Here is a 115,343-nt window from a genome sequence, read left to right as displayed (position 1 = left end):
ATAATGGACATATAGGGTTTAATGAACCGGGAGAAGTCTTTGAAAAGAACACTCATAAGGTTAAGTTAAATAAAAGGACTATTGATGCTAATTCAAGATTCTTTAATAGTATTGAAGAAGTGCCTAAGTATGCTATTACTATGGGAATAAAGGCTATTATGCAGTCAAAAGGAATTCTTTTAGTAGTAAATGGAATTAGTAAGGCGGATATTTTGTATGAAGCTCTTTTAGGAGCAATTACACCAAAAGTTCCTGCTTCAATATTACAATTACATCCTAATTTAACTGTTATCGCAGATAAAGATGCTCTTTCTACCATTGAAAAAAAGGCGAAAATTTAATTTATAAAAGGAGTGATTTTTTATTTAAAATCACTCCTTTTAATATAAAAAATGTAATATTGATTCTACTATTTTGTTATGAAAGCATATTTTGGAAGACCGTTTTCGTATTGAATTTTTGGTTCTCCCATGATTAGAGGTAGTGTATACTCATAAGCTTCTTTAGTTACATTGTTACCTTCTTCATTGATCCATTCCTTAGGGAAATATTTTATTGAGTTTGCTACTTTTGAAGTGTGCACTGCAAAGGTTTCTGATTTATATGGAGCATTAGAAACTCTCTTAATACCTATCATATAACCGCTTTCACCTTCTGCAGAGTATTTTAATGCAGCAAATCCACAATTAAAGGCTTCATCAATATCAGTTTGAGAAGCAAAGTGCATTGCGCAACGTTGCATAGTTGAAAGTTCTATGGCTCTTACTTTTTTGCAAACTCCATTTTCAGTGATTACATTTTTGATATAACTACAAACACCACCTAATTGAGCGTGACCAAATTTATCTAGACCAGTACCACCCATTTCACCAAGGAAAGTACCATCTGCAGTTCTTATTCCTTCAGAAACTACTATAATTACAGAATTTTTTTCTTCTAATTTTTTAGCCACATCTTTTAAAAACTTAGCTTCATCAAAGGCAACTTCAGGAAGATAAATTAAATCTACCACTGGTTCTCCATTTAATGTAGCAATACAAGAACTAGCAGCTAGCCATCCTGTATCACGTCCCATTGCCTCTATAACAAATACATTTTTTGCAGTATAAACACTAGCATCTAGTTTGTTTTCTAGGGCTATAGTTGATATAAACTTAGCAGCACTTCCAAAACCAGGAGTATGATCCATTACTGGAAGGTCATTATCTATGGTTTTAGGAACTCCAAAGAATTTTACAGGAAGATCATGCTCCTTTGCATAGTTACTAAGTTTATGAACTGTATCCATAGAATCATTTCCACCAATGTAGAAGAAAGTATCAATTTCATGCTTTTTAAAAATCTCAAAAAGTTTTATGTATTCTTCTTTGTTATCTTCATAGGTTTTTAATTTGTATCTACAAGATCCAAGTCCTGAAGATGGTGTATAAATTAATCTGTCAATAACTTCACTGTCAATCTGAGAAAGATTTATTATATTTTCATTTAAAATTCCCTCAATACCGTTAATTCCTGCATATACATTGTCAAAATAGTGTAGTTCTTCATTTGCTTTAAATACTCCCATAGCGCTGGCATTTATTACAGATGTAGGACCACCAGATTGAGCTACTATACAATTTTTCATATATTTAACACTCCTTTGTATTGTGTAGAGATATCTACACTTATTATTACATCTTTTTAATTATAATATAAATTATAATTACTAACAATTAGTATAATTAAATAGACATTGTATTAATAATATATAAGGTATGAAATAATAGTTTTTAAATAGTTAAATATATAGAATAGGTTATCTTTAATTAAGATAATATAAGACTTTTTATTCGTATAAATGGTATAATATTCATATATTTAAAAAGCAAAGGAGAAAAGATTATGAAAATGTATCCCGTTGAATTAGATAATAAATATGGTTATATAGATGAAAATGGAAAAACTATAGTTCCTTTTATTTTTGATTATGCCGATGAATTTGAGGATGAAATGGGCTTTGTAGAGGTAGATGGATTATGTGGTTTTATCAATAGACAAGGAGATTACATAATAGCTCCCAAATATAATGATATAAATTATTTTAATGAAGGCATGGCTTTAGTTGAGTTAGATCACAGATATGGATATATAGACTTACAGGGCAATGAGGTAATAAAAGTAAAATATGAAGAAGGAAAGGGATTCACTGAAGGACTTGCAGCAGTGAAAATATTAGGAAAGTGGGGATATATCAATAGACATGGCAATATGATTATACCACCTACCTTTGATGATGCTAATGAGTTTGAAGAGAATGGCCTCGCTATAGTTAGAAAAGGTGAGAACTATGGATATATAAACGGGGAAGGTCAGTGTATTAGCGGATTTATATATGAATATGCTAACAATTTTAATGAAGGTTTAGCCAATGTGGGATTAGAGGGTAAAAATGTATATGTAGATGAAAACTTTAATATAAAGATTGACGGGAATTTTGATTTTACTAACGAATTTCTTAATGGACTTGCAGCTGTATCCCAAGATAATTTATGGGGATATATTAATAATTCTGGTGACTTTGTTATTGAAAAAAGATACAGCTGGGCAGATAATTTCAATACAGAATATGCAGCAGTTTCCATAGAAGATAAATATGGATTTATAGATAGAAATGGGAACATAATAATACCTATAGAGTATGATAATGTTTTAGAGTACAGTGAAGGTCTATTTTCTGTTGAAATTAACGAGAAGTGGGGTTTTGTAGATTTAAAAGGTCATATAGTTATAGAGCCTAAATTTCATGAAGTAGATAACTTTTATAATGGAGTATGTAAGGTTATAATAGATGAAAAAGAAGGATATATAAATAAAGAAGGATATATAAATAAAGAAGGAGAATTTATAATATAGATAATAGGGATAGAATTTTATTATTTATGGTTATAATTAACTTGTAAATTCGTAATTTAATAGAAGATATAGTCTTAGAATTAAGGGGGATATAATATGAGTATAATTGATTTACATTGTGATACAATTTGTCATTTAATAGATAATAAGGATATGGAGTTAAAGAGAAACCATCTAGCTATTGATTTAGAAAAATTAACAAAGGGTAAGTCCTTGGCACAATTTTTTGCCTTGTTTATTGATCTTAAAGAGCATCCTAAGGCATTTAATAGAGCCATGGATATGCTAAATAAATTTTATGAAGAGTTAGAAAAAAATAATCATGAAATATCTGTAGCAAAAAATTATGAGGATTTTGAAGTGAATAAGGAGGAGGATAAAATATCAGCTTTCTTGACCATTGAAGAAGGTGAAGCTATAGAAGGCTCTCTTAAGAATTTAAGAAATTTTTATGACCTAGGAGTTAGACTTATGACATTAACCTGGAATTATGAAAATAGTATAGGTTATCCAAATTGCAGAGAAGAGTTTCGAAATAAAGGGTTAAAAACCTTTGGATTAGAAACCCTTGAAGAAATGAATAGACTAGGCATGATTATTGACGTTTCACACCTATCCGATGGAGGGTTCTATGATGTGGCAAGATATAGTAAGAAACCTTTTGTAGCATCACATTCAAACAGTAGAGCTGTATGTAATCACAGCAGAAATTTAACTGATGATATGATTAGAACTCTCAGTGAAAAGGGGGGCATAACTGGCATCAACTTTGAAAAATCTTTCTTAATAGAAGGCGGAAGTAAAAGTGCTGTTGAAGATATGGTTAAACATATAAATCATATTTATAATGTTGGGGGTATAGATGTATTATCCCTTGGTAGTGATTTTGATGGAATAAATCCTAAAAATCTAGAAATTAGTAACATGGGAGAGATAGATAAACTCATAACAGCATTACAAAAAGAAGGATATCATGAAAGTCATATAGAAAAAATATTATATAAGAATGCTTTGAGAGTAATAAAAGAAGTTATGTAGTACAATATAATTTATAGAAACTTTTATATTAAACTATATGACTATGGCTAAGTCCCTAGATAATAATTTATCCTTCAGAGGGAGGAAAAACTCATTCTGAAGGAAAGGTAGATAACATAAAAGGAGTGAGGTTATGGAATATGAAAAGTTACAGAACAATATTTCTAAGGGAGAAATATTGTTAAAAAAGGTAGATATAGATGGCAATATTTGTGGAGAGTTTGTTGAATTTACAATTAGCCATGTTTATGAAAATATTGGTGAAGATGATGTAAAAGGAATTTATACCTTCCCTATACCAGATACTGCTGTAATTTCAGGTTTCGAAGCTAATATAGGTGGCAGTGTTATAAAAGGAAAAGTAGAAGATAAAAAAGAAATAGAGAAAATTTATGAAAATATTGGAGAAGATTCAGGAAGTAAACTTATATTAGAAGAACTAAATAACAACTATTTTAAAATGTCAATTGGAACAATTTTAAAAGGTGAAACTGTAGTTATAAAGATTTCTTATATTGAAGAGCTAGTATATGAACATTCCAAACTTAAGTTAATTATACCTAAGATTGTACTTCCAGAAAATCCATATAATGAGGAACAAAGCCAACAAGAAGACTATAAATTATCTTTAAATTTATTAGTAGAGACCTTTGAAAGTGCTAAATTTTCTTGTAATACCCATAAAATTCAGGTGGAAGAAGAAGAGGATGATGAGAGTAATTTATACAAAATAACTCTTCAAGGTGAAGAGCAAATCCTGGATAGTGCTATGTCAATTTATTTAGAGGAAAATTCCAGTGAAACTAGTGGAATTATATATGAGAATTATAGCGAAGACAATGGAATTGTATATTTGAGATTTCTACCTGAAATTGAAGAGGATGTAGAAGAGAAAAATGGAAACTATATATTCCTTATAGACATATCAGAATCCATGGAAGGAGATAAGTTAAAGGAGGCTAAAACTGCTTTACACTTATGTCTTAGAAATTTATATAAAGGTGATACCTTTAACATAGTTGCTATGGGTGACACCCTAAAGCATTTTTCAGAGAGTAGAAGAGTTGAATTTAATGATGAAAATTTAAAGGAAGCATCTAAGTGGATAGATAAGTTAGCTTGTGAAAATGATGCTAATATATTTGATGGAATAAAATATGCCTTTTTAAATGAAGATAAGGGAGAAGAAAATACTATCATTTTATTTACTGATGACGTAGTGGATGATGAGAAAGATATCCTTGATTATGTAGAAAAAACTTGTGTAGGAAGCAGAATTTTCCCTTTTGGAATAGATGCCTCTGTTAATACCTATTTCATCAATAAAATAGCAAGAATTACCTTCGGAAAAGCAGAATTTATTAATAGAAGTATTAGAATAGAGGATGTAATCTTAAATCAGTTCAATAGAATAAGAGGACTACAAATAACAGATATTGAAATTGATTGGGGTGGAATGAAGGTTGAGAAAACTTACCCTAGAACCATAGAATATATGTATGATGGAGAACCATTTTCAATATTTGCTAAGATAGATGGGGATCTAGAAGGTATTGTTACTCTTAATGGCATGGTTGGAGATAGAAGAATACAACGAAGAATAGTTCTAACTAAATTAGACTTAGAGGTTAATGCAAATTTAATTGAAAAGGTTTGGTATAAGAAAAGAATAGAATCTTTAGAGAATAGAATCGTCTATGAACGTGGAGAAGTTCATGAGGCTATGAAAAATAAGATTATAGAGTTATCTACTGACATTGGAATTATAAGTGATGAAACATCCTTTATTTTAATAGAAGAAATTTATGAACCTGTACTGGGAGGAGTTATGAGAAAATTCTTACCAGTTAACATAGATTTCAATAAGGGTGATACTAATATAATTTCTCCGAAGTTCTACTATAGTCAAAGTCTAGATGAATTGCAGTTAGAAAATTTAATGGATGAGGGTATAGATAAATCAGAGTTCTTACGTGTGCTAGCAACACAACAATTAGCAAGTGGTGCCTTTGGTAAATCTGTAGAGGATACTAAAATAGATAAGGTTATATATACTGCTAGAAGTATAGTAGCTTTTACTCACCACGGTGAAGGTATAGAAATATATAAAAATCTACTAACTAAAGCTGTAGTATATCTTGTGGAAAATTATGAAGAATTTGTTGAGAATGAAGATGTACTAATTTTGACATATGTTGCTCTTAAATCTTTTGCAGATAAGGTAATAGTTAAAGATAATAAAAAGACAAGGCTTTTAAATGCAATAAATTCCTTAGAAAGTCATATTGAAGAATTAAATATTGATATAAGTAAGATTAATGAGGAAATATTAAGAAGTATAGAAGGTGCAAAAGAAAAAGATCAATTAAGCAGACTTATATATAAATCAATAAAATATTAAGTTAGTCTGTGTTAAAATGCTCTAAATATTAGATAAGCGCTGAGCATGTAATATAATTATAATGCATGCTCAGCATTTTTATAGAAAAATCTATTTAAGGAAGGTAGTACATACTTAATGATTGACACTAAAGTTTACAAAAATAATAAAGTGAATATGAGAGATTTTATAAAGAAAAATTTTTGCAGAAGACATAAAATTAATGTGCTAAATTCTCTAGATATTTTGACATTAGAAAACATTTCTAACCTTATAGATATATACGATGGTTATGTATTAAAGGGTTATTTAGTTAATGCTATACCAAAGGGTATTAAAGTATCCTTATCCAATAGGATGACTTCAAGTGGTGGAAAGACTATCTTTTCAAAAAGAGGAAGAGAATGTACCTATGAGATTAGAATAAGTAATAGAGTCATAAAAGAATATATAGAAGATAATAGAAGTAAAGTTGTATGTGGAATAGAAGCTAAGGATGCACTAGAAGCTCTTATGCTTATTTTAGAGCATGAGCTTTGCCATGTCATAGAATTTAGTGAGTATGGAAGCTCTAATTGTAAAGGTGAAAGATTTAAGAATCTAGCCTTTAATTTATTTGGACATACAAGTAGTTATCATGAAATATTAAAGAGTAAAGATGCCTTAAATAAGACCATAAATAACTCATTTGTTAAAGGACAAGTTGTTCAATTTAAATACAAAGGTATATTGTATGAAGGAATAATTAGCAATATTAATAAAAGAGCTACAGTGATGGTGAAGGATTTAAAGGGTGAATATAGAGATAACCATGGATTTAGTTATTCAAAGTGGTACGTACCACTAAAATTACTTATAGATAAGGAGTAGAAAGATATGATTAAAGCAATACTGTTTGACCTAGATGGTACAATAATAGATACCAATGAATTAATATTAACTTCCTTTAATTATGTATTAAATAATTATTTAGGATTAAATATAGGAAAGGAAGAAATTGTAGAATCCTTTGGTATACCACTTAAAGATGTATTGAGTGAATATGATAAAGAGAGAGCTGATGAATTAGTTGATGAATACATAAGATACTGTCTTAATTGCCATGATAAATACATAAAATCTTATGATCACGTGGAAGATGGACTACTAAAGCTAAAAGATAAGGGACTAAAATTAGCAATAGTTACATCTAAAAAAAGGGGAACGGCTTTAAGAGGACTTAATTGTTTTGAATTAGAGAAATATTTTGATGTAATAATTACTCCAGAAGATAGTAGGAAACATAAGCCAGATGGTGAACCAGTGTTAAAAGCTTGTGAAGTCTTAAAAGTTAACCCTAGTGAAACTATAATGGTAGGAGATAGCCATAATGATATATTATGCGGAAAGAATGCAGGAGCAAAAACTTGCCTAGTAAATTATACTGCATTAAACATAGAAAAGATTAAAGCACATAATCCTGATTATATAATAGATAAAATTGAAGACATTATAAAGTTTATTTAGTATTTTAGGTGTTTACCGCAAAAAATAATCATAAGTATCATTGTCATAATTGAGTATGATAAAATAAAAAAGTGTAAAATTTAAATTTAACTTATAACATATATAAATTTAATTAGAAATAGAAAAACATACCCTATATAACATTACAAATATTTACATATAAAAGATTCCCTATGATTAATACTAAAATAGGGAATCTTTAAAACTATCTATATATACGATTTCTTTTTTTTCTGCGTTTTTTGTTTATTTTAGATATTATTAGTATTACTAAAGATGCTATTACTATTAATACTAATAGAGCTAATACATAATATAGGATATTGCTTTTTATTATATCCATATTAGATAGTCCAGAATATATATCATATTGTTTTTTATATCCCTTTATATTAACAGTAGCTTTACCAATAGATTTATCTTTACTTAAAGTCCAAATATTTATCTTACCTACTTCAGCATTAAATTCCGGTTCTAAGTCTGTTGGATATAATGAAATATCCTCATGAATAGTAACTGGAACTTTAATTGCTTTTTTAGGTCCTATAAGAGGTAAAATTTTATATTCCATAGTAACTTCTGAAATTTCAGTGTTCTTAGCTTTGAAGACTTCTTTTTCTGCATTAAAGCCATAATTGGCTAGGTTTGTAGTATCTTCAAAAACCTGAGTGTCTACTGGGAAATTATAATCAGAACCTAATACTACTGTTGCTAAAGTATGTCCATTCCTTTCATATAAAGCTGCTAAGCATCTTCCAGACTTTTCTGTATAACCAGTTTTTCCACCAATGTTTCCATCTACACCTATAAGTTTATTTCTATTTTCAACTATTGATGAAGGTCCATTAGTAGATTTTACTTCTGATTCCTTTTTAGACATAGTTTCTCTAATCCACTCATTACTGTAAACTGCATTTAATAATAGGGATAAATCATATGCTGTAGTATAGTGATCATCAGTGTTATCATCAAGGCCATTAGGTGTTACAAAATTAGTATTGGTCATACCTAAAGCTTTAGCTTTTTCATTCATCATTGTAATGAACTTTTCCTTTGTTCCACCAACATTTTCAGCAACCATATAAGCAATATCATTACCTGAATAAAGAAGTAGTATGTCCATAGCATCTTTACCGGTAAATGTATCTCCAGGTGTTACTGGATGAACATTAAGTCCATAAGAATAAGGATCTTCTTCTAAGGCTGCAGCTGGATAAGTAAGTAAATCGGTTTTACTTTTATTTTCAGCTAATAGTAAAGCAGTCATCAGCTTAGTAATACTGGCTGGTTGTTTCTTTTCATCGATATTTTTAGAATAGATTATTTCCTTTGTTTCTAAGTCCATAACAATAGCAGAAGTACCAACGATTTCAGGTTGAGTTTCTGCAATGGCTATAGTTGAGAAAGAAAAGGTAAATACTAAAGTAAAAAATACCCATAATGATAAAATTCTCTTTTTCACAAGTCATCTCTCCAATTTTATATTTTAGAATTAAATAAGTCCTATCTAGTATAACATTTACTGTAATTTTCAACAAGGACAAAGAAAAAATATGTTATTAATAATATGTTATATTTTTATTATCTAATATTGTGGTATGCTATATATAAGATATTTAGAAGGAGCAGTGAACTGATGACAAATATAAATATTGATAGAATAAATGATATTTTTAAAGATAGGGAGTCCATATCTATACAATCTATGAAAAAAGCAGCAGTGATGATTCTTTTACAGGTTATAGACGATGAGGTTTATATAATTTTTCAAGTTAGAGCTAAAAAGTTAAATAGTCAGCCTGGAGATGTTTGTCTACCTGGTGGAAAGGTTGAAGAAGGAGAGTCTTTTAGAGATGCTGCAATAAGAGAAACCATGGAAGAGATGAATATTAAAAAAGAAGATTTTGAAGTTATTGGTGAAATGGATTATTTCTTATCACCATACCATATGATAATGCGTCCCTATATTGCTAAACTTAATACAAATAATATTAAGTTTAATACAAGTGAAGTTGATCATATATTTAAGGTACCAATAAAATTTTTTATTGATACAGAACCATTACTATATAAAATGGATATTGGCCCAATAAATCAAGATGGATTTCCCTTTCATTTAATAAACGGAGGTAAGGATTATAAATTTTCAAAGGGGGTATTAGATGAATATTTTTATCAGTGGAATAATTATGTAATTTGGGGTTTTACAGCTCATATTATAAAATCTTTCATTGATATCATAAAATAGTAATTCCATCCATATAAATAAGTAAAGAAAATATTTAACTGCCTTAGGAGGTGTAATATGTATGGTAAATAGTACTTCTGTAAACATATTAATACAAGATATGATGAATAAACTTGAGGAAATTGGTATTCACAGTATTCTTGTCAGATCTAAGGAAGAAGCTAAAAATTTTATTATGTATCATATAGATATTGGAACTCAAGTAAGAATAGATGATTGTTTAGAGTTAAATGATTTAAACTTAGAAAAAGCTGTCATAGAAAAAGGTGGTACCATATTAAACAAGGAAGTAGGGGATTTAGATTTCAAAGAGGGCAAAAAAAGACCCTCAACTATATCCGAACTAGATTTATATGGTTGTAGCCACTTATTGGACGAGTTTACTGAATTTTCTCATTATATCACTGACAATGAAGATTTGTTAAGTTGTATTTATGGAATAAAAAAAATAGCAGTCATTAATATAGGCTTAAATAATAAGATTCCTAATGAGCTACTTCCTATATATGAAAAAATAATGAATATTGATAGTGAAAAGATTATTAACCTTAAAAATCATATATCAAAAAAAGAAGATAATAGTTTGAATATCCATAATACTCAAAGAAATATAGGACATAAAAATATAAGTATTGACATAAGTGTAGTTTTCATAGGATAAATTTATATATATATTTTAGTAATTGTAGTACAACTCCATCATTTTTTAAAATATTATAATTATATTTTAAATATATTCGAAAATTCTTAAATATAGAAAACCTCTCAATAAATCCACTAAAAATACTTTATTTTGTGAAAATTCTCATTTATAATTTAGGGTATTAAATGTGTATTTATTGGGGGTGGTATGCTTGGTTAAGTGTGATTTTTTATCAACTTATGATGAGTATGTAGAGTGTTCAAAGGACTGTGCCCTTTATAATTGGGCTGAAAATAATAATAAGTGCCCCTTTAAAGAGCTTAGCAGCAAGGGGAGCAAAATAAAAAATCTCTATGATTATGATTTGTACAAGGAGGATAAGTCGTTACCTATATCTCTTTTATACAAAGACAGCTACTTATAATTAAATTGTTTTTAATATGGATTTTTTATAACATAATATCTATATTAAACTCCAACCAAATTAAACTAATCCAAGTGTGTTATTTAGTATATTTCAATAAACATATAAATCTCCCAGCCTAGGCTAGGAGATTTTTTATTAACTATTTTGATTTCATGCTACACCCTGAACATGATGTGCAATCCTTTGACTTTGATCCACATCCACCACAGCCCTTAGATTTATTAGTAAGCGAAGGTGTTGCCTTTAGGTAGAGAGAATCTTTCTTCAGTACAATAATTATTTCATTAAAGTTACTAGACAAATCTTCACTATAAGCAATATTTAACCCCTGTATATCTTCAATAACATTGTAGTTAATGGTATTATCTAAAATTATATCAACCTTAGAATTTTTACAACATCCACCATTTTCAGGTTCCTTTAATGCTATACAATCATATTCATCATGAAATTCCAGTAGTTTAACAATAAAATCAAAGGCATCATTAGAAATTTTTATTTTAAGTTTCTTATTCAATAGATATCATACCCTTCATAGATAGTATATTGATATTATTCTTCATATATTGAAGAGTATTCGTGTAATAATGATTCTTTTAAATTCCATAAGTTTTTAGATAAGTCTACATAGTATTGATGAGGATTTTGTAATCTTCTTATCTCTGACCATAGACTAGCTTTTTCCTTACCACAAAATTCCCTTATCTCCATTACAGAAGGACTTTCATAAGTACATTTACCCTTATCAAATATTTGTACCCTGAGATTTTTTATATTATAATTTTTAATTCTTTTTTTCTTCCAAGTGTAGTTAGGATCAAACAACTGCAAAGGCTTATTATTATCAAAATTCTCATCATTTAAAGCAATTAAATCTGCAATAGCTTTATTTGTTTTCTTATCATAAACTCTATAAAGAGATTTAAACCCTGGATTTGTGATTTTTTCTACATTTTCACTTATCTTAATTTTAGGGATAATGGTTCCATTTTTTTCAATGGCAACAAGCTTATAAACACCACCAAATACAGGCTCACTTCTCGCAGTGATCAATCTTTCACCAACTCCAAAACTATCTATTTTAGCACCATTTTCAAGAACAGCTTTAATTATAAATTCATCTAAAGAGTTAGAAATTGTTATTTTTACATCCTCATAGCCAGCTTCATCTAGCATTTTTCTAGTTTCCATAGAAAGATATGCAATATCACCACTATCTATTCTTACAGCCTTAGGTCTTTTACCCATAGGTTTTAAGATTTCATCAAAAACCTTAATAGCATTTGGAATACCAGATTTTAGAACGTTATATGTATCTACTAAAAGTACAGTATTATCTGGATAAGTTTTAGCCCATGCTGCAAAAGCTTCATATTCACTATCAAAAAGCTGAATCCAAGAGTGAGCCATAGTTCCAGTTACAGGTACATTGAATAATTCATCTGCCATAGTACAAGCAGTAGCATTACATCCACCAATAATTGCAGCCCTAGCTCCATACAATGCACCATCATAGCCTTGAGCTCGTCTAGAACCAAACTCCATTACAGGTCTACCACTAGCAGCTTCACAAATTCTTGCAGCTTTAGTAGCAATTAGAGTTTGATGATTTATTGTTAGTAGTATCATAGTTTCTATAAACTGAGCTTCCATTACTGGACCCCTTACAGTTACAAGTGGTTCATTAGGGAATACTGGGGTACCTTCTGGAATAGCCCATACATCACAACTAAACTTAAAGTTAGCTAAATAATTTAAAAATTCTTCACTAAATAAGGCTTTACTCCTTAGATATTCTATATCTTCATCAGTAAATTTAAGATTAGTTAAATATTCAATTAATTGTTGAACTCCTGCCATTATGCAGTAGCCACCACCATCAGGAATTTTCCTAAAAAACATGTCAAAATAAGCTATGGTATCATCTGCTTCAGTATTTAAATAACCATTAGCCATTGTAAGCTCATAAAAATCTACTAACATGGTAAGATTTCTTTGGCTTCTTAGGTCAAGTCTAGTAATTGTATCCATTTTTAGTTCTCCTCACTTATATAAACCATAAATTTTTATAAAATCTCCATAGGTTAACATTTACATCCTATATATCGTACCATAAGAAAACTTTCATTTCTATAGTATATGGACAAATAATATGGTAATATTATTAAATTGAAAGTATGTAAAAGGAAAGATTTATATTATGATAAGAAACAAAAATAACACTTTAAGTGAAGAACAGTTAACAGCCATTAACTGTACAAATGAAAATATAATAGTCAGTGCAGGTCCTGGAAGTGGGAAAACTGTAGTTATTGTAAATAGAGTTTATGAGCTTATAAATCATAAAAACATATCCCCTAAAAATATAGTTATAATAACCTTCACCAAGGCAGCAGCAACTAATATGAGAAATAGGTTCCTAGCCATAGATAAAAATAAGGTAAGTCCTTTCTTTGGAACCTTTCATGGACTTTGCTATAAAATACTAAAGTCCTATTATGGAGAAATTAATATAATAGAGCCCTTTGAAAGTTATAGAGTAGTAAAAAACTTTTTAACTGCCTATGTGGAGGATGTTAGTGAAGATAGAGTTAAGGAATATGTAAATGCCATATCCATCTATAAGTGCAAGGGAGAATATAATAGAGATGGAAATAATCAAATCGATAAAGAGCTTTTAAAAAACTGTGTAAATTTCTATGAATCTTATAAAAAGGAAAAATCCCTCCTTGACTTTGAAGATCTACAGTTAATGTGTAGAGATTTATTTATTAAGAATAGCTCCATATTAAATTCATATCAAAATCAATTTAAACATATATTAGTTGATGAATTTCAAGATAGTGATGATGTACAAGTGGACATATTAAAGCTTTTAAATAAGGATAATAACTTATTTGTAGTAGGGGATGAGGACCAATGCATCTATAGTTTTAGAGGAGCTAATCCATCCTATATAGTAAACTTTAAAGATATATTTAAAGAAGGTAAAACCTTATATCTATCTACAAATTATAGGTCAAAGCAGAATATAGTAAGATTATCAATGAAGTCTATAAAAAATAATAAGATTAGAACCTCAAAGGATATCAGAGCCAATAAAACTGATGATGGAATAATAAAGGCTCAAGGGGTTCGTGATGAAACAGCTCAAGGTACATATATAAGTGATTATATTCTCAAGGTAAAAGAAAGTGATGATAATAACTTTAATAACTTTGCAGTGCTTTATAGAACTAATATAGAAAGTAGAAGTATAATTGATAGTTTTATTAGAAAGAAAATTCCCTTTACCTTACTAGATAGACAATATAATTTTTTCTCTCACTTCATATGCCAAGACATATTAGCTTATCTAAAGTTAAGCATATATCCTCTAAACATGGATAGCTTTACTAGAATAATAAATAAACCCTATAGGTATATAAGTAAAAATAGTATAGAAGAATTAAAAAAGAACAATGGCTTAGGCAGTATCTTTACTAAATTAAAAAACTTAGATAGTACTCCAGTGTTTCAATTAAAAATATTAGATAAACTTGAAAGGGATATTTCTAGCTTAAATAGAATTTCACTATCTTCTGCCGTAGAATTTATTATAGGAGACTTAATGTATCATAAACATCTAGTGGAATATGCACAGAAATATAAATTTTCCATAGAAGATCTAGAAAATGTGTTAAATGAGTTTAAAGAAAGCGTGAAGGGATTTAAAACTATTAAAGACTTCTTAGAACATGTAAATACTGTAGAAGAGGAAACAAAGAAAGCTAGCTCTAGAAATAAGGATAAAAATGAAGGCGTAATTCTTAGTACTATTCACGGTGTTAAAGGAATGGAATTTGATACGGTATTTATGATTAACACAGTAGATGGAGCTATTCCCTATAAAAATAATGATATAGAGGAAGAGAGAAGATTATTCTATGTAGGCGTTACTAGAGCTATTAACAACTTAATATTTCTTTTCCCCCAATTTATAAGAGGTGAAAAGAAAAATAAATCTCAATTTCTATGTGAGTGCCAGTTAGAAGAAGAGATACTAGAAAGAGTTAAATTTAAGGTTGGAACAACTGTAACCCATAACTTCTATGGAACAGGTACAATAACAGCCTTAGAAGAAAGTAATATCTCTATTAAATTCTCTGATTTGGAGAGAAAATTTGACTTTGATGTCCTTGTAACCAATGGGCTTATAGAGGTTTTTGAAGAGTAGTTCATCCTTTTCTAGGGTATATAGACATAGTTTAGTGAAATAAATATATTATAGTAACAATACATATATTTGTAATTTTATGTATCATATATATGCTTTTAGGAATTTCTGTATATTTTATATATTTTACATGATAAAATATATAAAATATATTAGGAGGGGTATTATGAACAAAGAAAGTAATAAATCTTTAACATTTCTTCATACCTTTATACTTGCTATTATATCTTCTACTATAGCAACTATAATAATTAAGGTTATCAAAGATATAAGTAAATTTCAGAAGAATGACACAATTATAACTTATATAGTCACAATTATAACATTTGTTATTATATTTCAGATTGATAGAGTTATCGTAAATAACATTAAACAAAATAATAATTAAATATATAAAAATTAAAGCTTTACCATTTGTTAATCCTTAATTTTTATATTAAACCTACCGAGAGACATATTAATCTATTGATGATGATTGTACTATTAAGGAGTGATATATTATATGAAAAAAGATTATAAGGATTACCTAAAGATATTTCTTGTATTTGTTTTAGTAATTATGATAAGAGTCTTTGTCATTGATATAATAACAGTAGAAGGAATATCAATGTACCCAACATTAAATAAATCTCATGATAAGGTTATATTAGAAAAATACAAACAATTTACTGATGATTATGATAGAGGTGATATTGTAGTTGTAAAATTGGAGAACAGAAATATTATTAAGAGAGTAATCGGATTGCCTAATGAATCAATCGAGATTAAGAATAGTGATGTATATATAAATGGTGAACTATTTGAAGAACCTTATTTAGATGATAGTGTAAAAACATATCCTGATATGACTATTAAAATACCTAGTGATTCTATATTTGTCATGGGAGATAATAGAGAATATAGTTTAGATAGCAGAAGTATTGGAGCTATTAAAATAGATGATATTATGGGTAAGAGTGTTTATAGATTTAATTTAAAGAAAAGGCTATTTAATGACTTAAATTAAACCTTTTTAAAAACTTAATATACCCCAAAGCCTGACTATGAGTACAACTAGTTAACTAGTTAAATAGTTCTATAGTTTAATATTAGTATAGGTATATATTTAACTAGTTTCCTAGTGATAATTATACATAGGCATATATATAATGTTACATATATTCATAGTTATAGACTATAAGAAGGATTGCAAATTAATTGACATATATTGTAGAGAATGACCCGTGATATTTTACTTAGCTGAAACATATTTTACTATAATATTGAAAGGAAAGCTTTTCTGTTATATAATGGTTTGAAGTACAATATAGTTAAGACTTCTCTTAAATAGACTTCAAGTCTATTATTTTTTTGTATATTTGTATATAATATATAATTATCAGTAAGGAGGTTTCAGATGAACTTTATCCATGAAGCTAAACAAATAAGTGAAGAATTAATTTATATAAGAAGAGAATTTCATGAAAATCCAGAGTTAGATTTTGATTTATATAAAACTTCTGATAGAATAAAAAATTTCTTGAGGAATGAGAATATAGAATTTTATTCTTGCGCAGGTACAGGTGTTGTAGCTACTATATATGGAGAAGCAGATAGTAGTAATGGAAAAACTATAGCTATAAGATGTGATATGGATGCACTACCTCTCCATGAAAAAAATAGTCACTGCTATATTTCTAAGATGGATGGAAAAATGCATGCCTGTGGCCATGATGCTCATATGACAATGGTACTTGGAGCAGCTAAACTTTTAAATAACCATAGAAAAGAGTTAAAAGGAAACGTAAAGTTTATTTTTGAACCTGCTGAAGAAACTACTGGTGGAGCTAAGATTATGATAGAAGAAGGAGCATTAGAAGCTCCTCATGTGGATGCAATAATTGGATGTCATGTAGATGAAAGTCTTGAGGTGGGAACTATTGGACTTAAGGAAGGGGTAGCTTATGCTGCTTCAAATCCTTTTACCATTACTATTTGTGGTAAAAGTTCTCATGGTGCAAGTCCCCATAAAGGGATAGACCCTATAGTAATTGCATCTCAGGTTATAAATGCTTTACAGTTATTAGTAAGTAGAGAGACTAGTCCAGTATCACCAGGGGTAATAACTATAGGAACTATAAATGGAGGTACAGCAGCCAATATTATACCAGATAAGGTTACTATAACTGGTATAATTAGAACTATGAACCTAGAGGATAGGGAATACATGAAAAAAAGATTAAAAGAATTGGTAACCATGCAGGTAGAAAGTTTAAGAGGTACCTGTGAAATTACTATTGATGAGAGTTATCCATGTTTATATAATGACCATGCTATGTATAATTTATTTTATGATAATAGTGTAGCTCTATTAGGAAAAGATAAGGTAAAAATATTAAGAGAACCTACTATGGGTGTAGAAAGTTTTGCATACTTTTCCCTTAAGGTTCCAGCTATGTTTTATCAATTAGGATGTGGAAACCTTGAAAAAGGAATAATCTATCCTCTGCATAGTAGTAAATTTGATATAGACGAGGAATGTCTACAAATAGGAGTAGCAGTTCATTGTAATATGGCTGTAAACTATCTTAACAAACTATAAGAAAGAAATATTGGAGGACAATATGAATAATATACAAATAGGTTCAAATGAAGCCGGTCAAAGATGTGATAAATTCCTTAGAAAGTTACTAAAGGATGTACCTTTAAGTGCTATATATAAGGCATTTAGAAAAGGTGACATTAGAGTAAATGGTAAAAAAATAAAAGAACAATATGTTTTAGAAGAAGGAGACACCATAGAAATAAGATATATAAAGACTAGTGGTGAAAAAAAGAAATTTGAAAGAATAGAAAATAATCTTAAAATTACCTATGAAGATGAAAATATACTTATGGTAGAAAAGTGGCCTAATTTATTAGTTCATAGTGATACAAAGAATGGGGAACCAACTTTAACAGACTATGCCTTATCTTATCTCTATGACAAGGGCGATTATGAACCCGAAAAAGAAGTAACTTTTACTCCTGCTCCATGCAATAGGTTGGATAGAAATACCTCTGGAGTAGTTATATTCGGAAAAAACTTCAAATATCTAAAGGCTCTTAATGAAGCTATAAGAGAAAGAAGTATTGAAAAATACTATATGGCTCTAGTACAAGGAAGAATAAAGGACGGAACCTATACAGGATATATCTTAAAAAATGAAGATGCAAATATTTCTAAGGTATATAGGACTGAAGTTCCAAACAGTAAAGAAATTGCTATGGAAGTTAAAACTATTCAAAGTTGTGGTACTTTTTCCCTAATAGAAATTAACTTACTTACTGGAAGAAGTCATCAATTAAGAGCTCACTTATCAGAGCTAGGAAATCCTATAGTTGGAGATTCTAAATATGGAGATAAAAAGCTTAACAGCTTCTTTGTAAATAGATACGGTTTAGATTTTCAATTCCTATATGCATATAAAGTAATATTTAAATCAAACTCAGAGGAGCTTGAATATATGAAAAATAAAACTATAGCAGAATCTTTACCACCAGTATTAAAGAAGATAAAGAATGATGTGTTTAAGTTTTAATGGAGGGGTAATATGAATGACAGAACTGAGGGGGCTCAGAACTCTGTAGCTAAAGGCTTTATGGTACTCACCATATCTATGATGTCAGTAAAGGTGTTATCGGTAGTTTATACACCTTTACTTAAGCAAATTTTAGGATCAACAGGTTGGTCAGTATACTATTCTACATATACAATTTTTTCTTATATATATATTATAGCTAATGCAGGTATACCTGTAGCCATTGCAAAGTTAGTATCGGAACTTGAAGCAAAGGGAAACTATAGAGATGCAATAAAAACCTTTAGAGCATCTAGAACTTTACTTATACTCTTAGGGCTTATCCTATCCATAATTATGTTTATATGGGCAAAACCCTTAAGTCTAGCTTTTAATAGCCCTGAATCAATATTAGCAACTAGATGGCTTGCACCAGCATTATTATTTACTTCAATAATGGGTGCATACAAAGGTTATTTTCAAGGTATTGGAAATATGACTACCACTGCAGTATCCCAAGTAGGCGAACAAATTCTAAATATAATATTTAGTTTATTATTTGCTTATTTACTCATGGGAAAAGGTGTATACTATGGAGCTGCTGGAGGAACTATAGGTACAGTGGTTGGAGCTATTGGAGCATCTTTATACTTTATATTAGCATATAAAATGTATGGATCTAATCACGCCCCTAAAAAGAACAAAGCAGGGGTAAGTAGATTAAGCAATAAAACTATTATTAAATCCATATTAAAATATGCATTTCCAATAACTATAGCTTCTGCACTGCAAAACTCAGGAACTATAGTAGACTTAAAAATTGTAAAGTCTAGACTTTTATCTACAGGATTAAGTCAAGAAACTGTGAATCTTCAATGGGGATATTTAGGTCTTTACAACACTCTTATGTCAATTCCTATGGCAATTATTGGGGCTCTAGCTATTGCTCTTGTTCCTGCCATATCTAGAATCCATGCCCTAGATAATAAAAAAGGTCTTAGATTTAATATTAAATCTTCCTATAGGGTTACTTTTATGATAGCTATACCTTGTGCTGTGGGATTAGGAGTTCTATCTATGCCTATTTTAAGAATCCTAGGCTATGATAAAGAGGTATCACCCTTATTAATATGGGGAGCTTGGGTTTTAATCCTATATGCTATCACATTAGTTCAAACTTCTATTTTGCAGGGAATGGGTAAGGTAAACGTAGTAACTATATTTTCTGTAGTTGGAATTTTAGCTAAAGTTGTTGTAAATTATATATTAATAGCAATGCCTTCCTTTGGAATCCTTGGAGCTATTTGGGGTAATGCAGCCTGTTATTTAGTAATGCTTATATTATTCCAGTGGCAAATAAATGACTCTATTGACGGAAGGATACACTTGCTTCCTTGTTATATAAAACCTTTAATAGCTGGATTAGCTATGGGGATAGTAACATTTTTCTCATATAAGATATTTAATGGAGTTCTAGGATTAATTTTCGGTGGTTATATATTAAACTTATTTGCATCATTAATAAGTATAGCATTATCTGCTGGAGCCTACGGAATAGTGTTAATATCTATAGGTGGTGTTAAAAAGTCCGATTTAAATTCACTGCCAAATAAAATTACAAAACTTATACCTAAAAGAATATATAAAAAGTTAAAATAAACAGATTATTAATTTATTTTAAAATAGAACCTAGAACTTAGTATCTAAAAAACTAAGTCCTAGGTTCTATTTTATGAGCTTTTTCGTATTAAAAAACTTGATACAAAGAATAATGAAAAAGCAACTACAATGATAGTTATAATTTTAGGAATGATAAAGGTATTAGGAATTATAGAACTTATGATGGTTGTTACTAAATATACTAAAACTGTTAGTAACACTAGGATTAATATTTCCCAAATAGGAAAAGATAGCTCTATCACTTGTCCAATATAATACAGATTTATTAAAAGGCCTATAATAGAGGTTACAATTAAGGAAATTCCATATCCATAGATATTTATGCTAGGAATACCTATAAGTATAAATATTAGAACTAATTCAATCAAAGCTGTAGCAATGGAGCTTAAAAGGATAACCTTTTGTTTCCCTATACCATTTAAAATACTATAGGTACAGTAGTGACAATACATAAATGGAGCTGCAAGGGAAGCTATCTTTATAAAGCTACCTAAGTCACTTCTATCAAAGAATACTTCACCTAATAAATTAGGACATACATAGCAAATAATCACTGTAGAAACCCCTAACATAAAACAAATTTTAATTACTTCATTTACTCTAGAATTTATATTAGAAAAATCCTTTTGACTTATTTTTTTAGATATATCCGGAATTATTACTGTAGACAAAGATACAACTATAACTAATGGGAAGTACACAATAGCAAGAGCCATACCATTAAATTTACCTATTATCTCAAGGGCACCTATGTGATCAAACCCAGCTGCAACTAACCTTATGGGTACTAAAAGTGTAGATACACTTTGAAGTGCTGTAGTTAAAAAGCCATTTATAGCTAAAGGAACAGCAATAATTAGTATGTTAAATAACAATTGAAAGCTGTTATCTGGTCTTACACTATTGGTATAGGGAATCTTTTTAATACTTCTTTTATAGAAAATATAGAGAAATACGAAACTTATTATTTCACCAATAGTAAATGAAAGATAGGTTGCCGCTACTGTATTTTCGATGGTTTTAAGAGATAAATAGTAGATTACTCCTACTAATATCACCATTCTAACAGCTTTTTCTAATATATCTATAACTGAAGGGGTTATTACCTGACTTACTCCATAGAAATAACCTTTATATACGCAGGATATAGCAATAAAAACAATAGCAGGAGAAGCTATCCATAAGGAACGTATTGCTCTAGGGTCTTTAATAATATAATTACAGATTATTGGACTAAGTATAAACATAATACCTGCTATAAAAATTGACCAAAGCACTATAAAAACTAGGGAAGCATTAACAGTTTTATGTAAATCTTCAAATCTACTAGTACCCAGGTAAGCAGAAGTTTCTCTTGAAATTGCAGCAATTATTCCTCCACATACTAAACAACAAAATAAATCATATATAGGCATTATCAAACCATAAAGTCCAACTCCTTCTGGACCTAACTGTCTTGATAGTATAATAGAAAACATAAATCTCAATACACCCATGGCTAAATTAGAAAGAGTTAACACAAAGGTATCTCTATAAAAAGTATCTTTACTCATCTTTATTACCTCCAATTAATATAATAATACTTATGAAGGTAGATTAAAGATTATTCTATAACCATATATTTTTATCTTATATTTCATTTAATGTAATTTAATTAAGAATATTTAAATATATATTAGTGTAAATAATATTTAAATGGAGGAACTATGAAAAAAATAATTGGATGGATTTTGCTTATAATATTAGCTATTAGTTCTTTATTAATAGTAAAAGATAAAAATAATATATATAACATAGGGGTAAAAGACTCAGAAGTTGAGATGAAAATTAGATATAAGGGATTAAAGAATGCCATAGATTTTACTAGTAATGATAAAGGATTATATGTTGCTTTTGAAAATAAAATAATGGCTATTCCATCAACTGGAGAGCCTTATACTTTAATTGAAGACAAAAACTATAACATTACCACCCTTGAATGTAATGGAGATAAACTATACTTCCTTACTAATAATGAAATACTAAGCGTGGATATAAACAATGGAAAGTTAGAACAATGCTTATCAAACCTACCTAATAAAGGAGATTATAGTAAGGTTTTAATAAGAGGATATAAGGACTATTTATTTATTTCAATTGGAGCTGCAACTAATTCAGCTGTAGTTGGAAGTGATAACCAATGGATAGATAAAAATCCAACTGGTTATGATATATCACCTTTTAATATAGTGCTAAATAAAAATGAAAAAGGAGCCTTTGTACCACAGGGAGCTTCTAATGAAGACAACGAGGTTATAAAAGGTGAATCCATAGGCAATTCATCTCTGCTAATTTATAATATTAACACCAAAGCTATTGAAACCTATGCATGGGGAATAAGAAATATAGAGGGTCTAGATATAACTCTTGATGGTAGAATATTTGCTACCATAGGAGGCTATGAAAATAGAGGCTTAAGACCAGTAGAAAATGACAGTGATTATATCTATGAGCTAAAAAAAGGTTATTGGTATGGATTCCCAGATTTTTCTGGAGGGGATCCTCTAGATTCACCAAGATTTCAAGGTGAATCTAATATTAAAACTCCTCCATTGTTAAAAAAACATCCTATGTCACCACCTGCACCTACTTATCAACATAATGATTTAAATAGCTTAAAATGGATAGCAATAGATGATACTGGGAAAATTAATGGACAAAATACCTTGCAACTATATTTTTATGATTGTAATAAAAATAATATAATGTGTAGCGCTGTAAATGGTGTTCCAAATAAATTAATAACTTTAAAGGATAATTGCACTGTATCTAATATGAAGATTTTTAAGGATGAGCTATATATATTAGATGGTAACCATGGATTTATATTTACCTTAGCTATAAGAAAATAGGCTCCTATATATGTAATTTCCATATAAATACTACATTAAATTTAATAGATAATAAAATAATATGGTTAAATTGGAGTATAATAATATATATCTCAATAACTATTTTATTATCCTTAAAGAATCGTAGGTGTATTACATGAAGAGATTGGAAAGAACTTATAATAGAACTATGACAGCCTTTATAAAAGTTGCAAACCCTATAAAAAAGAGAATAAAAAAGACAGAATGTATAGTCCATAAATTTATAAATAAAGAAGCTCTTCGTTTATTAAAGCAGGAGGGCTATACTGAAGAATATCATTTTTTTGTTAAACATTTGTTAGATTTGAATAAAGGTGTAAAATGGGCTGATGCAGATTTAAAAAGTACTAATCATTTCTATCATCATGAGAAGGGAATCGGTCTATATGGATTTTCAAATGCTAAAGTAGAATGTGTAAAGTATTATAAGGCATCGGTGTTTTACGGTGCAAATTCTGATATGAATAAAGCCCTATTTTTATTAGGTGCTGCTTGTCATTTAGTACAAGACTCCACAGTGCCAGCTCATGCTATGAAAAACTTAAAAAAACATAAACCTCTGGAAAGTTTCATAATAGATAAAGTTATTAATGGATATAAAATTCCTTTAAAAGATCCTATAATCACTTATGGAAGTCCTGAAAAATATGTTATTGAAAATACAAAGTTTGCTGTTAAAACAGCTAAGTCCTTTGAAAGTATAAGAATCAAAGAAAATAGGTTTAACGAAATTGCAGATGTGATATTACTTAGAGCTTGCACAACAACAGCAGGATTACTCATTGATTTTTATAATACCTTAAAGATTATAGAATCTAAAAGTGAAGATTAGAACTATATATAATGTAAGAACTACCACGAAAATATATTGGTAGTTCTTTTTTAGGTTCTATAACTGTAATTTTCAACTTAACCTTATTTTTTTCTTATGTGATAGTAAAAATAAAGGAATTTACAAAATTTAAAAGAATAGTATCAATAATATAAAAATATGGAGGTGTGAAATGGAGAGCTTATTTGTAAGTTTAGAAAAAGAGGTTTTTAGAGGTAACGTATTGGATATTACTTATGGAAACCAGGGTATAATATATAAGGCTAATAAATATTATGATAATTTTATAGATGTTAATTATTTGGAGAATGCACCTTCTAAATCCTGTGATAATGAAGGGTATTATGATAGCTGTATAGTATTTTTTACCTTAAATAAAATTAAAACCCATAGACAAAAGCTAAAGCTTTTTGATAATATATATAGATTAATGAAAAATAATGGATATGTTTATATTTGGGATGTGGAAAAGGAGCCATTAAAGACATTACAAAAAAATATAAGGGTATCATTGCCTGATAAAAGTATGAAGAATTTTCAAATAAACTTACTTAACTTATTCACTGATAATACTTCATCAAAAATTATAGAGGGACTAAAGAATTATTTTGATATTGTAGAAGCAGTATCTTCCAATGGTACCTTTAGGATTGTGGGCAGAAAGAAAGGATGTTAATAAAAAATGAAAGTAGTTTTAGTTGCAGTAAATTCAAAGTATATACACAGCAATTTAGCAGTAAGATATTTAAAAGCATATACAAAGGATTTAGATTATAATTGTCACACTATGGAGTTTTCTATAAATGATAGAGAAGAAAGAATAGTTGAAGAAATACTATATGAAAAACCAAATGTAATAGGATTTTCCTGTTATATTTGGAATATTGAGTTTGTTAAAAAGGTATCAACTTTAATAAAGCTTATAGATAGTAATATTGAAATTATATATGGAGGCCCAGAAACTTCTTATAATCCTATTGAGTTTTTAACAGAAAATGTAGGTGAATATTTAATTGAAGGAGAAGGAGAAGAAACCTATAGAGAATTAATTAATTTTAAAATAAATATTGAAGTTAATGGAGATAATAATAATTGTGAAAATATTAAAGGATTATACTATAAAAGTAAGGAAGGTATTATATATGGAGGTAATAGACCATTAATGGATATGAACAATATAGTATTTCCTTACGAAGCTGAAGACGACTTAAAAAATAAAATTGTATATTATGAAGCTTCTAGAGGATGTCCTTTTAATTGTAAGTACTGTTTATCTTCAACTACCCATGGAGTAAGATTCTTAAATATAGATAGAGTGTTAAAAGAACTACAATATTTTATAGATAAAAAAGTTAAATTAGTTAAATTTGTTGATAGAACCTTTAATTGTAATAAAACTTTTGCAAATGCTATATGGAGTTATCTAATTAAAAATGGAGAGAATACCTGTTTCCACTTTGAAGTATCTGCAGATCTATTTAGTAGGGAGTCTATAGATATATTAAGTGAAGCACCTAGAGACATGTTTCAATTTGAGGTAGGTGTTCAAACCACCAATAACGAGATATTAAGAAATATAAATAGAACTATAGAATTTTCAACTATTAAAGAAAAAGTATTAGAGCTAAATAAACTAAAGAATATTAAGCAACATCTAGATTTAATTGCAGGGTTACCTGGTGAAGACTTTAACTCCTTCAGAAAATCCTTTAATGAGGTATATGAGATTAGTCCAGAAGAATTACAATTAGGATTCTTAAAGCTTTTAAGAGGTTCTCAAATGAGGGAAGAAAGTGAAAAATGGGGAATGGTTTATTCACCTTATCCACCTTATGAAATTCTAAAAACAAAAAATATAAGTTATGATGAATTAATTATACTAAAGAAAATTGAGCATATGGTCGATAAGTATTTAAATAGTGGTAAGTTTTATACTATATTAAATTTCTTTAAAAAAAGTAATAAATTCAAAGATATATTTGAATTCTACTATGAACTATCTAAATTTTATGATAGCAAGGGATACTTTAAACGCAGCATAGCATCTGTAGATTATTACTCTCTCTTTGTTGATTTTAATGACTATATTAAAGCTGGTGAGAAAGATTTATTATTAGATATAATAAGATATGAGTATTTCTCATATAATAACACAAAGTGGATACCTGATTTTCTAAGAATAGATATGAGTAAAGCTGAGGATAGAAATATAAAAGAATACATTATGAATAAAAATTCTATAGATAATATAAATAAAATAAGTGTGTTTAAATTTAATCATAATATACAAAGTTTTATTGAATGTGGAGAAATAAAAAAAACCTTAAATTATATTGCCTTTATAAATAATCCCATTAAGGAAAGAATATTTATACAGGAAAATGATTTAAAAGTTCAATAAAATGTCAAGTAAAATCTTTGTTATTTTAAAAAGTACAATGTATTAATTTTTTGTATTGATATATTGTACTTTTTAAGAAAACTGATATAATAGATTTTAATATATCTTTTAAAGAGTTCAGTCAATCTATGTTATGTGTTATCTAATACCACTTAATTATTATGTTTAAATAAGTAAAGAAAGCAGACTTAATACAAGTGGTTATATATAATTAATACTTAAAAGGTGGTGATATTTTGGCGCTAGAAGCAATTAGTAAAATTCAACAGGCCGAATCTACTGCAAAGGATATATTAGATAAAGCAGTAGAAAATAGCAAACAAATAATTAGTGATGCTCAAGCTAAAGGCAACGAAGAGTACCATGCTATCATTGAAGATGCTACAGAAAAAGCAAAAAAAATGAAAGAAGATGCTCTTAATAAAGGAAATGAGGAGTCACAACCAACCTTAGCTAAAGGGGATGATGAAGTAAAAAATATAATTAATACTTCTAAGGAAAAGATTGATTTAGCTATTAATTTAGTAATTGAGAGGATAGTGAAGTTCAATGGCAATAGTTAAAATGAATAAATTTATGCTCTTAGCCTTTGAAAATCAAAAAAAATCTTTGCTTGAGAAACTGCAATCCTTCCAAAATGTACAATTCCTAGATTTAAGTAAAAATGAAAGTAGTGAATTGAATCAATTAAAAAGTGATAGTGCAAGCAGTGAAATTTCTGAAGTAGAAGGTGAATTATCAAAAGTAAAATTTATTATTGAGCTTTTGAGCACATTTAGTGAAAAGCCTAAGCTACTAAAAGACCTAAAGGAAGGAAAAAAGAGCTATAGCTATGATGTGTTAGAGCAGATTACAAATACCTCTCATTGGCGTGAGGTATATAGTGACCTAAAACAAAAAGATAATAAAATAAACACGAATTATAATTATATAACTAAGTTAAAGGCCAATATAGAAGAGCTAAAACCATGGGAAGCTTTAGACACTTCAGTAGAAAGCATAAATGTACTAAAAAAATCTAAGGCTATACTAGGTGAAATCCCACAAGGGAATGTAGACTCTTTAAGGCTTAAGTTAGAGGAAACAACTAAAAACTACTACTTTGAAGTTATTAGCAACATAGGTAGAAACAGCTACATAATGGTGATAGTTCACAATGATGATTTAGCTGATATAGAACAATTGTTGAAATCTCTAAACTTCGGTAAGATTGATATTCAATGTGATGGTGTACCTAAAGAAGTTATAAAAGAATACAAAAAAACCATTGAATCAATAAATACAGAAAATAATTTTATTCAAGAAGGTATGAAAGAACATGTTAATAAACTAGAAGAATATAAAGTAGTTTACGAATACTACAGTTCTTTATTATTAAGATTAAAATCTACCGAAAATTTCCTGAAGAGTAAAAACATTGTGGCTATAGAAGGATATTATCCTTCTGAATTGCATAATGACTTTCAAAGTACATTAAAAAATATTTTAGGTGATGATTATTATTTAGAGTCAGAATCCGCTGAAGGTGACGATGTACCCGTTAAATTGAAAAATAATAAAGTCTTTGAATCCTTTGAAAATATTACATCTATGTATAGTGTACCTAAGTATAAGGAGATTGATCCAACACCACTGTTAGCACCTTTTTACATATTCTTCTTTGGAATGATGCTATCAGATGCGGGATATGGCTTTGTGATGTTTGTAGGTACTTTAATTGCACTTACTACTTTTAATTTAGATGAGGACACGAGAAAATCTATAAAGATGTTTTTCTTGTTAAGTCTTTCTACTATATTCTGGGGCATCATGTATGGTAGTTATTTTGGAGATTTTATCAAGATAGCTCCTCTATGGATGAAACCAGATAGTAATGTGGGATTATTAATGATTGTCTCTGTAGTAATGGGACTAATTCAAATTTATGTAGGTCTTGGAATTAAAGCATACATGCAAATAAGAGATAAAGATTACTTTGGAGCCTTTGCAGATGTTGGATTATGGTATATCACCCTAACTGGTGCAATTATTTGGGCATTAAGTGGCTTTGTAGACTTAGCTTCCCTTGGAGTTCCATCCATAGTAAGTATTATAGGAAAATATGCTACTATTGCTGGAATGATAGGAATTGTACTAACCAATGGACGCCAAGAAAGTTCTATCGGTGGTAAGTTAGGCCAAGGTTTTTATTCCCTATATGGAATTACATCCTATGTAGGTGATTTAGTTTCTTACACCAGACTTGCAGCTCTAGGGCTTGCAACAGGGTTTATAGCCTATGCGTTTAACATTATGGTAAGTATGGTATCAACCTCATGGGCTACAGTTATATTTGGAGTAGCAATATTTGTAGTAGGCCATGTATTTAACTTATTTATTAACGCATTAGGTGCCTATGTTCACACATGTAGACTACAATACCTTGAATATTTCGGAAAATTTTATGAAGGTGGAGGTACATCCTTTGAGCCTTTAAAATATAATTCTAAATATTTTAAAATATCAAAATAGATAAATTAGGAGGAGTAAAATATTATGATGGATTTTTTAATGGAAAACGGTGGAATAATTATAGCAGCTATAGGAGTTGCTCTTGCAGCAGCATTACCAGGAGTAGGATCAGCAAAGGGTGTTGGTATAGTTGGTGAAGCAGCTACAGGACTTTTAGCAGAAGAACCAGAGAAGTTTGGTAAAGCCTTAATTCTTGAATTACTTCCAGGTACTCAAGGATTATATGGATTCGTTATAGCACTTTTAGTATCTTTACAATTATCACCAGACATGTCTTTTGGTCAAGGTTTTTACCTATTTGCAGCTTGTCTTCCAATAGCTATAGCAGGATGGAAATCAGCTATATCTCAAGCGAAAACAGCAGCTTCAGCAGTTCAAATTTTAGCTAAGAGACCAGAGCACAATACAAAGGGTATTATATTAACTGTTATGGTTGAAACTTATGCACTTTTAGGATTTGTAATGTCTCTTCTACTAGTAATGAGTGGTAACTTTTAATTAAGGAAGTGAATAATATGTCTAATTTGGATAATCTTACTTCTAAAATTATAAAGGATGCAGAAGTAAAAAAGATTGAAATTTTAAATGAAGCTACCGTTAAAGCTGATGAAATAATTAAAAAGAAAACAGAAGAGGCCAATAAAAAAGCTTCTTCTATTTTAGAAAAAGCTGAGATGGAAAGTAAAACTATTAAAGAAAGAATTATCTCAAAAACTGATTTAGAAATAAGAAATAAAAAATTATTAGCAAAGCAACAAGTTATTGAGAAAGTATTTGAAACAGCTAAGGAAAAGCTAAAAGCTATGAATGCAGAAGAATTCACTAAATTTATAAAGAACTCTATTATGGCTTTAAACATTGATGGAGATGAAGAAATAATTATAAATCCAGTGGATAGAGAAAAGCTTCCAGAAAAGTTCTTAGCAGAAGTGAATAAGTCCTTAATATCTAAGGGCAAATTAGGAAATTTAAAATTCAACGTAAAAACTCATGAAATAGATGGTGGTTTCATCCTTAGTAAAAATGGAATTGAGATAAATAATTCCTTTGATGAACTTGTGAACTCACTTAAATATGAATTAGAGTATGAAGTTGGGAAAATATTGTTTACAGAATAGTAAGGAGGTATTTAAATGGACAGAATGGATTTTACCCATGCTGTAGCTCGATTAAGGGTAATGGAAAAAAGACTCCTTGATAAAAATAAAATTGAAAGATTATTAGATAGTGATGGGCCACAGGAAGTTTTAAAAATATTACAAGAAACTACCTATGGCGATCTAATTAATAATACAGATTCAGTTTATGATTATGAAAAAATCCTTAAGGAAGAGCTAGTGAATCTTTACAGCACTTTATATAAAATATCTCCTGTAAAAGAAATTATAGATATTATGAGTTTAAGATATGATTATCATAATATTAAAGTTTTATTAAAGGCAAAAGCCTTGGGCAAGGATTTATCTAATATTTTAATACCAATAGGAACAATTCCTTTAGATATTCTTAAAAACTGTATATTATCTGATGAATTAAAATCCTTAGATAAACATATTGAAGAAGTTATCACTAAGGTAGAAAAAGAGTTTGAGGTTAATTCTGATCCTCAAGTAATAGACACTCTTTTAGATAAATACATGTTTGAAGGTATGATAGAAAAAGCAAGGAATATAAATGTTCAGTATATAACTAGATATGTAAATGAGTCCATAGATATTACTAATATAAAGACTATGCTTAGAGTTAAAAAGCAAAATAAAGATGGTAGATTCCTTGAAGGTGTATTAATACCTGGTGGAACTATAAATCATAATTTTTTTATAGAAGGAATAAATGAATCCCTAGAAATCTTTACTAGTAAAATATCTAGAACTCCTTACTCAAAGGTGCTACATACCATCTTAGAAGAATACATGGCTACAGGCAGCATTTCATCCCTAGATGTACTCTATGATAATTATATTATGGATCATGCAAGGGAAGCTAAGAGAGTTAACTTCGGACCAGAGCCTATCATTGCATATATAATTGCTAAAGAAACTGAAATAAAAATAATTAGAATTATTATGGTAGGAAAGATTAATAAGGTTGCTACTGAAGTTATCAGAGAAAGGTTGCGTGAACTATATGTATAAGATAGGTGTAGTTGGAGATAAAGATTCAATACTAGCATTTAAGGCCTTAGGAATTGATGTTTATCCAGCAGTTGAAGCTGAAGAAGCAAGAAAAATTGTAGATAAAATGGCTTTTGAAAATTATGCTGTAATATTTTTAACTGAGCAATTAGCTCAGCATTTAGAAGAAACTATTGAAAGGTATAATAAAAAGCTTATACCTGCAATTATACTTATACCAAGCAATCAAGGTACGCTAAATATTGGTAAACAAAAAATCAGTGATTATGTAGAAAAAGCTGTTGGAGTAAATATCTTATAGAAAGGTAGGTAAAAAACTTGAAGAATGGTACTATTGTTAAAGTTTCAGGTCCATTAGTAGTTGCTAAGGACATGGATAATGCTAATATATTTGACGTTGTAAAAGTTGGTGAAAAGGGACTTATTGGTGAAATCATTGAAATGAGAGGCGATAAAGCTTCCATTCAGGTTTATGAGGAAACCTCTGGTATAGGACCTGGAGATCCAGTAATTACAACAGGAGAACCATTAAGTATAGAACTTGGACCAGGATTAATTGAAGCTATGTTTGATGGTATTCAAAGACCACTTAATGCTTTGCAGGAAGCCGCAAATTCTCATTTCCTTAAAAAAGGTGTTGCAGTAAAATCACTAAACAGAACAAAAGTTTGGGAATTTAATGCCACAGCAAAGGTAGGAGATGAGGTAGAAGCTGGAGATATTATTGGAACAGTACAAGAAACTGCCGTAGTTCTTCACAAAATAATGGTTCCTTATGGAGTAAAAGGAAAGATTAAAGAAATAAAATCAGGTAACTTTACTATAGTTGAAACTGTATGTATAGTTGAAACTGAAAAGGGTGATAAAGAGTTAACCCTAATGCAAAAATGGCCAGCTAGAAAAGGAAGACCTTATGCTAGCAAGTTAAAGCCTATAGAGCCAATGGTAACAGGACAAAGAGTTGTAGATACATTTTTCCCAGTAGCTAAAGGTGGAGCTGCAGCGGTACCAGGACCTTTCGGAGCTGGTAAAACAGTAGTTCAACACCAGATAGCTAAATGGGGAGATACAGAAATTGTTGTTTATGTTGGATGTGGTGAACGTGGTAATGAAATGACAGACGTTCTTAATGAATTCCCAGAACTTAAAGACCCTAAAACTGGTGAAAGCTTAATGAAGAGAACAGTACTTATTGCTAATACTTCAAATATGCCAGTTGCAGCCCGTGAAGCTTGTATCTATACTGGTATAACTATAGCAGAATACTTTAGAGATATGGGATACTCAGTTTCTATAATGGCAGACTCTACTTCAAGATGGGCTGAGGCTCTTAGAGAAATGTCCGGTAGACTTGAAGAGATGCCTGGTGATGAAGGATATCCAGCTTACTTAGGATCAAGACTTGCAGATTACTATGAAAGAGCTGGTAAGGTTGTATGTTTAGGAAAAGATGGTAGACAAGGAGCCGTTACTGCCATTGGAGCCGTATCTCCTCCAGGTGGAGACTTATCTGAACCAGTTACTCAATCTACTTTAAGAATAGTTAAGGTTTTCTGGGGACTAGATGCTCAATTAGCTTATAAGCGTCACTTCCCTTCAATAAACTGGTTAAGTTCATACTCATTATACTTAGATAGTATAGGTGAGTGGATGGATAATGAAGTAGCATCAGATTGGTCGAAGCTAAGGATTGAAGCTATGACACTACTACAAGAAGAAGCTAGCCTTGATGAAATTGTTAGATTAGTAGGTATAGATGCGCTATCTGAAAAGGATAGATTAAAATTAGAAGTTGCAAAGTCTCTTAGAGAAGACTATTTACAACAAAATGCTTTCCATGAAATAGACACTTATGCTTCACTTGGCAAACAACATAAAATGCTAAAATTAATTCTATTATTTAGAAAAGAAGCTGAACGTGCTTTAGAATCTGGAGTTTATCTAAACAATATATTAAATTTACCTATTAGAGATAAAATTGCAAGAAGTAAATATATTGAAGAAGATAATATTGACACTATCAATAACATCGCTGAGGAATTAGTAGTAGAAATTAATAGATTAATTAGCGAAGGAGGGGTTCTAGATGCTTAAAGAATATAGAACAGTTACAGAAGTTGTAGGACCTTTGATGGTTGTTGAAGGTGTTGAAGGCGTTAAATATGATGAGTTAGTTGAAATAGAACTACAAACTGGAGAAAAGAGAAGAGGTAAAGTTCTAGAAGTTAATGGTTCTAAAGCAATGGTTCAACTTTTCGAAGGTTCATCTGGTATAAACTTAAAAGGTACTAAAGCTAAATTTCTAGGAAGACCTCTAGAACTTGGTGTATCTGAGGATATGTTAGGAAGAATATTTGATGGTATGGGAAATCCAAACGATGATGGTCCTAGTATTATAGCTGAAAAAAGAGTAGATATAAACGGTGAGCCAATTAACCCAGTATCAAGGGATTATCCATCTGAATTTATTCAAACTGGAATTTCTGCTATAGATGGGCTTAATACTTTAGTTAGAGGTCAAAAATTACCTGTATTTTCAGGTTCAGGACTTCCACATGCACAATTAGCTGCTCAAATAGCACGTCAAGCTCAAGTTCTTAACTCAGATTCTAAGTTTGCCGTTGTATTTGGAGCTATAGGTATAACTTTTGAAGAAGCTCAATTCTTCGTAGATGAGTTTAAAAAGACTGGTGCTATAGATAAATCAGTACTATTCATGAACTTAGCTTCAGACCCAGCTATCGAGAGAATAGCTACCCCAAGAATGGCTCTTACTACAGCTGAGTATTTAGCTTATGAAAAAGGAATGCACGTACTTGTTATATTGACTGATATAACAAACTATGCAGAAGCTTTAAGAGAAGTATCAGCTGCTAGAAAGGAAGTTCCAGGTAGACGTGGATATCCAGGATATCTTTATACTGACCTATCTACTCTTTATGAAAGAGCTGGAAGATTAAAAGGTATAGAAGGATCTATCACTCAAATTCCGATTCTTACAATGCCAGAGGATGATAAGACTCACCCAATTCCAGACTTAACTGGATATATAACAGAAGGACAAATTATTCTATCTAGAGAGTTATATCAAAAGGGTATAATGCCTCCAATAGATGTATTACCTTCACTATCAAGACTTAAAGATAAAGGAATAGGTAAGGGTAAAACTAGAGAAGACCATGCAGATACTATGAACCAATTATTTTCAGCATATGCACAAGGTAAGCAAGCAAAAGAATTATCAGCAATTCTAGGTGAATCTGCTCTTTCAGATGCAGATAAAAAATATGCTAAGTTTGCTGAGGCTTTTGAAAATGAATATGTTTCTCAAGGATTTAATACAAATAGAAGCATAGAAGAAACTTTATCTCTTGGATGGAAGCTTCTAACCATACTTCCTACTACAGAGCTTAAGAGAATTAGAGATGAATACCTTGAAAAGTATATGCCTAAGGGAGATGAGGCATAGCATATGGCAAGATTAAATGTCAATCCTACTAGAATGGAGCTATCCAAATTAAAGAAAAGACTAGCTACAGCAACTAGAGGGCATAAACTTCTTAAAGATAAACAAGATGAATTAATGAGAAGGTTCATAGATTTAATAAAATATAACAATAAGTTACGTGGTGAAGTTGAAGATAAGCTTCAAGGTGCCTTTAAGGATTTCCTTATGGCATCAGCAGCTATATCACCTGAGTTCTTGGAAGAAGCTATTTCTTATCCTAAGGAAAGCATATCTTTAGAGCTAGCAGAAAAAAACATAATGAGTGTAAATGTACCTGTTATGAACTTCGTACGTAAGCTAGAAGGTGATTCAGGTAGTATATATCCTTATGGATTTTACAGTACTTCCTCAGAACTTGATAATTCTATAGAACAGCTTTATTTAATACTTCCTAAGCTTCTAGAACTTGCAGAAGTAGAAAAGTCTTGTCAGCTTATGGCTGATGAGATTGAGAAGACAAGAAGAAGGGTAAACGCTCTAGAATATATGACAATTCCTCAGCTTCAAGAAACAATTAAGTATATTAAAATGAAGCTGGATGAAAATGAAAGAGGTGCTTTAAGCCGTCTAATGAAAGTAAAAGATATGATGGAAAAAGCACAGGCTGCAGCTGAGCAGATGTAAAAGAGGTAACCTCCGGGTTACCTCTTATTTTAATATTAGTTTACTTAATTTCTCTCACATAAAAATTTGTTAGCCTCACTAAGGATTCTTCGCCCACTTTCATAGGTTAATAAGCTCTTAGCTTCCTCATAATTGCACCATCTATAATCCTCAATTTCTTCTACTTGAATTTTAATTAAACTATTATCAGCTTCTCCTAAAAACAATACCACTTCTTTTTCAATAAAATTATCAATATTATATTTATCTGTAGCTCTAAACCCATCTATTAAGTTAACTTTCAGTCCACATTCCTCAAAAACTTCTCTTAAAGCTGTTTCTTCTTCTGTTTCTGAATATTCCATATGACCTTTAGGGAATCCCCAATAACTATCAAGGCCAATACTTTTTAAAAGTAAATATTGAATTCCTTTATTTGAGGTTGTATATACTACTGCTCCACATGATTTTTCATAGCTCATATTCTCATCCATATTATTAATTAAAATATCCATTATTTTATCTCCTTAATTAACTTTTCTTAATATACCTAAAGATTTTTAAAAAAATCACACCTTCTATGAAAATAATTAAATTCAAAATATATGAATATTATACACTAACTTCAATATTATTATTATAAATTTATGAATTATATTTATATAAATGGTATAATATAACTACTATTTCAAAATACATTAATAAAAAATATTATTAAATCAGTTAAAAGCTTCATCAAATTTATCATAGATATTTGTAATGAAAATTATAGCTTATAGGAAAGGATTTATATAAAATGCAAAATATAAAAATCATATTAGATAGTATAGTAGAAAACTATAAAACCATATTAAAGGATAACTTAATAGGAATCTATATTCATGGTTCTTTAGCTATGGATTGTTTTAACCCTGATATAAGTGATATAGATTTTTTAGTAGTAGTAAAAGAAAACCTAAATGCCAATGATAAAAGAAAGCTTGTAAATATTTTATTAGAACTATCTAAAGATGGACCAGGAAAAGGTTTGGAAATGAGTGTACTTTTAGAAAAGGATGTTAAGAACTTTAAGCATCCAACTCCATATATACTTCACTATTCTAATGCATATAAAGCAACTTATGAAGCTAATCATAGCTATTTATGTGAAGATGGAGAAGATCCAGATTTAGCTGCTCATATTACAATAACAAGAGCTAGAGGGATTTGTATATATGGTAGCTCCATAGAAGATATATTTTCACCTGTACCAAGAAAAGACTATTTAAAATCAATTTATTTTGACATAGCAAATTCTAGAGAAGAAATTATAAAGTTGCCTATGTATACTATTCTTAATCTTTCTAGAGTTTTATATTATCTTAAAGAAGACGTTATTTGTTCAAAAAAAGAGGGTGGACAATGGGCATGCTCTAATCTTCCGAAGGAGTATATAAAGACTGTGGAAAAAGCTTTAAACTGCTATGAAAAAGGAGAAGAAGCTGATTTTAAAGAAAAAGATCTAGTTAATTTTGCAGATTTTATTATGAATAATATAGATAACTATTTTAATAGTGAGGTGAATTAATTTCGTAGTTCCATATGGAAATATTGCGATGGAAAATGGAAAATGTTTTTTCATCAAGGAACTTTATCATGTAAATTTGAAATTGAAAATAAATTATATAAAAACTAAAGATGGTATAATAGATTGCTCTAAAGAGTCGTTAAGATATTTAAAAAGGATGGTAGATAAAGATGCAAATTAATGTAGGTGGTATTGATAATATACCAATAATAAAACCAGGTGATGATTTGGGTAATATTATTTGTGAAGCCTTGACAAATAATAATATCCAGTTATTAGACAATGATGTTTTGTGCGTTGCATCAAAGATTGTATCTATTTCTGAAAATAGGATTGTTAATCTAAATGGTATTATTCCAAGTGAAAAAGCGTTAGAAATACATGATAGAGTTTTAAGAAAAGATTCAAGAATTATTCAATTGATGATTGATGAAAGTGGTGATCTTAGTGGTTCAAAGCTAGATGTTTCTGATAATTATATAGGGTGTTGGCTAAAAAGTGGACTTAAATTAACAAGTGCTGGTATTGATAAGATTGATGAAAATTATGTTGTTTTATTACCAAATGATTCAAATTTAAGTGCAAAACAAATTGCAAATACTCTATTTTTAAGATTTAAAAAGAAGGTTGGCGTTGTAATAACAGATAGTGATGGAAGAGAAGATAAAGTTGGTGCAACTCAAGTTGCAATTGGAGTATATGGAGTACCACCTCTGAGAAATACGGTTTATTTCAACAATGGAAAGAAAAAAATTATAAGCGAAACTATATGTGATATGATGGCTGCTACAGCTGGCCTAATTATGGGGCAAAGAGGAAAAAATATACCAGCTGTAATAATACGGGGCTACAATTATACTTTTGATACACACGCTAAAATTGAAGATGCATTGTGTATAAATAAAAATGAATAAGAAAGCTGTCGTAAATGGCATTAAAATATAGATTAAAGCTTTAATAAATATATAATATGACAAGGGATGTATCAAAAAGATGGCTTTTCTATTATACTTCTACAGCCTTTAATTCAGCTGCAACTATAACTCCCTCATCATCAATTTCTATGAAGCCTATATATTTTCCTTTAGCCCATGGAGAAGGCTTAGGGATACTGCCAGGATTCATAAATATAATATTTCTATATTCTTCTTTAAGAGGTATATGGGTATGACCAAAGAGTACCACATCTGCACCAATGCTCTCTGCTTTTATAGCTATACTATTCATGGTACTTTTCACCTTATATAAATCTCCATGAGTAAAGAAGATTTTTATTCCATTAATAGTAAGAGTATCTTCTTTAGGATATGTATTAGAAAAATCACAGTTTCCAGCCACTGCATATATTTCACCTTTAAAAGTTTTTTCTAAGAGTTTTACGTCTTCTATGCAATCTCCTAGATGAATAACTATATCAGATTTTAAATTATTTATATATTTTGAAGCTACTTTTAAAGCTCTTTCATTATGATGAGTATCACCAATAAAAGCAATTTTCATGTTATCCCTCCAATAAGTATATATTTCCGTAAAATATTATACCATTATTCTTTGGTATAGAGGATAAATGAGTCTATTTTATTCTAATATTCCAATGACACATCCTCTGAGATCCCCATGAACAGTACAACTATTTAACTATTTATATTTTTTCATAGTTTAATAGTTTCCTACATAAAAATAGAAATAGTTCCATATATAAATATTTACATATAGAACTATTTCTTAATATTAAAGATACTATTTTTTATTGAGACAATATAAAAATCTAATCATATTTATGCCTGCTAGTCCTACTAATATATATATTGCTCTAACTAGCATATCTGAAAAACTAAAGATGAAATGAACAAGATCAAAATTGAAGAGTCCAAATATTCCCCAATTAATTGCGCCTATAATAACAAGTACAAATGATATTTTGTCTAATAAATTAATTTTGCACATAAAAACTTCCCCCCATTTTAATTATATTATGATATGTTTAAATCCATTAATATATTTTATGTTTAATATATATGATATATTTGGATAAAATAGAACAATGAGAATAACCTATTATTATAAATAACACGAATTTTAATTGGACTTATATTTATATAATATGTTATAATAGTGAATGATATTAGATAAAAAAACATTTTTGTACGGAGGTTACTATGAGAGATACATATAATTCACCATTAAATTCTAGATATGCATCTAAGGAAATGAGCTATATTTTTTCTGAGGAAATGAAATTTAAAACTTGGAGAAAACTTTGGGTTGCATTAGCTGAGGGAGAACAAGAATTAGGATTAAATATTACTGATGAACAAATAAAAGAGCTTAGAGACAATATTGAAAACATTGACTATGAATTAGCTGCTGCTAGAGAAAAAGAAGTTAGACATGATGTAATGAGTCATGTATATGCTTATGGGGTTGTAGCTCCATCTGCTAAAGGAATAATACATCTAGGAGCTACTAGCTGTTATGTAGGTGACAATACGGACCTACTTATTATGAGAGATGCTCTTATATTAATTAGAAAAAAAGTAATAAATGTGTTAGATCAACTAAGCAAGTTTGCTTTAAAATATAAAGACGTTCCAACTCTTGGATTTACACATCTTCAACCGGCTCAGCTTACAACTGTAGGAAAGAGAGCTACTCTTTGGATGCAAGAGTTATTAATGGATTTAGAAAACCTTGATTTTGCAATTGATAAAATGAAATTTAGAGGAGTTAAGGGAACAACAGGAACTCAAGCTAGCTTTATGTCTTTATTTAATAATGATGAAGAAAAAGTTAAAGAACTTGATAAAATTGTATGTAAAAAAATGGGCTTTGAAAAAGCATATCCTGTTACTGGCCAAACTTACTCTAGAAAATTAGATTCTATAATATTAAATACATTATCTGAAGTAGCACAAAGTGCATACAAATTTAGTAATGATATGAGACTTCTTCAAAACATGAAGGAAATGGAAGAACCTTTTGAAAAGCATCAGATAGGATCTTCAGCTATGGCATATAAGAGAAATCCTATGAGAAGCGAAAGAATTAGTGCACTTTCAAGATATATAATTGTAAACTCTCTTAACCCGGCAATTACTGCTGCAACTCAATGGTTTGAAAGAACACTAGATGATTCTGCTAATAAACGTATATCCGTTGCAGAAGCTTTCTTAGCTCTTGATGGAGTGCTTAACCTGTATATAAACATAACTTCTAATATGGTGGTATATGAAAAGGTAATAGCTGCCCATGTTAATAGTGAGTTACCATTTATGGCTACAGAAAATATTATGATGGAAGCTGTTAAGCGTGGAGGGGATAGACAAGAACTTCATGAAAAAATAAGAGTACATTCTTTAGCTGCTGCAAGACAAGTAAAAGAGTTTGGAGAAAAGAATGATTTAATAGAAAGAATATTAGCTGATGAATCCTTTGGATTATCAAAAGAAGAGATTCTATCTATAATAGATCCAAGTAAGTTCACTGGAAGATCTAGTGGGCAGGTAGTTGATTTTATAGAGGAATATATAAACCCAATATTAGAAGCTCATAAAAATGAATTAGGTGAAGAAGTAGAAATAAACGTATAATAAAATAAGCTGGAATGCTAATGCATTTCAGCTTATTTTTATGATGCCAAAGAGGATAAATCCCACAGTGTTTATAGCTAAATTAGCGGACATATGAACTATCCATGAGACATAAATATTATTAAACCTTTCATTAAGGTAATTAAAAAGAAGTCCAGCTATAAATAGTGAAACTATAAGCAAAATGAACAGTTGGGGAGTAAACCAATTATTCATAATAGCCACATGATAAATTGCAAAGGCTAAAGCACTAAAAATATAAGCAGCTTTTCTTGAACTTACCTGTTTTAAAGATAAGAAGGAAAAACCACGGAAGAAAAACTCTTCCAAAAGGGAATTAACTGATGTAATATATAGTGCTACAAATAAAAAGTTTTCTTTAGTTACTCCTAAATTATTCTCTAAATTAGTAGTGACCATAGAAAAATCAAAAAATGGACCTAGAATAAAATAAGCTCCTAGTATAAATACATATACAACTATACCAAATATAAGTGCAAAAAATATGCTTTTTTTACTTCCTTTAAAAAGTGCTTTAAAGGAAATAGCTCTCTGTTTTATACATACAATTAAGGGCAATAGTAAAAAGATACATATTTTTATTAAAGACTTTGTAAAATAATTAGGTACAATTAAAATTTCCACTAAGGCCATAATAATACAACCTAATATTACTACTAAAATAATAGATAGAGTGGCTTGTTTATTTTCCATAGATCATCCTCCTTGAAAATTTTATGTATACAGCTTTAAATAATGACTCAAGGCTTTAAAATAATTATAGCATATTATTTTTCTAAAATAGCAAGTATATCCTTAATTGACTATAGTAATTCATTATGATAATATTTAGTTAACTTAATATTCGGGAGCTTGTGTACAGGCTGAGAGGGAGTGTAAACTTCGACCGTACCTGATTTGGATAATGCCAACGTAGGAAGTAGATTTATATAATTATAGGTATACCACTTAGTTGGTATGCCTTTTATTTTTGTTCATATAGGGGAGGGTAAGTAAATTAAAAATATTGATTTTGAGGGGATGATATGTAATGTTAAAAACAAAAAAACTAACTTTAGCTGGAATTTTCATTGCCATGGGAGTTATTTTATCTACAGTTATAGTTATACCAGTAGGAATTGCAAAATGTGCTCCAGTTCAGCATTTGATAAATGTTTTATCAGCTGTTATTTTAGGTCCTTTTTATGGAGTAGCTATAGCTTTCCTTACTTCCACAATTAGAGTGCTTATTGGTACAGGTACCTTCCTAGCTTTTCCTGGAAGTATGTGTGGAGCTCTTTTAGCTGGAATCCTATATAAATATAATGAAAAAATAACTATGGCATCCATAGGAGAAATCTTCGGTACAGGTGTAATAGGAGCTTTAATAGCCTATCCGGTAGCAAAGTTCATCCTATCAAAGGAAGCCGCGCTATGGGGCTTTGTGGTGCCATTTAGCGTAAGCTCTATTGGTGGCGCACTAATTGCCATATTATTTTTAATAGCTCTTAAGAAAACAGGCATATTATATAAAGTTTCTAATGAAGGTAATTAGAACTTAATATCTTAGTATTTTAAAATAGATCTTAGGGAGAGGATATAAAATGATTAAAGATATTTTAGATTCAGTAAGAAAAACAAACCCTCTTGTGCACAATATAACTAATTATGTAGCAGCTAATGATTGTGCTAATATAACCTTAGCTTGTGGTGGTTCTCCTATTATGTCAGATGATCCAGAGGAAGTAGAGGAGATAACCACCTTATGTAATGCTTTAGTAATGAATTTAGGCACTTTAAATCCAAGAAAGTTAGAAGCTATGATTAAGGCAGGGAGGAGAGCTAATAAATTAAAGCATCCTGTAATATTGGATCCTGTGGGTATTGGTGCATCATCCTTTAGACAACAGGCTGTAAAGGAACTTTTAAACACTGTAGATTTTCAAGTTATAAAAGGTAATATATCTGAAATAAAAACTATAGTAAAGAAAAAAACTATATGTAAGGGTGTAGATGCCAGTGAAATTGAGTCTATAACCGAAGATAATATAGAAGGTGCAATTACTCTAGCCAGGGAACTTTCTAAGGATCTAGGGGCAATTATAGCCATTACAGGGGCTATAGATATAGTTGCAGATAAAGATTTAGTATATATTATTAGAAATGGGCATCCATCTATGAGAAATGTCACCGGAACAGGATGTATGCTTTCATCGATTATAGGAGTTTTAGTTGGTGCTAATCCTCATAGAATCTTTGATGCAACGGTAACTGCTTTCTGTATTATGGGAGTATGTGGTGAACTTGCTTATAATAAATATAATAAAATAGTAGAAAAGTTTCAGGGAAGTGGATCTTTAAAAATACATTTGATTGATTATGTGAGTAATATGGATTACAAAATTTTAGAAGAAAAAATTAAAACAGAAAAATTTTTTTAAAATTAAAGGATTTTTACCTCTCTTCATAGAATAATTAATGTCGTGAAATGTAAGTTTCGCGACATTATGCTATAAAAATTAAAGGGGAATGGATTTTATGGATTCTAAATTAAATTATATGCAAGATAATTCTCTACCAAAAATACTAAAGGATTATTTAAGTTACCTTTCTTCTGTTAAAGGTGTTTCTAGCAATACTTTAGTTGCCTACGCTTATGATCTAACTTTATTCTTTAAATTTCTTAAAGTACATAATAATGAAGTAACTTTATCACAGGATGTAATTTTTGAAAATATTCCTATTGATAACATCTCTTCTGATTATCTTAAAAATTTAGAATTGGTTGATTTTTACACCTATCTATCCTTTTTAGAGAATATGAGAGAAAATGGAACCTATGCAAAGGCAAGAAAAGTTGCCTCTCTAAAGTCCTTTTTTCACTATTTATGTTCTAAAGCTAAAATTATACCTACAGATCCTACTTTAGACTTAGAAAGTCCTAAAATAGGAAAGCGCTCCCCCATTTACTTAACTTTAGATGAAAGTAGAGACTTATTAGCTGTAGCTAATAATAGAGATAAAAATTCACCTAGAGATTTATGTATAATTACCCTATTCTTAAATTGTGGTGTGAGACTATCAGAGCTTTGCAGCATCAATATTGCCAATATTAAAGGTGATACCCTTACTGTCATTGGTAAAGGAAATAAAGAAAGGACTATATATCTTAATAAAGCATCAATTAAGGCTATAAATAAGTATCTTGTTGTAAGAAATGATATTGCAGATAAAGTTCATAGTGAGGATAGAGAGGCTCTATTCATAAGTGGAAAGTATAGAAGAATTAATAAACGCACTGTAGAAAGAATAATAAAAAAATATGTAGGTGCAGCAGGTCTTGATACTGATAAATACACACCTCATAAATTAAGGCATACCTCTGCAACATTACTTCATAAACACGGTGGTGTAGATGTTAAAACTCTCCAAGAGATATTAGGTCATGAAAATGTAAGTACTACTCAAATATATGTTCATGTTGATGATGAAACCCTAAGAGAGGCAATTAACACTCACCCCTTAGGAGATGAGTAATAAAGAAGGATAGCAGCTATCAAATCTATGGCTACTATCCTTCTTTTTATTACTTTTTATATTTTCTATCTCTCAATTCAGATATACGCCTACTAATATTCAAAAATTCTATTTCATATTTTAACTTAGCATCCTTTTCTAATGAAGGATCATCTAGTAAACCACTTAGCTGAGAAAGTCGACACTGAAGCATTAATATTTCATCTTTATTAACCTTTGATTTACTATTTTTAGTCTTATTACAAGTGAAAAACTCAATTATTTCATCCTGATTTCCAGTAAAATTAATAATTTTGTTATTTTCTATTTTTAGAATTCTATTACATACTGTAGAAATTAAATGTCTATCATGAGAAACTACTAAAACTGTTCCAGAATAACTTTTTAAAAGCAAGCTTACACTCTCTTTAGATAAGATATCCATATAATTAGTTGGCTCATCAAGAATTATTAAATCAGGATTTTCAATGATTATTTTAGTAAATATTACTCTGCATTTTTCACCCATACTTAAGTTTTTAATTAATGTATTTACTCTATCCCCTTTGATAAATACACTTCCTAAATATAACCGAATTATATTTTCAGTTTCATTGGTTGCTAATAAATAGTCTAATATAGTTATTTCTTCATTTACTACTTCTAGATATTGAGATAAACTGCTAATCTTCATATTGGGGTTTAAATAAACATCACCAATGTAATTCTTATCTTCACCTAGAAGAATATTTAGTAATGTAGTCTTCCCACTACCATTATTACCAATGATTCCGACTTTATCTCCACCATTTATAGTAAAGTTTCCATCTTTAAATAATAATTTCTTATCGAAGGATTTACTAAGATTTTCAACTCTCATGGCTGTTTTAAAACTATTATTATTATTAATTATAAGTTTAATTGAAGAATTATCCTTTATTCTTTCAACTCCATTTTCTTTTAATTTTTCTAACTTTTTTTCTTTTGATCTCATTATAGAAACATGCTTTTTACTTAATGCTCTTAAGTGGTCATTAGTACCCGCCATTTTGTGTGCTTTGTTAAACCATTGTTTTCTTTGACTAATATTTTCTTTCAAAGCCCTTATTTCCTGTTGTTGTTTGTTATATAAATTTTCATTAGTTATCTTTTCCATTAATAACTGTTTTTCATAGGAAGAATAATTACCTTCATAGGTTTTTATTCCGTTATTGCTTAAAACGAAGGTCTTATTTGTAACCTCATCCAAAAAAAACCTATCATGACTTATTATAATCATAGGTTTGTTTATAGAATTTATAAGCCTTTCTAACCATTGAACACCACTTAAATCTAAATGATTTGTAGGCTCATCTAGTATAAACAAATCATAGTTACTATTAAATATATTAAGAATTTCTTTTTTAGTAGCTTCACCACCACTTAAAAAAGTATTATTATTATATAAGTTTTCATCTATAATTCCGATAAGAATATTTGAAGGAATATAATTTATACTTCCTTCATCGTAGGAAATCTCCTTAGTTATTATTTGTTTTAAGGTACTTTTACCTACGCCATTTTCTCCTACCAGACCTATCTTAAAATTATCTCCTATTTCAAAACTTATATTATTTAAAATTGTGCGATTTTGAAAGGATTTAGAAATATTTTTTATAATTATCTTACCCATTTATAACACTCCTTTTAATAAAGTCTATCAAAAGGCAATGGTGGTACTTCAATTTTAAGAAACAAAAAGGTTTTAATCACAATAAGCAATTAAAACCAAACTTACAACTCTATTATTAATTCATATAATATAAACTGGTTAAGGGTAAATAGAAACTATTAAAATAAATTAATTATAGTAAACTATAGTTACATACCTTCACCTATCAAAACATTATTATATGATTAGAATTAAAAGAATAGATTACCACTGCCTAATTAATTGCACAACAAAAAACATAAAACTACATTTAAATTGTAATAAGTATTTATTTTGTTATGCCTATAAAATTAATTAAGAATAGTAATGCTCATTCTTTTGTACCTCCGTAGTAAAATATTATAAAACTATTATATCATATATAATAGTTTTATGTAGCTATCTTTTATTATTTACTACATATAAACCTGGATATTCTTCATGTATCAGTCCATCTGTACCCGTTTCTTCCATAAGTTCATCCATGCCTTCTACATCAGATATATAATCCCAATTGGATTCATCATCGAGAGCATCTATATATGGTATTTCATCTTCTTCTAATGGTACTACATCTTCTTCAAAGCTATCCTCATCTTCAATTATATCAAAATCACTAAAGTCTTCCAAATTGATTTTAATTTCTTCCTCTTTGTTCTTTTCAAATACCTCATCTATTTTTATAGCCTTAACATCATATCCTTCAATCTCTAGGCATTTACCACAATTATCACAGATCTTATCCCTATTATATTCACATACATTGCACTCTCCACAATCATTGCATACTTTCTTTTCATCAAAAATACAGTATTTCATTATCATCACTTCCTATTTTATCTTTATTAAATCATTAGACTATTTTAACAAAACTATTGAAAAACATCAACTGAAAATAAATCTAAATTTTTTCAAATTTATATAGACATTTTTAAATATATAAATTATTATATATTTATATGTTTTTTACATATAGATTATTTTAAGGAGGTTCTAAGTATGGCAAGTTCATATTCCTTTGATGTGGTTTCTGAAATTAATATGCAAGAAGTTGATAATGCTATTAATCAAGCCCTAAAGGAAATTAAACAAAGATATGACTTTAAAGGTACTAAGACAGAAATAACTTTACTAAAAGATGAAGTTAAGATCATATCTGACGATGAGTTTAAGTTAGATACTGTAATCGATATACTTAAGGGGAAATTTATTAAAAGAGGTGTCTCTTCCAAAGCTCTTGAAGTTGGTAAAATTGATTCAGGTTCTCTAGGTACAGCTAAAGTTAATTGTAAATTAATAAAAGGTATCTCTACTGAGAAAGCTAAAGCTATGGTGGCAGATATTAAGGCTAGTAAAATAAAAGTTCAGCCTCAAATTATGGATGATCAGTTAAGGATATCTGGAAAGAATAAGGATGATTTACAAGAAACAATGCAGCTATTAAAATCTAAAGACTATGGTATAGATGTACAATTCACTAACTATAGGTAAGGTTTACACTTGTAAAATATGACAAATGTAAAAAATCTCTGTTAAAATTTAAAAGAATAAGTTATAATAGATATATATTAACTATTAATGTATAATTTAATGGGAATTGGATAATTTAATAATGTATACAAATTACAATAATTATATATAATAGTTATATATAATCCCACTTATACTTATGAAAAAATAAATAACAAACATTTAGGAGGAAAATATTATGAAATCAACAGGTATAGTAAGAAAAGTAGACGAATTAGGAAGAATAGTAATTCCAATAGAGTTAAGAAGAACTTTAGACATCGAGATAAAAGATGCTTTAGAAATTTATGTAGATAGAGATCAAATCATATTAAAAAAATATGAGCCAGCATGTTTATTCTGTGGTAATGCTAGAGACGTTAAAAACTACAAAGGTAAAAATATTTGTGAAGAATGTCTTGATAGTATTGCTAAAATGCAAGAATAATAAATTCTTACATAATTAATTTAAAATACAAAAACAGCATTTTGATTTTAATTCAAGATGCTGTTTTTTATTGAATTTTATCATTGAATTGTAATTAATTGACTATATTCAAAAAAAAGTGTATAATAATACAGAAGTATAATAAACTTTAATGTTTTTTATAATATAATTTAGGAGTGATTTTTTGAAAATTTATGAAGATCCACAAATAGAAAAGATAGAGAAACTATTAAGAAGAGTATGCTTTTATATAAAGAAAAAAGGAAGAACTATATTAGAAGATTATGATATTACTCCTGCACAATTTGAAGCTTTACAAATTATAGTAAATCATAAAGAAGTAACTATTAGTGAACTTAGCAATAAACTATATCAAGCCCCTAGCACCATCACTGATTTAGTTGATAGAATGGAAAGTAAGGATCTTGTCAAGAGAGTTAGAGATTCAAAAGATAGACGAATAGTTAGAATAGAAGGTTTAGAAAAGGGACATAATATATTAGAAGCAGTAATTATGGAAAGATGTAAGTTTCTCGATTATTCCTTAGAAAACGTTTCTAAAGAGGACAAGGATAGTTTTACTGAATATTTAGATATACTAGAACATGCTTATACGGAAGGTAAATAACAAAAATGCTGGAGCCTAATTTTAAAATTAGAAATACTTCAGCATTTTTTATACTATTTTTTATATTATTTATTGTTGTTTATATCGTCTCTTATTTTCAGTAGTAATTGTTCTTTATCGTCCATCAATTTAGAAATTTTATCATCATAATGAGATTTCATAGACCAAATTTCTTTTCTGTACTCTTCCTCTTTTTGTAGTACTTCTTTTTGCATAGAAATCCTTATTTCATCATCTTTTAATCTTAATTCTCTGCTAAACTCCTCTGAGATCTGCTTAATCTTATTTTCATAAGAACTCTTCATATCCTGAATTTCATCTTCTAATGCAATACTATGATTTAATTCCTCATTTAATTTATTAGTAAGGCTTTCCTTTTCTCTCTCTAGGTTTTTTAAGTTCTCTTCCATGTTTCGGTTTATTGTTCTTAAACTTTCTGCTTCATTTTTATAGGCATTTAACTCATTTACCTTATCCTTTAACATGAGGTTTAACTCTTTATATCCCTTGATATCTTCTCTCTCTTTTTCTAAAAGTTCTTTATATTCCTTTAACGAATCCTTCAGTTCTTTATTATGAGACTTTAAATCTTCTAGTTCTTTTTTTAAACTTTCTATATTCCCCTTTAATTTTTCACTTCTATTAGTCTCTTCCTCTAAAGTTCCTTTAAAACTATTAACAATTTCCGAGTTCTTAACCTTGCTCTTTTCTATCATATTTATGTATATATCTAAAATTCTTTTTGTTATGCTCTGTAACTCTTCTACATCGCTTTTAATAAAGTCTGTACCCGTTGAAGCTTTGTTTAATTCGTAGTTCCTTATTATAAGATCCATGAATTCTTTATTATTTATCCCTTCTACCTCGGCTAAACTTTGAAATTTCTCTTTTAGTTCCTCGCTTATCCTTACACTTAAAATTGAATCCATTAATTACACATCCTTAAAATTTATAAAATTACACCTTGATTTAAGTATACATTATTTTACCCTTGTAAACAAGCATTTAATCCATGTTTACACTTTGTATACATTATGTAAACATATTTTTATCGTAAATTATTATAATTATCATTCAATATAACTAACATTATATTGAATGGTAATTATATTGAAATAATTAAGTAGTAATAAAAGAGGAAGTAGATGAAAAAATATGTATACGTAGGAAAATTAAACACTTCAAAAAGAGGTAGCAGTGTATTTATCCGATGAGAACAACGAGCGGCTACGTTTTCTCCTAAAAGATAACCACTTCTTAGTATTAAAAATACTGATACTAAGAAGTCTATTAGTAAGCTTCAGTTCGAAAAGCTCTCTGAAGCAAAGAACTCAGTTTATAAAAAAAATAAACCTAGCCATAACACAGCTAGGTTTATTTAAAATTATTTTGTATATTTTACAGGTTCATTATAAGTAACTCCAAAGGTATCTACCGAAATGGATTTAATTTTTATATCCTTCTTAGGTCTATCATCACTGCCAGTTTCTACTTTAGCTATAGAGTCTACAACATCCATACCTTCTATAACCTTACCAAAGGCTGCATAGTCTCCATCTAAACTAGGTGTATCACCATGCATTATAAAAAATTGAGATCCAGCAGAATTCTTATCATTTGATCTAGCCATAGATATAACACCCTTCGTATGTAAAAGAGTATTTTCAAACTGGTTATTTGTAAATTCACCATATATGGAGTAGTCAGGTCCACCCATTCCAGTTCCTTCTGGATCTCCACCTTGAATCATAAAGCCTGAAATTACTCTATGAAATATTAAACCATCATAAAATTTACTATTAGCAAGACTTATAAAGTTTCTAACGGTATTTGGTGCTATTTCGGGATAAAGCTCCAGCTTTATAATTTTTCCGTCTTCCATTTCTATGGTAGCCACTGGATTTTTATCCCCCTCCTTCTTCTCCGTTTCCTTTGAAAGATATATTTCTTTATTATCATTACTTCCAGTATTAGTTTCCTCTTTACTAGTCTTATTAGAGGTACTGCATCCTATTAATGCAAGGGAAAGTATTGCTGTAATAAGCAAAGTTCCTAATGTACTTTTTTTCATTTAAAACGTCTCCTTTCATAGGTTTATATGTTTTACTAGATAAGTTTACCATTGTATCTTTTAAAATAAAACCTATAATTAGTTAATTTTTGATTAAAATTATCCAATTAAACACAAAAGCTCTAAGACTGTCATTCTTAGAGCTTTTTATCTTTCTCAGCTAATTTTTTTAGATATTCTTTAAATTGACTTCTCCAAGATTCGTATAGATTCCTATCTATTTTTTGTAGATAATAAAAAAATTCACCTATACTATCTCTCTTTAGTATACCTCTCATCAGATGCCGTGGAAAAGGCATCTCCCTATCAAAGTTATCCTTTGGATCTATAACTTTGATAGAAAAGTCCTCTTGTACATAAAGATCCTTGCAACGTATATCTAACTTTTTATAACCAAGTTCTTTAAAATCATTTATTAAATCTACTAGGCTTCTTACTAGTTTCTGATTTAGAGGGTTATGATTTAGATACTTATCAAGTCTTATCCCATCTACAAACTCTCTTACAATAAAAAAATCTCCATAGTCAAAAACCTTAGGAAAGGATGGATGATGCATAGATGATTTAAGAATTATATACTCTGTTTCGCAAACTTTTTTATCATTAAATATTTTTATAATTCTCTCATTATCAATTCTATATACTACTCCATTATTGCCCTTTCCTAGAAATTTAGAACTCCTTATAATGTTCTCCACTTCATCACTTAAGTAAATTGCATTTGTAAAATGTCTAGACATAATTCCTCCCTAGATAGAACTCTATTAGATTATATGCATAAGATATACTTTATATTATCCTTATACCTATCTTTTATCTCTTTTGTCTTTTTTAGCAGTATTCTTCCTAGGTTTTGATGATTTCTCAGATGGTTTTGACCTTTTATCTGAAGGTGCATTACTCTTCTTATAGTTTTTAACCACAACAGCTACATCTTCAATATTTCCGTGAGATATAGTCTTCTCAGTAAGATTAAAATTCAGTTTTTTACTATAAGCTTTCAATTGCGCTATCTCCTTAGGTGAAATAATAGATATAACAGTACCGCTTTTATCTCCACGAGCTGTTCTACCACTTCTATGTACATAAGTATTTATATCTTCTGGTAAGTCTACATTGAATATATGAGTAACGTCCTCTATATCCAATCCCCTTGCAGATAAGTCTGAAGATACCAAAAGGTTTATACGCTCTGATTTAAAGTCTAACATGGTTTTTTGTCTTTGATTTTTAACAAAACTACCATGTATTCCATCCACCTTTAGTCCATGGTATTTTAGCTTAGTAGTTAATATTTCTATTTCATCACTTTTATTAATAAAGGCAATAGCTTTTCTAGGATTTATACTTGCCATTAATTTTCTAAGAATAAGTATCTTATCCCTCCTATCACAAACTATATATAAATTGTTTATGTTAGGATTTATAGTTGAATCATCATTACACTTTATGATTTCAGGGGATTTCATTAAGCTTTCCCCTATACTTAAAGCTTCCTCTGTTAAAGTGGCAGAAGTCATTACTAATTGTCTATCTCTAAGTGTAGTTTTTATAACATCCTTAACTATATTTAAATTATTTTTGTCTAAAAGTTTATCACACTCATCAATTACTATAGTTTTAACTGTATGAGCACTTATTTTTTTCATTTTTATTAGCTCTAGTATTCTTCCTGGAGAACCTATTACAAATTGAGGTTTTTCCTTTAGTTTTTCAACCTGTCTTTTTATATTTACATCCCCCATGATAACCGTAGACTTTATATTCAAAGAAGATTTATCTCCCAAAGTACTTAAAACTTCATTTACTTGAAGGGCTAATTCATGGGTAGGAACTAAGACTATAAATTGATTTTCTCTTTTTTCATAATCAATTCTCTCAATTAGTGGTAGCAAATAAGCCAAGGTTTTACCACTGCCTGTTTCACTTTGCATTATCACATCCATATTTTCTGATATTTTAGGAATTGATAATTCTTGTATTAGAGTTGGCTTTGTTATTTTTAATTCCTCCAATACCTTTATTATTTCCGCATTTATATTTAATTCTAAAAAATTTTCCATTTTTTCATCTCCAGTTTTTATTTAAATTTACTACAATAATTTTCCTATATGAGAACAAAGGTTTGATATTCTTTATTTCTTATGGTATAATTATCTAGATTGAGAGGTGTTTTCATGATTGAAATTAAAAGTGGTAAACAATCTGAAATTTATGAGTTTATTAAAAATCAAGTTAATACTAAAGGGTATCCCCCTTCAGTAAGAGAAATTTGTGAAGCTGTAAATTTAAGTTCAACATCTACGGTTCATGGTCATCTTACTAGACTTGAGAAAAAAGGCTTAATAAGACGTGACCCAACTAAACCAAGGGCAATAGAATTACTGCAAGAACCTCATAATAAAAAAGAAATGATTAATATTCCTATTATAGGTAAAGTTACAGCTGGAATTCCTATACTTGCCCAAGAAAGTATAGAAGATTATCTAACTATCCCCCTTGACTTTGTAAACAGTACAAATGAATTATTTATACTTAAAGTTCAAGGTGACAGTATGATAGAAGCTGGAATCCATGATAAAGACTTAGCTATAATAGAAAAAACTTCTATTGCGTCTAACGGAGATATTGTAGTTGCTCTAATAGAAAATGAAGCCACTATAAAAACCTTTTTTAAAGAAGATGGGCATATTAGACTACAACCAGAAAACTCCACCATGGAGCCAATAATTGTTGACGATTGCAAAATCTTAGGTAAACTATCAGGAATTTATAGAAAATATTAAGAAGCTATTATAGCTTCTTAATATTTTTTATATAACAAAATAAATTTATTATATACCTATTAATTTAACTCCTAATTAAGATAATATTCTAGATATAGCCATTAAAACTCCAACTTTTCCATGATCAAAGGTCAATCCACCTTGAAGATATGCTATATATGGCTCTCTTATTGGAGCATCAGCAGAAAGTTCAATGGAAGAACCTTGTATAAATGCACCTGCCGCCATAATTACTTCATCTTCATAACCAGGCATAGCCCAAGGTTCACATTCTACAAATGAATCTATTGGGGAACCAGCTTGAATACCCTTGCAAAACTGAATTAATTTATCTTTATCATTAAATTTAACAGCTTGTATGATATCACTTCTCTTAGTATCATATTTTGGGAGTACCTCAAAGCCTAAAAGCTCCATTACCCTTGAACAGAATATAGCTGTCTTTACAGCTTCCACAGCCACGTGAGGGGCTAAAAACAATCCTTGATATAAACTTCTCATAACACCAAAGGTAGAACCACACTCTCCACCTATACCTGGAATGGTCAATCTATAAGCTGCTTGAGTTACATAGGCTTTTTTACCTGCTATGTACCCCCCTGTTGGCGCAATTCCCCCACCAATATTTTTTATTAAAGAACCAGCTATAAGATCAGCTCCTACATCTGTTGGCTCTATAGTATCTATAAATTCGCCATAACAGTTATCAACAAAACAAATTACCTCTGGTTTGATCTCTTTAATTGACTTTATTATTTCACCTATTTCCTCTACTAACAGTGCATTTCTCCACCCATATCCTGTAGATCTTTGAATATGTACAAGTTTTATGCTATGGTCTTCTTTTAAAGTCTTTTGAACCTCTTCTATATTAACTTTACCTGCACTTGTCAACTCTAATTGCTTATAGCTTACCCCATATTCCTTTAAAGAGCCTATATTTGCATCCTTAGTTATTCCTATAATGTTATGTAAGGTATCATAAGGTGAACCACATATGCTCAGCATTGTATCTCCTGGTCGTAGGTTGCCAAATAAAGCACATCCAATAGCATGAGTTCCATTTACAAAGTGTGGCCTAACTAGGGCTGCTTCTGTATTAAATACTCTAGCGAAAACCTTATCTAAAGTATCTCTACCAACATCACCATAACCATATCCACTAGAATTAGTAAAATGCATATCACTAACTCTTTCAGCTTGCAAGGCACTAAGAACTTTTAATTGATTATATTCTCGAATATCATCCATCATAGAAAATTGCTCTTGAATATCCTTTAAAGCTTCTTCTGATACTTTAAAAACTTCTTCATTTATTTTAAAGTTATTTATTAAAAACTCTTTAGTTTTTTCTATCATAAAAAATCGCTCCTTAAACATAAAATAACATTCTAATACTAACATAGCTATAAATATTAAGCAAATAATTCCTTAATATTCATAGCTATCAATATATCTTATATAATATTTAAAATTAACTTAGTCTTTATATTTTTTCTCTTTATAATCATTAATAATAAACTTTGCTACATCCTCATCATTAGAAAAATCATCCTTGTCTATCCACTTAACCCTTGGGTCTTTTCTAAACCAAGTAAGCTGACGTTTTGCATAATTTCTACTAAATTGCTTTATATTTTCTATAGCCTTCTCTTTAGAAACTTCACCATGAAGATATTGTAATAGCTCTTTATAACCTATTCCCTTCATAGATTGCATATCTGTGGTATATCCTTCTTTTTCTAACCTTACTACTTCTTCTAGAAGACCAGCGTCTAGCATTAAGTCAACACGATGATTAATTCTTTCATAAAGCTTATCTCTATTCATATTTAATACATAATAATAAACTTTGTAAGGTATATCAAAAATCTCATCATTTTTAGCTGCTTCAGATATAGGCATTCCTGTTACCTTATAAACCTCTAAAGCTCTAATTACCCTTTTAAGATCATTTGGATATAGCTTGTTATAACTCACTTCATCAACGGCTTTTAACAGCTCATGAACATATTCTACTCCATTTTCTAAGGCCAACTGTTCTAGTTCTTTGCGATAAGCTTCATCTTTATTAGTTTCAGCAAAACTATAATTATAAATAAGAGAATTAATATAAAGCCCAGTGCCACCTACCAGCATGGGAAGCTTATTTTCACTGCTTATTTCTTCAATGCTTTCCTTTGCCAAAGAACTAAATTCTGCCACACTGAAGTTTTCACTAGGATCTAAAAAATCAATGAGATGATGCTTCACACCCTTCATCTCTTCTTTGGATATCTTAGCAGATCCAATATCCATCTTCTTATATATCTGCATAGAATCAGCAGATATTATTTCCCCATTAAGTTCTTTGGCAATATGAATTGAAATCTTTGTTTTGCCAATACCAGTAGGTCCTGCTAATATAAATAAATCTTTCATTGCTTTAATCCCTTCATACTAAATTCTTTTAAAACTTTTTTCTATTTCCTTTAATGAATATTTAATTATAGTAGGTCTACCATGTGGACATGTAAATGGTTCATCTATATACCTTAACTCTTCAAGGAGGGATAGAATCTCTACATCGGACAATTTATCATTAGCCTTTACAGCTGCCTTACAAGCAAGAGAAGCTATTTTATCATATTTTATATCTATGGTTAAACCACTGCCCATGGATTTTATATTTTCTATCATATCATGAAACAAATTGTTTATATGAGGTTTCCCCAAAAACACTGGAACTTCTCTAACTACCACGTCATTTTCTCCAAAACTTTCAACCACAAATCCTGCATTTAAGAAAATCTCTTCATTATCTTTATAAATTGCATATTCATCAAAGGTTAATGGAATGATTGTAGGTACAGCTAAAATCTGACTTACCACATTGAAACTACCTATATTTTTTCTATACTTTTCAAATAATATCTTCTCATGAGCAGCATGCTGATCGATTAAATACAATTCATCTAAATATTCACCAATTATATAACTATTAAAACATTGTCCTATAAGTTTAATTGGTGGAATTTTAGCAATCCTTGATCTTTCATTATTTGAATATATATTAGCTTCTTTAGGTTCAAATTGATTTTCAATAGGAATTTCTCTTATATAAGAAGGTTTGTCATTATAATTTACTTCTTTATTAAAGCCCAAGTCCTTATCATAACCTAAATTATTATCCCCACTAGTATAGTGCTTATCATTTAAATATCCAATTTGACTAGGTTGTGAAGAAGTATAACTTTCATGTAGTTTATCCTCTTGAACTATAGCTAAATCCTCTATTTCTTCTGGTATAATAAAACTCTTCTTTAAGCTTTCTTTTAATGCACTATGAACTCCATCAAATATAGTTTTAAATAAAACTCTTTCCTCTAAAAACTTAACTTCATTTTTAGTTGGATGTACATTGGGATCTATAAATTCTGGAAATATATCTATGTGTATAACGAAGAATGGAAATTTATTTACCATAATAAAGGATTTAAATGCATTCTCTACCGCAGCAGTTATTAAAGAACTTTTTATAAGTCTCTTATTTACAAAAATGCTTTGTCTATTTCTACTGCCTCTACTAATACTCTCTTTTCCAATATATCCATATACAGATAAAATATCGCTATGATTTTCTATTGGTATTACATTTTCATATACTTCTTTTCCATATAAAATTCTAAGAGTTTTATCTAGTTCATCTTCACTAAAGGTTCTAAGGCTTTGTTTGCCATCATTAATTAAGGTTATAGAAGTCTTATAATTTCCTAGAGCTAGCTTTAATACCAAGTCATTTATTATTGATTTCTCTCTTTGAGGTGATTTTAAAAACTTTTGCCTCCCTGGAGTATTGAAGAATAAATCCTTAACTTCAATTTCCGTTCCTAAATTACAACCTACATCTTTCTCATAGATTACTTTTCCACCTTCAATATAGATCTCTCTACCATAATCAAAAGTTTCCATCCTTGATTTTAGTCTTACCTTTGAAACAGCAGCTATACTAGCAAGAGCTTCTCCACGAAATCCAAAGGATTGAATGTCGTAAATATCCTCCACGGAACTTATCTTACTTGTACCATGAGGCAAAAAAGCTATTTTTATATCTTCAGGATGAATACCACGTCCATCATCTGTGATTCTTATAAGCTTATTGCCACTCTCTTCTATTTCAATAGTTATGTTTTTACTGTCAGCATCAAGGCTGTTTTCCACTAATTCCTTAACAACAGAACTAGCTCTTTCAACAACCTCTCCTGCTGCAATTTTATTGGCAGTGTTTTCAGATAATAAATTGATTCTTCTCATAATACACCCACCTTAAATAATTATTTTATCTATATATTCTTAGCTTTTTTAATAATATCGTATAATTTATTAAATCCATCCATAGGTGTAAGATTAAGTACATCTATAGATTTAATTTCGTCAATTAGGTTTTGCATCTCTACATCTTCAAAAGCTAATTGCTGAGTTAAACAAATTTCTTTTTCTATTTTTTCTAATTTCTCTGTAGATGGAATTACAGTTTTCACTTCTTCTTTGATTATATCTTTTGAAGTTCCATCTTCTAAAGTTTCTAAAATTTCTCTTGCTCTAGAAATTACTGCTGAAGGTAATCCCGCAAGCTTAGCAACCTCTATACCATAAGATTCATCTGCTCCACCCTTTATAATTTTACGTAAGAATATAATATTATTATCTACTTTTTTTGCTGAAATAGAGTAATTTTTTACTCCTGGAATTTCTCCTTCTAACTTAGTTAATTCATGATAATGTGTGGCAAATAGGGTTTTGCATTTAATATTTGAATTTTTACATATATACTCTATAACTGCCCATGCAATGCTAAGTCCATCGTAGGTACTAGTACCTCTACCAACTTCATCAAGAAGAACCAAACTCTTATTGGTAGCATTATTAAGAATATTTGATACTTCCCACATTTCTACCATGAAGGTACTCTTCCCACCAGCTAAATCATCAGAAGCTCCTATTCTAGTAAATATTTTATCACAAATAGAAACATTTGCTTCTTTGGCAGGAACAAAACTTCCCATTTGAGCTAATAATGTAATTAAAGCTACCTGTCTCATATATGTAGACTTACCAGCCATATTAGGACCAGTAATTAACATAAGTCTATTATCTTCAAGATCTAAGGTAGTATCATTAGATATAAAGCTATTTGCCTTTGTAATAACTTCTACAACTGGGTGCCTACCCTCTTGAATTTCTATGATTCCCTCAGTATTAATTACAGGCTTCACATAGTTATGTTCTCTAGCAACCATAGCCAAAGCCCAAATACAGTCAATTTCTGATATAAGCTTAGCTGTATTTTTCATTCTCTCTATATTTTCTTCTAATTTCTCTCTAATCTCAGTAAATATAGAATATTCAAGAGCAATTAATTTCTCTTCTGCTCCTAAGATTTTATCTTCCATCTCCTTAAGCTCAGGAGTTATATATCTTTCAGCATTAGACAAGGTTTGTTTTCTAATATATCTGCCTTCTGGCACTGAGGAAAGATTAGATTTTGTAACTTCTATATAATATCCAAAAACCTTATTATAAGAAATCTTAAGGGATTTTATACCAGTAGCTATTCTCTCTTCATTTTCTAAATTTGCAAGCCAAAGCTTTCCATTAGTTTTACTTTCTCTTAATTCATCTACTAATGAATTATAACCAGTTTTAATAATATTACCTTCCTTAACAGACAAAGAAGGTTCATCCATAATAGAGCTTTCGAGAAAAGTCCAAATATCTCTTAGCTCATCTAAGCTAGAATAAACATCCTTCATTAAAGGACTTGTAAGCTTAGAAATAAGTTCTTTAATCCTTGGAACTTTAGCAATGGAATGTTTTAATGATATAAGCTCCTTGGCATTTATCGCAGTAGAACTTATTTTACCAACTAACCTCTCAATATCATAAATACTATTTAAAGCTTCCTTTAAATCTTCCATTAAGATTATATCCTTAGTAAACTCTTCAATGGCATCTTGTCTATTTAAAATATCTTTCTTAATAATTAGAGGCTCTTCTAACCACTTTCTAATTCTTCTTCCACCCATAGATGTATTGGTTTTATCTATAACCCATAAAAGAGTTCCTGTTTTTCCTTTATCTCTGATATTCTCCACCAGTTCAAGGTTTCTTCTTGAATTAACATCTATGGTCATATATGTGCAGATATCATATATCTCTATATGGTTTATATGAGTCAATGAAACCTTTTGAGTTTCTTTTATATATCTAATTAATCCATTACAAGTTTTAATTACTATTTCTGATAATTTATCTATTTCTATGTTTAGGAACTGTTCTTTAAGATCTTCTTCTTCCATATTAAAATTATCATCTTGGAAGTGGGATATATAAAAGGATGTTCTACTTATAATTTCATCCATAATCTCTTGGTTAAAGCTTTCTGTAATAATTATCTCTCGAGGATTAAATTTACACAATTCATCTATAAGTACATTAATATTATATTTAAATTCAGTAGTATAGAAATCCCCTGTAGACACATCACAAAAGGCCAATGCAATGTGATTTTCTTTCACATATAGACTAGCTGTATAGCTATTTTTACTCTCATCTAAATAGGAAGCTTCTGTGTAAGTTCCTGGGGTATAAATTTTTACTACATCACGCTTTACAATTCCCTTAGCCACTGCTGGATCTTCTACCTGCTCACAAATAGCTACCTTAAACCCTTTTGATATTAAGGCTCCAATATAATTCTTAGCTGCATGAAATGGAATCCCACACATAGGAGCTCTTTCTTCAAGACCGCAATCTCTTCCCGTTAGCGTTAACTCTAACTCCTTTGATGCAACTTTAGCATCATCAAAGAACATTTCATAAAAATCGCCTAGTCTGAAAAATAAGATACATTCTTTATATTTATCTTTAATTTGAAAATATTGTTGCATCATTGGAGTTAATGCCATATATATCTCTCCTTCATAATTATTTAAAAAAAGCGACAAAGTCGCTTTTATACTTCTTCTCCTATTAATGAAAAAGAATTTGCTTTTATGATTCTAACATTAACTAACTTACCTATACTTTCTTTATTACCAGTAAAATTAACTAATTTACTTGTTCTTGTCCTTCCGGTTAATTTTGTATCATCACTTTTACTTTCACCTTCTACAAGAACTTCAACAATTTTTCCATCATAAAGCTTATTTTTCTTAGCAGAAATTTCATTAACGACTTCAACTAATCTATTAAATCTATCTTTTTTAACTTTTTCATCTACTTGGTCAAACATTAAGTCTGCAGGAGTGCCACCCCTTCTAGAATATAAGAAGGTAAAGGCAGAATCATACTCAACTTCTTTAATCAGACTTAAAGTATCTTCAAAATCCTCCTCAGTTTCTCCTGGGAAACCTACTATTATATCCGTAGTTAATGCTACATTAGGAATTCTTTCTTTAATTTTTCTAATTGATTCTAAATACTGCTCTCTAGTATAGTGTCTGTTCATCTTTTTTAATATTCTTGATGATCCAGATTGTACTGGAAGATGAATAGATTCACATAACTTATCTCCAGCTGCAATTACATCAATTACCTCATCACTTAAGTCCTTTGGATGAGAAGTCATAAATTTCACTCTCTCAATACCATCTACTTCATTTATTCTTCTTAAAAGTTCTGCAAAGTTAATATTTTCGTCTAATCCCTTACCATAGGAATTAACATTTTGTCCAAGAAGGGTGATTTCTTTATATCCCTCTTTAACCATACTCTCTATCTCTTTTATTATTTCAGCAGAGTTTCTACTTCTTTCACGTCCTCTTACATGGGGAACTATACAATAAGTACAGAAGTTGTTACAACCATACATTATTGTAACAAAGCCTTTTATAGTACTTGCTCTATCAATAGGAGCTCCCTCTATTATATCTGCTTCTTTATCCCAAATTTCTACTATAGGTCTTTCGCCACCTAAAGCTCTTCCAAGATATTCTGTAAACTTATAAGCATTATGAGTTCCTATAATTATGTCTACAAAAGGAAACTTACCTATTATTTTGTCTGCCATTCCCTCTTGTTGCATCATGCAACCTGTAACAGCAATAACCTTATTAGGGTTCTCTTTTTTTAGTTTTTTTAAAGCCCCTAAGTTTCCATCTACCTTTTGCTCAGCATTTTCCCTAACACAACATGTATTAAAGATTATTATATCCGCTTCTTCTTTAGAGTCAGTTCTTACATATCCTAATGGTTTTAATCCACCAGATAATTTTTCAGAGTCCTCTTCATTCATTTGACAGCCCCATGTTTCTATAAAGTATTTTAAATTTTTATTTAGACCATATATATCAATCTTATTACTTTCATTCATTTACTATTTCCTCCATTTTTCCTTTTGAATTTCTATAGTATTATAGCATATAAAAGATATAAAAAGAAAGTCTAGTAAGTAATGATTAATCCTTAAAACCATGTAATCTAACCATAATAAAAGCACCTACTCTTTATTTAAGTAAGTGCTGCTTATTACTTCTTTTAAATTTTAATTACTACCATAATGTGTACTTTATTTTATTCACACATTATTTTACCATTTTCCATCATAGCTAATTGGCTTAGATTTTTTATCTGAAGTTTTAGCCCTTCCTTGAAGTTCTGGTACTGGATGAACTTCATTTTTAGGAAAGTGATTATGTTTATTACTTTCTGTACCATGTGAATCTTTTGGATCTGGTCTTCTCATTCCTGCTTTTGCCATAATATTTCCCTCCTACTTATTTATCACCATTAGTTTAAACAATATGAAAAGTTTTATACTCAAATATGTTTTCTATAGATGGAAATAAGTATATTAAAATAAAAGTGCAATGCTAAATAAAATTAGCATAGCACTTTTATTTTAATATAAGATTTTACTTATTCATTAGCCGCAGCTGCTACAACTTGAGCATCCGCCACCTTCTGCTTGCTTTTCAGGCTCTATAGAAAATCCACCTCTACCATTCTCTTCACCTGAAAGAATAGTAAGAGCTCCAAATTGCTCAGTAACAGACTTATCTACTAAGAATGTAAGTCCTTCTACTACTTCTGTGTTATCAGTATCTTTTTTTTCATCTAAAACTAGATTAAATGATGGGCCGCCTCATCCCATACCTGCAAAATGAATTCTTACGGTATCTGCTGTAACTTCATTATCTTTTAAAAATTGTAAGAATTCAACGGTAGCTTTATCACTTATTTTAACTGTTGACATAATTTTTACCTCTTTTCCTTTTCAGTTTTATAGATACATTACTATTGTGTCAATGAATCTACATATTTATTACACTAATAAATATTACTATGAATGTCAATTGTATTTATCATTGGATTTATTAATAGATTTTATTTGAAATAAATATACATACTAAAAAAAGTGCAATATTAAACAAGTTTAACACTGCACTTTCAGTAATATAATTATTATTTATTAAATTTATCCGCAGCTTGTGCAACCAGCACAACCGCCACCTTCTGGTTTTTTTTCTGGTTCTATGGAGAACCCACCTCTACCATTTTCATCTGCAGAAAGAATTGTTAATTCACCAAATTGCTCAGTAACTCCCTTATCTACTAAAAATGTAAGTCCTTCTACTACTTCTATATTATCATTATCTTTTTTCTCATCTAAAACTAGATTAAATACAGCACCACCACAACCCATACCTGCAAAATGAATCCTTACTGTATCTGTGGTAACTTCATTATCCTTTAAAAATTGTAAGAATTCAGTAGTAGCTTTATCACTTATATTAACTATTGACATATTTTCTTCCTCTTTTCTATATATACTAACTATTATCTAGATATAATTAAATCTTTATGACATTAATTATAAATAATTTCAATGTCATTTATAATTATATAATATCATAGCCTTTATGTGTGTCAATAGACTTATTTATCACTCTTTTCTATAGAACTTTATTACCTATAAGAGAACGTAATAGCTAAATTTTTCTATACTATATTACTCTCTACTTGAAAGGATTCTATTGGTAAAATTTCATTTCCAAACATCCTATAATCATGGTATTTATAAGAGTCTCTCATAATGTCTTCAGTAATAGTTTTTCCTCTATTTACATAATCTAAAAAGTCATAGCATGTCAATATATCTATACGTTCCTCTTCGCATATATTAGATAAAGCTTTAATAAATTCTTGAAATATTGTATTGCAAGTATTATTTAATATCTTAGCACCATCTATTATAAAGCACCCTCCCCAAAATCCTGAATTTAAAGCTTTGCCTTTAAGATCTCTAAGAAACTTTGAAATCATCGTAGAGTTTATATTTTCATTATATGATGACATTAATATACTACTCATCTTAATATTTTCTATCATTAATCTTTCATTTGAATCTAAATTATTAGTAAGTAATTTATATATATCTTCATCTACATAAAGATAAACATAGTTATTATTTTCTATTTGCTGTTTTATGTATTTATATAGATTAATCACCAAATGATCCTCTCCATAATAATAAAAACAGATATTTTTACCGCAACAATTACTCATAATCTCTCTCCCCTTAATTAATACCATATTGATTCTATTATTATTATTCTATTACAATATTTAATTACCTTTTTTTTCCATAAAATAATTATCTGATTATTTTTACATTTTATTACAACCATTTTAAAGTTCTTATACAGGTTGAAAAGTTATCCAACTTATATAACTTTTCATGTAGAAATATGGTATACTATGTGATAGAAATAATAGTTAGGTACTACTAATTATATAATAATGAATATATTGATTAAGATAGATATATATTGTAAAATATTTTTATGTGTATAAACACTAAGGAGGATTATCGATGTGCGGATTTGTAACGTTTTTTAGCAATTCTAAAATACTAGAAGAAAAGAAAGAAACTCTTCGTAATATGAGAGAAGTTATTAAACATAGAGGACCAACTCAAGATGGAGAGTATATGGACGAAAATGTTTATTTAGGTTTTAAAAGGCTAAGTATTCTTGATTTGGCAAATGGAATTCAACCCTACTCCTATAAGGATGAATTAGAAATAGTTTTTAATGGAGAAATATATAATTATATATCTTTAAGAGATGAATTAATAAAAGAAGGCTATAGTTTTACTACTAACTCAGAGGTAGAAGTAATAGCTACATTATATACTCACTTAGGAGATAAGTTTGTTGAGAAACTTAGAGGAATGTTCTCATTTATTATTTGGGATAGAAAGAAAAAAGTATTCTTAGGTGGAAGAGATCCATTTGGAATAAAGCCATTTTATTATACAGAAAATGAAACTGGACTTTATGTAGCTTCTGAGCTTAAGAGTTTTCATGCTAATCCAGATAGCGACTGTGTTGATATTGATAATGGAGCACTTCATGACTATCTTACATTCCAATTTGTACCTGAACCTAAAACTTTACTAAAGGATATAAAGGTTCTAAAACCAGGTCATATTATAAAGAAAGAATTAGGTAAAGCTCATGAAATAAGTTGCTATTATTCGATCAAGTTTAACCCTACTCCAGGACCTAAAGATGAAAAGATGGAAGAAATTCGTAAGGCCATAGAAGATTCCGTTGAACTGCATATGCAATCTGAGGTTCCTGTTGCATCTTTCTTATCAGGTGGGATTGATTCTACTGTAGTAACTGCTTTAGCAAAAAAACACATGCCGGACTTAAAGACCTTTACCATAGGTTTTGACCGAAATGGATATAGTGAAATTGATTTAGCTAGAGAATCAGCTGATAAACTAGGGCTAGAAAACATAAGTAAAATAGTTTCTTATGAAGAATTTGCCAATGAATTACCTAAAATAATTTGGCATATGGATGAACCAGTAGCAGACCCTGCAGCTATACCACTTTATTTTATAGCAAAAGAAGCAGCTAAGCATGTTACAGTTATTTTATCTGGAGAAGGCGCTGACGAGGTATTTGGTGGATATACTATTTACCATGAACCTAATTCGTTAAAAATGTTTGATTATGTACCTGGCTTCTTAAAGAAAGCCTTAAAATCTGGTGCATCCCTTATACCAGAAGGAACAAGAGGAAAAAGCTTTATTGATAGAGGCTGTACTCCTATGAGAGAGCGTTATGTGGGTAATGCAAAAATCTTCTTAGATGATGAAAAAGAAGGAATACTTAATAAGTATGAGTCAAAATATACAATTAAGCGATCTATGAATGATATCTATGATAGAGCTGCTCAGTATGACCCTATTACTCAAATGCAGTTTGTAGATTTTAATACATGGCTTACAGGAGATATCCTTGTTAAAGCTGATAGAATGACTATGGCTCACTCTTTAGAGCTTAGGGTACCATTCTTAGATAAAGAAGTGTTTAAAGTTGCTTCAAAGCTCACTGCAGATGAAAAAATCAATGGTCATGTAACAAAATACTTATTAAGAGAGTCTTTTAAATCAGAATTACCATTCTTAACTGCTCTAGATAGAAAAAAACTGGGATACCCAGTTCCAATAAGATTATGGCTTAAGGATGAACTTTATCAATGGGCTATAGACATAATAAAAAATAGTAACGCAGATGAATTTGTAAATAAAGCTGCTGCTATTAAATTAGTAGAAGATCATAGAAAAGGTCCATTTGACTTAAGTAGAAAGATTTGGACAATACTTATATTCTTAATTTGGCATAAAGTATATATAGAAAAAGAAACTCCTTTTCTAGATTAAGATTAAAGACGTAGAATTCCCATAAGAATTCTACGTCTTTTTTTAATGTATAGAAAAGTATAGATTTTTACGTTTTATAGGTTTTACCGTTAGTAATGTGGCGCATGCCACATTTTTTATTTGTGTTATAAAACTATTTAACTACACTTATATTATTCTCTCTTAACCAATCTATTAAATAATTAATTAAAAATTCATCTCTAAAGGTATAAAACTCATCTAATTTGTCTTTATTAATTAAAACTCTATTAAAAGTTAATAGAGGATTCGACCAATCAACCTTACTATAAATTTCATTTTTGTCATTAGGAGTTAAAGTATCTAAGTAGCTTTTCATGGAATTCACTAATATACTTTCATCTATTAGTGGAATATAAAGATAATTATCACTATAGTTCATAGTAACATCTTCTGCTTCTGTAGCTAATTCCTTTTCCCAACTTTCAAGTTTATCAAATTTAGATTCATCTTTTAATGCTTCTATAATACTTTGAGGAATATAAGAAAATTCACCATCATTCAAGTTTAAATAACATTCCCCTTCGCCTCTTGTTTCTGATAAGCTAAGCTCTAACATTAAGTCTAAATCAATATCTAAATTATTCATAAAATTTTCACCTACCTTTTAAATTATATATTTATATTAACTTTCTCATTTCACTGTATTAAGAGTATATGCTAATATAGGATTTTTTACAATATTTATTTAATAATTTCAACATTTAAATATAGATATTGTAATTATTTATGTATAAAACAAAGCATTAGGTTGTATCCTAATGCTTTGTTTTATTACTATTTATTATTTTTCAACATTTCACCAATAGCTGCTATACTTCCAAGGGAAGATAGTGTTTCATTTGGTAATATAAGCTTGTTAGCTGGATTATTAGCCATTTCTTTAAGAGCTTCAACTTGTTTTAAAGCTATAACAGTTTCATTAGTTCCTGATTGAATTATAGCTTCATTTACTCTTCTTATTGCTTCAGCGTCTGCTTCTGAAATTTTTTCAATAGCTTTTGCTTTACCTTCTGCCTCAAGTAATTGTGATTCTTTTAATCCTTCTGCTCTTCTTATATTAGCTTCTTTTTCAGCTTCAGCAGCAAGTATTTTACTTCGCTTTTCTCCTTCAGCTTTTTCAATTTCTGATTGTCTTGCTCCTTCTGCTTGAAGAATCATCGCCCTCTTATCTCTTTCAGCTCTCATTTGTTTTTCCATAGCTTGTTGAATTTCTGATGGAGGTACAATATTCTTTATTTCTACAGACAATAGCTTAATTCCATAAGCATCAGTAATATTATCAACGATTTGTAATAATTTTGAGTTTATAAGGTCTCTTCCTGCTAATACTTCGTCTAGAGTCATATCACCTAAAATATTTCTCATATTAGTTATAGTAGAATACATTATACCTTGAACATAGTTTTCTATGTTATAAACCGCATCCTTTGCACTTAGAACTTGATAAAATATAACGTTATCTACAGAAATATTAACATTATCTTTAGTTATTACGTTTTGTGGTGGTATATCTAGTATTTGTTGTTTAACAGATACCTTCTTCCTAATAAAGTCCACAAAAGGTATTGTTAAATGCCATCCAGGTTCTAATACCTTATAAAATTGACCAAACCTTTCCATAACATAGTTATAACCAGTGTTAACTACTTTAACTGCTGAAATTATGATGATTAGAACTACAAATAGTATGACTAAAACACCAATTACTAATTCCATTTAAATCACTCCTTTTTTAATTATCAATTTATTATTTTCAATTTTTAACACTTTAAAAGTATCCCCAATATTTATATCTTCACCTATATTTCTAGCTGTCCAATAAACTTCGTTAACTTTTATTCTACATTCCCTATTACTTTCTAATTTAACTTCAGATACAAACTCTCTATCTTCATACTTGCCAACCAATGGTTTTTCAGTTGGTAGATTTACGTTAATATATTTTTTAGACACCTTTAATCCAAATATAATTGCAATAGTTCCTAGTATTAAAGCAATCCATATTTGTGTAGTAAAGTCTACAAAATATCCTGCAATAAAAGCAGGAATAAATCCTAACCCTAACCATGAAAAGGTAAAACTACTTGTAGTTATATCTACAACTATTACAAAAATAAGTAATCCAAACCAAATCCAGTTTAAATCCATTAAATATCACCTCTCAAATTTAAATAATATTAACAAACATATATAAATTATTATATGCATGTGTATTAAGTATAATTATATCACATTATAGTAAAATATTATATTTTTTTATATTATTTAATTAGGTATTTTTTCTCCCCATATAGCGTATATATTATAAGTGTACATATAAACACCAGTAAGTTTGGAGGTATTGCCATGAACCGTGATTCTAATATGTTCAGTTATTTGTTTATAGGTATGTTACTAATTATAATATCAGGAATAGTTAAAATGCTATAATATTAAAATGCTATAATAAAAATCATCCCTATTATGTAGAGATGATTTTTGTTTTGTTATGAAACAATAATTTGTAATATAAGTTTAAACTTCTCTAGTTTCTTTCTTCAAAAATTCTTTTTCTTCTGTATTTAGATAAGGTGATAACAATTTATATACTTCTTTATGATAATTATTTAAGAATAATTTTTCCTTTTCTGTAAGCATATCTATTTTTATACCATCTAAATCTATAGGACAATAGGTAGCTACATCAAACTTCATAAATTGTCCCCCATATTCTGTTTCATTGTCTTTAGTAACAAATAGTAAATTCTCTATTCTAATACCATGCTTACCTTCTTTATATACACCAGGTTCATTTGTAACATTCATTCCTTCTTCAAATACTACTGTATTAGGAACTTGTGAGAAGTTTTGTGGTCCTTCATGAACATTAAGGAAGAATCCAACTCCATGACCAGTTCCACATTTATAGTCAATTCCTGCTTCCCAAAGTGGTGTTCTTGCAATAATATCTAAATTAGATCCAGTAGCCCCATATAAGAACTTAGCCATAGTTAAAGCTAAATTACTCTTAACTACAAGAGTAAAGTCTCTTCTTTCTTCTTCGGTCAATTCACCTAGCACTATGGTTCTTGTTATATCTGTAGTTCCATCATAATATTGTCCACCTGAATCCACTAAGAATAACCCTTCTGGCTTTAAAGTATAATTACTTTCTGGTGTAGCAGAATAATGCATCATAGCAGCATGCTCTTTATATGCTGCTATAGTTGAAAAACTTGGTTCAACAAAATACTCTTGTTCACTTCTCAATTTAATTAGAGTATCTGTGGCTGACATCTCAGAGATCTCTTCTTTATCTACATTTTCTTTTAAGTACTTTATAAACTTAACCATAGCAACTCCATCTTTTATAGTACAGTTTATAAAGTTACTTCTTTCAACTTCATTCTTTATAGCTTTTAAATCTGTAGTTATATTTCTTTTTTCGATTTTAGAGATAGATTCATTTAATGAGGTAAGAATTTTCACATTAGTTTTATTTGGATCAAGTAATACAGATGTATCTTTAAGTTCTTTTAAGTTATCGAATATCTCATTATACTTTAATATATCTATAGAAGAAGCCTTTAGATTGGATATAACTTCATCAGTTAATTTATTATTATCTATGAAAAACTTAACAGAATCCATGCTAATTAATAAATAAGATATTGTTACAGGACTGCTTTCTACATCATTTCCTCTAATATTTAATGTCCAAGCGATATCATCTAAGGCACTTAATACGTAATATTCAGCCCCTATTTCCTCCATCTTTTCACGAATAATAGCAAGTTTTTCTGATGCTGATTTACCTGCAAATTTAACATCATGAAGAAACACCTTTGTATTAGGCATAGCTGGCCTATCACTCCAAATTGGAGATATTAAATCCTTTTCTGGATTTATTTTTATTTTTCTGCTTTTAAATGTTTCTGTCATAGTTTTATATATTCCAATAGGCATTACAGAACCATCAAAACCAACTATATCTCCTGGATTAAGTTCTTTTTTTAGAAATTCTGTGAAAGTAGGAACCTTAGGTTGTCCCATTTTAAAAAGCTCTATTCCTGTACCAGATAGTTGCTTTTCAGCTTGAATATAATAACGACCATCTGCCCATAGTATTGCTCTATTAAGAGTTACCACTACAGTTCCTGCTGAACCTGTAAAGCCAGAAATCCATGCTCTAGCTTTGAAGTATTCAGCTACATATTCACTTTGATGAGAATCAAAACTAGGAATAATGTAAGCTGATAATTGATTTTCCTTCATAGCCCTTCTTAGGCTTTCAATTTTTTCTTTAATATTCATCCATATTCACCCCTATTTTCTACTAATAAACATCTAAACCTATTATACTGCTAAAATTTTATACATTCAATGATATAATTTATAAATATGAATTTTATTTTCAAATTATTCATTATACCAAATATCCAAATTCTCATTTCTAGTTATTGTGGTATAAAAAAACCCATTGTTTTATTACAATGAGTTTTTATGTTAAATCTATTTATTCTTTAATCCATTTACTTGCTTCTAATGCATAGTAAGTGATAATTAATTTAGCACCAGCTCTTTTTATTGAAGTTAACATTTCAAGAGCAGCTCTTTTTTCATCAATTAATCCATTTTCTCCTGCATTTTTTATCATAGCATATTCCCCACTGACATTGTAGGCAGCTATAGGCATATTAAAAGTCATACTGGCCTCTTTTATTATGTCTAAATATAATATAGCTGGTTTAACCATTACTATATCAGCTCCTTCTTCAACATCAGCTGTGATTTCTCTCATAGCTTCCTTCCCATTGGCAGGATCCATTTGATAGCTACTTCTATCTCCAAATTGAGGAGCTGAATTTGCAGCTGCTCTAAAAGGACCATACATAGCAGAACTATATTTAGCACTATAACTCATTATAGATATATGCTGAAATCCGTTTTCATCTAAGATATCTCTTATGGCTTTAACTCTACCATCCATCATATCTGAAGGTGCAATCATGTCAGCTCCAGCTTTAGCATGAGAAAGTGCAATTTTAGCTAAGTACTTTAAGGTTTCATCATTATCTACTCTCTCATTTTTAATAACTCCACAATGACCGTGAGAAGTGTATTGACACATGCATACATCTGTAATAACAAATAATTCCTTAGAGATTTCTTTGACTTTTCTTATTGCTCTTTGAACTATACCCTCTTCACAGAAAGCTGAAGAAGCAATTTCATCCTTCTCATCCGGAAGTCCAAATAAGATTATACCTTTTACTCCTGTAGCAATAACTTCATCTATAACTTCTGGTAATCTATCTAAAGACCAGTGGTAATTCCCTACTAGAGATGGAATCTCTTCTTTAATATTTTCTCCTTCAACCACAAAAATTGGGTATATAAAATCATTACTATTTAAAATAGTTTCACGTACCATATCTCTTATTGCACTAGTTTCTCTTAATCTTCTATATCTTTTGAACATAATAAACATGGCCTATTAATGCAAGGCCATGATACACCTACCTTTCAGTCTTTAAAAAAATTTATTTTATTAAGGTATCTATAATACCTTGAGTTCCAATTTTATCGCATTGTGTATAGGATAATTGATGAATATTTAATGCCTTTGAAGTAATAGGCCCTATTGATATAATTGATTTTTCTTTTACTTTATCTATTCCAACTAAAGTAATCATATTTTCTACGGTGCTAGGACTAGTAAATACAACTGTATCACAATTATCAAAAGAAACTAAATTAGGGTTTTTACCAATAACTGTGTCATATACTGGTATATCATCTACCTCAGCTCCAATATTTCGAAGTTCATTTACAATATAGTCTCTCCCCTTTTTGGAGCGTGGAATTAATATTTTATCTCCTGAGGAAACCTTTAATTCTATAGCTTTAAATAAACCTTCACCTGTAAATTCCTCTGCTGTTAAAGTTGGAATTATTCCCTTAGCTTTTAAAGCTTTAGTAGTAGCATCTCCTATAGAAACAAACTCACCTTTAATTTTTCTTATATCTATACTGTTATGGTATAATGCATTAAATAGCATTTCAACTCCATTAATACTAGTTAATAATATATACTTATAGTCTTCTAATTTATTTTCAATAGCTTTAATACTTTCAGGATTAGGTTCTATTGCAATAGAATTTATTTCTGTAACTGAGGCTCCTAATTTAGATAGTTCATCAATAATTTCCCTGCTTTGAGCTTTACTCCTAGTTATGCAAATATTTCTTCCGAATAGAGGTAACTTCTCAAACCAATTCAACTTATCATTGAATTTAACTACTTCTCCCACTACAATGATAGATGGATTTGATATGCCCTTTTCCTTTGCTATTTCAGTTATATCTTTTAAAGTTCCTACTGCTTTCTTTTGATTAGAGGTAGTTCCACTCATTACAAGAGCTACTGGAGTTTCTTCTCCTAATCCAGCAGTAATAAGACCGTTGCAAATGCCTCCTAATTGTTCATAACCCATCATAAAAATTAAAGTACCCTTTAATTTAGCTATAGTTTCAAAATCTAAGTTTAAACCAGCTGCACTTTTAGCCGTAAAGACATGAAAACTTTGGGCAATTTTCCTATGGGTTACAGGTATGCCACCATAATTGAGTGCTGCAATAGGTGAAGTTATACCTGGCACTACTTCAAAATCAATATTTTCATCTATTAGAGCTAAAGCTTCTTCACCACCACGACCAAATATGTATGGATCTCCACCTTTAATTCTTCCAACAATATGTCCTTCTTTTGCTAATTTAACTAAGGTATCATTAATCTCTTCCTGAGTTTTATAGTGACATCCTGGCTCTTTTCCACAATAATAAAGTTTTGCATCTCTATTTACATATTTTAATATTTCAGAACCAGATAATCTGTCATAAAGTATAGCTGTACATTCTCTTAAAACCTTTATAGCTCTTAATGTTATTAAGTCTGGTGATCCTGGACCACCTCCAATTAAATAAACCTTTCCCATAAATCCTCCTATTAAATATCTACTTATTTAAGATAACTTGTGATAATTTTTTTCCTAAGTTTAAATATTCTTCTTTATTTCCCATTATAGTGTCTTTTACTAACTTACCATTGACTTCATATATACCCATAATAGTCATTACATCATCTTCTATAGAAGCATATGCACCAATAGTAGAATGACAATCACCCTTTAACTCTCTCATAAAACTTCTTTCAGCTTCTACGCAAATTCTAACTTCCTCATTATCTAGAGCCCTTAATTCATCTGCATATTCACAACTCTCATGAATTTCTATACCTAAAGCTCCTTGTGCAATAGCAGGAATTATTTCATTTGTTTCAAAATAATTTGTAATAATTCCTTCTAATCCTAATCTCTTTAATCCAGCAGCTGCTAATACTATTCCGTCTAAGTTTTCATTTTCAATCTTATCAATTCTTGTTTGAACATTACCTCTTACAGGAACTATTTCAATGTCTGGTCTTAAAAGAAGAATTTGCTCACTTCTTCTTTTACTACTAGTACCAACTCTAGCCCCCTTAGGCAAATGAAAAAATGAAACACCATTCATAGAAACAAAGGCATCCCTTACATCTTCTCTTATTGGTGTAGCAGCAATATAGAAACCATCTGGTAGCTCATAGGGTACATCCTTCATACTATGGACTCCTCCATGTGCTTTTCCATCAATCATTAATTTTTCTAACTCTTTTATAAAGACTCCCTTTCCACCTATTTTATCTAATGTTACATCAAGTCTTTTATCTCCTAAAGTATCTGTAAGTACCTTTTCACATTTTATATTATGTAGCTCTTCAACCAAATCCATTACATAATCAGTTTGAACTTGAGCAAGCTTACTTTTTCGTGTAGCTAATTTTAAATTCAATTCTACTCCTCCATTCATTGTATAATTTAAATCTATACCCATTCATTTATTAAATCTGAATAAAATAATTGCAAAATCTCAATATGGTATCCATGGTTAAAGAAGAAAAGAAAATCTTCAGAACATATAAAATTTAGAATTTCACTTTTATTATTTAAAGTTGTTACATTATTTCTAATATGAGTTATAAATTCTATATAATTGTCAAAGTTCTGAAGATACTCCTTTGCCTTATTGCATAAAAAAACCGATGCTTTAGGATTTTTTCCTTTAATTCGAAGCCCCAAAGCAATATTTTCACTTCTTCCTGTAGCACAAAGAACAGCTTTAGAATTCTCCGGAAGAGTAGTATCAATAAAAATTTTATTTTTACTGTTGCATATATTCCTAATATTTTCGTTGAATTTAGAATCATTTGTACAAATTACAATTAAATGATAATCCTCCAATAACTCATTAGTAAAAGTTTTATCTAGAAGTTTCAAATTACCATAAGCACCATCTAACAATTTAAATTCATCTGTAAACTGTTCTGAGATGCAATGAACCACAAACTTACTATTTAAAAGAGTTTTAGCTTTTATTAAAGCACTTTTTCCTCCTCCTAATATTAAAACTTTAGTATTCATACCATTCAATGAAATAAATACGGAATCATTAAAACTATCCATGAGAATCCTATCCTTTATTTTAATATTTATTTATTTACTAATTTCACTTAAGGCTTTTATAATAGTTTCATTCATATCTCTAGTTTTTATAGCTACCCTTACAAAACTATCATTAAGACCAGTATAGTTATTACAATTTCTAATCAAAATACCCTTTTCCATAAGCTGTTTTAAAAGTTCTGAGCTTGTAATTCCGTTTATCTTACAAAGAAAATAATTACCCTTGCTTTCATACACCTTTTGTATAATATTTATATCATTCAAAGCTTTTTTCATAAATCTTCTTTCAGATATCAACCAATTTTTACTTTCATCTATAAACTTTTCATCAAATAATGCATACTTAGCAGCAATTTCTGCAAAACAATTTACTGTCCAAGGATTTTGATTACAAATAATGAAATCTAGTAATTTATTATTTCTACTTATGGCATAGCCCAAACGAACTCCTGCCATGGAGAAAAATTTTGTTATAGCTCTAACAATTACAATACAACTATAATTATGTATATAATTAATTATACTCTTATTATTATCTAATACAAACTCTATAAACGCTTCATCAATAATCACTAATTTATTATGAGCTTCACAATAATCTAATATGTTTTTAAATTTACAATGATCAATAATACAACCATTTGGATTATTGGGATTAGCTATTATTAACCCCTCAGTATTTTGTATCTGTGTGAAAATATCTTCATAATCATATTCCATAAACTCGTTTAAAAAAGAATAATTGATATTCAATTTATGTTTTTTACTAAAATCTTCGTATTCTACAAAGGAAGGAGCAACTATGGTTATAGAATTCAAGTAGCTTATAACTAAATCTAAAATTTCAGCTGCTCCATTTCCTACTATAATATTTTCAATACCTATGCTATTAAAATACTCTTTACCATAGGCATTTCCATTAAAATACTCATTGCTTTTAAATAAATAATTTAATAGGTTATTTTTTAATTCTCTATATTTTATATCTGGATACAGAGGTACCTTTTCTAAAGCTTCTCCTATATTTTCCTTAAAATCCTTAGATATGGATATAGGATTTACATTTGAGCTAAAGTCTAAAAGTTTTCTTCCAATTAAAGTACCTTCAGTATATATATCTCCTCCATGTTTCAAAATATATATACCACCTTTCATCTTAATATGTGCAAGTATATATAAACACTCACCTTTAACTAAAGTATAATTACAGATGCTAAACTTAATATTATTAGTAAAATTTCACTACTATACATTAGTATTATAGATTTCTTAATGTGCCTATAACTTAAAGCTTCTGTAGCATCTCCAATAGTTGGTTTTTCTACTATTTCTCCAAAGTAGGTATTAGCACCACCTAATTGAATAGATAAGGCTCCAGCAGTAGCTCCCTCAGGATATGCACAATTAGGACTTTTATGATTCTTTCTGTCTCTAATCATAATCTTAAAGGATTCAATTATCCTTCCCTTAACTACCCATGCTGTAAGACACATTAATACTCCAGTTAGTCTAGCAGGAATAAAATTAAATATATCATCAACATTTGCTGGAAAAAAACCTATATTCTTATATTTTTCATTTAAGTACCCTACCATAGAATCCATAGTGTTAATTCCTTTATACATCATAGCAAGGGGTGCCCCTCCTATGATGGCATAAATTATAGGTGCAATTATACCATCAGAAGTATTTTCGGCTATAGTTTCTACATCACCTCTAATTATTTCATCCTTACTTAAAGAAGTTGTATCTCGACCTACAATATATGAAAGCTTAACCCTAGCTTCTTTTATATCATCCTGAACAAGAGCATTATAGACCTGAATTCCGGCTGCATGAAGACTCTTAGCAGCAAGTGTTGTCCATATTATTAAAGTATTAACTACTATAAAAACAATATTATTTATTACAGATAGCTTAAGTAATAAATATGGAATAGTGTATGTAATTATACAAACCATAAACACCATAAATAAAGAAGCCCACTTCAATTTAATATTATTAGGGAAATATTTTCTTAGCCACTTTTCTATAGCTCCAATTAGTTTTCCTATATATATAATCGGATGTGGTAGCCAATTAGGATCACCTAAAATAAAGTCTAAAATAACTGCTAAAGATACACAAAGTATATTTAAGGATATATGAAAATTAATCATGATAACTTCTCCCACTATCTATTTAAGCCCATTATTTTATATATTTTATTCATATCTATAGAAGCTCTTACAAGGTCAGCTAGTTTATCTAACTCCTTTTCTCTTAAGTGCTCATAAGCCATAGAAACCTTCTCTTCAATTCCCTTGTCTCTTCTTAATCCATTAATAATGTGTTGTCTAAACTCAACCCCATCAAAAATACCATGAATATACGTTCCCATAACATTTCCTTTATTATTTACTACTCCATCTAAATGATTAGCTTCTTCATTATTGCTCTTATTTATGTTAATAAGGCTTTTACCATCATCCAAAAGCGTAGTTTTTCCCATGTGTATTTCATATCCATAAATACTTAAAGGTGTATCATTGTTTATTAAATCCTTTGCTATGATACCATTAACTCTAGTAGTAATCTTTTTCTCTTCAAAAACTGTTTTTATAGGTAAAATATCTAATCCTTCCATAGACTCTAGTGTAGTTTCAACTCCATAAGGATCCTCTAATACCTTCCCTAGCATTTGATATCCTCCACAAATACCTATGATTTTTCCATTAACTTCATATTCTCTAATTTTGTTATATAAACCTGATTTTTTTAAATACTCTAAATCCCCTAGGGTATTTTTAGTTCCAGGAATTATAACTAAATCAGGAGTTTTAAATTCAGCTACAGTTTCCACATATCTTACAGAAACATCTGGTTCTATAGATAACGCATCAAAATCAGTAAAGTTTGATATATGCGGTAACCTTATAATAGCTATATCAATTTTATCTGTGATATTTTTATTAAGGTCAACAGCTCCATCTTCATCCTCTAAGTCTAATTTAAAATATGGAACAACCCCTAAGCAATCCCTATGAGTTAACTCCTCTAAACTATCTACTCCAGGTTTAAGTAAGGATATATCTCCTCTAAACTTATTTATAATAGTTCCCTTAACTCTGTCCTTCTCACTATCACTAAGGAGCATAATAGTACCTAGTAAAGAAGCAAATACGCCTCCTTTATCGATATCACCTACAAGTAAAACAGGTGCATCTATTAGTTCAGCCATCCCCATGTTAACAATATCGTTGTCTCTTAAGTTTATTTCTGCTGGACTTCCCGCCCCTTCCATAACAATAATATCAAATTGATTTTCTAATTTTTCAAAAGCAGACTTTAAATCATCCTTAAATTTAACTTTTAAATTGTGGTATTCCTTTGCATTGGAGTAACCATAAACTTCTCCATTAAAAATTATTTGACAATTTTTATCTGTAGTAGGTTTTAGTAGAATAGGATTCATATATACCTCTGGTTCAAGTCCCGCAGCATAAGCTTGTAAAACTTGAGCACGCCCCATCTCTTTTCCATCCAAAGTTATATATGAATTAAGAGACATATTTTGTGACTTATATGGACATACCGAATACCCATCTTGTTTAAATATTCTACATAATGCAGTAACTAGTATACTTTTTCCTACAGAAGAAGCTGTACCTTGAATCATTATTTTAGCCATTTACAATACCTTCTTTCTATTAAGTAGAGAACCCAAATCTTTGATTTGGGGTGAATCACTTACTCAGCGAACGCAGTGAGTCGAGTTTCAATTTAAATAAAATAAAAAGCAAGGAAGAAAAGCTCCCTTGCCAAATAATTAAAATTTCCATCTTAGTAAAATAAAAAATATAAGTTTAAATCTAAGTAAGATAAACTTACCAAAATTTTCAATTTTACTTATACATATTAACTTAGTCACTAAAATAGCTCATTTCCCTCCGAAAGCTCATATTTAGGCAGGTCTCCTGGCTTATGAATCATTCTAACCTCACCTTCCCCTATTAAGAGTGGTATTTGAGGGTCGTCATCATTTACAGTAGCGGGGGCTGCTATGGATTTTAACCATATTCCCTTTTCACTTTTAAAAAGCACCTAAAATACTATTTAATTTTCACCCATAATTATAAGATGTTTAAACACATAAGTCAATATAATGTAAATTTTACTTTGCATTCATTCTTATATTCTATAAAAAATATAAAGACCTAGCAGTGAAAATGCTAGGTCCTTAGTTATTACAAATACTTTACTTATATAATGGAATTTTATTGCAAAGAGCTTTAACTCTTTCCTTAGCAGGTGATAAATCAGCATCTCTGTTATCAATTGCCCAATTCATTATATCAGCAATTTCAATCATTTCTTCTTTTCCAAAACCTCTAGTAGTAGTAGCAGGAGTACCTATTCTAATACCACTAGTTACAAATGGGCTTTGGGATTCAAAAGGTATTGTATTTTTATTTACAGTGATTCCAACTTCGTCTAATAGATGCTCCGCTGCTTTTCCTGTAATATCTTTATTTCTTAAATCCACAAGAATTAAATGATTATCGGTACCATCAGACACTAATTTAAATCCTCTTTCTTTTAATGCACTTGCAAGAGCTTTAGCATTTTCTAAAACTTTTTGCTGATACTCTTTGAAAGATGGGTCTAGAGCTTCTTTAAAGCAAATAGCTTTAGCTGCAATAGTATGCATTAATGGACCACCCTGTATCCCTGGGAATATAGTTTTATCTACAAGTTTTGCATACTTATCTTTGCAAAGTATTGCCCCACCCCTTGGTCCTCTTAAAGTTTTATGAGTTGTTGTTGTAATAAAGTCTGCATATGGAGCTGGGCTAGGATGTACACCTGCGGCAATAAGTCCAGCTATATGAGCCATATCTACCATCATATATGCACCTATCTCATCACATATTGATCTTATTTTATCAAATTCTATTATTCTTGGGTAAGCACTAGCCCCCGCAACTATCATTTTAGGTTTTTCCTCTAAAGCTACAGTTCTTAATGCATCATAATCTATAAATCCATCTTCACCTACTCCATAAGATATAAATTTATATAACTTTCCTGAAAAGTTAACTGGACTTCCATGGGTTAAGTGTCCACCATCAGATAAATTCATTCCTAATACTTTATCTCCTGGTTCTAATACACTCATATAAACTGCCATATTAGCTTGAGAACCTGAGTGAGGTTGAACATTGGCATGGTCTGCACCAAATAGTTTACACATTCTATCTCTAGCAATGTTTTCAGCAACGTCTACACATTCGCAACCACCATAATATCTTTTTCCTGGATAGCCTTCTGCATATTTATTGGTAAGAGTGGACCCCATAGCTTCTCTTACAGCCTCACTTGTAAAGTTTTCTGAAGCGATAAGTTCAATTTTACTTTCCTGTCTAGCAGTTTCAAGACAAATTGCTTCATAAATTTCTGAATCAATGTTTTTAACATGTTCTAAGTTCATACATACTCCTCCTGCAATTAAAATTAGTTGTTTTTGGTGGAACCATGTGATTAGCTTTATTAACAAGTTTTTTCTTTTATGTTAGTAAAGCCTTAGTACTTAGTTTTGCAGCACAGATAGCAACAATATAACCACCAGAACCTTTACATATCATTATAACATTTATTTTCATGTTAACCTACTCAATTTTTTAATTATTCTTGAAATTTTTTAATTATATATTATTATATGACTTTATGTGTACAAAAACACCCGTAAATAATTCCTACATACTTAATTTTTTAAAATACTATTTAACTTAATTTAATAATTTCTTTAGCTATATTATTGAATAAATCATCTATGTTGTTATATAATCTATTTAATTAATAACTACAAGGAGGAATGATATGGAAATTCATATATTTCTAAAATGCAAGAAAGAAGCTGAAATTTTTAAGGGAGATAGAATTGATATCCTTGATTTTGAAATGGGTGGAGTTAAATATAAACAAGTGAGATACTTTAGAAATGGATTTAGTAAAAGTGAATTAATTGAATCTAATATAATTGATAAAATAATTAAAAAGTAGAGGAAGTTTTTTAATGCCCTCTACTTTTATATATATAATATTATTTAGCTCAATCCTATTTCTTGAATTATAGTTCCCTCTAATGTTTTTATATAGAATACATCTCCATCTACAACTCCATAGCTATGAGGATTATTTTCCTTTGGATAAGAAATAGAACCTGGATTAATTATAGAAATACCATCCTTTTTATTAAGACCTAATATATGTGTATGACCATGTAGCATTATATCTTCTGTAGATATATTAGGCATATTATTCTCATTATATATGTGTCCATGAGTTAAAAAAAATCTTTTGTTATTATATAAAACTACAGAATAATCTCCCATGCATGGAAAATTCAATAACATTTGATCAACTTCCGAATCACAGTTTCCACGTACTGCAATTATCTTATATCTATATTCATTTAGTATCTTTGCTACCTCTTTAGGATCATACTCTTCCGGCAATGGATTTCTTGGCCCGTGATAAAGTATGTCTCCAAGAATTAATAAATAATCACCCTGTTCTCTATTAAATACTTCTATAGCTTTTTTTGTGTATTTTGAAGAACCATGAATATCAGAAATAACTACTAATCTCATTTTATATCCTCCCATAATAAATTTTATACTTATTATTTACATTACTTTTATAACATTGTCAAATGTATAACAACATGTGATTGACGGTGTTTTACCAAAGTTCTATAATTTATTATATAACATATATACAGATTAAGGAGGGGTTTTGTTTTGATTGTTAAAGTTTGTGTTGGAAGTGCTTGTTATGTAAGAGGTTCTCATAATGTTATAAATCGAATTAAAAGCTTAATAGAATTAAATAATTTAACAGATAAAATAGAATTAAAAGCTTCATTTTGTCTTGGTCATTGTACTGATTCGGTATGTGTTACTGTCGATGATAACATTTATACTGTAAATGAAGATGAAGTAGATAAATTCTTTGAAGAATATATAATTAAGAAGGTGAATCTATGCAAGTAATGAATTTTTCCTCCGCTAACTGTAAAAATTGCTACAAATGTGTACGTACTTGTACAGTTAAAGCTATAGAAGTCTTAAATGATCAAGCTAAAATCCAAGAAGATAGATGTATTTTTTGTGGTCATTGTTTAGTCGTATGTCCTCAAAATGCCCGTCATGTGCTTTCAGATATTGATGATGTCAAAGCAGCATTAAATAGCAATAAAACAGTTGTTGCTCAATTAGCACCTGCTTTTAGAGGAGTATTCTCTCATCCTTCTAAATTGATAACTGCTCTAAGAAAATTAGGTTTTTCTTATATTGAAGAGGTTTCCATAGGTGCAGAACTAGTAACTCAAGAATATGAATGTAGGATTGAGTGTAGTTCAAATAGTGAATTTATCACAAGTTGCTGTCCTTCCATAGTAATGTTAATAGAAAAATATTATCCTGAATTAATTCCATTAGTTTTACCAGTATCCTCTCCTATGGTCGCCCATGGAAAAAGTATAAAAAATAGATATGAGGAACCTTATACTGTTTTTATAGGTCCATGTGTATCTAAAAAATATGAAGCTTTATCTGAATCTAATTTAGGATTTGTTGATTCTGTGTTAACCTTTGACGAAATCATCGACTATATAAAAGAAAATGGTATTGAATATTCTGAACTAGAAGATGGAGAAGTGGATTTTAGCGGTACTACAAGAGGTGATCGCTATCCTGTAGTTGGTGGAATATTAAATGCCATAAGACCTACTATTGATAAAAAAGATTTAAATGTAATTAGGGTTCACGGTCTGGAAAATTGTAAAGTTATTTTAGAGGAACTTAAAAATAACACTTTAAAGAATGTGTGTATAGAATTAAGTGCCTGTAATGAAAGTTGTCTTGGCGGTCCAGGCACACTATCTGATAATGAATCTGTATACACTAGACTCCAAAGAATTCAAGATTACTTAAAAACCAAAAATAATAATTCAAAAGTTATTAATATAAATAATGATAATCTTAATCTTACAAGAAACTTTGAAAATAAAAAAATCCATATGCTAACACCTAAAGACGATGAAATTAAAGTTCTTCTTAAACAAATGGGAAAATACACTAAAGAAGATGAATTAAACTGTGGCGCTTGTGGATACAACACTTGTGTTGAAAAGGCTATTGCTGTTTACAATGGAATGTCTGAGGTAGAAATGTGTGTACCTTATATGAGATCATTAGCAGAAAATATGAACAGTGAAATATTTAAAAATTCACCTAATGCTTTAATTATAATTGATGATAACTTATTGATTAAGGACATTAATCCCTCTGGAAGAAGAATGTTTTTAAATTGTGAAAAAGAAAGTATAATAGGAGTTCCTATAACAGAAATTATACACGACTTAGACTTTAAAAAAGTAGCCGACACAAAAAAGAATATTTTAGGTAAAAAAGTTTTCTACAGTAAGTTAGATTTTCATGGGTATAAAAGTGTAATTTATATTAAAAATCACTCATCTTTATTGATAACATTTACAGACATAACTGAGGAAGAAAATAGGAAATTAGAATTGACTGAATTGAAGCGTAAATCTATTGATGTTACCCAAACAATTATAAACAAGCAAATGATGGTTGCTCAAGAAATTGCTAGCTTACTTGGTGAAACTACTGCAGAAACTAAAGTTGCTATCCTAGAGTTAAAAAAAGTATTAGAAGAGGAAGACTAATATGAGAAAATATTACTTAGATGTAGCTAATATGAGTATGAATAAACACGGTGAAGAACTTTGTGGTGACAACGTTGAAATTGCTAATACAGAAGATGGAATTATCGTAGTGATGTCAGATGGTCTTGGCAGTGGTGTTAAAGCTAATATACTAGGGACTTTAACATCTAAAATTGCAGTTACTATGTTAAAAGAAGGAGCTACTATAGATGAGACTATAGATACTATAATTAATACATTGCCTGAATGTCAAGTTAGAAAGTTAGCCTACTCCACTTTTACAATTGTGAAAATTAAAAACAGTGGCGAGGTATATATGGTAGAGTACGATAATCCACCTGTTTTTCTTTTTAGAAATAATCGTAGTTGTGACATCAAGAAGAATCGACGTATAGTGAATGGTAAAGTTATTTTTGAAAGTAGATTTTATATGAATGAATCTGATGCTCTAGTTATTATAAGTGACGGAGTTGTACATGCTGGTGTAGGTGGACTCTTAAATTTAGGTTGGGAATGGCCTCATATAAATAGATATCTAACTAATGTACTCCACAAAGAGGTGATTGCTCAAAACATATGTAGACAACTATTAGAAGTTTGTAAAGACTTATATGATAATAAACCTGGGGATGATACAACAGTAGTAACTATTAAGATAAGAAAGGAACAAAACATATCTCTCTTTACAGGGCCGCCTAAAAATAAGGATGATGATGATATTCTTATAAATCTTGTGAAAAATGCTACAGGTAAAAAAATTGTATGTGGTGGCACTACTGCAAATATAATATCTAATGCATTACACACCCCCATAGAGATAGACTTAAAGCATTATACTTCAGAAGTCCCGCCTATGGGATTTATGAAAGGTATAGACTTGGTTACAGAAGGCATACTAACTTTAAATAAAGTAAAAGAATTATTAAAAAATTATCTAAATTCTATTAAAAGGAATGCTATACCCTGTGCTATAAATGGCTCTGATGGAGCCTCTAGAATTACTAATATGTTAATTAATGAAGGTACATCCATAGATATATATATAGGGCAAGCAGTTAATCCAGCTCATCAAAATCCATCTTTTCCAGATGAATTTAATTTAAAAATTAAGATTGTTAAAGACATAGCCAGATTACTAACTGAATTAGGTAAAAAAGTAAATGTAAATTATCTTTAATTTTAAAAAGATATTAGATTTTTTCTAATATCTTTTTAAAATCTTTTTATTATAATTGTAATACGCCACATATAATACTATTCCAATGACTATGCAAAGAATTCCAATAGAAACAGCACATAATGCAAAAAACTCTTCAGGTAGTATGTTTATAATAGGATCTGTGTTGGGATCAAAAATCCATTTATCATTATTAAAAAAAATTTTATGGAATATTGTAAAGAAAAAATTAAAGTTAATACTTACAACTATTGAGATTAAAACTGGAGTTATAATTGATATAACGGAAATATATTTTATATAAATATAGCTCTTATAACTGCTAGTATACAGTACAGACAATATGGCTAATGTAATTATTAAACTTAATATAGTAATCTTAGCAAGTTTAAATAATTCCTTTACTTCTTTAAAATGAAAAGCACCAGCATCTGATGATTCTAAAGATGGTAGTTCAAATTTGTCGTTGTTATTATATAACAAATAGTCTATTACATAAGAATAATTTTTTTTCATCTCCTCAATAGATAAGCTTGTTCTCTCCTCCATATTAAATTTATTAATACTGTAAGTATAAATAGGTTTTATGCTTGTTACTATTAAAGTAGAAATAAGAATAACTAAAACAAAACCTGTAATAGAAATAAGGATATTTAGAATAATTTTTTTCATAGTATTACCTCACCTTTTATTTGTTAGAAATTAGTAATCTATACAATACAATTTTATTATCCTATTTTATCATTGTCAAAAAAATTTTCATATAGTATAATTTTCATGTTACAATATATGAGTTATAATGTGCCCACTTGTAGTGGGTTTTAAATTTGATTAAATAAAATTTAGTAATTTCATAGATTTGGGGGTAAAAATGATTCATTTAATTGGAATAAAGAAAGAACTTGACTTAATTTTAAGAGCTAAACTAGCAATATCCCAAGATAATATAGATGGAATATTACTAAAAATGAAAGAAACTCTATGCGAAGAAGTTGTTATAATTAATACCTGTAATAGAACAGAAATATACTTAAAATCTTCCCTATCTCAAAATATCATAATACAAGAAGTATTCAATACACTTAATTGGGATGAAGAATTTATTAAATATATATTTTACTCTAATGATAACAAGGCTATAACTCACTTACTGGAAGTTAGTTGTGGGTTTCATTCAAAAATTTTAGGTGAAGATCAAATCTTAGGTCAAGTAAAGGATGCCTACTTAAAAAGTAAAGAGTTAAAAGTGATAAAAGCTTCTTTTGATAAGCTATTTACAATGGCTATTAGTTGTGGTAAAGAGTTTAAAACCGAAAGTAAACTATATAAGACACCTGTGTCATATTCATCTATTGCTGCTAAAAAAGCTATAGACCAAGGTTGTAAAAATATATTAATATTAGGTTTTGGTAAAATGGCTCAATTAACTTTAAATTATCTTATAGGAAAACAAGATATCTTAGATAAAATATATATTGTAGTAAGAAATACAGATAAGGCTATTAATCATAGTACTATAATAAAAAATATAAAATTAATGGAAAATAAAAAGATTGAAATTATACCCATTGATAATATGGTAGATACTTATAAATATATAGATGCTTTAATATGCTGTACTTCTTCCCCTACTCCAATTGTACTAAAGAAAGATCTCCCTTCACAACCAATTTTAATTTTTGATCTTTCCTTACCAATTAATGTTGAAGATTCTTGTAGTGAATTAAAAAATATCTGTTTATTTAATTTAGATAATCTTCAAAATGTAGATAAAGAAAATAAGATTCAGCGAAGAAATATTATGAATTCAAATAAATATATAATAAAGAAATACTATGATGAATATAATAATTTTTTAAAGTTAATGTCCTTAAGTGGTATAATTAAAGATGTAAAAGAAGAAGGTAAATTACTTGTGGAAAATAATCTTAAAACTTTTAAAAATAAAAAGTACACTAAAGATAATGACAAGCTTGTAGCTACCCTTTTAAAAAGTAGTGCTAACACATATATAAATCGTGCCATTGAAGTTTTAAAAGAAGAAACTTTAAAAGGAAATAATAAGGACGCCTATGAGTTAATTGAACGTATTTTTCTAAATAAAATTAATTAGGAGGAAGAGCTTAATGAACAATAAAACTATATTTGAAGAAAGCAAAAAGTATATTCCCGGAGGAGTTAATAGTCCAGTAAGAGCACTTAAGGATATGGGTATCACCCCTCCTATTATAAAATCTGGTGTGGGTTCTAAAATATATGACGAAGAAAATAAAGAATACATAGATTTTGTTGGAGCTTGGGGACCTATGATTTTAGGGCATTGTAACTCCAGAGTTGTTGATGCTATAAAAAACACTTCAGAAACTGCTATAGCCTTTGGTGCACCAACAAAATTAGAATTAGACTTAGCAAAACTTTTATGTGAAACTGCCTCAATTGATATGATTAGAATGGTTAACTCTGGTACTGAAGCTACTATGAGTGCAATTAAATTAGCAAGAGGCTATACTAAGAGAAATAAAATTGTTAAATTTGCTGGTTGTTATCACGGCCATTATGATGGATTTTTAGTAAGTGCAGGTTCTGGTGTTATGACTTGTGGCATACCTGGCAGCGCTGGTATACCTAAAGAACACATAGAGCATACAATTGTTGCTAATTATAACGATATAGATAATTTAAAAGAAATATTTACTGCTTATAGTAATGATATAGCTTGTGTCATTATTGAACCTATTGCTGGAAACATGGGAGTTGTTAAACCTTCTATGGAGTTCATGGAGAACTTAGATAAACTTTGTAAAGATAATGGTACTTTATTAATATTTGATGAAGTAATGTGTGGTTTCAGAATTGCATATAAAGGCGCAAGAGAGCTATTCCCAAATGTTAAACCTGATCTTATTACCTATGGTAAAATTATTGGAGGCGGCTTACCTTGTGGGGCTTATGGCGGAAGACGTGAAATCATGGAACTACTTGCTCCATTAGGCCCTGTGTATCAGGCAGGAACCATGTCAGGTAATCCTCTTGTTATGGCTGCTGGAATAGCAACTGTTAAAGAATTACATGATAAACAAGATATATATACCCATATAGAAACCATAGGAACAAGATTAGAAAATGGTATTAAAGAAATTTCAAAAGAAAAAAATATAAATGTAGTAATTAATAGAGTTGGTGGGATGATGACTGTATTTTTTACAGATTTAAATGAAATTAATAATTATGAAGATGCCAAAAGTTGCAACACAAACACATTTAGGAAATATTTTATGCATATGTTAGAAAAAGGAATTAATTTACCACCATCACAATTTGAAGCAATGTTCTTATCAATTTGTCATAACGAAGATGATATAAATAAATTTCTTACAGCCTATAAATCATTTAATATATAAATGTATAATTATAATATTTTTAATAACTCTGAGTACAAAAATTCTTTTGTACTCTTTTTTAATCAGAATAAATTGAATATAATATTTTAGCTAGCTTCATAATCGAATAATAAAAGCCATTTAAATCAATATTTTTCCTCCAAAATGCATAATATTAAAAATAAGTTTTTAATTTATAAATTTTCTGAATAGTATTGCAATTATAATTATACTGATATATAATTTATTTAATTACTTAAATTGGAATTTAATATAGGAGTGTGTTGTTAATGAAAGAAAAAAAACAAAAATCTAGTAAGATAGCTTCCCCCCCTAGAAAACCAAAAGTTTGGCAAGCCCTTATACCTATTTTAGTTCTCATTGTTTCTCTATCTATTGCAATTATATTTTATGAATCAAGTCCACATATTCCTTTAATAATTGCAGCTGCAGCTGCAACTATCACAGCTTTATGTATTGGATTTAAATGGGAAGATCTTGAAAAAGGATTTATTGATACTATTCAAATGTCAATGCAAGCAATTATAATACTTATGATAATTGGAGTTTTAATTGGTGCTTGGATATTAAGTGGTACTGTACCAACAATGATTTATTACGGACTTAAAATTTTATCTCCTGGTATTTTCTTAGTAGCTACATGTATAATATGTGCTATAGTTTCATTAGCTACTGGAAGTTCATGGACAACTGCTGGTACTGTAGGTATAGCACTTATGGGTGTTGGTATAGGATTAGGTATTCCTACTCCAATGATAGCTGGTGCTATTATATCTGGTGCATATTTTGGAGATAAAATGTCCCCTCTTTCTGATACAACTAACTTAGCTCCTACCATGGCTGGTTCTAATTTATTTGATCACATCAAGCACATGTTTTATACTACAACACCAAGTTTAATAATTTCTCTTATACTATTCGCTATCCTTGGAATGAAATATGCAGGTCAAGAATTAGATGTTTCTAAACTAAATATAATATTTGATGGTTTAAAAGCTTCTGGGGCAATTAGCCCTATTCTATTACTACCTCCAATAATAGTAATAATACTTGTAATTAAAAAAATGCCTGCAATTCCTGGACTACTAATAGGTGTTGCTACAGGTGTACTTTTAGCAGTTTTAGTACAAGGCGCTAACTATGGCGATATAGTTAATGTTTTAAATGATGGATATGTAAGTGAAACTGGAATTGAAGTGGTAGATGAACTATTAACCCGTGGTGGACTACAAGGTATGATGTATACAGTTTCTTTGATTATGTGTGCGATGACCTTTGGTGGTGTAATGGAGAAAGCAGGATTCTTAAATGTAATTGCTGAAAAATTGCTTAAGTTAGCAGTTAACACAGGTTCCCTTGTACTAATCACTATAATTTCTTGCATAGTTATTAATATATTAGCTGGGGATCAATATTTATCTATAGTTATTTCAGGTAGAATGTATAAAGATGAATATGCTAAACGTGGCTTAGCACCTAAGAACTTATCTAGAGCTTTAGAAGATTCTGGAACATTAACATCACCATTTATTCCATGGAATACCTGTGGAGCATTTATGTCTACTACTCTTGGTGTTTCTTGTTTCTTATATGCACCATTCTGCTTCTTGAACTATATAAATCCTATAATATCAATAGTTTATGGATACACAGGATTCTCAATGGAAAAACTAGAAGACCCAGAAAAACTAGACAAACCAGTTATAAAAGCTTAGTATGGTTTGAAAAGGTCATATATTAAATGGCCTTTTTATCCTTTTGAAATATTTTCTAATATGAATAATGTCAATACCACTTAGGCAATAATATAATGAATATTATTGCAAGGAGTTGATTTTCTTGGATAAAAAATATATAGTTAATAGTTTAAACGAATTATTACATGGCATATATATTGATATAAACACTTTTGAAGATTATATAAAGCACTCTAAAAATGAAAATGTTATTTCTCAAATATCTAAAGTTCGAAGTGATTACCAAAAACATGCATATAGAATATGTAAAATAATAACTGATTTAGGTGGCAATCCTATAGAAATTGATAATTGTATTGATATAAATCCATATATTAATATTGATGCTACAGTTATTGACAGAGAGCTTTTAAAAAAAACTTGTGAAGCTGCAAATAATGTATTCAATTTAGGTTGTAAATTAATATCAGATCCTAATTTTATTAATCGCGAAAGCTATACTACTATAAATTTAATGAATAAGGATTATCAAAAACATATTAATCACATTGAAAGATATGAATTATATAGTGGTAGTTTTCAATAAAAATCGTAAAATAGTTTCAATACATTATAATTCCTAAAAACATTAAAATGCCCTATTAGTATTAATTCAATAAAATACTAATAGGGCATTTTAATATATATTATCTTTTTTTATTAATCTTTTTACCAATGATGTATCCTATTAAAAGTCCAGTTCCTAATGCAAGAGCAGACTTTACCTTTTCAAATTTAATTTCAGCATCTGAAATAGGTTTCACATTGTTAATTATAACTGTATCCTGTTCTATAATATCTTCATTTGGATATATAAAAGCCCCTACTAAGCACAAATGGTTAAATCTTTCTTCTGAAAAGTTATTTGATAAATCTTGAAGAGTTTTCAAAAAATATTCTTTAGTCCACTTATTATCCTCTTCTAGTTTTGCTCCATCATGAATTTCAAATAATCCCTTAATGTTTTCTTTAGCATAATTTAATGCATTTATAATTTTTTCTGAATTTTCCGGTTCAACTCTTATGTATTCAATTAATGCTTTTCTAACTTCCTCAATGCTATTGGATTTAACTGCTTCTTCTATTAAATTTAAACTTATTTCCATAACTAATCTCCTTCTCATCTTGGTTATTATTGAAATCTTCCGACATTTTTAAATTATATCATTTAAAATAGTTTACTATACTATAATTCTATTGTTAGTATATACTAATTATATAGTTTTTTACATAAAAGTTCAACGTATAAATAGTAATTATTAGTATATATAATATAATCATTGTAATAATTATCAAATTTAACTCAATTAGTATAATATAATATTAAGTAGAATTATATTTAAGTTAATTTTACTTACCAAAGGGGTGTTATAACGCTTGAATAGTTATGGATTAGTATTAGGTGGTGGTGGTTCTAGGGGCGCTTATGAAGTTGGAGTGTGGAAAGCTTTGATAGAATTAAATATAGATATATCTTCGGTAGTTGGAACTTCTATTGGGGCTATTAATAGTGCTTTTATATGTAGCAATAATTATAATGATTTAGAAGAATTATGGCTATCAATAGATTTTTCAACTTGCTTCAATATTGATGATAATTTTTCTATAGATGAAAATCTATCATTTAAAAACCTTCCTAAATTCATGAAAAATATTATATCTAATAGAGGGTTAGATCATACACCTTTAAAAAGATTACTACAACGCTATTTAAATGAAGATATAATAAGGAATTCACCTATAGATTTTGGTATTGTTACCCTTACTATGTATCCCCTAAAACCTATAGAAATATTTAAGACTGATATTCCTTACGGAAAAATTATTGACTATATAATGGCAAGTTGCTCTCTACCTGGTCTAAAGCACATGGTTATTGATGGTGTCACTTTTGTTGATGGCGGTATGTATAATAACATTCCAACCAGCATGCTTTTAAATAGCCCCTGTTCTGCTATAATCCAAGTAGATATAGATGGCCCAGGGTTCAGTCAAAAAATTAATAATATAAATGATATACCTATAATAGAAATAAAATGCAGTGAAAATCTTGGCCCAATTATTAGTTTTGATAGTGAAAGGATTAAAAGAAATTTAAGTATAGGATATTTAGATACATTAAAAACTTTTAATCAATTAACAGGACAAAACTATTATTTTTTCAAAGATGAGCTCCCTAAGGGATTATTAGTAAATATTAATGCCATTGAGTTTAAACTTATAATGGATTCCTTAAGTTTTAATAATTCCATATTCAATCATTTAAAACTATTAAGAGCTATAAAAAAAATTGAAAACTTCTCAGGCATAATAACAAAAAGTCGTGTTAATATTATCATGGCTATGGAAATTACTGCAGAAATTTTAGAAATCGAAAGATGTATTATATATAGTTATAATGAACTTTTAAATAAAATTTTACAAAAAGTAAAGATATGCAAAGAAAATATAAACAGTAAGGAACTTTCATTAAAAGATTATTTAATTTTAAAAAATTGCAATCTTCTAGATACATCTAAATCCACAATAGCCTTTAGAAACACTTTAGCAATTACATTTCCTAAAGAGTTTATTGCTCATATGTTTTTGTGTTTAATAAATTTTAGAATCAACTGATAGCATTACATGTTCTTAAATTATTAAAAACTTTACTCTCTATTAGTCTGAAAACTATGTTATAATTAAAGTATAGCTTTTTAGTTTACTTATTGAATATTGATTTATTGGAGGATGATAAAATATGAACATTGCCTTTTTTCTAACTCCTAAAAGCGAAGTAATTTTTGAAAAGGTTAGTTCTACTATGCGAAGAGCAATGGAGAGAATGGAATATCATAGATATACTTCTATACCTTTAGTGGATGATAAAGGAAAATATGTAGGTACTTTAACAGAAGGTGATCTTCTTTGGAAATTAAAAAATTCTTCCGAATTAAGCTTAAAGGATACAGAAAATGTTTTAATAAAGGATATACCAAGACATTTTAAAGATAAACCCGTATCAATTAATTCTGATATTGAAAGTTTAATACTTGTTGCTAAATCACAAAATTTCGTTCCAGTAGTTGATGACTCAAATATATTCATTGGAATTATAAAAAGAGGAGATATAATATCATATTGTTATAAGAAATTATTTGAGGTAGATAATAGTGATGAGTTTAGCGAATTTAAAACCATGTCAAAAATAAGTTAATAATTATCACTTAAGTTTAAAAAACCCTTTAATGCTAAAAACATTAAAGGGTTTTAATATATTTTAATTCTGCATTTTAGTATTCTTAAGTTAAACTTTTATTTATTCTTCCATCTTCATAGCTCTCATAGCATTTAATACAGCTATTATTGTAACTCCTACATCTGCAAATACCGCCATCCACATATTAGTAATCCCTAGAGCTGTTAATACTAAGACTATAGCTTTTATCAATAAGGAAAATACAATATTTTGAACTACAATTTTTTGTGTCTTCCTAGCTATTTTTATAGATGTAGATATTTTTTCAGGATCGTCAGTCATAATAACAACATCAGAAGCTTCTATAGCTGCATCTGAGCCTATTCCCCCCATTGCTATCCCTATATCTGCTCTAGCTAATACGGGAGCATCATTTATTCCATCTCCAACAAATACTAATCTTCCCTTCTTAGAAAGACCATTATATATTTTTTCTACTTCACTTACTTTTTCATATGGCATTAATTCGGCTCTAACCTCATCAATGGAAATAACCTTTGCAACATAATCAGCAATTGTTTTATTATCTCCAGTAAGCATAACAGTTTTCTTAATCCCTAGTTCTTTTAACTTTGCAATAGCCATAGGTGAAGTATTTTTTATTCTATCAGAAATCACTAAACTTCCTACAAAATTATTATTTACTGCAACATATATAATAGTACCTACTTCATTTGATTTTACATACTTAATTTCAAGTTCTTCCATAAGTTTATAATTTCCTGCATATATATATCTATCACCAAAGTATATTTTTACACCTTTACCTGGAATTTCTTCATAACTCTTTATTCTACTTTTATCAATAATAGCCTTCGTACTAATTTTTTTATAGGATTCTACAATAGATTTTGCAATAGGATGATTAGAATATATTTCAGCATATGCCGCATATTCCATTAACATGTCCTCAGTAATGAATCCATAAGGAGTAATTTTTGTAACTTCAAAGCTTCCTTCTGTTAATGTACCTGTTTTATCAAAAATTACCACTTCTGCTTTGCTCAATGCCTCAAGATAGTTTCCTCCTTTGACAAGCACCCCACTTCTAGATGCTCCACCAATCCCACCAAAGAAGCTTAAAGGTATTGATATCACAAGGGCACAAGGACAAGATACAACTAAAAATGATAGTCCTCTATATAACCAGGTATATAAATCTTCACCCATAGCTAACGGTGGTAAGAAAGCTAGTAGAATAGCTAATATAACCACAATAGGAGTATAGTATCTAGCAAACTTTGTTATAAACTTTTCTGTTGGTGCTTTTTTATTTGAAGCATTTTCTACTAATTCAAGAATCTTTGATACTGTAGATTCACTAAATTCCTTAGTTATTTTAACTTCAATAAGAGAAGTTTTATTTATTGATCCAGCTAAAACTTCAGCTCTTTCCTTAACTACTCTTGGAACAGATTCTCCTGTTAAAGCAGAAGTATCTATTTGAGAGTCTCCCCTTACTACAACTCCATCTAAAGGAATTTTTTCACCTGGCTTAACAACTATTATATCACCAATGCCTACCTCTTCTGGAGAGACAGAAGATATATCCCCGTTACTTAATTTTAAATTTGCATGGTCTGGACGAATATCCATTAACTCTGATATAGAATTTCTAGATTTATTAACTGCCAATTGTTGAAAAAACTCTCCTATTTGATAAAATAGCATTACTCCAATAGCTTCTGGATATTCACCAATTAAAAATGCACCAATTGTAGCTATACTCATTAAGAAGTTCTCATCAAAAACTTGACCTTTTATTATATTTTTGCCGGCAATAAGCAAAATATCTCCACCAATTACTAGATAAGAAGCTATAAATAAAAATAAACTTATCATATCCTTAGTTAATACTCCAGCAACTGCCAAAGAAATTCCTATAATAAATTTTATTATTTGTTTCTTTTTAAACCCTTCTCCATGATCATGGTTATGATTATGAACATGATCATCACTATGAAAATCCCTGTAGGTAACCTTTTCTTCCTTAACTTTATTATCCTTTGAACTAGAATTAATACTTTTTACATTTCCCTGAACCTTTACATTCTTTTTACTTATAATATTTTTTTCAATTTCTTTAACTCTAACTCCATGTTCAATTCTAGTAGATATGCTTTCCACATCATCAAATATTATTTCTCTATTAGTGTTCTCATCAACCTCTAAAATAGCTTTTGATGTCACAGAGTTGACTACAGCACTTTGTACGTAAGATAATTGATTTAGTTCACGTTCGATTTTCAAAGCACAATTTGCGCAATGCAATCCTTGAATTTCATAAAGCCTTTTTGTTTGTCCCATTATTTTACTCCCCCTATAACTAGTTTATTCATTAACGTGGCTAAGTCCTTTATAGAAAATATCTTTAACATGATCATCATCTAAAGAATAATATACAACTTTTCCATCTTTTCTTGATTTTACAATCCTAGCTAGCTTTAGTACTCTTAATTGATGAGATATTGCAGATTGTGTCATATTAGTTAAAGCTGCTATGTCGCAAACACAAGCTTCTGTATTTAACAAAATATTTAATATTTTAACTCTAGTAGGATCTGCCATAGACTTAAATAAATTTGAAAGTTCCTCTACTGTAGTATCATTTAAAGTTTTATCTTTTAATTTTTCAATAATTTCATCATGTATGCAAACTTGCATACAAACCTCTTCTTTATACATATATTACATACCCCTTTCATATGAATACTTGTTCATATGTTTATACTATTCTCATTTCTTTTTTTTGTCAATACTTTTTAAATAATATATTTAATAAATTATTTCATATAGTTTATAATATAAACATTAATTATAAATTTACACCAAAAAATAAAATGACTGTCTATGAAGGCAGTCATTTTATTTTCAATTTATTCATTAAAATAATTATCTATCATCTTTTCGGCAATTCTTTTATTTAAGGAAGCTGAATTTAAAAGTGTTAATATAATCAATAATATTTTTTTATAATCCTCATAATTTTTAATAGTTTCTTTTTCACATAAATTAGTTGTATCATTGACAATTGAAGTTAAGAATTCTTTTTCTTTATCAATTTGACTTTTCTTTAGTGAAAGATATTCATTATATATATTACTTAAATCAAAATTTGATTTTTCTTCTGATAATATTTTTACCATAGGGGTAAATAATTTTTTTATATCACCTATAGATAAAATTTGCTTTAAATCATAAATTAAAATCATCAAGAGAATATGATCTTTAGAATATTTTTTATTTTTATTTTGAAAAAGCAATTTGTCTTTAGAGTAATTATTTATCATAGTCTTGGTTAAAATCTTGTCCGTAGGGTTTCTTTTTATATGCTCCAAATTATTTTCAAATAATTGAATTACCTGATCCATATATAAATCAATATCTGGTATTTTATTAATATTAATCCTATCATCTAAATTCATATTAAATAAAAGTTCTTGTAAATTTTCTATATTAAAGTTCACATAACCACCTCTTATGTATGTTTTCTTTTATTATAATATTATTATTAATAGTAGTAAATAATATTATATATAAATATACATATTAAAATTCTTTTATAGCAACTTAAACCTAATTATTAATTATAATTAACACATTTTTAATAATTATTATATGTATTTATATAATCAATATGATATAATACACATATAGTACTACATAGTATTAAAAACTATATGGTCTAATAAATCTTAGGAGGTATATTATGACTAATTCAAAATTTAGAGAACCCTTTAGTGGATTTTCTCATATGGTAGGAGCTATAATTTCTTTACTTGGTTTATGTTTCCTATTATTTGCCCAATTTCATAGTAACAATTACAACATATATACTTTAATATCAACTGTTATATTTGGAATAAGTTTAATTCTACTGTATACAGCTAGCAGTGTATATCATCTTACCGTAGCTAAAGATTCCATGATTAATATCCTTAGAAAGATTGATCATGCTATGATATTTGTATTAATTGCTGGAACTTATACTCCTATATGCTTAGTTTTATTAGAGACACCAATTAGGTACTATATGCTGGCTATAATATGGACTGTAGCTATAATTGGAATTCTTTTTAAATTGTATTGGATTAATTGTCCTTCTTGGTTGTCTTCTACTATTTATATTGCTATGGGATGGATGGCTATATTCATTTTTAATCCTCTTTCAAAAGTCGTATCTAGTATAGGACTTTCAATATTAGTATTAGGAGGAGTATTATATACCATAGGTGGAATTATATATTGCTTAGAAAGAAAAGGAAAACATAGAACTTTTGGTGCACATGAAATATTTCATATTTTTGTTCTACTTGGAAGTTTTACTCATTATTACTTCATTTATAGGTATGTATTTAATCTATAACATTTAATTAATAAAATTTTAGAAAATAAAAACTACTGATTAATTGATAAATATATCAGTAGTTTTTACTATTTTTACTCTTTTATATCTATTTTTTCAGGAACTTTCATAATAAAATTTTCTATATCTTCATCATACTCATGATCCGATTTACCCTTAGCAAATTTAGAATCTGAGGGTGGAGATATAATGTAATTAATTATTATCGATATTACAATTCCAACAATAGTATCAACGGTTCTTTGAAAAGCGTATAGAACTATATTTTCACTAGTCATAGTAATCATAATTACACAAAATACAACACAAGCCATAGATATAGAGTCTTGCCATTTTAATATATTAAGTAATGTAATCAAAAGTACCATTCCTAAAAAGAGTAGAAATATGTTACCTGGATCTATTAGAACAGTTATAATGCCTATTAACCCTCCTATTATAGTACCAAGCACCCTTGCAATTCCAGCATTAATTCCCTTCTTCACTGTGGTTTCCATAGAAATCAAGGCACCTGTAACCACAAAGAATGGTGATTGAAGCTGAAACAATTCAGCTACAATTACACTTATTACTGCGGCTAGAGCAGTTTTTATATTCCTCATACCGATATATTTCCTAAATTTATATATAGAGTTTAAGTTCTTCAAGATTACAATCTCCTTAACTAATGTTGTTCATTTTTAAATTATACAAAAAGTATTATTAATATTATATAACTTGTAATATTGTGTTGTAATTAATTAAAAGAAAGTTCAATAAATTTAAATAAATCATAGGAAAATAATCCTTTACTTGTAAGCTTCACCTTTGGAATAACAGGTAGACTCATGAAAGATAAGGTTATAAACGCATCCATATCAGGTTTTAATCCGTAGTTCTTTACTAATCTATTTAAATTTTTTAACTTATTATATACATAATCTATAGGTGAATTAGTCATCAATCCTCCTATTTCTAAGGATAGACTATCAATTAGTACACCTTCACTGACTATAGTAATTCCTCCACCTATGTCAATTAGCTTATTTACCGCCTTACACATATCCTTATCATTATCTCCTATAACTATAATATTATGAGAATCGTGTGCTATACTTTGAGCTATAGCACAATTTTTAACACCTAATCCCGATAAATATCCTAAGGAATAATGATTTGTATTTTTATGTCTTTCGAAAACTCCTATTTTTAAAACATCTTCATATTCACTCATATCTAAATATCCATCTATAGTTTTACTAGATTTCACTAACAACTTAGTTTCAAGAGATCCTGGAGTTACACCAATTACATTTACTTTGTTTCCATTAGATAGTATTCTAAAGTCCTCTTCTTTCAGCTTTTCTATATTCATAGTGTTTTCACTTTTAACAATGTAAGATAATTTATTATAGTCATCTATTTCTCGACCTGACTTAATTACTTTATAAATATCTACCTCATTTAAATCATTTAAAATAACCAGATCAGCCTTATATCCTGGTGCTATAGCTCCTTTATCTTTTATACCATAACATGTGTACCCATTATAACTCCCCATTATATATGCCTTTATAGGATCAATACCACTTTGTATACTGAGTTTAATAGCATTATTTATAGATCCCTCTTCCACTAAATCCTCTAGATGTCTATCATCAGTACAAAATAAAAACCTTCGAAAATTCTTATTATTAACTGCAGAAATCAAATCCTTTAAATTTTTAGCAGCAGAACCTTCCCTTATAAGAATATACATACCTAATTTTACTTTTTCTAAAGCCTCTTCTTTTGAAGAACATTCGTGGTCAGTTCTTACACCTGATAAAATGTATTGATTAAGATGTTTATAAGAAATTTGAGGTGCATGCCCATCTATAATTTTATCTCTAAATACATTCAACTTATTCATCATGGACGGTGCTTGCTCTATTACAGAAGGTATATCCATTACCTCACCAAGCCCTATTACTTCTGGTTTATCAATAAACTTAGATAAATCTTCTGCACTTAAAATAGCACCGTTCTCTTCGAATGATACTGCTGGTACACAGGAAGGCATCATAAAATATATATCCAAAGGACTTCTTTGTGCACTATCTAGCATGAAAGATATTCCATCAATTCCAAGTACATTGGCAATTTCGTGCGGATCAGCTACTACTGTAGTAACCCCATTGGCTAAAGCTACATTTCCATAAGATTCTGGAGTTGTCATGGAAGATTCCACATGAATGTGTCCATCCATAAACCCTGGACATATAACTTTAAAACTACAATCTATTTCCTTAATCCCTTCATATGAACCTATTCCTATAATTGTATCATCAATAATTCCTATATCTCCCTCTTCTATTTCTTCCGTAAATACATTAATAAATTTTCCATTTTTAAGTACTAAGTCACATTTATCATTGCCTATAGTAGCGCCTTTCCCTTTTCTTAATATTTCCATAATACCCCCTAAATTTTTAGAATTATATGTATTTTGTATGTTATTATGAATTTATGTAGTATCATGTTTAATATATTAATTCATTCTATACAATTCAACTATTATTTCCCACATTCTAAATTTGTGAATACCAAATACAATATATATAAAACTATCTCATAGAAAAATACAAATTTATATTCTTCTATGAGATAGTTTTTAATTACTCTGGTCTAATATACTTATTCCATTGAGTATATATATGAAATAAACTAACTACATCCTGCATATTATACAAAAGAATTTTCTCTTTCTTTTCCATTGGCATTCTTGAAAAATACATATCATCTTTCATTATCTTACCAAAGGTTTTAGCTAATGTTGAGCCACTTATGACTTCACTTTCCCTAACAATGTCACATTCACTCTCTAGTGCTTTAAGGCCTATTGACTTCTGTTTAACTTGTTCATATTTTTTTTGCAAATCTATACTCTTAAAATATTCTTCTACAGTATAATTTAACTTATATTTTTTAAACAGATAATCAATTACTAGATAATCATTATTCCCTGAAAAAGTAACAACATATTCTTTTTTTAAAGTATTTCTCATATTTTCAAAATACTCTTTAGCCAAGGCAAGAATTTTCTCAAGTTCATGCTTATTTTCAATCATATACTGAGTAATTACCAACTTATTATTTTCTTCGTCATAATATCCTGCTCCAAAGACCCCTATGCATATAGGTTTCTTATAAACATAATGTTCTAAGTCAAAGAAAACTGATTTTTTATAAAGTTCATTATCTCCGCTAATATTTAGACTTTGTTTAAATTTATCTTTTTCAATGTCTATAGTACTTTCTTTAACTATCACCTTACCACTCATTTCTTTAATAGGTATTGTACTTCAAATAAACCTATATATAATTATATGTACTATAAAAATATATAATTATATTATACCATAAATAAATCCCTTTTATCTATATTATACATCCGTTTTATGCATTTTATTAATACATATTTTAAGTTGACATTGGTTATCATTTAGAATATAATGATACCATAGATATTGATAATTATTTTCATAAAGGAGTGATATTCATGAATGTTTTTAATTTAAAACCTGGTGATAAAGGTTTAATTAAAGAACTTGCATGTGATGATAGATTAGCTAAAAGATTATTAGCTTTAGGATTTGTTGAAGGAACAGAGGTTTTAGTTAAGAAAACCGCTCCTTTAGGAGATCCAATTATTGTAAACTTAAGAGGGACAGACCTTGCAATCAGAAAAAAAGATGCTGAATTAATTTTTATTAAGGAGGCAGTGTAATATGAAAACTATTGCCCTTATTGGTAATCCTAATGTAGGAAAAACAACTTTATTTAATGCACTAACAGGTTCTAACCAATATGTAGGTAACTGGGCAGGTGTAACTGTAGATAAAAAAGAAGGATATTTGTCAAAGGATATAAAAATTGTTGACCTACCAGGTATATATGCAATGGATACCTTTTCTAATGAAGAAAAAGTGTCTAAAAACTTTTTATATACTGATGAAGTAGATTTAATCATAAATATAATAGACGGTTCTAATCTTGAGAGAAACCTTTACTTAACCTCTCAATTAACCGAATTTAATAAGCCTATTTTATTAGTGGTAAATATGATAGATGTAGCAGAAAGTAATGGAATTCACATAAATTATTCCGATTTATCTAAAGAATTAGGTGTGAATATTATGGCTATATCTGCTTCTAAAGGTGAAGGTGTAAAAGAGGTTAAAGATTTTCTTATTAATAACTCTTCCTTTGACTCTATAAATAAAACTATTAATTCTAAACATGAGTTTAATAAAATGAACGAAAAAGAAACCTATGGATATATAGAAAACATTCTGAACAGATGTGTAGAAGGAAAAAAAACAAACATTAATACTATTACTGAAAAATTAGATTCTATTGTGCTTAATAAGTTTTTGGCTTACCCTATATTTTTAGGAATTATGTTTATTATATTTAAATTTACCTTTGATTGGGTTGGTGGGCCACTGCAAGAATTAGCTGATAAACTAGTCAATGAAGACTTTGTATCTTTAATAGAAATACCTCTAGCTAATACATCCCCTTGGTTTAAATCATTAATAATTGATGGTATCATTGGTGGTGTTGGTTCAGTAATTGTGTTTCTTCCAATTATATTAACTCTATTTGTAGGAATTAGCTTCCTTGAAGATAGCGGTTATATGGCTAGAACAGCATTTATTATGGACAAGTTAATGAGAAAATTAGGACTTTCAGGAAAGGCATTTATACCTTTAATAATGGGCTTTGGATGTTCAGTACCAGGAATAATGTCTGCAAGAACTTTAGAAAGTGAAAAAGATAGAAAGTTAACAGCTCTGATTATTCCTTTTATGTCTTGTAATGCAAGATTACCTGTATATGCCCTATTTGCTGGTGCACTCTTTGCAGGTTATGAATCATTAGTCATTTTCGGATTATATTTCTTAGGACTTATAGTAGCCTTTATAATGGCGTTTATATTTAAAAATACTTTATTTAAAAAAGACGAAGAACCCTTTATCATAGAATTACCTGAATACAAACTTCCTGAGTTTAAAAGTTTAATACTTCATACTTGGGAAAAAGGTAAAGGATTTTTAAAAAAAGCTGGAACTTTAATATTCTCTATATCTGTTCTAGTATGGTTCTTATCAAACTTTAATATGAGTGGAATGTCTGAAATTAACGAAAGTTTCCTTGCATCTATAGGTAACTTCATATCTCCAATTTTTGCTCCATTAGGCTTTGGTACATGGGAAAACGCTGTGGCACTTTTAACTGGGCTCATGGCTAAAGAAGTAGTTATCGGAACTTTAGGAGTACTTTATACTGGTGATTTAGCTAATAGCATAGCTACAACATTTACAATAGCCAGTGGTATTTCTTTCTTAGTATTTACTTTGTTATACACCCCATGCGTTTCTGTTATAGCTACTTTTAAGAAAGAATTTAGTGGAAAACTTGCTGTATTCTCAGTTGTATATCAATTTATTGTGGCATGGATTTTTTCATTTGGAATATATCACATAGCTTCACTGATATTTTAAAGAGGTGATAATATTATGGAAATACTTATAACTATAATTATTGTTGTATTAGCCATCTTTATTCTTTTTAAAAATTTAAAGAAAAAATCTAAAGGATGTAATTGTGGTAGTTGTACCTCTAAATGTCCTAATTATGTTAATTCAATAGAAAAACATGAAGATGATAAATAACACAATAAATAAAGAAAATCCCTTGGACAATTTATAATCCAAGGGATTTTCTTTATATTAATTTTCTTTATATTAATCTTTTATTACATTTCATCTACCGTTTCAAGACCTATAAGATGTAATCCATTTTCTATTACTTGAAGAGTAGCCTTAACTAAAGCTAATCTGGTATTCTTTGTTACTTCGTCCTCCGAATTAGATATATTTATAGAATTATAGAACTTATTAAAAGCCTTAGCTACATCTATAGTAAATCTTGTAACTATACTTGGTTGTAGTTTATCCAAAGCCTGCTTAATAGAATTATTAAACCCAGATAAAGTTTTAACTAGTTCAAACTCTTCCTCTGAAATAAGCTTACCATAATCAACTTCTCCAGTACCTTCTCCTAATTTTCTTAAAATACTCTTTCCTCTAGCATAAGTATATTGAACATATGGTCCAGTTTCTCCTTCAAAACTAAGCATTTCATCCCAATCAAAGATTATGTCTCTCTCCCTTGAATTTTTAAGATAAGCAAATACAACAGCTCCAATTCCTACCTTTTTAGCTACTTCTTTTTTATTTTCTAATGTAGGATTTTTCTCATTTATTATTTCCTCTGTTTTAACTACAGCTTCGTTTAACAAATCCTCAAGGAATACTACATCACCTTTTCTTGTAGATAGCTTCTTATCTGGGAAACGAACTAAACCAAATGGTACATGTATACAATCATCAGCCCAAGCATAGCCCATCTTTTTAACTGTACTAAATACTTGTTTAAAGTGAAGGGATTGATCCTTTGCAACTACATATATATTCTTATAGAAATTATAAGTTTTCTTTCTATAGAACATAGCTGCTAAGTCACGAGTTGCATATATTGTAGCTCCATCTGCCTTCTTTATTATACAAGGTGGAATATTAAGCTCCTCTAACATAACAACCTTAGCACCATTACTTTCCGTTAATAAACCTTTAGATTCTATTTCATCAATAACAGCGTCCATTTTATCTTGATAGAAGCTTTCACCAGCAAAAGAATCAAATTTAACATTTAACATTTCAAATAACTTATCAAATTCCTTTAAACTTAAGTCTTTAAATTTAGTCCAAAGCTTAACTTCTTCTTCATTGCCATCCTCTAGAAGTTTAAAATGCTTTCTCCCTTCATCATCAAGAGCAGGATTTTTTTCTGCTTCATCATGAAATTTTACATAAACCCTTAACATTTCTTTAATTGGTTCTTCCTCTAAAGCTTTCTCATCACCCCAATGATTATATGCATATATAAGTTTACCAAATTGTGTTCCCCAGTCTCCTAAGTGGTTTATCCCTATAGCATTATATCCTTGAGAATTAAATATTTTATAAAGAGAGTTACCAATCATAGTAGTATATAAATGTCCTACGTGAAATGGCTTTGCAATATTAGCTGAACAATATTCAACAATTACATTTTTGCCTTCTCCTTCTTTTGTACTTCCATAATTCTCTTTCTCATTTAATACTTTTTCAATAATTTCTTTCATAAAATCATTTTTAGCTACAAAAAAGTTTATATAAGGACCAAAAGCTTCTATTTTTTCAAATCCATCTAAATTACCAAGTAATCCTTTTAGATCTTGAGCTATCATATTTGGTGCTTTTTTCATAGATTTTGCTAACTGAAAACACGGGAATGCAAAGTCCCCCATTTCTGGTTTTGGTGGGTTTTCAACAAGTCTTTCTATTGTTTCCTTTTCCATATCTATATGCTTACATAAATTTTCTGCTATTATATTTTTATACTCCATAATAAATCCTCCTTTTTATTTCTAACTCTTTTATTTATTAAAATTTCAAAATGCATATAAAAAAACCGTCTCTTTCCATTGGAAAGAGACGGTTATATACCCGTGGTACCACTCTAATTGACTTTTTTTAAAAGTCCACTCATAATTTTAACGCTTTTCACGACCAACCCTACTAAGTAACCCTTTGGGGCAGTTTCTCCAAGGTTCTCTTCCTAATTTATTATAAATAAATTTCTCTACAATTACTTGTTAAGATTCTTTTATTCTTGTGAAGCTCACACCAACCTTCACTCGCTTTAAGAATTAATAAAGAAAGTACTGTCCTTTTCATAGAATTTCCATATTAAATTTTATATTATTTGTATTATAAATAAATAATAGTAAAATGTCAACTAAATAAATTAATATTTATACAAACTAAATGCTGATTTATTCATACAATGCCTATATAATACCAAAGTAATTTTTATATCAACCTAAGCTCTATTTTAATTCTAAATACTCATCATAAGTCATATTCTTATCAATTACACCACCAGGAATAATTTCTATTATTCTATTTGCAACAGTATTAATAAACTGATGGTCATGAGATGTAAATAATATAGTTCCAGCAAAGTTAATTAATCCATTATTAACTGCTGTTATGGATTCAAGATCTAGGTGGTTTGTAGGCTCATCTAAGATTAATACGTTAGCTCCACTTAACATCATCTTTGATAGCATACAACGAACTTTTTCCCCTCCAGATAGCACAGATGCTTGCTTTAATGCTTCTTCTCCTGAGAATAACATTCTTCCAAGGAATCCTCTTATAAAACTTTCCGCCTTTTCTTCTGAAAATTGTCTTAACCAATCCACAAGATTTTGATCGCAACCCTCAAAGAACTCTGAGTTATCAGATGGGAAATACGATTGAGATGTAGTTATCCCCCATTTATAGCTTCCACTATCTGGTTCCATTTCACCCATCAATATTTTAAATAAAGTGGTTTTAGCAATACCATCTCCTAAAAATGCTACCTTATCATTCTTATATATCATAAAACTTACATTATCTAAAACTTTAACACCATCAATAGTCTTACATAGATTCTCAACAACTAGCAAATCATTACCAGCTTCTCTATCCGCTTTAAATCCTACAAATGGATATCTTCTTGAAGATGGCTTAATATCATCAAGAGTCAATTTATCTAATTGCTTCTTTCTACTAGTTGCTTGCTTAGCTTTTGATGCATTAGAACTAAAACGAGCTATAAAGTTTTGAAGTTCCTTAATTTTTTCTTCTTTCTTTTTATTCTGATCCTTAGACATTTGTAATGCTAATTGACTTGATTCATACCAGAAATCATAGTTACCTACATACATTTGAATTTTTCCAAAGTCTACATCAGCCATATTAGTACATACTTTATTTAGGAAGTGTCTATCGTGGGATACCACAATAACAGTTCCTTCAAAATCCATTAAGAAATTTTCAAGCCAAGCTATAGATTTAATATCTAAGTGGTTGGTAGGCTCGTCAAGTAAAAGAATATCTGGATGACCAAATAAAGCTTGTGCAAGTAAGACTTTAACCTTCTCTGAACCATTTAAATCCTTCATTAACTTGTAATGTAAATCTTCTGTTATCCCAAGTCCTTGAAGTAATGTAGCTGCTTCACTTTCAGCTTCCCAACCATTAAGATCTGCAAACTCACCTTCAAGCTCAGAAGCTCTTATACCATCTTCATCACTAAAATCTTCTTTAGCATAAAGAGCATCCTTTTCATTCATAATTTCAATTAATCTAGGATGACCCATAATTACAGTTCTTAGTACTTCTTCTTCATCATAAGCAAAGTGATCTTGCTTTAAAACTGCTAATCTTTGTCCTGGTGTTATATTAACTTCGCCTGTATTAGGTTCTATATCTCCTGATAATATTTTAAGAAATGTAGACTTTCCTGCACCATTTGCTCCTATTAATCCATAACAATTACCTTCTGTGAACTTAATATTAACATCCTCAAAAAGTTTACGTCCTCCGTATCTTAAACTAACTCCTGTAGTACTAATCATAACGTTACCTCCAATTATCATTAAAAAAGTCTTACCCATTGGGTAAAACCTCTTGAACTTTTCTTTAAAACATACGATTACTATTATAACATAGATTTATATTTTATACTATTCTTTACTTCAAATATTTTTACTTTCTACTATTATCTCTTGAAATCTATACCTTTGTCCTGTTGGATTAACCTTATTTTTAGGTACTTCTTCTATAAACATCTTATATGGTCTTACAAACAATCCACACTCCCCATATAATGCTCTATATAGCACCATCTTTTCTTGTGTTTCTGAATTTATTACAAAATCCTCAAGTAAATATAAATCCCCTTTAAAGTGTCTAAAAATCTTCCCCTTTAATTCTGATATATCTCTCATAATTCCTCCTATATAATTACTTTAATACTACAATAATCATAAATATAACTTATTAAATCAATTTTTATATTACATCTTTTCCAAATGGTGCTAAGGATAATTTTGCCATTTTTAATGATTGTGCAGCAAAAGGTATACCTATTATAGTTATGGACAGTAAAAATGCACTTATTAAATTGGTTATTGCAAGGAGCAAACCTCCAAATATTACCCATAATATATTAAGAAAAAATCCCATACTACTATCATTTGTTGTAATAACTTCTTTTCCGAAAGGTGCAAATTGTAGTTTAGCTAACTTAAAACACTGAATTCCAACTGGTATTCCCACAATAGTTATACACCATAAAAGACCTGTTAAAAACCATTGTAACCCTGCAACTAATCCTCCAAATATAAACCAAATAATATTTCCTAAACAACTCATAATATACTCCTTAAAAACTTCTAATAATTAATATAATATATAATTAATTTATATTTGCAATGGAATTTAATAAAAATTAACAAAAATAAGCTTAGATAAAATTAAATTTACCTAAGCTTATTTATAAATACTTTTATTTATCTAAATTTTTATTTACTTTTTCTAAATAATTTGTTTCACTAACAATTTTATTTTCAAAATTTTCTACGGCGCCTTTAGTATAATTACCAATAGCCTTTGAATTTAACCCTTGGAGATTACTATTATTTTTTAAACCATTGTTTTTTAAATTATTGTTTTTACTCATTTGTTATCACCTCCTGAATTTATTGTTAGTAATTTTATTAGATTTATTCAGCAAATATTTGCTAAATATTTCAGTAGAAATTATATTTTATAATAATATATTTATTTTATTATTGACATTTTAAAAAGTTTTTTATAAAATCAAAAGGACAAATCTACTTTTAAGTTGGTCCAGAGAGGCCAAGAAGGGAGACAGGAATAATGGCTAGAATTATAATTATTTTAAAGAGAAACCCATAGGATAATAAATAGAGCAGCTTATAATTTGCTTTGTTTGTTGTCCTTTTTGTTGTACATTAATTATTTTGATTGGAGGGTTTTTCTTGAAAACAAAAAATATTGAAGCAAAACTTATATTAGAAAACGGAATGGAATTCAAAGGTAAAGCCTTTGGTTACATTGATGATACCGTTGGAGAAGTAGTATTTAATACATCTATGACTGGGTATCAGGAAACTCTTACTGATCCATCTTATTATGGTCAAATTGTAACTATGACCTATCCCTTAATTGGAAATTATGGAATTAATTTAGAGGATTTAGAATCTTCTTCTCCAAAAGTTAAGGGTTTTATTGTAAGAGAAAAATCTAATAATCCTTCAAACTTCAGATGTGAGATGGAGTTAGATGGATATCTTATAGAAAACAAGATTTTTGGACTAGAAGGTATTGATACAAGGGCCCTTACGAAAATTCTTAGAGACCATGGATCAATGAAGGGTTATATAACAACTAAAAACTTATCCTTAGAAGATATAAAGGATAAGTTGGAAAAATTCCAAAATGATGATGCTGTGTATAAAGTATCTACTGATGAAATATATGAAATACCAGGCAGTGGACCACATGTTGCCGTTATGGATTTTGGAGTTAAATCAAATATCTTGAGAAGTTTTAAAGAAAGAAATTGTAGATTAACTGTGTTTCCAGCTACCTCAAAGGCTGAAGAAATTCTTTCTTTAAACCCTGATTTAATATTTCTATCTAATGGTCCTGGAGACCCTATGAAATTAGATAATATAGTTAAAGAAGTAGTAAAATTAGCAACTTCAAAACCTACTTGCGGAATTTGCCTTGGACATCAACTTTTAGCTTGGGCCTTTGGTGGAGAAACTAGTAAACTAAAGTTTGGTCATAGAGGATCTAATCACCCAGTGAAAGATATTATATCAAGTAAGGTATACATAACTAGTCAAAATCATGGCTACTATGTTTCTAAGTTACCTGTTGATATGGACATAACTCATGTCAGTGTAAATGACGGCACATTAGAAGGTATGATGCATAAAAAATTGCCAGTAGCAAGTGTACAATATCATCCAGAAGCATCACCAGGACCTAAAGAAAATAATGTTATATTTGATAGTTTTTTAAGCTTAATAAAATAAATTACATTAAGAAAGACAGTGAGCTTTCATGTAGGAGGAATAATCAATGAGTAAGAGAAATGATATAAAAAAGGTATTAATAATAGGATCTGGTCCAATTGTAATAGGACAATCAGCTGAATTCGACTATTCTGGAACTCAAGCTTGTAGAGCACTTATGGAAGAAGGGATAGAAACCATACTAATAAACTCTAACCCTGCAACCATAATGACTGACAAGGAAGTGGCAAATAAAATATATATAGAGCCATTAACTACTGAGTTTATTGAGAAAATTATAGTAAAAGAAAAACCAGACAGCATTTTATCAGGTATGGGTGGACAAACAGGTTTAAATCTAACTATAGAACTTGCTGAAAAAGGTATATTAGATAAGTATGGAGTTAAAATCATAGGAACTTCTGTAAAATCTATAAAAAAAGGTGAAGACAGAGATTTATTTAAGGCATTAATGGAAAAAATCAACGAACCTGTTATTGAGTCAGATATAGTAAATGATGTAGATTCTGGAGTTAACTTTGCAAAAAAGATTGGTTACCCTGTAATTGTAAGACCTGCCTACACCCTTGGTGGTACTGGTGGTGGTATTGCAGATACTGAAGAAGAATTAATTACCATATTAGAAAACGGTCTTTATCTTAGCCCTGTAAAACAAGTTCTTCTAGAAAAAAGTATTAAAGGATGGAAGGAAGTTGAATATGAAGTTATGCGTGATTCTCATGGGAATTGCATAACAGTATGCAATATGGAAAACATAGATCCCGTTGGTGTTCATACAGGAGATTCCATAGTTATTGCTCCGTCTCAAACCCTTTCTGACAAAGAATATCAAATGCTTAGGACTTCAGCATTAAAAATAATAGACGAAGTAGGAATTATTGGGGGTTGTAATGTACAGTTTGCTTTAAATCCTAATAGTTTTGAGTATGCTGTAATTGAAATAAACCCTAGAGTTTCTCGTTCTTCTGCCCTTGCATCAAAGGCTACAGGATATCCTATAGCTAAGGTAGCTGCAAAAATCAGCCTTGGATATACCCTAGATGAAATTGTAAATTCCGTTACTGGTAAAACAATGGCTTCCTTTGAGCCAGCTCTTGATTATGTAGTTGTAAAAATACCAAAATGGCCTTTTGATAAATTTAAAAATGCCAATAAATCCTTAGGAACCAAAATGATGGCAACGGGGGAAATTATGGCTATAGGATCAAATTTTGAGGCTGCCTTCCTAAAAGGAATTCGCTCCTTAGAAATAGGAAAATATGTGTTAGATCATAAACCATCTCAGGAAAAAACTTTATCTCAGCTAAAGAGTAGCGTAATGGTGCCAGATGATGAAAGAATCTTTGATCTAGCTGAAATGCTTAGAAGAAAATATCTAGTGGAGAAGTTATCAGAGGTTACAGGAATAAATACCTTCTTTATAAATAAAATAAAATGGATAGTAGAACAAGAAGAATTCTTAAAAACTGCTAAGTTAGAAGATTTAAACAAAGATTATCTAAAACTATTAAAGAAAAAGGGTTTTTCAGACAAAGGTATTGCAGACTTAATGGATATTAGCCCTATAGAATTGTATACTCTTAGAAAGCTGTATAACATTATGCCAACCTATAAGATGGTAGATACTTGCGCTGGAGAGTTTGATGCCATATCACCATACTACTATTCAACCTATGAAGAATTTGACGAAGTAGTTGTATCTGATAAAAGAAAAGTAATGGTGATAGGTTCAGGTCCTATTAGAATCGGACAAGGGATTGAGTTTGATTACTGCTCTGTTCATGCTGTTAGAGCTCTTAAGAAAAAAGGCATCGAAACTATAATTGTAAATAACAACCCGGAAACTGTATCAACGGACTTTGATATATCAGATAAACTTTACTTTGAACCTCTAACTGAAGAAGATGTACTCAACATAATCAACAAGGAAAAACCTGAAGGTGTAATTCTTCAATTTGGTGGTCAAACTGCTATAAAATTATCTAAGTTTTTAAGAGAAAATGGAATTAAGATTTTAGGTACTGATGCTGACGGTATAGATAGGGCCGAAGATAGAGAAAGATTTGATGCTATGCTTGAAGATCTTGATATTAATAGACCTAAAGGAATTGCAGTATGGAACCTTGATGAAGGAATTGTTGGTGCTGAGAACCTTGGATATCCTGTACTTGTTAGACCTTCTTATGTGTTAGGAGGTCAAGGTATGGAAATCACCTATAGAGAAAAGGAACTTAAAAAGTATTTGGAGAATTCTTTTAAAAGAGATCATAAAAATCCTGTTTTGATTGATAGATACTTAGTTGGTAGAGAGATTGAAGTGGATGCTATCTGTGATGGTAAAAGTATATTAATTCCAGGAATTATGGAACATCTTGAAAAAGCCGGAGTCCACTCTGGAGATTCTATAAGCATATATCCTTCTCAAAATATATCTGACAAATCTAAGAATACTATCTTTGAAGATACAAAGAAGATTGCTTTAGAACTTAAAGTTCTTGGCATGATAAATATTCAGTTCATTGAGTTTGAAGGAGAAATTTTTATCATAGAAGTTAATCCTAGAGCTTCTCGTACAGTTCCATATATAAGTAAGGTTACTAATGTTCCTATAGTTGAATTAGCTACTCGCGCCATGCTTGGAGAATCTCTAGAAGATATGGGATATAAGGAACAAATATGTGCTGAACCAGATTTTGTAACTGTAAAAGTACCTATATTCTCTACTGAAAAGCTTCCAAAGGTTGAAGTAAGTCTTGGACCTGAAATGAGATCTACTGGAGAAGTACTTGGTGTAGGACATACCTTTGATGAAGCTATGATGAAGGGTTTCTTGGCTGCCAAAAGACCAATTTTAAAGTCTGGAGACAAATTACTTGCAAACATAAATAATAGTGACAAAGATGAATTCTTAATACTAGCTAAAGAAATGAACTTACTTGGCTGTCAGATAGTAGCCACAGAAGGAACTGCAAAAATGCTTCAAATCGAAGGTATAGATGCAAAAATAGTTAATAAAATTGGTGAAGGAAAACCCGATATAGTAGATTCTATCAGAAATAAATCTATAAATATGATAGTTAATACACCAACTAGAGGAAATGACTCTCAGCGCGATGGCTTTAAACTTAGAAGAACAGCTGTAGAATCAGGAGTTTCATTAATGACTTCTCTCGATACCTTAAGAGCGATGGTAACAGTAATGAAACGAGGATTGAAAGTTAAAGATTTAGATATATTTGACTTAGGAAAATAGTTTATATAAATTTTCATTAATATATGTTTAAAAGCAATAGACAAAATTAAGTCTATTGCTTTTATTCTACATTTTAAATAATTATAAGGATTTATTAGTTATACATGAATAAATCAATAAATCCACCACAATCAAGTGTTTGATTAGAATCAGTTGTTGTCAATTCTCTAAAAGGACATTCTTCACATTCATTATGAGTACATTGAATTTTTGATAATTCTTCTGTTAATCTAGTAATTTCATTATATATTTCTTGTATCTTTTCCTTCTGTAAATCTTTATTCATAATAATCCCCCCCTATATGCTTAGGTTAGTGTAGAGTTTTTACACTATCTATATTTAATTATATCATTGAACCCCATGTAAATATATATAATTCATGCCTAAAATATAACTAAACTAGATTAAATAGTGAATTAATTCTAAAATGAAGATGGATATAAATTTTATATCCATCTTCATTTTTTTTCTTAACTAAGATAACTATATTTATCTATAAATTCTTTAGTAAATCTTATAACATGGAGAGGATTTTTACCTACCCCAACTTCTCCAGCTAGCATAATTCCATCCACCTTATTTTTTATAAAATTATATAAATCATCTAATTCAGGAATTTTAGGTTTTCGAGCACTCCTCATAGAATCTAACACATAAGTTGCGATTATAAGCTCCTTTTTTTCAGATTTCATCCTTCCTATTATTTCATCCTGTACAAAAGGAATTTCCGTTATATCCAATTCCGAGAATAAATCTCCCCTACCTAGCATAATTCCATCAACAGATTTTAAAATAGAATCAAAATTAAGAATTCCCTCTTTACACTCTATTTTTGCCCAAATTTTAGGCATAATAATTTGAGGATTATATTTCTTTACTTTTTTTATATATTCCTTTAATTCTAAAATATCAGATTCTCTCGTAACATAGGAAAGACATATTATATCCACACCATTTAATAGTCCAAACTCAATATCCTTCTTATCCTTCATGGTTAACGTCATGCCTGATCTATCCATTCCCGGAGCATTTAAGCCCTTCTCGCCTCTAACCATGCCACCTAAAACAACTTCTGCCTTTATTGCCTCTTTATCCTTAAGCTTTCCTACAACATTAAATTCCATTGTTCCATCCTTCATAAGGATTTTTTTACATTTAGAAATCCATGTAAATTGTCCTTGAAAAGAAATTGGAATTAGTGTATTCCTTCCACTATGTCTAAGATTTTCTTTAAAAAATTCTTCACTACAAAAATATACGGTTTCTCCAAAGTTAACCCTTAATTGGCCATTAAACAAATTAGATATTCTAATTTTATTGCCTTGCAAATCTTGAATAATAGAAATATCAGGATAATTCTCTTTCATATACTTAATTTGTTTTTTAGCTGTATCATTTTCTATATGAGAAAAATTCAATCTCATAGAATTCATTCCTGCATTTACAAACTTATCTAAATCATTTAAGGTCTTAACATTAGGACCTATTGAACATACTATCTTCATTTCATCACCTTATCATTTATTTATATTTATCCAATACATAGCTAATTAATATATTTTATCTTTAATGTAATCTATTATAAATCTATCATCTTTATTCATAACAAACAATAGAATTTATATACAATCTTAAGTCTAGAAACATTTTTTTATTTAGACTTTAATTTATTTACTTACAGTTAGAGTTAATAATAAAAATCCAAAGAATTCCTTTGGATTTAAGTTGATATACATCTTCTTTAATTATAATATAAACATTTATATATAAACCTAGTTAAAATTTAATTCACGCTAAATACTAAGTTATATATATAAGTAATCTCATTCATAGACAACTTATATAAATATATAACACATATTGTTAATTTAATGGATCAATTTCATTATATATAGGTTTATTATTATATCCAGATATTTCATTAAAGAAATTCAAAAATGTTGTATTCATATATGGGGTTAACCATAGAAAAGTAACCCCTATAATTAACGGTAATATAGTAATGAGCATTTCATTAAATGAAAAAGCTGCAATTATAGCTACAACTACACCTGGTACAATACATAAAATCACCCAACCTAAAAAGCTAAGGTATAGTACAAATAAACTCCATACATTTCCTTTCATTAATTTAAAACTTTCTTTTATACACTGAATTACACCCTTACTATTATCTTCACATACTAAAATCACTGCTGGAAACAAATATAAACCCAAAATAATTATTGGTATACATAAAACTAACGTAACCAGAACAATCATTGTTGTCATGCCTTCAAAGGATGGAATAGAATTACCTGATAAAGAACCCATAACTATCTGGTTACTATAATGAATTGCTATAATTCCTACAACTATACCAATGATAATTATTATTGGTATGTACATTAATACTATTAAAAGCTGTATACCCATACCTTTTCCCCAAGTCTTACCTGAGATAAGTATATCAGAAAATTTAACTTTCTTATCCCTAGAAATTTTAAGATAAAATGAATTACTCATAATTGCTATACTTAAGCTTACTATTATGCTTATAACTGTTATCAGAAGTGATGGTCCTATAGTATCTTTAAAAATCTCAGAACCAAGACTTATACTTCCTTCAATTACAAGTATTATTAATGTTATTAAGACTGGTATCTTCCACTGCCCCCTTAATTGTTCTTTTGATTTACTTTTTAAAGCTTTTCGATTTACCATTGTTTTCCCCCTTAAAACTCCCTTTTATTCATATATTTATAAAATACAATATTATCTATCATACTTTACTTTTTAAGATATAAAATAAAACCTTATATAATTAAAATATTATAAATATATTAACACCACTTTACAAGTAATG

108 protein-coding genes, 2 riboswitches and 1 other annotated feature (1 of these 111 running past the window's edge) are annotated in these 115,343 nt (G+C 29.2%); of the genes, 56 read left to right on the top strand and 52 right to left on the bottom strand.

The window, feature by feature from the left end; genetic code table 11:
- Positions 1-341, top strand: partial view of a glucosamine-6-phosphate deaminase gene (gene nagB / locus B3J31_RS08225; RefSeq protein ID WP_346867216.1) — the final stretch only. Its footprint begins 403 nt before the window's first position; 341 of the gene's 744 nt are visible here — the last part of the coding sequence; the start codon falls outside the window, past its left edge; its stop codon occupies positions 339-341.
- 68 nt (positions 342-409) lie between these two features.
- Here nagB and B3J31_RS08220 read toward each other — a convergent pair whose 3' ends face one another.
- Positions 410-1,627, bottom strand: coding sequence for a 6-phosphofructokinase (locus B3J31_RS08220; RefSeq protein WP_346867217.1), 1,218 nt, complete (start codon positions 1,625-1,627; stop codon positions 410-412).
- Between the two features lie 257 nt (positions 1,628-1,884).
- Here B3J31_RS08220 and B3J31_RS08215 point away from each other — a divergent pair, with 257 nt between their 5' ends.
- From B3J31_RS08215 to ppaX, 5 genes are all read left to right on the top strand, one after another.
- Entirely contained in the window at positions 1,885-2,895 is a 1,011-nt protein-coding gene (locus B3J31_RS08215; protein ID WP_346867218.1) for a WG repeat-containing protein, read from the top strand.
- 96 nt (positions 2,896-2,991) lie between these two features.
- Positions 2,992-3,933 carry a dipeptidase gene (locus B3J31_RS08210; protein WP_346867219.1) on the top strand — a complete coding sequence of 314 codons (942 nt, stop codon included), beginning with the start codon at positions 2,992-2,994 and terminating at the stop codon, positions 3,931-3,933.
- A gap of 133 nt (positions 3,934-4,066) precedes the next feature.
- A complete protein-coding gene (locus tag B3J31_RS08205; RefSeq protein ID WP_346867220.1) occupies positions 4,067-6,334 on the top strand; it encodes a VIT and VWA domain-containing protein in 2,268 nt (755 codons plus the stop codon).
- A gap of 117 nt (positions 6,335-6,451) precedes the next feature.
- Positions 6,452-7,183, top strand: coding sequence for a hypothetical protein (locus B3J31_RS08200; RefSeq protein WP_346867221.1), 732 nt, complete (start codon positions 6,452-6,454; stop codon positions 7,181-7,183).
- 6 nt (positions 7,184-7,189) lie between these two features.
- A complete protein-coding gene (ppaX, locus tag B3J31_RS08195; RefSeq protein ID WP_346867222.1) occupies positions 7,190-7,819 on the top strand; it encodes a pyrophosphatase PpaX in 630 nt (209 codons plus the stop codon).
- Positions 7,820-8,024: 205 nt separating this feature from the next.
- Here ppaX and B3J31_RS08190 read toward each other — a convergent pair whose 3' ends face one another.
- A complete protein-coding gene (locus B3J31_RS08190; RefSeq protein WP_346867223.1) occupies positions 8,025-9,281 on the bottom strand; it encodes a D-alanyl-D-alanine carboxypeptidase family protein in 1,257 nt (418 codons plus the stop codon).
- Positions 9,282-9,455: 174 nt separating this feature from the next.
- Here B3J31_RS08190 and B3J31_RS08185 point away from each other — a divergent pair, with 174 nt between their 5' ends.
- From B3J31_RS08185 to B3J31_RS08175, 3 genes are all read left to right on the top strand, one after another.
- The gene (locus B3J31_RS08185) at positions 9,456-10,067 is read left to right on the top strand and encodes a CoA pyrophosphatase (protein WP_346867224.1); all 612 of its coding nucleotides are present in this window, start codon (positions 9,456-9,458) and stop codon (positions 10,065-10,067) included.
- Between the two features lie 61 nt (positions 10,068-10,128).
- Positions 10,129-10,728: a hypothetical protein gene (locus B3J31_RS08180; RefSeq protein ID WP_346873855.1), complete on the top strand. Its 600-nt coding sequence runs from the start codon at positions 10,129-10,131 to the stop codon at positions 10,726-10,728.
- A 193-nt stretch (positions 10,729-10,921) separates the two neighbouring features.
- Entirely contained in the window at positions 10,922-11,134 is a 213-nt protein-coding gene (locus B3J31_RS08175; RefSeq protein ID WP_035131397.1) for a hypothetical protein, read from the top strand.
- Between the two features lie 142 nt (positions 11,135-11,276).
- Here B3J31_RS08175 and B3J31_RS08170 read toward each other — a convergent pair whose 3' ends face one another.
- Together B3J31_RS08170 and B3J31_RS08165 are read right to left on the bottom strand one after the other, a co-directional pair.
- Complete coding sequence (locus B3J31_RS08170) at positions 11,277-11,654, bottom strand: hypothetical protein (RefSeq protein ID WP_346867226.1); 378 nt, start codon at positions 11,652-11,654, stop codon at positions 11,277-11,279.
- A gap of 35 nt (positions 11,655-11,689) precedes the next feature.
- A complete protein-coding gene (locus B3J31_RS08165) occupies positions 11,690-13,168 on the bottom strand; it encodes a nicotinate phosphoribosyltransferase (protein ID WP_346867227.1) in 1,479 nt (492 codons plus the stop codon).
- A gap of 169 nt (positions 13,169-13,337) precedes the next feature.
- Between B3J31_RS08165 and B3J31_RS08160 the strand changes: the two genes are divergently transcribed.
- The 6 genes from B3J31_RS08160 to B3J31_RS08135 all read left to right on the top strand — a co-directional run bounded on the left by B3J31_RS08160 (position 13,338) and on the right by B3J31_RS08135 (position 20,551).
- Positions 13,338-15,353 (top strand): ATP-dependent helicase, encoded by a 2,016-nt coding sequence (locus B3J31_RS08160; protein ID WP_346867228.1) that lies wholly within the window; start codon positions 13,338-13,340, stop codon positions 15,351-15,353.
- 166 nt (positions 15,354-15,519) lie between these two features.
- Positions 15,520-15,741 (top strand): hypothetical protein, encoded by a 222-nt coding sequence (locus B3J31_RS08155; protein WP_346867229.1) that lies wholly within the window; start codon positions 15,520-15,522, stop codon positions 15,739-15,741.
- 114 nt (positions 15,742-15,855) lie between these two features.
- Positions 15,856-16,359, top strand: coding sequence for a signal peptidase I (gene lepB / locus B3J31_RS08150; RefSeq protein ID WP_346867230.1), 504 nt, complete (start codon positions 15,856-15,858; stop codon positions 16,357-16,359).
- A 390-nt stretch (positions 16,360-16,749) separates the two neighbouring features.
- Positions 16,750-17,934, top strand: a complete 1,185-nt coding sequence (locus B3J31_RS08145; protein WP_346867231.1) for a M20 family metallopeptidase — start codon at positions 16,750-16,752, stop codon at positions 17,932-17,934.
- Between the two features lie 22 nt (positions 17,935-17,956).
- A complete protein-coding gene (locus tag B3J31_RS08140; RefSeq protein WP_346867232.1) occupies positions 17,957-18,913 on the top strand; it encodes an RluA family pseudouridine synthase in 957 nt (318 codons plus the stop codon).
- Between the two features lie 12 nt (positions 18,914-18,925).
- Positions 18,926-20,551: an oligosaccharide flippase family protein gene (locus B3J31_RS08135; protein WP_150845499.1), complete on the top strand. Its 1,626-nt coding sequence runs from the start codon at positions 18,926-18,928 to the stop codon at positions 20,549-20,551.
- 71 nt (positions 20,552-20,622) lie between these two features.
- Here B3J31_RS08135 and spoVB read toward each other — a convergent pair whose 3' ends face one another.
- On the bottom strand, positions 20,623-22,125 hold the full coding sequence (gene spoVB / locus B3J31_RS08130) for a stage V sporulation protein B (protein ID WP_346867233.1): 1,503 nt from the start codon (positions 22,123-22,125) through the stop codon (positions 20,623-20,625).
- A 153-nt stretch (positions 22,126-22,278) separates the two neighbouring features.
- Here spoVB and B3J31_RS08125 point away from each other — a divergent pair, with 153 nt between their 5' ends.
- The 13 genes from B3J31_RS08125 to B3J31_RS08065 all read left to right on the top strand — a co-directional run bounded on the left by B3J31_RS08125 (position 22,279) and on the right by B3J31_RS08065 (position 35,495).
- Positions 22,279-23,463, top strand: coding sequence for a hypothetical protein (locus B3J31_RS08125; RefSeq protein ID WP_346867234.1), 1,185 nt, complete (start codon positions 22,279-22,281; stop codon positions 23,461-23,463).
- A gap of 136 nt (positions 23,464-23,599) precedes the next feature.
- Entirely contained in the window at positions 23,600-24,316 is a 717-nt protein-coding gene (locus B3J31_RS08120; protein WP_035131377.1) for a zinc dependent phospholipase C family protein, read from the top strand.
- A gap of 172 nt (positions 24,317-24,488) precedes the next feature.
- Positions 24,489-24,992 (top strand): hypothetical protein, encoded by a 504-nt coding sequence (locus tag B3J31_RS08115; protein ID WP_346867235.1) that lies wholly within the window; start codon positions 24,489-24,491, stop codon positions 24,990-24,992.
- A gap of 6 nt (positions 24,993-24,998) precedes the next feature.
- The gene (locus B3J31_RS08110; RefSeq protein WP_346873854.1) at positions 24,999-26,717 is read left to right on the top strand and encodes a B12-binding domain-containing radical SAM protein; all 1,719 of its coding nucleotides are present in this window, start codon (positions 24,999-25,001) and stop codon (positions 26,715-26,717) included.
- Positions 26,718-26,953: 236 nt separating this feature from the next.
- Complete coding sequence (locus B3J31_RS08105) at positions 26,954-27,280, top strand: ATP synthase F0 subunit B (protein WP_150845505.1); 327 nt, start codon at positions 26,954-26,956, stop codon at positions 27,278-27,280.
- A complete protein-coding gene (locus tag B3J31_RS08100; protein ID WP_150845506.1) occupies positions 27,267-29,228 on the top strand; it encodes a V-type ATPase 116kDa subunit family protein in 1,962 nt (653 codons plus the stop codon). Before B3J31_RS08105 ends, B3J31_RS08100 begins: the two co-directional genes overlap by 14 nt.
- A gap of 24 nt (positions 29,229-29,252) precedes the next feature.
- A complete protein-coding gene (locus B3J31_RS08095) occupies positions 29,253-29,726 on the top strand; it encodes a V-type ATP synthase subunit K (protein ID WP_150845507.1) in 474 nt (157 codons plus the stop codon).
- Between the two features lie 17 nt (positions 29,727-29,743).
- Positions 29,744-30,346 carry a V-type ATP synthase subunit E gene (locus B3J31_RS08090; RefSeq protein WP_346867237.1) on the top strand — a complete coding sequence of 201 codons (603 nt, stop codon included), beginning with the start codon at positions 29,744-29,746 and terminating at the stop codon, positions 30,344-30,346.
- A 15-nt stretch (positions 30,347-30,361) separates the two neighbouring features.
- Positions 30,362-31,363 carry a V-type ATP synthase subunit C gene (locus B3J31_RS08085; RefSeq protein ID WP_346867238.1) on the top strand — a complete coding sequence of 334 codons (1,002 nt, stop codon included), beginning with the start codon at positions 30,362-30,364 and terminating at the stop codon, positions 31,361-31,363.
- A complete protein-coding gene (locus B3J31_RS08080) occupies positions 31,356-31,664 on the top strand; it encodes a V-type ATP synthase subunit F (protein ID WP_035131363.1) in 309 nt (102 codons plus the stop codon). The genes B3J31_RS08085 and B3J31_RS08080 overlap by 8 nt, the downstream gene beginning before the upstream one ends.
- 17 nt (positions 31,665-31,681) lie before the next feature.
- Entirely contained in the window at positions 31,682-33,457 is a 1,776-nt protein-coding gene (locus B3J31_RS08075; protein WP_150845510.1) for a V-type ATP synthase subunit A, read from the top strand.
- Positions 33,450-34,832 carry a V-type ATP synthase subunit B gene (locus B3J31_RS08070; protein WP_035131359.1) on the top strand — a complete coding sequence of 461 codons (1,383 nt, stop codon included), beginning with the start codon at positions 33,450-33,452 and terminating at the stop codon, positions 34,830-34,832. Before B3J31_RS08075 ends, B3J31_RS08070 begins: the two co-directional genes overlap by 8 nt.
- A 3-nt stretch (positions 34,833-34,835) precedes the next feature.
- Positions 34,836-35,495: a V-type ATP synthase subunit D gene (locus tag B3J31_RS08065; protein WP_035131357.1), complete on the top strand. Its 660-nt coding sequence runs from the start codon at positions 34,836-34,838 to the stop codon at positions 35,493-35,495.
- Positions 35,496-35,539: 44 nt separating this feature from the next.
- Here B3J31_RS08065 and B3J31_RS08060 read toward each other — a convergent pair whose 3' ends face one another.
- A complete protein-coding gene (locus B3J31_RS08060) occupies positions 35,540-35,989 on the bottom strand; it encodes a bis(5'-nucleosyl)-tetraphosphatase (RefSeq protein ID WP_346867239.1) in 450 nt (149 codons plus the stop codon).
- A gap of 281 nt (positions 35,990-36,270) precedes the next feature.
- On the opposite strand from B3J31_RS08060, the gene B3J31_RS08055 reads away from it, so the two are divergent.
- Genes B3J31_RS08055 through B3J31_RS08045 form a run of 3 tightly spaced genes read left to right on the top strand, consistent with a single transcriptional unit; the run spans position 36,271 to position 37,955 of the window.
- The gene (locus tag B3J31_RS08055) at positions 36,271-37,041 is read left to right on the top strand and encodes an aminoglycoside adenylyltransferase domain-containing protein (protein ID WP_346867240.1); all 771 of its coding nucleotides are present in this window, start codon (positions 36,271-36,273) and stop codon (positions 37,039-37,041) included.
- A gap of 28 nt (positions 37,042-37,069) precedes the next feature.
- Positions 37,070-37,222, top strand: a complete 153-nt coding sequence (locus B3J31_RS08050) for a hypothetical protein (protein WP_346867241.1) — start codon at positions 37,070-37,072, stop codon at positions 37,220-37,222.
- Positions 37,212-37,955 carry a coenzyme F420-0:L-glutamate ligase gene (locus B3J31_RS08045; RefSeq protein WP_346867242.1) on the top strand — a complete coding sequence of 248 codons (744 nt, stop codon included), beginning with the start codon at positions 37,212-37,214 and terminating at the stop codon, positions 37,953-37,955. Before B3J31_RS08050 ends, B3J31_RS08045 begins: the two co-directional genes overlap by 11 nt.
- Before the next feature lie 91 nt (positions 37,956-38,046).
- On the opposite strand, the gene B3J31_RS08040 is transcribed toward B3J31_RS08045, so the two are convergent.
- The gene (locus B3J31_RS08040) at positions 38,047-38,541 is read right to left on the bottom strand and encodes a metallophosphoesterase (protein ID WP_346867243.1); all 495 of its coding nucleotides are present in this window, start codon (positions 38,539-38,541) and stop codon (positions 38,047-38,049) included.
- Positions 38,542-38,781: 240 nt separating this feature from the next.
- A complete protein-coding gene (locus B3J31_RS08035) occupies positions 38,782-38,988 on the bottom strand; it encodes a DUF378 domain-containing protein (RefSeq protein ID WP_035135773.1) in 207 nt (68 codons plus the stop codon).
- Between the two features lie 212 nt (positions 38,989-39,200).
- Between B3J31_RS08035 and purB the strand changes: the two genes are divergently transcribed.
- Positions 39,201-40,631 (top strand): adenylosuccinate lyase, encoded by a 1,431-nt coding sequence (purB, locus tag B3J31_RS08030; protein ID WP_035135775.1) that lies wholly within the window; start codon positions 39,201-39,203, stop codon positions 40,629-40,631.
- A 27-nt stretch (positions 40,632-40,658) separates the two neighbouring features.
- Here the strand turns inward: purB and B3J31_RS08025 are convergent, their stop codons facing one another.
- Positions 40,659-41,345: a type II CAAX endopeptidase family protein gene (locus B3J31_RS08025; protein WP_346867244.1), complete on the bottom strand. Its 687-nt coding sequence runs from the start codon at positions 41,343-41,345 to the stop codon at positions 40,659-40,661.
- A gap of 141 nt (positions 41,346-41,486) precedes the next feature.
- Positions 41,487-41,588: riboswitch (TPP riboswitch) on the top strand.
- A 94-nt stretch (positions 41,589-41,682) separates the two neighbouring features.
- Between B3J31_RS08025 and thiW the strand changes: the two genes are divergently transcribed.
- From thiW to B3J31_RS08010, 3 genes are all read left to right on the top strand, one after another.
- On the top strand, positions 41,683-42,186 hold the full coding sequence (thiW, locus tag B3J31_RS08020; RefSeq protein ID WP_150845517.1) for an energy coupling factor transporter S component ThiW: 504 nt from the start codon (positions 41,683-41,685) through the stop codon (positions 42,184-42,186).
- A 49-nt stretch (positions 42,187-42,235) separates the two neighbouring features.
- Complete coding sequence (gene thiM, locus B3J31_RS08015; protein WP_346867245.1) at positions 42,236-43,072, top strand: hydroxyethylthiazole kinase; 837 nt, start codon at positions 42,236-42,238, stop codon at positions 43,070-43,072.
- A gap of 97 nt (positions 43,073-43,169) precedes the next feature.
- Complete coding sequence (locus B3J31_RS08010; protein ID WP_346867246.1) at positions 43,170-44,168, top strand: tyrosine recombinase XerC; 999 nt, start codon at positions 43,170-43,172, stop codon at positions 44,166-44,168.
- Between the two features lie 49 nt (positions 44,169-44,217).
- On the opposite strand, the gene B3J31_RS08005 is transcribed toward B3J31_RS08010, so the two are convergent.
- A complete protein-coding gene (locus B3J31_RS08005) occupies positions 44,218-45,819 on the bottom strand; it encodes an ABC-F family ATP-binding cassette domain-containing protein (protein WP_346867247.1) in 1,602 nt (533 codons plus the stop codon).
- Between the two features lie 417 nt (positions 45,820-46,236).
- Positions 46,237-46,656 (bottom strand): hypothetical protein, encoded by a 420-nt coding sequence (locus B3J31_RS08000; RefSeq protein ID WP_346867248.1) that lies wholly within the window; start codon positions 46,654-46,656, stop codon positions 46,237-46,239.
- Positions 46,657-46,836: 180 nt separating this feature from the next.
- Between B3J31_RS08000 and B3J31_RS07995 the strand changes: the two genes are divergently transcribed.
- From B3J31_RS07995 to B3J31_RS07985, 3 genes are all read left to right on the top strand, one after another.
- Complete coding sequence (locus B3J31_RS07995) at positions 46,837-47,328, top strand: YajQ family cyclic di-GMP-binding protein (protein WP_150845522.1); 492 nt, start codon at positions 46,837-46,839, stop codon at positions 47,326-47,328.
- 217 nt (positions 47,329-47,545) lie between these two features.
- Positions 47,546-47,794, top strand: a complete 249-nt coding sequence (locus B3J31_RS07990) for an AbrB/MazE/SpoVT family DNA-binding domain-containing protein (RefSeq protein ID WP_035135880.1) — start codon at positions 47,546-47,548, stop codon at positions 47,792-47,794.
- A 184-nt stretch (positions 47,795-47,978) separates the two neighbouring features.
- On the top strand, positions 47,979-48,422 hold the full coding sequence (locus tag B3J31_RS07985; protein WP_035135877.1) for a MarR family winged helix-turn-helix transcriptional regulator: 444 nt from the start codon (positions 47,979-47,981) through the stop codon (positions 48,420-48,422).
- A 65-nt stretch (positions 48,423-48,487) separates the two neighbouring features.
- Here the strand turns inward: B3J31_RS07985 and B3J31_RS07980 are convergent, their stop codons facing one another.
- The 4 genes from B3J31_RS07980 to B3J31_RS07965 form a co-directional block, all read right to left on the bottom strand.
- Positions 48,488-49,351 carry a hypothetical protein gene (locus tag B3J31_RS07980; RefSeq protein ID WP_346867249.1) on the bottom strand — a complete coding sequence of 288 codons (864 nt, stop codon included), beginning with the start codon at positions 49,349-49,351 and terminating at the stop codon, positions 48,488-48,490.
- Positions 49,352-49,806: 455 nt separating this feature from the next.
- A complete protein-coding gene (locus B3J31_RS07975; protein ID WP_414632061.1) occupies positions 49,807-50,304 on the bottom strand; it encodes a peptidylprolyl isomerase in 498 nt (165 codons plus the stop codon).
- Positions 50,305-50,630: 326 nt separating this feature from the next.
- Positions 50,631-51,233 carry a protein kinase gene (locus B3J31_RS07970; protein WP_150845525.1) on the bottom strand — a complete coding sequence of 201 codons (603 nt, stop codon included), beginning with the start codon at positions 51,231-51,233 and terminating at the stop codon, positions 50,631-50,633.
- Between the two features lie 66 nt (positions 51,234-51,299).
- Complete coding sequence (locus tag B3J31_RS07965; RefSeq protein WP_150845526.1) at positions 51,300-52,556, bottom strand: DEAD/DEAH box helicase; 1,257 nt, start codon at positions 52,554-52,556, stop codon at positions 51,300-51,302.
- Positions 52,557-52,670: 114 nt separating this feature from the next.
- Here B3J31_RS07965 and lexA point away from each other — a divergent pair, with 114 nt between their 5' ends.
- Entirely contained in the window at positions 52,671-53,279 is a 609-nt protein-coding gene (gene lexA, locus B3J31_RS07960) for a transcriptional repressor LexA (protein WP_035132284.1), read from the top strand.
- A gap of 75 nt (positions 53,280-53,354) precedes the next feature.
- Here the strand turns inward: lexA and B3J31_RS07955 are convergent, their stop codons facing one another.
- The 8 genes from B3J31_RS07955 to B3J31_RS07920 form a co-directional block, all read right to left on the bottom strand.
- Positions 53,355-54,638 carry a methionine gamma-lyase family protein gene (locus tag B3J31_RS07955; protein ID WP_346867250.1) on the bottom strand — a complete coding sequence of 428 codons (1,284 nt, stop codon included), beginning with the start codon at positions 54,636-54,638 and terminating at the stop codon, positions 53,355-53,357.
- A gap of 120 nt (positions 54,639-54,758) precedes the next feature.
- Positions 54,759-55,700 carry a tRNA (adenosine(37)-N6)-dimethylallyltransferase MiaA gene (gene miaA, locus B3J31_RS07950; protein WP_346867251.1) on the bottom strand — a complete coding sequence of 314 codons (942 nt, stop codon included), beginning with the start codon at positions 55,698-55,700 and terminating at the stop codon, positions 54,759-54,761.
- Positions 55,701-55,718: 18 nt separating this feature from the next.
- Entirely contained in the window at positions 55,719-57,572 is a 1,854-nt protein-coding gene (gene mutL, locus B3J31_RS07945; RefSeq protein ID WP_346867252.1) for a DNA mismatch repair endonuclease MutL, read from the bottom strand.
- A gap of 29 nt (positions 57,573-57,601) precedes the next feature.
- Positions 57,602-60,226 carry a DNA mismatch repair protein MutS gene (gene mutS, locus B3J31_RS07940; RefSeq protein WP_346867253.1) on the bottom strand — a complete coding sequence of 875 codons (2,625 nt, stop codon included), beginning with the start codon at positions 60,224-60,226 and terminating at the stop codon, positions 57,602-57,604.
- A 47-nt stretch (positions 60,227-60,273) separates the two neighbouring features.
- Positions 60,274-61,632 (bottom strand): tRNA (N6-isopentenyl adenosine(37)-C2)-methylthiotransferase MiaB, encoded by a 1,359-nt coding sequence (miaB, locus tag B3J31_RS07935; protein WP_346867254.1) that lies wholly within the window; start codon positions 61,630-61,632, stop codon positions 60,274-60,276.
- A gap of 216 nt (positions 61,633-61,848) precedes the next feature.
- The gene (locus B3J31_RS07930; RefSeq protein WP_167403110.1) at positions 61,849-62,019 is read right to left on the bottom strand and encodes a hypothetical protein; all 171 of its coding nucleotides are present in this window, start codon (positions 62,017-62,019) and stop codon (positions 61,849-61,851) included.
- Positions 62,020-62,736: 717 nt separating this feature from the next.
- On the bottom strand, positions 62,737-63,066 hold the full coding sequence (locus tag B3J31_RS07925) for a HesB-like protein (RefSeq protein WP_150845533.1): 330 nt from the start codon (positions 63,064-63,066) through the stop codon (positions 62,737-62,739).
- Between the two features lie 194 nt (positions 63,067-63,260).
- Positions 63,261-63,827 carry an MEDS domain-containing protein gene (locus B3J31_RS07920; RefSeq protein ID WP_167403111.1) on the bottom strand — a complete coding sequence of 189 codons (567 nt, stop codon included), beginning with the start codon at positions 63,825-63,827 and terminating at the stop codon, positions 63,261-63,263.
- Between the two features lie 307 nt (positions 63,828-64,134).
- On the opposite strand from B3J31_RS07920, the gene asnB reads away from it, so the two are divergent.
- Positions 64,135-66,000, top strand: a complete 1,866-nt coding sequence (gene asnB / locus B3J31_RS07915; protein ID WP_346867255.1) for an asparagine synthase (glutamine-hydrolyzing) — start codon at positions 64,135-64,137, stop codon at positions 65,998-66,000.
- Between the two features lie 133 nt (positions 66,001-66,133).
- On the opposite strand, the gene B3J31_RS07910 is transcribed toward asnB, so the two are convergent.
- From B3J31_RS07910 to glyA, 12 genes are all read right to left on the bottom strand, one after another.
- Entirely contained in the window at positions 66,134-66,607 is a 474-nt protein-coding gene (locus tag B3J31_RS07910; RefSeq protein ID WP_346867256.1) for a hypothetical protein, read from the bottom strand.
- 188 nt (positions 66,608-66,795) lie between these two features.
- The gene (locus B3J31_RS07905) at positions 66,796-67,737 is read right to left on the bottom strand and encodes an SPFH domain-containing protein (RefSeq protein ID WP_150845538.1); all 942 of its coding nucleotides are present in this window, start codon (positions 67,735-67,737) and stop codon (positions 66,796-66,798) included.
- A complete protein-coding gene (locus tag B3J31_RS07900) occupies positions 67,738-68,169 on the bottom strand; it encodes an NfeD family protein (RefSeq protein ID WP_035132265.1) in 432 nt (143 codons plus the stop codon).
- Positions 68,170-68,535: 366 nt separating this feature from the next.
- A complete protein-coding gene (locus tag B3J31_RS07895) occupies positions 68,536-70,314 on the bottom strand; it encodes an aminopeptidase P family N-terminal domain-containing protein (protein WP_150845539.1) in 1,779 nt (592 codons plus the stop codon).
- 202 nt (positions 70,315-70,516) lie between these two features.
- Positions 70,517-71,482, bottom strand: coding sequence for a porphobilinogen synthase (hemB, locus tag B3J31_RS07890; protein WP_150845540.1), 966 nt, complete (start codon positions 71,480-71,482; stop codon positions 70,517-70,519).
- A gap of 61 nt (positions 71,483-71,543) precedes the next feature.
- Positions 71,544-72,998: a uroporphyrinogen-III C-methyltransferase gene (cobA, locus tag B3J31_RS07885; protein WP_150845541.1), complete on the bottom strand. Its 1,455-nt coding sequence runs from the start codon at positions 72,996-72,998 to the stop codon at positions 71,544-71,546.
- A gap of 19 nt (positions 72,999-73,017) precedes the next feature.
- Positions 73,018-73,890: a hydroxymethylbilane synthase gene (gene hemC, locus B3J31_RS07880; RefSeq protein ID WP_346867257.1), complete on the bottom strand. Its 873-nt coding sequence runs from the start codon at positions 73,888-73,890 to the stop codon at positions 73,018-73,020.
- Between the two features lie 32 nt (positions 73,891-73,922).
- Positions 73,923-74,561, bottom strand: a complete 639-nt coding sequence (locus B3J31_RS07875) for an NAD(P)-dependent oxidoreductase (protein ID WP_150845543.1) — start codon at positions 74,559-74,561, stop codon at positions 73,923-73,925.
- Positions 74,562-74,591: 30 nt separating this feature from the next.
- Positions 74,592-75,716: a pyridoxal phosphate-dependent aminotransferase gene (locus tag B3J31_RS07870; RefSeq protein ID WP_414632868.1), complete on the bottom strand. Its 1,125-nt coding sequence runs from the start codon at positions 75,714-75,716 to the stop codon at positions 74,592-74,594.
- Positions 75,717-75,754: 38 nt separating this feature from the next.
- Entirely contained in the window at positions 75,755-76,717 is a 963-nt protein-coding gene (gene cbiB, locus B3J31_RS07865; RefSeq protein WP_346867270.1) for an adenosylcobinamide-phosphate synthase CbiB, read from the bottom strand.
- A 17-nt stretch (positions 76,718-76,734) separates the two neighbouring features.
- The gene (locus B3J31_RS07860) at positions 76,735-78,231 is read right to left on the bottom strand and encodes a cobyric acid synthase (protein ID WP_346867259.1); all 1,497 of its coding nucleotides are present in this window, start codon (positions 78,229-78,231) and stop codon (positions 76,735-76,737) included.
- A 259-nt stretch (positions 78,232-78,490) separates the two neighbouring features.
- A riboswitch (cobalamin riboswitch) is annotated at positions 78,491-78,663 on the bottom strand.
- A gap of 135 nt (positions 78,664-78,798) precedes the next feature.
- A complete protein-coding gene (gene glyA / locus B3J31_RS07855) occupies positions 78,799-80,031 on the bottom strand; it encodes a serine hydroxymethyltransferase (protein WP_346867260.1) in 1,233 nt (410 codons plus the stop codon).
- A 389-nt stretch (positions 80,032-80,420) separates the two neighbouring features.
- Between glyA and B3J31_RS07850 the strand changes: the two genes are divergently transcribed.
- Positions 80,421-80,603: a hypothetical protein gene (locus B3J31_RS07850; RefSeq protein WP_346867261.1), complete on the top strand. Its 183-nt coding sequence runs from the start codon at positions 80,421-80,423 to the stop codon at positions 80,601-80,603.
- A gap of 44 nt (positions 80,604-80,647) precedes the next feature.
- Here the strand turns inward: B3J31_RS07850 and yfcE are convergent, their stop codons facing one another.
- Positions 80,648-81,193 carry a phosphodiesterase gene (yfcE, locus tag B3J31_RS07845; protein ID WP_346867262.1) on the bottom strand — a complete coding sequence of 182 codons (546 nt, stop codon included), beginning with the start codon at positions 81,191-81,193 and terminating at the stop codon, positions 80,648-80,650.
- Between the two features lie 150 nt (positions 81,194-81,343).
- Between yfcE and B3J31_RS07840 the strand changes: the two genes are divergently transcribed.
- The 3 genes from B3J31_RS07840 to B3J31_RS07830 are packed head-to-tail and all read left to right on the top strand — an operon-like array spanning position 81,344 to position 84,469.
- On the top strand, positions 81,344-81,595 hold the full coding sequence (locus B3J31_RS07840; RefSeq protein WP_242844112.1) for an NAD(P)H-dependent oxidoreductase subunit E: 252 nt from the start codon (positions 81,344-81,346) through the stop codon (positions 81,593-81,595).
- A complete protein-coding gene (locus B3J31_RS07835) occupies positions 81,586-83,292 on the top strand; it encodes a [Fe-Fe] hydrogenase large subunit C-terminal domain-containing protein (protein WP_346867263.1) in 1,707 nt (568 codons plus the stop codon). The genes B3J31_RS07840 and B3J31_RS07835 overlap by 10 nt, the downstream gene beginning before the upstream one ends.
- Before the next feature lies 1 nt (position 83,293).
- Entirely contained in the window at positions 83,294-84,469 is a 1,176-nt protein-coding gene (locus B3J31_RS07830) for a SpoIIE family protein phosphatase (RefSeq protein WP_346867264.1), read from the top strand.
- 24 nt (positions 84,470-84,493) lie between these two features.
- Here the strand turns inward: B3J31_RS07830 and B3J31_RS07825 are convergent, their stop codons facing one another.
- Positions 84,494-85,141, bottom strand: coding sequence for a TIGR01906 family membrane protein (locus tag B3J31_RS07825; protein ID WP_346867265.1), 648 nt, complete (start codon positions 85,139-85,141; stop codon positions 84,494-84,496).
- Positions 85,142-85,340: 199 nt separating this feature from the next.
- Between B3J31_RS07825 and hemA the strand changes: the two genes are divergently transcribed.
- From hemA to B3J31_RS07805, 4 genes are all read left to right on the top strand, one after another.
- The gene (hemA, locus tag B3J31_RS07820) at positions 85,341-86,582 is read left to right on the top strand and encodes a glutamyl-tRNA reductase (protein WP_150845553.1); all 1,242 of its coding nucleotides are present in this window, start codon (positions 85,341-85,343) and stop codon (positions 86,580-86,582) included.
- A 13-nt stretch (positions 86,583-86,595) separates the two neighbouring features.
- Positions 86,596-87,870 carry a glutamate-1-semialdehyde 2,1-aminomutase gene (hemL, locus tag B3J31_RS07815; RefSeq protein WP_346867266.1) on the top strand — a complete coding sequence of 425 codons (1,275 nt, stop codon included), beginning with the start codon at positions 86,596-86,598 and terminating at the stop codon, positions 87,868-87,870.
- A gap of 269 nt (positions 87,871-88,139) precedes the next feature.
- Positions 88,140-89,585, top strand: a complete 1,446-nt coding sequence (nhaC, locus tag B3J31_RS07810) for a Na+/H+ antiporter NhaC (RefSeq protein ID WP_346867267.1) — start codon at positions 88,140-88,142, stop codon at positions 89,583-89,585.
- 124 nt (positions 89,586-89,709) lie between these two features.
- Positions 89,710-90,153: a hypothetical protein gene (locus B3J31_RS07805; RefSeq protein ID WP_150845556.1), complete on the top strand. Its 444-nt coding sequence runs from the start codon at positions 89,710-89,712 to the stop codon at positions 90,151-90,153.
- Positions 90,154-90,253: 100 nt separating this feature from the next.
- Here the strand turns inward: B3J31_RS07805 and B3J31_RS07800 are convergent, their stop codons facing one another.
- Positions 90,254-90,712: a hypothetical protein gene (locus B3J31_RS07800; RefSeq protein ID WP_035132239.1), complete on the bottom strand. Its 459-nt coding sequence runs from the start codon at positions 90,710-90,712 to the stop codon at positions 90,254-90,256.
- Between the two features lie 271 nt (positions 90,713-90,983).
- On the opposite strand from B3J31_RS07800, the gene B3J31_RS07795 reads away from it, so the two are divergent.
- Together B3J31_RS07795 and B3J31_RS07790 are read left to right on the top strand one after the other, a co-directional pair.
- Positions 90,984-92,222 carry a patatin-like phospholipase family protein gene (locus tag B3J31_RS07795; RefSeq protein ID WP_150845557.1) on the top strand — a complete coding sequence of 413 codons (1,239 nt, stop codon included), beginning with the start codon at positions 90,984-90,986 and terminating at the stop codon, positions 92,220-92,222.
- 124 nt (positions 92,223-92,346) lie between these two features.
- Positions 92,347-92,802 (top strand): CBS domain-containing protein, encoded by a 456-nt coding sequence (locus B3J31_RS07790; RefSeq protein WP_035135753.1) that lies wholly within the window; start codon positions 92,347-92,349, stop codon positions 92,800-92,802.
- A gap of 102 nt (positions 92,803-92,904) precedes the next feature.
- Here B3J31_RS07790 and B3J31_RS07785 read toward each other — a convergent pair whose 3' ends face one another.
- From B3J31_RS07785 to B3J31_RS07775, 3 genes are all read right to left on the bottom strand, one after another.
- The gene (locus B3J31_RS07785; protein WP_150845559.1) at positions 92,905-95,151 is read right to left on the bottom strand and encodes a heavy metal translocating P-type ATPase; all 2,247 of its coding nucleotides are present in this window, start codon (positions 95,149-95,151) and stop codon (positions 92,905-92,907) included.
- Between the two features lie 24 nt (positions 95,152-95,175).
- Positions 95,176-95,529 carry a metalloregulator ArsR/SmtB family transcription factor gene (locus tag B3J31_RS07780; protein ID WP_150845560.1) on the bottom strand — a complete coding sequence of 118 codons (354 nt, stop codon included), beginning with the start codon at positions 95,527-95,529 and terminating at the stop codon, positions 95,176-95,178.
- 191 nt (positions 95,530-95,720) lie between these two features.
- Complete coding sequence (locus B3J31_RS07775) at positions 95,721-96,311, bottom strand: DUF1836 domain-containing protein (RefSeq protein ID WP_150845561.1); 591 nt, start codon at positions 96,309-96,311, stop codon at positions 95,721-95,723.
- A 242-nt stretch (positions 96,312-96,553) separates the two neighbouring features.
- Between B3J31_RS07775 and trhA the strand changes: the two genes are divergently transcribed.
- Entirely contained in the window at positions 96,554-97,210 is a 657-nt protein-coding gene (gene trhA, locus B3J31_RS07770) for a PAQR family membrane homeostasis protein TrhA (RefSeq protein WP_150845562.1), read from the top strand.
- Between the two features lie 74 nt (positions 97,211-97,284).
- Here the strand turns inward: trhA and B3J31_RS07765 are convergent, their stop codons facing one another.
- The 3 genes from B3J31_RS07765 to B3J31_RS07755 all read right to left on the bottom strand — a co-directional run bounded on the left by B3J31_RS07765 (position 97,285) and on the right by B3J31_RS07755 (position 100,512).
- The gene (locus tag B3J31_RS07765) at positions 97,285-97,857 is read right to left on the bottom strand and encodes an FUSC family protein (protein ID WP_346868491.1); all 573 of its coding nucleotides are present in this window, start codon (positions 97,855-97,857) and stop codon (positions 97,285-97,287) included.
- Between the two features lie 89 nt (positions 97,858-97,946).
- On the bottom strand, positions 97,947-99,644 hold the full coding sequence (gene ade, locus B3J31_RS07760; RefSeq protein WP_346868490.1) for an adenine deaminase: 1,698 nt from the start codon (positions 99,642-99,644) through the stop codon (positions 97,947-97,949).
- Positions 99,645-99,846: 202 nt separating this feature from the next.
- Positions 99,847-100,512 carry a ribonuclease H-like domain-containing protein gene (locus B3J31_RS07755; RefSeq protein WP_150845565.1) on the bottom strand — a complete coding sequence of 222 codons (666 nt, stop codon included), beginning with the start codon at positions 100,510-100,512 and terminating at the stop codon, positions 99,847-99,849.
- A gap of 218 nt (positions 100,513-100,730) precedes the next feature.
- Between B3J31_RS07755 and B3J31_RS07750 the strand changes: the two genes are divergently transcribed.
- From B3J31_RS07750 to B3J31_RS07740, 3 genes are read left to right on the top strand one after another with little or no spacing between them, the layout of a single operon-like run.
- Entirely contained in the window at positions 100,731-100,958 is a 228-nt protein-coding gene (locus B3J31_RS07750; RefSeq protein ID WP_150845566.1) for a FeoA domain-containing protein, read from the top strand.
- A 1-nt stretch (position 100,959) separates the two neighbouring features.
- On the top strand, positions 100,960-102,738 hold the full coding sequence (gene feoB / locus B3J31_RS07745; RefSeq protein WP_150845567.1) for a ferrous iron transport protein B: 1,779 nt from the start codon (positions 100,960-100,962) through the stop codon (positions 102,736-102,738).
- Between the two features lie 15 nt (positions 102,739-102,753).
- Positions 102,754-102,909, top strand: coding sequence for a FeoB-associated Cys-rich membrane protein (locus B3J31_RS07740; RefSeq protein WP_150845568.1), 156 nt, complete (start codon positions 102,754-102,756; stop codon positions 102,907-102,909).
- 83 nt (positions 102,910-102,992) lie between these two features.
- Here B3J31_RS07740 and argS read toward each other — a convergent pair whose 3' ends face one another.
- The 5 genes from argS to B3J31_RS07715 form a co-directional block, all read right to left on the bottom strand.
- Positions 102,993-104,687 (bottom strand): arginine--tRNA ligase, encoded by a 1,695-nt coding sequence (argS, locus tag B3J31_RS07735; RefSeq protein WP_346868489.1) that lies wholly within the window; start codon positions 104,685-104,687, stop codon positions 102,993-102,995.
- A gap of 81 nt (positions 104,688-104,768) precedes the next feature.
- Positions 104,769-105,027 (bottom strand) — a binding site (T-box leader).
- A 143-nt stretch (positions 105,028-105,170) separates the two neighbouring features.
- Complete coding sequence (locus tag B3J31_RS07730) at positions 105,171-106,751, bottom strand: ATP-binding cassette domain-containing protein (protein ID WP_150841746.1); 1,581 nt, start codon at positions 106,749-106,751, stop codon at positions 105,171-105,173.
- A gap of 120 nt (positions 106,752-106,871) precedes the next feature.
- Positions 106,872-107,123 carry a DUF1653 domain-containing protein gene (locus B3J31_RS07725; protein WP_035132998.1) on the bottom strand — a complete coding sequence of 84 codons (252 nt, stop codon included), beginning with the start codon at positions 107,121-107,123 and terminating at the stop codon, positions 106,872-106,874.
- A gap of 64 nt (positions 107,124-107,187) precedes the next feature.
- Positions 107,188-107,550: a YccF domain-containing protein gene (locus B3J31_RS07720; protein ID WP_346868488.1), complete on the bottom strand. Its 363-nt coding sequence runs from the start codon at positions 107,548-107,550 to the stop codon at positions 107,188-107,190.
- Positions 107,551-107,683: 133 nt separating this feature from the next.
- The gene (locus B3J31_RS07715) at positions 107,684-107,857 is read right to left on the bottom strand and encodes a hypothetical protein (protein WP_346868493.1); all 174 of its coding nucleotides are present in this window, start codon (positions 107,855-107,857) and stop codon (positions 107,684-107,686) included.
- Positions 107,858-108,194: 337 nt separating this feature from the next.
- Here B3J31_RS07715 and B3J31_RS07710 point away from each other — a divergent pair, with 337 nt between their 5' ends.
- Complete coding sequence (locus tag B3J31_RS07710; RefSeq protein WP_346868492.1) at positions 108,195-109,244, top strand: carbamoyl phosphate synthase small subunit; 1,050 nt, start codon at positions 108,195-108,197, stop codon at positions 109,242-109,244.
- Between the two features lie 46 nt (positions 109,245-109,290).
- On the top strand, positions 109,291-112,497 hold the full coding sequence (gene carB, locus B3J31_RS07705; RefSeq protein WP_346868487.1) for a carbamoyl-phosphate synthase large subunit: 3,207 nt from the start codon (positions 109,291-109,293) through the stop codon (positions 112,495-112,497).
- Positions 112,498-112,591: 94 nt separating this feature from the next.
- Here the strand turns inward: carB and B3J31_RS07700 are convergent, their stop codons facing one another.
- The 3 genes from B3J31_RS07700 to B3J31_RS07690 all read right to left on the bottom strand — a co-directional run bounded on the left by B3J31_RS07700 (position 112,592) and on the right by B3J31_RS07690 (position 115,201).
- Entirely contained in the window at positions 112,592-112,783 is a 192-nt protein-coding gene (locus B3J31_RS07700; RefSeq protein WP_150844223.1) for a hypothetical protein, read from the bottom strand.
- Positions 112,784-112,968: 185 nt separating this feature from the next.
- Positions 112,969-114,003, bottom strand: coding sequence for a pyruvate kinase (locus tag B3J31_RS07695; protein WP_346868486.1), 1,035 nt, complete (start codon positions 114,001-114,003; stop codon positions 112,969-112,971).
- A gap of 358 nt (positions 114,004-114,361) precedes the next feature.
- On the bottom strand, positions 114,362-115,201 hold the full coding sequence (locus B3J31_RS07690; protein WP_150844225.1) for a DUF975 family protein: 840 nt from the start codon (positions 115,199-115,201) through the stop codon (positions 114,362-114,364).
- Between the last annotated feature and the right edge of the window lie 142 nt (positions 115,202-115,343).

It is taken from the genome of Clostridium sp. UBA5988 (assembly GCF_002435615.1).
Lineage (GTDB): Bacteria > Bacillota > Clostridia > Clostridiales > Clostridiaceae > Clostridium_J > Clostridium_J sulfidigenes.
This window is presented reverse-complemented; position numbering and strand designations above follow the sequence as displayed.

What these genes read in the sequence shown, in the direction of transcription:
- B3J31_RS08220 (WP_346867217.1), bottom strand. Translation starts at nt 1,627, where the DNA reads ATGAAAAATTGTATAGTAGCTCAATCTGGTGGTCCTACATCTGTAATA.
- B3J31_RS08215 (WP_346867218.1), top strand. Translation starts at nt 1,885, where the DNA reads ATGAAAATGTATCCCGTTGAATTAGATAATAAATATGGTTATATAGAT.
- B3J31_RS08210 (WP_346867219.1), top strand. Translation starts at nt 2,992, where the DNA reads ATGAGTATAATTGATTTACATTGTGATACAATTTGTCATTTAATAGAT.
- B3J31_RS08205 (WP_346867220.1), top strand. Translation starts at nt 4,067, where the DNA reads ATGGAATATGAAAAGTTACAGAACAATATTTCTAAGGGAGAAATATTG.
- B3J31_RS08200 (WP_346867221.1), top strand. Translation starts at nt 6,452, where the DNA reads ATGATTGACACTAAAGTTTACAAAAATAATAAAGTGAATATGAGAGAT.
- ppaX (WP_346867222.1), top strand. Translation starts at nt 7,190, where the DNA reads ATGATTAAAGCAATACTGTTTGACCTAGATGGTACAATAATAGATACC.
- B3J31_RS08185 (WP_346867224.1), top strand. Translation starts at nt 9,456, where the DNA reads ATGACAAATATAAATATTGATAGAATAAATGATATTTTTAAAGATAGG.
- B3J31_RS08180 (WP_346873855.1), top strand. Translation starts at nt 10,129, where the DNA reads ATGGTAAATAGTACTTCTGTAAACATATTAATACAAGATATGATGAAT.
- B3J31_RS08165 (WP_346867227.1), bottom strand. Translation starts at nt 13,168, where the DNA reads ATGGATACAATTACTAGACTTGACCTAAGAAGCCAAAGAAATCTTACC.
- B3J31_RS08160 (WP_346867228.1), top strand. Translation starts at nt 13,338, where the DNA reads ATGATAAGAAACAAAAATAACACTTTAAGTGAAGAACAGTTAACAGCC.
- B3J31_RS08155 (WP_346867229.1), top strand. Translation starts at nt 15,520, where the DNA reads ATGAACAAAGAAAGTAATAAATCTTTAACATTTCTTCATACCTTTATA.
- lepB (WP_346867230.1), top strand. Translation starts at nt 15,856, where the DNA reads ATGAAAAAAGATTATAAGGATTACCTAAAGATATTTCTTGTATTTGTT.
- B3J31_RS08145 (WP_346867231.1), top strand. Translation starts at nt 16,750, where the DNA reads ATGAACTTTATCCATGAAGCTAAACAAATAAGTGAAGAATTAATTTAT.
- B3J31_RS08140 (WP_346867232.1), top strand. Translation starts at nt 17,957, where the DNA reads ATGAATAATATACAAATAGGTTCAAATGAAGCCGGTCAAAGATGTGAT.
- B3J31_RS08135 (WP_150845499.1), top strand. Translation starts at nt 18,926, where the DNA reads ATGAATGACAGAACTGAGGGGGCTCAGAACTCTGTAGCTAAAGGCTTT.
- spoVB (WP_346867233.1), bottom strand. Translation starts at nt 22,125, where the DNA reads ATGAGTAAAGATACTTTTTATAGAGATACCTTTGTGTTAACTCTTTCT.
- B3J31_RS08125 (WP_346867234.1), top strand. Translation starts at nt 22,279, where the DNA reads ATGAAAAAAATAATTGGATGGATTTTGCTTATAATATTAGCTATTAGT.
- B3J31_RS08120 (WP_035131377.1), top strand. Translation starts at nt 23,600, where the DNA reads ATGAAGAGATTGGAAAGAACTTATAATAGAACTATGACAGCCTTTATA.
- B3J31_RS08115 (WP_346867235.1), top strand. Translation starts at nt 24,489, where the DNA reads ATGGAGAGCTTATTTGTAAGTTTAGAAAAAGAGGTTTTTAGAGGTAAC.
- B3J31_RS08110 (WP_346873854.1), top strand. Translation starts at nt 24,999, where the DNA reads ATGAAAGTAGTTTTAGTTGCAGTAAATTCAAAGTATATACACAGCAAT.
- B3J31_RS08100 (WP_150845506.1), top strand. Translation starts at nt 27,267, where the DNA reads ATGGCAATAGTTAAAATGAATAAATTTATGCTCTTAGCCTTTGAAAAT.
- B3J31_RS08095 (WP_150845507.1), top strand. Translation starts at nt 29,253, where the DNA reads ATGATGGATTTTTTAATGGAAAACGGTGGAATAATTATAGCAGCTATA.
- B3J31_RS08090 (WP_346867237.1), top strand. Translation starts at nt 29,744, where the DNA reads ATGTCTAATTTGGATAATCTTACTTCTAAAATTATAAAGGATGCAGAA.
- B3J31_RS08085 (WP_346867238.1), top strand. Translation starts at nt 30,362, where the DNA reads ATGGACAGAATGGATTTTACCCATGCTGTAGCTCGATTAAGGGTAATG.
- B3J31_RS08080 (WP_035131363.1), top strand. Translation starts at nt 31,356, where the DNA reads ATGTATAAGATAGGTGTAGTTGGAGATAAAGATTCAATACTAGCATTT.
- B3J31_RS08070 (WP_035131359.1), top strand. Translation starts at nt 33,450, where the DNA reads ATGCTTAAAGAATATAGAACAGTTACAGAAGTTGTAGGACCTTTGATG.
- B3J31_RS08065 (WP_035131357.1), top strand. Translation starts at nt 34,836, where the DNA reads ATGGCAAGATTAAATGTCAATCCTACTAGAATGGAGCTATCCAAATTA.
- B3J31_RS08060 (WP_346867239.1), bottom strand. Translation starts at nt 35,989, where the DNA reads ATGGATATTTTAATTAATAATATGGATGAGAATATGAGCTATGAAAAA.
- B3J31_RS08055 (WP_346867240.1), top strand. Translation starts at nt 36,271, where the DNA reads ATGCAAAATATAAAAATCATATTAGATAGTATAGTAGAAAACTATAAA.
- B3J31_RS08050 (WP_346867241.1), top strand. Translation starts at nt 37,070, where the DNA reads ATGGAAAATGGAAAATGTTTTTTCATCAAGGAACTTTATCATGTAAAT.
- B3J31_RS08045 (WP_346867242.1), top strand. Translation starts at nt 37,212, where the DNA reads ATGCAAATTAATGTAGGTGGTATTGATAATATACCAATAATAAAACCA.
- B3J31_RS08040 (WP_346867243.1), bottom strand. Translation starts at nt 38,541, where the DNA reads ATGAAAATTGCTTTTATTGGTGATACTCATCATAATGAAAGAGCTTTA.
- B3J31_RS08035 (WP_035135773.1), bottom strand. Translation starts at nt 38,988, where the DNA reads ATGTGCAAAATTAATTTATTAGACAAAATATCATTTGTACTTGTTATT.
- purB (WP_035135775.1), top strand. Translation starts at nt 39,201, where the DNA reads ATGAGAGATACATATAATTCACCATTAAATTCTAGATATGCATCTAAG.
- B3J31_RS08025 (WP_346867244.1), bottom strand. Translation starts at nt 41,345, where the DNA reads ATGGAAAATAAACAAGCCACTCTATCTATTATTTTAGTAGTAATATTA.
- thiW (WP_150845517.1), top strand. Translation starts at nt 41,683, where the DNA reads ATGTTAAAAACAAAAAAACTAACTTTAGCTGGAATTTTCATTGCCATG.
- thiM (WP_346867245.1), top strand. Translation starts at nt 42,236, where the DNA reads ATGATTAAAGATATTTTAGATTCAGTAAGAAAAACAAACCCTCTTGTG.
- B3J31_RS08010 (WP_346867246.1), top strand. Translation starts at nt 43,170, where the DNA reads ATGGATTCTAAATTAAATTATATGCAAGATAATTCTCTACCAAAAATA.
- B3J31_RS08005 (WP_346867247.1), bottom strand. Translation starts at nt 45,819, where the DNA reads ATGGGTAAGATAATTATAAAAAATATTTCTAAATCCTTTCAAAATCGC.
- B3J31_RS08000 (WP_346867248.1), bottom strand. Translation starts at nt 46,656, where the DNA reads ATGAAATACTGTATTTTTGATGAAAAGAAAGTATGCAATGATTGTGGA.
- B3J31_RS07995 (WP_150845522.1), top strand. Translation starts at nt 46,837, where the DNA reads ATGGCAAGTTCATATTCCTTTGATGTGGTTTCTGAAATTAATATGCAA.
- B3J31_RS07990 (WP_035135880.1), top strand. Translation starts at nt 47,546, where the DNA reads ATGAAATCAACAGGTATAGTAAGAAAAGTAGACGAATTAGGAAGAATA.
- B3J31_RS07980 (WP_346867249.1), bottom strand. Translation starts at nt 49,351, where the DNA reads ATGGATTCAATTTTAAGTGTAAGGATAAGCGAGGAACTAAAAGAGAAA.
- B3J31_RS07975 (WP_414632061.1), bottom strand. Translation starts at nt 50,304, where the DNA reads ATGGAAGACGGAAAAATTATAAAGCTGGAGCTTTATCCCGAAATAGCA.
- B3J31_RS07970 (WP_150845525.1), bottom strand. Translation starts at nt 51,233, where the DNA reads ATGTCTAGACATTTTACAAATGCAATTTACTTAAGTGATGAAGTGGAG.
- B3J31_RS07965 (WP_150845526.1), bottom strand. Translation starts at nt 52,556, where the DNA reads ATGGAAAATTTTTTAGAATTAAATATAAATGCGGAAATAATAAAGGTA.
- lexA (WP_035132284.1), top strand. Translation starts at nt 52,671, where the DNA reads ATGATTGAAATTAAAAGTGGTAAACAATCTGAAATTTATGAGTTTATT.
- B3J31_RS07955 (WP_346867250.1), bottom strand. Translation starts at nt 54,638, where the DNA reads ATGATAGAAAAAACTAAAGAGTTTTTAATAAATAACTTTAAAATAAAT.
- miaA (WP_346867251.1), bottom strand. Translation starts at nt 55,700, where the DNA reads ATGAAAGATTTATTTATATTAGCAGGACCTACTGGTATTGGCAAAACA.
- mutL (WP_346867252.1), bottom strand. Translation starts at nt 57,572, where the DNA reads ATGAGAAGAATCAATTTATTATCTGAAAACACTGCCAATAAAATTGCA.
- mutS (WP_346867253.1), bottom strand. Translation starts at nt 60,226, where the DNA reads ATGGCATTAACTCCAATGATGCAACAATATTTTCAAATTAAAGATAAA.
- miaB (WP_346867254.1), bottom strand. Translation starts at nt 61,632, where the DNA reads ATGAATGAAAGTAATAAGATTGATATATATGGTCTAAATAAAAATTTA.
- B3J31_RS07930 (WP_167403110.1), bottom strand. Translation starts at nt 62,019, where the DNA reads ATGGCAAAAGCAGGAATGAGAAGACCAGATCCAAAAGATTCACATGGT.
- B3J31_RS07925 (WP_150845533.1), bottom strand. Translation starts at nt 63,066, where the DNA reads ATGTCAATAGTTAATATAAGTGATAAAGCTACTACTGAATTCTTACAA.
- B3J31_RS07920 (WP_167403111.1), bottom strand. Translation starts at nt 63,827, where the DNA reads ATGAGTAATTGTTGCGGTAAAAATATCTGTTTTTATTATTATGGAGAG.
- asnB (WP_346867255.1), top strand. Translation starts at nt 64,135, where the DNA reads ATGTGCGGATTTGTAACGTTTTTTAGCAATTCTAAAATACTAGAAGAA.
- B3J31_RS07910 (WP_346867256.1), bottom strand. Translation starts at nt 66,607, where the DNA reads ATGAATAATTTAGATATTGATTTAGACTTAATGTTAGAGCTTAGCTTA.
- B3J31_RS07905 (WP_150845538.1), bottom strand. Translation starts at nt 67,737, where the DNA reads ATGGAATTAGTAATTGGTGTTTTAGTCATACTATTTGTAGTTCTAATC.
- B3J31_RS07900 (WP_035132265.1), bottom strand. Translation starts at nt 68,169, where the DNA reads ATGGATTTAAACTGGATTTGGTTTGGATTACTTATTTTTGTAATAGTT.
- B3J31_RS07895 (WP_150845539.1), bottom strand. Translation starts at nt 70,314, where the DNA reads ATGAATATTAAAGAAAAAATTGAAAGCCTAAGAAGGGCTATGAAGGAA.
- hemB (WP_150845540.1), bottom strand. Translation starts at nt 71,482, where the DNA reads ATGTTCAAAAGATATAGAAGATTAAGAGAAACTAGTGCAATAAGAGAT.
- cobA (WP_150845541.1), bottom strand. Translation starts at nt 72,998, where the DNA reads ATGGGAAAGGTTTATTTAATTGGAGGTGGTCCAGGATCACCAGACTTA.
- B3J31_RS07875 (WP_150845543.1), bottom strand. Translation starts at nt 74,561, where the DNA reads ATGGATAGTTTTAATGATTCCGTATTTATTTCATTGAATGGTATGAAT.
- B3J31_RS07870 (WP_414632868.1), bottom strand. Translation starts at nt 75,716, where the DNA reads ATGAAAGGTGGTATATATATTTTGAAACATGGAGGAGATATATATACT.
- B3J31_RS07860 (WP_346867259.1), bottom strand. Translation starts at nt 78,231, where the DNA reads ATGGCTAAAATAATGATTCAAGGTACAGCTTCTTCTGTAGGAAAAAGT.
- glyA (WP_346867260.1), bottom strand. Translation starts at nt 80,031, where the DNA reads ATGAACTTAGAACATGTTAAAAACATTGATTCAGAAATTTATGAAGCA.
- B3J31_RS07850 (WP_346867261.1), top strand. Translation starts at nt 80,421, where the DNA reads ATGGAAATTCATATATTTCTAAAATGCAAGAAAGAAGCTGAAATTTTT.
- yfcE (WP_346867262.1), bottom strand. Translation starts at nt 81,193, where the DNA reads ATGAGATTAGTAGTTATTTCTGATATTCATGGTTCTTCAAAATACACA.
- B3J31_RS07835 (WP_346867263.1), top strand. Translation starts at nt 81,586, where the DNA reads ATGCAAGTAATGAATTTTTCCTCCGCTAACTGTAAAAATTGCTACAAA.
- B3J31_RS07830 (WP_346867264.1), top strand. Translation starts at nt 83,294, where the DNA reads ATGAGAAAATATTACTTAGATGTAGCTAATATGAGTATGAATAAACAC.
- B3J31_RS07825 (WP_346867265.1), bottom strand. Translation starts at nt 85,141, where the DNA reads ATGAAAAAAATTATTCTAAATATCCTTATTTCTATTACAGGTTTTGTT.
- hemA (WP_150845553.1), top strand. Translation starts at nt 85,341, where the DNA reads ATGATTCATTTAATTGGAATAAAGAAAGAACTTGACTTAATTTTAAGA.
- hemL (WP_346867266.1), top strand. Translation starts at nt 86,596, where the DNA reads ATGAACAATAAAACTATATTTGAAGAAAGCAAAAAGTATATTCCCGGA.
- nhaC (WP_346867267.1), top strand. Translation starts at nt 88,140, where the DNA reads ATGAAAGAAAAAAAACAAAAATCTAGTAAGATAGCTTCCCCCCCTAGA.
- B3J31_RS07800 (WP_035132239.1), bottom strand. Translation starts at nt 90,712, where the DNA reads ATGGAAATAAGTTTAAATTTAATAGAAGAAGCAGTTAAATCCAATAGC.
- B3J31_RS07790 (WP_035135753.1), top strand. Translation starts at nt 92,347, where the DNA reads ATGAACATTGCCTTTTTTCTAACTCCTAAAAGCGAAGTAATTTTTGAA.
- B3J31_RS07785 (WP_150845559.1), bottom strand. Translation starts at nt 95,151, where the DNA reads ATGGGACAAACAAAAAGGCTTTATGAAATTCAAGGATTGCATTGCGCA.
- B3J31_RS07780 (WP_150845560.1), bottom strand. Translation starts at nt 95,529, where the DNA reads ATGTATAAAGAAGAGGTTTGTATGCAAGTTTGCATACATGATGAAATT.
- trhA (WP_150845562.1), top strand. Translation starts at nt 96,554, where the DNA reads ATGACTAATTCAAAATTTAGAGAACCCTTTAGTGGATTTTCTCATATG.
- ade (WP_346868490.1), bottom strand. Translation starts at nt 99,644, where the DNA reads ATGGAAATATTAAGAAAAGGGAAAGGCGCTACTATAGGCAATGATAAA.
- B3J31_RS07755 (WP_150845565.1), bottom strand. Translation starts at nt 100,512, where the DNA reads ATGAGTGGTAAGGTGATAGTTAAAGAAAGTACTATAGACATTGAAAAA.
- B3J31_RS07750 (WP_150845566.1), top strand. Translation starts at nt 100,731, where the DNA reads ATGAATGTTTTTAATTTAAAACCTGGTGATAAAGGTTTAATTAAAGAA.
- feoB (WP_150845567.1), top strand. Translation starts at nt 100,960, where the DNA reads ATGAAAACTATTGCCCTTATTGGTAATCCTAATGTAGGAAAAACAACT.
- B3J31_RS07740 (WP_150845568.1), top strand. Translation starts at nt 102,754, where the DNA reads ATGGAAATACTTATAACTATAATTATTGTTGTATTAGCCATCTTTATT.
- argS (WP_346868489.1), bottom strand. Translation starts at nt 104,687, where the DNA reads ATGGAGTATAAAAATATAATAGCAGAAAATTTATGTAAGCATATAGAT.
- B3J31_RS07730 (WP_150841746.1), bottom strand. Translation starts at nt 106,751, where the DNA reads ATGATTAGTACTACAGGAGTTAGTTTAAGATACGGAGGACGTAAACTT.
- B3J31_RS07725 (WP_035132998.1), bottom strand. Translation starts at nt 107,123, where the DNA reads ATGAGAGATATATCAGAATTAAAGGGGAAGATTTTTAGACACTTTAAA.
- B3J31_RS07720 (WP_346868488.1), bottom strand. Translation starts at nt 107,550, where the DNA reads ATGAGTTGTTTAGGAAATATTATTTGGTTTATATTTGGAGGATTAGTT.
- B3J31_RS07715 (WP_346868493.1), bottom strand. Translation starts at nt 107,857, where the DNA reads ATGAGTAAAAACAATAATTTAAAAAACAATGGTTTAAAAAATAATAGT.
- carB (WP_346868487.1), top strand. Translation starts at nt 109,291, where the DNA reads ATGAGTAAGAGAAATGATATAAAAAAGGTATTAATAATAGGATCTGGT.
- B3J31_RS07700 (WP_150844223.1), bottom strand. Translation starts at nt 112,783, where the DNA reads ATGAATAAAGATTTACAGAAGGAAAAGATACAAGAAATATATAATGAA.
- B3J31_RS07695 (WP_346868486.1), bottom strand. Translation starts at nt 114,003, where the DNA reads ATGAAGATAGTATGTTCAATAGGTCCTAATGTTAAGACCTTAAATGAT.
- B3J31_RS07690 (WP_150844225.1), bottom strand. Translation starts at nt 115,201, where the DNA reads ATGGTAAATCGAAAAGCTTTAAAAAGTAAATCAAAAGAACAATTAAGG.